Annotated in this window: 113 protein-coding genes and 3 tRNA genes (2 of these 116 running past the window's edge); 83 read left to right on the forward strand and 33 right to left on the reverse strand. The window is 67.2% G+C overall.

Annotated features, from left to right (window positions below; all coding sequences use genetic code 11):
• Positions 1-967: the 5' portion of a glutathionylspermidine synthase family protein gene (locus AB4Y75_RS01610; RefSeq protein WP_441434172.1), read on the reverse strand. 257 nt of this gene lie to the left of the window's left edge; the window shows 967 of its 1,224 coding nt (coding positions 1-967); its start codon is at positions 965-967; its stop codon lies off the left edge, out of view.
• A gap of 2 nt (positions 968-969) precedes the next feature.
• A complete protein-coding gene (locus AB4Y75_RS01615; protein ID WP_441434173.1) occupies positions 970-1,623 on the reverse strand; it encodes a Tat pathway signal protein in 654 nt (217 codons plus the stop codon).
• A gap of 260 nt (positions 1,624-1,883) precedes the next feature.
• Between AB4Y75_RS01615 and AB4Y75_RS01620 the strand changes: the two genes are divergently transcribed.
• Positions 1,884-3,437, forward strand: coding sequence for a sensor histidine kinase (locus AB4Y75_RS01620; protein WP_441434174.1), 1,554 nt, complete (start codon positions 1,884-1,886; stop codon positions 3,435-3,437).
• Entirely contained in the window at positions 3,434-4,108 is a 675-nt protein-coding gene (locus AB4Y75_RS01625; protein ID WP_441434175.1) for a response regulator, read from the forward strand. The genes AB4Y75_RS01620 and AB4Y75_RS01625 overlap by 4 nt, the downstream gene beginning before the upstream one ends.
• On the opposite strand, the gene AB4Y75_RS01630 is transcribed toward AB4Y75_RS01625, so the two are convergent.
• Positions 4,071-4,544, reverse strand: coding sequence for a GNAT family N-acetyltransferase (locus AB4Y75_RS01630; RefSeq protein WP_441434176.1), 474 nt, complete (start codon positions 4,542-4,544; stop codon positions 4,071-4,073). The genes AB4Y75_RS01625 and AB4Y75_RS01630 overlap by 38 nt on opposite strands.
• 116 nt (positions 4,545-4,660) lie before the next feature.
• On the opposite strand from AB4Y75_RS01630, the gene AB4Y75_RS01635 reads away from it, so the two are divergent.
• From AB4Y75_RS01635 to AB4Y75_RS01660, 6 genes are all read left to right on the forward strand, one after another.
• Positions 4,661-5,317 carry an MOSC domain-containing protein gene (locus tag AB4Y75_RS01635; protein ID WP_441434177.1) on the forward strand — a complete coding sequence of 219 codons (657 nt, stop codon included), beginning with the start codon at positions 4,661-4,663 and terminating at the stop codon, positions 5,315-5,317.
• Positions 5,318-5,816: 499 nt separating this feature from the next.
• Positions 5,817-8,072, forward strand: a complete 2,256-nt coding sequence (locus AB4Y75_RS01640) for a DEAD/DEAH box helicase (protein ID WP_441434178.1) — start codon at positions 5,817-5,819, stop codon at positions 8,070-8,072.
• Positions 8,073-8,161: 89 nt separating this feature from the next.
• Complete coding sequence (locus AB4Y75_RS01645) at positions 8,162-8,461, forward strand: LysM peptidoglycan-binding domain-containing protein (RefSeq protein ID WP_441434179.1); 300 nt, start codon at positions 8,162-8,164, stop codon at positions 8,459-8,461.
• A 120-nt stretch (positions 8,462-8,581) separates the two neighbouring features.
• A tRNA-Thr gene (locus tag AB4Y75_RS01650) sits at positions 8,582-8,653 on the forward strand.
• 63 nt (positions 8,654-8,716) lie between these two features.
• A tRNA-Met gene (locus tag AB4Y75_RS01655) sits at positions 8,717-8,790 on the forward strand.
• Positions 8,791-9,132: 342 nt separating this feature from the next.
• Positions 9,133-9,942, forward strand: coding sequence for a hypothetical protein (locus tag AB4Y75_RS01660; protein ID WP_441434180.1), 810 nt, complete (start codon positions 9,133-9,135; stop codon positions 9,940-9,942).
• Positions 9,943-10,016: 74 nt separating this feature from the next.
• On the opposite strand, the gene AB4Y75_RS01665 is transcribed toward AB4Y75_RS01660, so the two are convergent.
• Entirely contained in the window at positions 10,017-11,981 is a 1,965-nt protein-coding gene (locus AB4Y75_RS01665) for a DUF5107 domain-containing protein (RefSeq protein WP_441434181.1), read from the reverse strand.
• Between the two features lie 371 nt (positions 11,982-12,352).
• On the opposite strand from AB4Y75_RS01665, the gene AB4Y75_RS01670 reads away from it, so the two are divergent.
• The 4 genes from AB4Y75_RS01670 to AB4Y75_RS01685 all read left to right on the forward strand — a co-directional run bounded on the left by AB4Y75_RS01670 (position 12,353) and on the right by AB4Y75_RS01685 (position 17,965).
• Complete coding sequence (locus tag AB4Y75_RS01670; RefSeq protein WP_441434182.1) at positions 12,353-13,981, forward strand: ABC transporter substrate-binding protein; 1,629 nt, start codon at positions 12,353-12,355, stop codon at positions 13,979-13,981.
• 131 nt (positions 13,982-14,112) lie between these two features.
• Positions 14,113-15,198: an ABC transporter permease gene (locus tag AB4Y75_RS01675; protein ID WP_441434183.1), complete on the forward strand. Its 1,086-nt coding sequence runs from the start codon at positions 14,113-14,115 to the stop codon at positions 15,196-15,198.
• On the forward strand, positions 15,198-16,250 hold the full coding sequence (locus AB4Y75_RS01680) for an ABC transporter permease (protein ID WP_441434184.1): 1,053 nt from the start codon (positions 15,198-15,200) through the stop codon (positions 16,248-16,250). Before AB4Y75_RS01675 ends, AB4Y75_RS01680 begins: the two co-directional genes overlap by 1 nt.
• The gene (locus AB4Y75_RS01685; RefSeq protein ID WP_441434185.1) at positions 16,247-17,965 is read left to right on the forward strand and encodes an ABC transporter ATP-binding protein; all 1,719 of its coding nucleotides are present in this window, start codon (positions 16,247-16,249) and stop codon (positions 17,963-17,965) included. Before AB4Y75_RS01680 ends, AB4Y75_RS01685 begins: the two co-directional genes overlap by 4 nt.
• A 129-nt stretch (positions 17,966-18,094) precedes the next feature.
• Here the strand turns inward: AB4Y75_RS01685 and AB4Y75_RS01690 are convergent, their stop codons facing one another.
• Positions 18,095-18,574 carry a group II truncated hemoglobin gene (locus tag AB4Y75_RS01690; protein ID WP_441434186.1) on the reverse strand — a complete coding sequence of 160 codons (480 nt, stop codon included), beginning with the start codon at positions 18,572-18,574 and terminating at the stop codon, positions 18,095-18,097.
• 173 nt (positions 18,575-18,747) lie between these two features.
• Here AB4Y75_RS01690 and AB4Y75_RS01695 point away from each other — a divergent pair, with 173 nt between their 5' ends.
• From AB4Y75_RS01695 to AB4Y75_RS01725, 7 genes are all read left to right on the forward strand, one after another.
• Positions 18,748-20,343, forward strand: a complete 1,596-nt coding sequence (locus AB4Y75_RS01695; protein ID WP_441434187.1) for a Na+/H+ antiporter — start codon at positions 18,748-18,750, stop codon at positions 20,341-20,343.
• Positions 20,344-20,536: 193 nt separating this feature from the next.
• Positions 20,537-21,481 (forward strand): aldo/keto reductase, encoded by a 945-nt coding sequence (locus tag AB4Y75_RS01700; protein WP_441435237.1) that lies wholly within the window; start codon positions 20,537-20,539, stop codon positions 21,479-21,481.
• Positions 21,482-21,642: 161 nt separating this feature from the next.
• Positions 21,643-22,503 carry an HpcH/HpaI aldolase/citrate lyase family protein gene (locus AB4Y75_RS01705; protein ID WP_441434188.1) on the forward strand — a complete coding sequence of 287 codons (861 nt, stop codon included), beginning with the start codon at positions 21,643-21,645 and terminating at the stop codon, positions 22,501-22,503.
• Positions 22,504-22,516: 13 nt separating this feature from the next.
• Positions 22,517-22,744 (forward strand): DUF3188 domain-containing protein, encoded by a 228-nt coding sequence (locus AB4Y75_RS01710; RefSeq protein WP_441434189.1) that lies wholly within the window; start codon positions 22,517-22,519, stop codon positions 22,742-22,744.
• 116 nt (positions 22,745-22,860) lie between these two features.
• Positions 22,861-23,310, forward strand: coding sequence for an FAS1-like dehydratase domain-containing protein (locus AB4Y75_RS01715; RefSeq protein WP_441434190.1), 450 nt, complete (start codon positions 22,861-22,863; stop codon positions 23,308-23,310).
• A complete protein-coding gene (locus AB4Y75_RS01720) occupies positions 23,310-23,762 on the forward strand; it encodes a MaoC family dehydratase (RefSeq protein ID WP_441434191.1) in 453 nt (150 codons plus the stop codon). The genes AB4Y75_RS01715 and AB4Y75_RS01720 overlap by 1 nt, the downstream gene beginning before the upstream one ends.
• Complete coding sequence (locus AB4Y75_RS01725) at positions 23,759-24,823, forward strand: UDP-N-acetylmuramate dehydrogenase (protein WP_441434192.1); 1,065 nt, start codon at positions 23,759-23,761, stop codon at positions 24,821-24,823. The genes AB4Y75_RS01720 and AB4Y75_RS01725 overlap by 4 nt, the downstream gene beginning before the upstream one ends.
• Positions 24,824-24,842: 19 nt before the next feature.
• On the opposite strand, the gene AB4Y75_RS01730 is transcribed toward AB4Y75_RS01725, so the two are convergent.
• The gene (locus AB4Y75_RS01730) at positions 24,843-25,319 is read right to left on the reverse strand and encodes a hypothetical protein (protein WP_441434193.1); all 477 of its coding nucleotides are present in this window, start codon (positions 25,317-25,319) and stop codon (positions 24,843-24,845) included.
• Positions 25,320-25,383: 64 nt separating this feature from the next.
• On the opposite strand from AB4Y75_RS01730, the gene AB4Y75_RS01735 reads away from it, so the two are divergent.
• On the forward strand, positions 25,384-26,529 hold the full coding sequence (locus tag AB4Y75_RS01735) for a winged helix DNA-binding domain-containing protein (RefSeq protein ID WP_441434194.1): 1,146 nt from the start codon (positions 25,384-25,386) through the stop codon (positions 26,527-26,529).
• On the opposite strand, the gene AB4Y75_RS01740 is transcribed toward AB4Y75_RS01735, so the two are convergent.
• From AB4Y75_RS01740 to AB4Y75_RS01815, 16 genes are all read right to left on the reverse strand, one after another.
• Entirely contained in the window at positions 26,517-27,143 is a 627-nt protein-coding gene (locus tag AB4Y75_RS01740) for a DUF3060 domain-containing protein (RefSeq protein ID WP_441434195.1), read from the reverse strand. The genes AB4Y75_RS01735 and AB4Y75_RS01740 overlap by 13 nt on opposite strands.
• Positions 27,144-27,264: 121 nt before the next feature.
• On the reverse strand, positions 27,265-28,410 hold the full coding sequence (locus AB4Y75_RS01745) for an aminotransferase class V-fold PLP-dependent enzyme (protein WP_441434196.1): 1,146 nt from the start codon (positions 28,408-28,410) through the stop codon (positions 27,265-27,267).
• 200 nt (positions 28,411-28,610) lie between these two features.
• The gene (gene asd / locus AB4Y75_RS01750; RefSeq protein ID WP_441434197.1) at positions 28,611-29,741 is read right to left on the reverse strand and encodes an aspartate-semialdehyde dehydrogenase; all 1,131 of its coding nucleotides are present in this window, start codon (positions 29,739-29,741) and stop codon (positions 28,611-28,613) included.
• A gap of 45 nt (positions 29,742-29,786) precedes the next feature.
• The gene (locus AB4Y75_RS01755; RefSeq protein ID WP_441434198.1) at positions 29,787-30,188 is read right to left on the reverse strand and encodes a hypothetical protein; all 402 of its coding nucleotides are present in this window, start codon (positions 30,186-30,188) and stop codon (positions 29,787-29,789) included.
• Positions 30,189-30,193: 5 nt separating this feature from the next.
• Positions 30,194-30,832: a hypothetical protein gene (locus AB4Y75_RS01760; RefSeq protein WP_441434199.1), complete on the reverse strand. Its 639-nt coding sequence runs from the start codon at positions 30,830-30,832 to the stop codon at positions 30,194-30,196.
• Positions 30,833-30,855: 23 nt separating this feature from the next.
• Complete coding sequence (locus tag AB4Y75_RS01765; RefSeq protein WP_441434200.1) at positions 30,856-31,836, reverse strand: hypothetical protein; 981 nt, start codon at positions 31,834-31,836, stop codon at positions 30,856-30,858.
• A gap of 91 nt (positions 31,837-31,927) precedes the next feature.
• A complete protein-coding gene (locus AB4Y75_RS01770) occupies positions 31,928-32,158 on the reverse strand; it encodes an NF038396 family protein (protein WP_441434201.1) in 231 nt (76 codons plus the stop codon).
• Positions 32,159-32,210: 52 nt separating this feature from the next.
• A complete protein-coding gene (locus AB4Y75_RS01775) occupies positions 32,211-32,771 on the reverse strand; it encodes a dihydrofolate reductase (protein WP_441434202.1) in 561 nt (186 codons plus the stop codon).
• Positions 32,768-33,571: a thymidylate synthase gene (locus tag AB4Y75_RS01780; protein ID WP_441434203.1), complete on the reverse strand. Its 804-nt coding sequence runs from the start codon at positions 33,569-33,571 to the stop codon at positions 32,768-32,770. Before AB4Y75_RS01780 ends, AB4Y75_RS01775 begins: the two co-directional genes overlap by 4 nt.
• A gap of 9 nt (positions 33,572-33,580) precedes the next feature.
• Positions 33,581-33,970 carry a GntR family transcriptional regulator gene (locus AB4Y75_RS01785; RefSeq protein ID WP_441434204.1) on the reverse strand — a complete coding sequence of 130 codons (390 nt, stop codon included), beginning with the start codon at positions 33,968-33,970 and terminating at the stop codon, positions 33,581-33,583.
• Positions 33,967-35,562 carry a hypothetical protein gene (locus tag AB4Y75_RS01790; protein WP_441434205.1) on the reverse strand — a complete coding sequence of 532 codons (1,596 nt, stop codon included), beginning with the start codon at positions 35,560-35,562 and terminating at the stop codon, positions 33,967-33,969. Before AB4Y75_RS01790 ends, AB4Y75_RS01785 begins: the two co-directional genes overlap by 4 nt.
• 150 nt (positions 35,563-35,712) lie before the next feature.
• Entirely contained in the window at positions 35,713-36,333 is a 621-nt protein-coding gene (locus tag AB4Y75_RS01795; protein ID WP_441434206.1) for a hypothetical protein, read from the reverse strand.
• Between the two features lie 11 nt (positions 36,334-36,344).
• Complete coding sequence (locus AB4Y75_RS01800; RefSeq protein ID WP_441434207.1) at positions 36,345-37,322, reverse strand: NUDIX hydrolase; 978 nt, start codon at positions 37,320-37,322, stop codon at positions 36,345-36,347.
• A complete protein-coding gene (locus AB4Y75_RS01805) occupies positions 37,322-39,565 on the reverse strand; it encodes an RNA degradosome polyphosphate kinase (RefSeq protein ID WP_441434208.1) in 2,244 nt (747 codons plus the stop codon). Before AB4Y75_RS01805 ends, AB4Y75_RS01800 begins: the two co-directional genes overlap by 1 nt.
• 54 nt (positions 39,566-39,619) lie before the next feature.
• The gene (gene mshD, locus AB4Y75_RS01810) at positions 39,620-40,606 is read right to left on the reverse strand and encodes a mycothiol synthase (RefSeq protein WP_441434209.1); all 987 of its coding nucleotides are present in this window, start codon (positions 40,604-40,606) and stop codon (positions 39,620-39,622) included.
• Between the two features lie 52 nt (positions 40,607-40,658).
• On the reverse strand, positions 40,659-41,357 hold the full coding sequence (locus tag AB4Y75_RS01815; protein ID WP_066211624.1) for a winged helix-turn-helix transcriptional regulator: 699 nt from the start codon (positions 41,355-41,357) through the stop codon (positions 40,659-40,661).
• 159 nt (positions 41,358-41,516) lie between these two features.
• On the opposite strand from AB4Y75_RS01815, the gene AB4Y75_RS01820 reads away from it, so the two are divergent.
• The 5 genes from AB4Y75_RS01820 to AB4Y75_RS01840 all read left to right on the forward strand — a co-directional run bounded on the left by AB4Y75_RS01820 (position 41,517) and on the right by AB4Y75_RS01840 (position 46,694).
• Positions 41,517-42,362: a permease gene (locus tag AB4Y75_RS01820; protein ID WP_441434210.1), complete on the forward strand. Its 846-nt coding sequence runs from the start codon at positions 41,517-41,519 to the stop codon at positions 42,360-42,362.
• A gap of 133 nt (positions 42,363-42,495) precedes the next feature.
• Positions 42,496-43,119, forward strand: a complete 624-nt coding sequence (locus tag AB4Y75_RS01825; protein WP_441434211.1) for an FABP family protein — start codon at positions 42,496-42,498, stop codon at positions 43,117-43,119.
• Positions 43,120-43,172: 53 nt separating this feature from the next.
• Complete coding sequence (ygfZ, locus tag AB4Y75_RS01830) at positions 43,173-44,288, forward strand: CAF17-like 4Fe-4S cluster assembly/insertion protein YgfZ (protein WP_441434212.1); 1,116 nt, start codon at positions 43,173-43,175, stop codon at positions 44,286-44,288.
• Positions 44,289-44,487: 199 nt separating this feature from the next.
• Positions 44,488-45,060, forward strand: coding sequence for a PadR family transcriptional regulator (locus tag AB4Y75_RS01835; protein ID WP_441434213.1), 573 nt, complete (start codon positions 44,488-44,490; stop codon positions 45,058-45,060).
• Between the two features lie 131 nt (positions 45,061-45,191).
• Entirely contained in the window at positions 45,192-46,694 is a 1,503-nt protein-coding gene (locus tag AB4Y75_RS01840; protein ID WP_441434214.1) for a DHA2 family efflux MFS transporter permease subunit, read from the forward strand.
• Between the two features lie 147 nt (positions 46,695-46,841).
• On the opposite strand, the gene AB4Y75_RS01845 is transcribed toward AB4Y75_RS01840, so the two are convergent.
• From AB4Y75_RS01845 to AB4Y75_RS01860, 4 genes are all read right to left on the reverse strand, one after another.
• On the reverse strand, positions 46,842-47,867 hold the full coding sequence (locus AB4Y75_RS01845; protein WP_066211612.1) for a 6-phosphofructokinase: 1,026 nt from the start codon (positions 47,865-47,867) through the stop codon (positions 46,842-46,844).
• A gap of 155 nt (positions 47,868-48,022) precedes the next feature.
• Positions 48,023-48,277 (reverse strand): PspC domain-containing protein, encoded by a 255-nt coding sequence (locus AB4Y75_RS01850; protein ID WP_441434215.1) that lies wholly within the window; start codon positions 48,275-48,277, stop codon positions 48,023-48,025.
• 31 nt (positions 48,278-48,308) lie between these two features.
• The gene (locus AB4Y75_RS01855; RefSeq protein ID WP_441434216.1) at positions 48,309-48,857 is read right to left on the reverse strand and encodes a hypothetical protein; all 549 of its coding nucleotides are present in this window, start codon (positions 48,855-48,857) and stop codon (positions 48,309-48,311) included.
• Entirely contained in the window at positions 48,857-50,359 is a 1,503-nt protein-coding gene (locus AB4Y75_RS01860) for a PspC domain-containing protein (RefSeq protein WP_441434217.1), read from the reverse strand. Before AB4Y75_RS01860 ends, AB4Y75_RS01855 begins: the two co-directional genes overlap by 1 nt.
• Before the next feature lie 126 nt (positions 50,360-50,485).
• Here AB4Y75_RS01860 and AB4Y75_RS01865 point away from each other — a divergent pair, with 126 nt between their 5' ends.
• From AB4Y75_RS01865 to AB4Y75_RS01890, 6 genes are all read left to right on the forward strand, one after another.
• A complete protein-coding gene (locus AB4Y75_RS01865; protein WP_441434218.1) occupies positions 50,486-51,859 on the forward strand; it encodes an ATP-binding protein in 1,374 nt (457 codons plus the stop codon).
• A complete protein-coding gene (locus AB4Y75_RS01870) occupies positions 51,856-52,533 on the forward strand; it encodes a LuxR C-terminal-related transcriptional regulator (RefSeq protein WP_441434219.1) in 678 nt (225 codons plus the stop codon). Before AB4Y75_RS01865 ends, AB4Y75_RS01870 begins: the two co-directional genes overlap by 4 nt.
• Positions 52,534-52,688: 155 nt before the next feature.
• Positions 52,689-54,101: an ABC transporter permease gene (locus AB4Y75_RS01875; protein ID WP_441434220.1), complete on the forward strand. Its 1,413-nt coding sequence runs from the start codon at positions 52,689-52,691 to the stop codon at positions 54,099-54,101.
• 2 nt (positions 54,102-54,103) lie between these two features.
• Positions 54,104-54,790, forward strand: a complete 687-nt coding sequence (locus AB4Y75_RS01880) for an ABC transporter ATP-binding protein (protein ID WP_441434221.1) — start codon at positions 54,104-54,106, stop codon at positions 54,788-54,790.
• Positions 54,791-55,003: 213 nt separating this feature from the next.
• Complete coding sequence (locus tag AB4Y75_RS01885; RefSeq protein WP_441434222.1) at positions 55,004-55,525, forward strand: M23 family metallopeptidase; 522 nt, start codon at positions 55,004-55,006, stop codon at positions 55,523-55,525.
• 131 nt (positions 55,526-55,656) lie between these two features.
• Positions 55,657-56,373: a helix-turn-helix transcriptional regulator gene (locus AB4Y75_RS01890; RefSeq protein WP_441434223.1), complete on the forward strand. Its 717-nt coding sequence runs from the start codon at positions 55,657-55,659 to the stop codon at positions 56,371-56,373.
• On the opposite strand, the gene AB4Y75_RS01895 is transcribed toward AB4Y75_RS01890, so the two are convergent.
• Both AB4Y75_RS01895 and AB4Y75_RS01900 read right to left on the reverse strand, forming a co-directional pair.
• Entirely contained in the window at positions 56,289-57,503 is a 1,215-nt protein-coding gene (locus tag AB4Y75_RS01895) for an MFS transporter (RefSeq protein ID WP_441434224.1), read from the reverse strand. The genes AB4Y75_RS01890 and AB4Y75_RS01895 overlap by 85 nt on opposite strands.
• Before the next feature lie 142 nt (positions 57,504-57,645).
• Positions 57,646-58,866: a pyridoxal phosphate-dependent aminotransferase gene (locus AB4Y75_RS01900; RefSeq protein WP_441434225.1), complete on the reverse strand. Its 1,221-nt coding sequence runs from the start codon at positions 58,864-58,866 to the stop codon at positions 57,646-57,648.
• A 180-nt stretch (positions 58,867-59,046) separates the two neighbouring features.
• Between AB4Y75_RS01900 and AB4Y75_RS01905 the strand changes: the two genes are divergently transcribed.
• From AB4Y75_RS01905 to AB4Y75_RS01950, 10 genes are all read left to right on the forward strand, one after another.
• A tRNA-Trp gene (locus AB4Y75_RS01905) sits at positions 59,047-59,119 on the forward strand.
• 116 nt (positions 59,120-59,235) lie between these two features.
• Positions 59,236-59,517 (forward strand): preprotein translocase subunit SecE, encoded by a 282-nt coding sequence (secE, locus tag AB4Y75_RS01910; protein WP_441434226.1) that lies wholly within the window; start codon positions 59,236-59,238, stop codon positions 59,515-59,517.
• A gap of 158 nt (positions 59,518-59,675) precedes the next feature.
• Complete coding sequence (gene nusG / locus AB4Y75_RS01915) at positions 59,676-60,479, forward strand: transcription termination/antitermination protein NusG (RefSeq protein WP_441434227.1); 804 nt, start codon at positions 59,676-59,678, stop codon at positions 60,477-60,479.
• Between the two features lie 130 nt (positions 60,480-60,609).
• Positions 60,610-61,038, forward strand: coding sequence for a 50S ribosomal protein L11 (gene rplK / locus AB4Y75_RS01920; protein ID WP_400590140.1), 429 nt, complete (start codon positions 60,610-60,612; stop codon positions 61,036-61,038).
• 127 nt (positions 61,039-61,165) lie between these two features.
• On the forward strand, positions 61,166-61,873 hold the full coding sequence (rplA, locus tag AB4Y75_RS01925) for a 50S ribosomal protein L1 (protein ID WP_441434228.1): 708 nt from the start codon (positions 61,166-61,168) through the stop codon (positions 61,871-61,873).
• 132 nt (positions 61,874-62,005) lie between these two features.
• Complete coding sequence (locus AB4Y75_RS01930) at positions 62,006-63,130, forward strand: GNAT family N-acetyltransferase (protein WP_441434229.1); 1,125 nt, start codon at positions 62,006-62,008, stop codon at positions 63,128-63,130.
• Positions 63,127-64,248: a GNAT family N-acetyltransferase gene (locus AB4Y75_RS01935; RefSeq protein WP_441434230.1), complete on the forward strand. Its 1,122-nt coding sequence runs from the start codon at positions 63,127-63,129 to the stop codon at positions 64,246-64,248. The genes AB4Y75_RS01930 and AB4Y75_RS01935 overlap by 4 nt, the downstream gene beginning before the upstream one ends.
• Before the next feature lie 299 nt (positions 64,249-64,547).
• Positions 64,548-65,105: a 50S ribosomal protein L10 gene (rplJ, locus tag AB4Y75_RS01940; RefSeq protein WP_441434231.1), complete on the forward strand. Its 558-nt coding sequence runs from the start codon at positions 64,548-64,550 to the stop codon at positions 65,103-65,105.
• 62 nt (positions 65,106-65,167) lie between these two features.
• Entirely contained in the window at positions 65,168-65,545 is a 378-nt protein-coding gene (gene rplL / locus AB4Y75_RS01945; RefSeq protein ID WP_441434232.1) for a 50S ribosomal protein L7/L12, read from the forward strand.
• A gap of 270 nt (positions 65,546-65,815) precedes the next feature.
• Positions 65,816-67,642: a bifunctional metallophosphatase/5'-nucleotidase gene (locus AB4Y75_RS01950; protein ID WP_441434233.1), complete on the forward strand. Its 1,827-nt coding sequence runs from the start codon at positions 65,816-65,818 to the stop codon at positions 67,640-67,642.
• A 122-nt stretch (positions 67,643-67,764) separates the two neighbouring features.
• Here the strand turns inward: AB4Y75_RS01950 and AB4Y75_RS01955 are convergent, their stop codons facing one another.
• Positions 67,765-68,964 carry an acetyl-CoA C-acetyltransferase gene (locus AB4Y75_RS01955; RefSeq protein ID WP_441434234.1) on the reverse strand — a complete coding sequence of 400 codons (1,200 nt, stop codon included), beginning with the start codon at positions 68,962-68,964 and terminating at the stop codon, positions 67,765-67,767.
• Between the two features lie 186 nt (positions 68,965-69,150).
• Here AB4Y75_RS01955 and AB4Y75_RS01960 point away from each other — a divergent pair, with 186 nt between their 5' ends.
• From AB4Y75_RS01960 to map, 31 genes are all read left to right on the forward strand, one after another.
• Positions 69,151-69,624, forward strand: coding sequence for an aminoacyl-tRNA deacylase (locus AB4Y75_RS01960; RefSeq protein WP_441435238.1), 474 nt, complete (start codon positions 69,151-69,153; stop codon positions 69,622-69,624).
• A 287-nt stretch (positions 69,625-69,911) separates the two neighbouring features.
• Positions 69,912-73,412 (forward strand): DNA-directed RNA polymerase subunit beta, encoded by a 3,501-nt coding sequence (gene rpoB / locus AB4Y75_RS01965; RefSeq protein WP_441434235.1) that lies wholly within the window; start codon positions 69,912-69,914, stop codon positions 73,410-73,412.
• Positions 73,413-73,554: 142 nt separating this feature from the next.
• Entirely contained in the window at positions 73,555-77,454 is a 3,900-nt protein-coding gene (locus AB4Y75_RS01970; RefSeq protein ID WP_441434236.1) for a DNA-directed RNA polymerase subunit beta', read from the forward strand.
• Positions 77,455-77,903: 449 nt separating this feature from the next.
• Entirely contained in the window at positions 77,904-78,278 is a 375-nt protein-coding gene (gene rpsL, locus AB4Y75_RS01975) for a 30S ribosomal protein S12 (RefSeq protein WP_066211570.1), read from the forward strand.
• Position 78,279: 1 nt separating this feature from the next.
• Entirely contained in the window at positions 78,280-78,750 is a 471-nt protein-coding gene (rpsG, locus tag AB4Y75_RS01980; protein ID WP_066211568.1) for a 30S ribosomal protein S7, read from the forward strand.
• A gap of 69 nt (positions 78,751-78,819) precedes the next feature.
• Positions 78,820-80,934, forward strand: a complete 2,115-nt coding sequence (fusA, locus tag AB4Y75_RS01985; protein WP_370957800.1) for an elongation factor G — start codon at positions 78,820-78,822, stop codon at positions 80,932-80,934.
• Positions 80,935-81,158: 224 nt separating this feature from the next.
• On the forward strand, positions 81,159-82,349 hold the full coding sequence (gene tuf, locus AB4Y75_RS01990) for an elongation factor Tu (RefSeq protein ID WP_066211563.1): 1,191 nt from the start codon (positions 81,159-81,161) through the stop codon (positions 82,347-82,349).
• 665 nt (positions 82,350-83,014) lie between these two features.
• Complete coding sequence (gene rpsJ / locus AB4Y75_RS01995) at positions 83,015-83,323, forward strand: 30S ribosomal protein S10 (RefSeq protein WP_003803825.1); 309 nt, start codon at positions 83,015-83,017, stop codon at positions 83,321-83,323.
• A 17-nt stretch (positions 83,324-83,340) separates the two neighbouring features.
• The gene (gene rplC, locus AB4Y75_RS02000; RefSeq protein WP_441434237.1) at positions 83,341-83,991 is read left to right on the forward strand and encodes a 50S ribosomal protein L3; all 651 of its coding nucleotides are present in this window, start codon (positions 83,341-83,343) and stop codon (positions 83,989-83,991) included.
• A 4-nt stretch (positions 83,992-83,995) separates the two neighbouring features.
• Complete coding sequence (gene rplD, locus AB4Y75_RS02005) at positions 83,996-84,616, forward strand: 50S ribosomal protein L4 (RefSeq protein ID WP_441434238.1); 621 nt, start codon at positions 83,996-83,998, stop codon at positions 84,614-84,616.
• Entirely contained in the window at positions 84,613-84,918 is a 306-nt protein-coding gene (rplW, locus tag AB4Y75_RS02010) for a 50S ribosomal protein L23 (protein WP_066211554.1), read from the forward strand. The genes rplD and rplW overlap by 4 nt, the downstream gene beginning before the upstream one ends.
• Positions 84,919-84,946: 28 nt before the next feature.
• A complete protein-coding gene (gene rplB / locus AB4Y75_RS02015; RefSeq protein WP_066211552.1) occupies positions 84,947-85,786 on the forward strand; it encodes a 50S ribosomal protein L2 in 840 nt (279 codons plus the stop codon).
• A 12-nt stretch (positions 85,787-85,798) separates the two neighbouring features.
• Positions 85,799-86,080: a 30S ribosomal protein S19 gene (rpsS, locus tag AB4Y75_RS02020; RefSeq protein ID WP_066211549.1), complete on the forward strand. Its 282-nt coding sequence runs from the start codon at positions 85,799-85,801 to the stop codon at positions 86,078-86,080.
• Between the two features lie 38 nt (positions 86,081-86,118).
• The gene (gene rplV / locus AB4Y75_RS02025; RefSeq protein WP_066211546.1) at positions 86,119-86,484 is read left to right on the forward strand and encodes a 50S ribosomal protein L22; all 366 of its coding nucleotides are present in this window, start codon (positions 86,119-86,121) and stop codon (positions 86,482-86,484) included.
• The gene (gene rpsC / locus AB4Y75_RS02030; RefSeq protein ID WP_441434239.1) at positions 86,485-87,288 is read left to right on the forward strand and encodes a 30S ribosomal protein S3; all 804 of its coding nucleotides are present in this window, start codon (positions 86,485-86,487) and stop codon (positions 87,286-87,288) included.
• Positions 87,289-87,705 carry a 50S ribosomal protein L16 gene (gene rplP / locus AB4Y75_RS02035; protein WP_307497772.1) on the forward strand — a complete coding sequence of 139 codons (417 nt, stop codon included), beginning with the start codon at positions 87,289-87,291 and terminating at the stop codon, positions 87,703-87,705.
• Between the two features lie 2 nt (positions 87,706-87,707).
• Positions 87,708-88,031 (forward strand): 50S ribosomal protein L29, encoded by a 324-nt coding sequence (rpmC, locus tag AB4Y75_RS02040; RefSeq protein ID WP_278267075.1) that lies wholly within the window; start codon positions 87,708-87,710, stop codon positions 88,029-88,031.
• Complete coding sequence (rpsQ, locus tag AB4Y75_RS02045) at positions 88,028-88,321, forward strand: 30S ribosomal protein S17 (RefSeq protein ID WP_066211537.1); 294 nt, start codon at positions 88,028-88,030, stop codon at positions 88,319-88,321. Before rpmC ends, rpsQ begins: the two co-directional genes overlap by 4 nt.
• A gap of 275 nt (positions 88,322-88,596) precedes the next feature.
• Complete coding sequence (locus AB4Y75_RS02050) at positions 88,597-90,867, forward strand: ATP-binding cassette domain-containing protein (protein WP_441434240.1); 2,271 nt, start codon at positions 88,597-88,599, stop codon at positions 90,865-90,867.
• A gap of 305 nt (positions 90,868-91,172) precedes the next feature.
• Positions 91,173-91,544 (forward strand): 50S ribosomal protein L14, encoded by a 372-nt coding sequence (gene rplN, locus AB4Y75_RS02055; RefSeq protein WP_066211533.1) that lies wholly within the window; start codon positions 91,173-91,175, stop codon positions 91,542-91,544.
• Positions 91,545-91,546: 2 nt separating this feature from the next.
• Positions 91,547-91,909: a 50S ribosomal protein L24 gene (rplX, locus tag AB4Y75_RS02060; protein WP_441434241.1), complete on the forward strand. Its 363-nt coding sequence runs from the start codon at positions 91,547-91,549 to the stop codon at positions 91,907-91,909.
• The gene (rplE, locus tag AB4Y75_RS02065) at positions 91,909-92,487 is read left to right on the forward strand and encodes a 50S ribosomal protein L5 (protein ID WP_066211524.1); all 579 of its coding nucleotides are present in this window, start codon (positions 91,909-91,911) and stop codon (positions 92,485-92,487) included. The genes rplX and rplE overlap by 1 nt, the downstream gene beginning before the upstream one ends.
• Before the next feature lie 67 nt (positions 92,488-92,554).
• On the forward strand, positions 92,555-92,953 hold the full coding sequence (gene rpsH, locus AB4Y75_RS02070) for a 30S ribosomal protein S8 (RefSeq protein ID WP_066211521.1): 399 nt from the start codon (positions 92,555-92,557) through the stop codon (positions 92,951-92,953).
• 18 nt (positions 92,954-92,971) lie between these two features.
• Positions 92,972-93,508 carry a 50S ribosomal protein L6 gene (rplF, locus tag AB4Y75_RS02075; RefSeq protein ID WP_441434242.1) on the forward strand — a complete coding sequence of 179 codons (537 nt, stop codon included), beginning with the start codon at positions 92,972-92,974 and terminating at the stop codon, positions 93,506-93,508.
• A gap of 2 nt (positions 93,509-93,510) precedes the next feature.
• Positions 93,511-93,894 (forward strand): 50S ribosomal protein L18, encoded by a 384-nt coding sequence (gene rplR / locus AB4Y75_RS02080; RefSeq protein ID WP_066211516.1) that lies wholly within the window; start codon positions 93,511-93,513, stop codon positions 93,892-93,894.
• Positions 93,895-93,923: 29 nt separating this feature from the next.
• Complete coding sequence (gene rpsE, locus AB4Y75_RS02085) at positions 93,924-94,592, forward strand: 30S ribosomal protein S5 (RefSeq protein ID WP_174521246.1); 669 nt, start codon at positions 93,924-93,926, stop codon at positions 94,590-94,592.
• A gap of 3 nt (positions 94,593-94,595) precedes the next feature.
• Positions 94,596-94,802, forward strand: a complete 207-nt coding sequence (gene rpmD, locus AB4Y75_RS02090; protein WP_441434243.1) for a 50S ribosomal protein L30 — start codon at positions 94,596-94,598, stop codon at positions 94,800-94,802.
• The gene (gene rplO, locus AB4Y75_RS02095) at positions 94,802-95,290 is read left to right on the forward strand and encodes a 50S ribosomal protein L15 (protein ID WP_441434244.1); all 489 of its coding nucleotides are present in this window, start codon (positions 94,802-94,804) and stop codon (positions 95,288-95,290) included. The genes rpmD and rplO overlap by 1 nt, the downstream gene beginning before the upstream one ends.
• Positions 95,291-95,468: 178 nt before the next feature.
• Positions 95,469-96,779: a preprotein translocase subunit SecY gene (secY, locus tag AB4Y75_RS02100; RefSeq protein ID WP_441434245.1), complete on the forward strand. Its 1,311-nt coding sequence runs from the start codon at positions 95,469-95,471 to the stop codon at positions 96,777-96,779.
• 5 nt (positions 96,780-96,784) lie between these two features.
• On the forward strand, positions 96,785-97,369 hold the full coding sequence (locus AB4Y75_RS02105; protein ID WP_441434246.1) for an adenylate kinase: 585 nt from the start codon (positions 96,785-96,787) through the stop codon (positions 97,367-97,369).
• Between the two features lie 132 nt (positions 97,370-97,501).
• A complete protein-coding gene (gene map / locus AB4Y75_RS02110) occupies positions 97,502-98,332 on the forward strand; it encodes a type I methionyl aminopeptidase (protein ID WP_441434247.1) in 831 nt (276 codons plus the stop codon).
• A 104-nt stretch (positions 98,333-98,436) separates the two neighbouring features.
• On the opposite strand, the gene AB4Y75_RS02115 is transcribed toward map, so the two are convergent.
• The 4 genes from AB4Y75_RS02115 to AB4Y75_RS02130 form a co-directional block, all read right to left on the reverse strand.
• Positions 98,437-99,897 (reverse strand): chlorohydrolase family protein, encoded by a 1,461-nt coding sequence (locus AB4Y75_RS02115; RefSeq protein WP_441434248.1) that lies wholly within the window; start codon positions 99,895-99,897, stop codon positions 98,437-98,439.
• Between the two features lie 351 nt (positions 99,898-100,248).
• Positions 100,249-101,595, reverse strand: a complete 1,347-nt coding sequence (locus AB4Y75_RS02120) for an ABC transporter substrate-binding protein (RefSeq protein WP_441434249.1) — start codon at positions 101,593-101,595, stop codon at positions 100,249-100,251.
• 83 nt (positions 101,596-101,678) lie between these two features.
• The gene (locus AB4Y75_RS02125; protein ID WP_441434250.1) at positions 101,679-102,548 is read right to left on the reverse strand and encodes a carbohydrate ABC transporter permease; all 870 of its coding nucleotides are present in this window, start codon (positions 102,546-102,548) and stop codon (positions 101,679-101,681) included.
• Positions 102,545-103,528, reverse strand: coding sequence for a carbohydrate ABC transporter permease (locus AB4Y75_RS02130; RefSeq protein WP_441434251.1), 984 nt, complete (start codon positions 103,526-103,528; stop codon positions 102,545-102,547). The genes AB4Y75_RS02125 and AB4Y75_RS02130 overlap by 4 nt, the downstream gene beginning before the upstream one ends.
• Positions 103,529-103,788: 260 nt before the next feature.
• On the opposite strand from AB4Y75_RS02130, the gene AB4Y75_RS02135 reads away from it, so the two are divergent.
• The 11 genes from AB4Y75_RS02135 to glmM form a co-directional block, all read left to right on the forward strand.
• Positions 103,789-104,781, forward strand: a complete 993-nt coding sequence (locus tag AB4Y75_RS02135) for a P1 family peptidase (protein WP_441434252.1) — start codon at positions 103,789-103,791, stop codon at positions 104,779-104,781.
• A gap of 231 nt (positions 104,782-105,012) precedes the next feature.
• Positions 105,013-105,234, forward strand: coding sequence for a translation initiation factor IF-1 (gene infA, locus AB4Y75_RS02140; RefSeq protein ID WP_009358723.1), 222 nt, complete (start codon positions 105,013-105,015; stop codon positions 105,232-105,234).
• Between the two features lie 57 nt (positions 105,235-105,291).
• Positions 105,292-105,405, forward strand: a complete 114-nt coding sequence (rpmJ, locus tag AB4Y75_RS02145; protein WP_011775570.1) for a 50S ribosomal protein L36 — start codon at positions 105,292-105,294, stop codon at positions 105,403-105,405.
• A 180-nt stretch (positions 105,406-105,585) separates the two neighbouring features.
• A complete protein-coding gene (rpsM, locus tag AB4Y75_RS02150; protein ID WP_441434253.1) occupies positions 105,586-105,963 on the forward strand; it encodes a 30S ribosomal protein S13 in 378 nt (125 codons plus the stop codon).
• Positions 105,964-106,017: 54 nt separating this feature from the next.
• Positions 106,018-106,419: a 30S ribosomal protein S11 gene (gene rpsK / locus AB4Y75_RS02155; RefSeq protein WP_066211479.1), complete on the forward strand. Its 402-nt coding sequence runs from the start codon at positions 106,018-106,020 to the stop codon at positions 106,417-106,419.
• Positions 106,420-106,546: 127 nt separating this feature from the next.
• Positions 106,547-107,557: a DNA-directed RNA polymerase subunit alpha gene (locus tag AB4Y75_RS02160; protein ID WP_066211477.1), complete on the forward strand. Its 1,011-nt coding sequence runs from the start codon at positions 106,547-106,549 to the stop codon at positions 107,555-107,557.
• Positions 107,558-107,625: 68 nt separating this feature from the next.
• Entirely contained in the window at positions 107,626-108,165 is a 540-nt protein-coding gene (gene rplQ, locus AB4Y75_RS02165) for a 50S ribosomal protein L17 (protein ID WP_370957838.1), read from the forward strand.
• Positions 108,166-108,194: 29 nt separating this feature from the next.
• Positions 108,195-109,085: a tRNA pseudouridine(38-40) synthase TruA gene (gene truA / locus AB4Y75_RS02170; protein WP_441434254.1), complete on the forward strand. Its 891-nt coding sequence runs from the start codon at positions 108,195-108,197 to the stop codon at positions 109,083-109,085.
• A 256-nt stretch (positions 109,086-109,341) separates the two neighbouring features.
• Positions 109,342-109,785, forward strand: coding sequence for a 50S ribosomal protein L13 (gene rplM, locus AB4Y75_RS02175; RefSeq protein WP_066211456.1), 444 nt, complete (start codon positions 109,342-109,344; stop codon positions 109,783-109,785).
• Between the two features lie 37 nt (positions 109,786-109,822).
• Positions 109,823-110,329: a 30S ribosomal protein S9 gene (rpsI, locus tag AB4Y75_RS02180; protein ID WP_307497761.1), complete on the forward strand. Its 507-nt coding sequence runs from the start codon at positions 109,823-109,825 to the stop codon at positions 110,327-110,329.
• 319 nt (positions 110,330-110,648) lie between these two features.
• Positions 110,649-111,545 carry the 5' portion of a phosphoglucosamine mutase gene (gene glmM / locus AB4Y75_RS02185; protein ID WP_441434255.1) on the forward strand. The gene runs 462 nt beyond the window's last position, so only the first 897 of its 1,359 coding nucleotides appear in the window; the start codon lies at positions 110,649-110,651; its stop codon lies beyond the right edge, outside the window.

Raw genomic sequence — 111,545 nt, forward strand, 5'->3', positions numbered from 1 at the left:
CCAGGTCGATGCCCGGGGCGTGGATGCGGATGTTGTCGCCTTCCCGGCCGTGCAGGGGTTTGGCCACCCAGGACGTCATGTCGCGGGGCGAGTCCAGATACGCCGGCAGGAGATTCGGGTGCCCGGGGTAGAGGTGCCAGAGCGCGGCGAGCAGGGCCTTGTTGGAGAGCAGCATCTTCCAGGCCGGCTCCACCCACTGGGGGTTGAGTTCCCGCTGGAGGAGGTACTGGCCGAAGGGCTCCTTGGCCATGAGCTCCCAGGGATACAGCTTGAAGATGGTGCTGATGGGGTAGTCGTCCATGTCCACGAACCGCTGGTATCCGTGGTTCCAGCCGATGTCGGACATGTTGATGCCGACGGTGGCCCAGCCGGCCTGCTCGGCCACGTCCCGCATGTAGCCCGTGGTCATCCAGTCCTCGCCGGACTCCTCTTCCTCCGCGTGGGCCAGGTGCAGCCGGGACATCCCGGTGCGGACCTGGTAGCGGCGCCACTGCTCGATCAGCGCCTCGTGGATCCCGTTCCACTGGTCCTTCTCCGGCATGACGTCCTGCAGCCAGTACCACTGCGCCAGGGAGGCCTCGATGAGACCGGTGGGGGTGTCCGCGTTGTATTCGAACAGCTTGGCGTCACCGCCCTTGCCGTCGTAGGCGAAGTCGAACCGGCCGTAGATGTCCAGGTCCCCGGCCTCGAGGGAGGCGACGGCGAGTTCGCGGGCCTGGGGCCCGATGCCCAGATCGCCCATGGCTCCGGTGCCCAGGAAGCGGGCGGCCTCCAGGCACATCCGGTGCATCTCCTCGGCCACGAGTTCCAGGCGTTCCACTTCGTCCATCTGGAACTCGTAGTACGCGTTCTCGTGCCAGTACTCCACCTTGGTTCCGTCCGGCTTGGTGCTCGTGGAGAACACCAGACCCACGGACTCGATCTTCTCGCGCCAGTCGGGGCGCGGTGTGGCGGCTTTGCGTTCCATGCTCAGCCTCCGTAGCTCTTGCCGCCGGAGCTCTTGCCGAAGCCGCCCCGCGTGGTGGTGCTCTTGCTGAAGCTGCCGCCGCTGGAGGAGAACCCCTTCGCCGCGGTGGACCCCTTGGGCAGGGTGGACGTGCCACCCGAGTAGCTCTTCACCGAGGAGCCGATCGCCGGGATCCTGCTGCCGCGGGGGAAGAAGTACCAGCCGTAGTGGGAGTTGCTCCGTCCGGCCGTGCTGCTGGCTCCGGAGTCCTCGCACTTCTCGTCATCCACGCGCTGCTGGGTGGATTCGTCCGTGCAGACCTGGGCGTAGTCGTCATCGTCGTTCTGGCTGGCCACCACGGCCGTGATGGTTCCCGCGAGGAGCGCGGTCACGCCGAGGGAGATGACGACGGTGCGGCGCCGCTTCCGCTTGGTGTTGCGGCGTTCGGTCGCCTCGGCTTCGAGGGCGAACGGGTCCACGGTGGGAGCGGGGCTGCCGCCGTACCCGCCCTGGGGGGTGCCGTGGGCCTCGGCGCCGGCGCCGTAGGGCGGAAGGCCGGGCGCGGGTGCTCCCGACGCCGCGAGGTGCTCCTGCAGCGGAGGCTGCGGGGGCTGCCAGGGCGGGGTGGGGGAGGCGCCGTCTTTGCGCCGTCCCGCTCCGCTGTCCGCCGGGGGCATGCCAGAGCCTCCTCCCTGCGGAGGCTGCTCCGCTCCGGACGGTGTTTCGTTGTGGGCCATGGGCCTGTCCTCCCCGCGAGTGCTTCCGTGACCTGTCCGGCCGGGTGCCCTCAGGCCGCGGCTCGTCAGGCACGGTGTGACCGATCACGCTCAGTGTACTGAGACGGGGAAGGGCTGTGTGCCGGATGACATGGGGAGGACTGCCCATGGACGTTCGCGCCTCAGATCCTGCACGGCTCGCGGCCTGCGAGACTGAAGGCATGACGCAGACGCAGAACTGGGCTCTCAGTCGCTCCTGGGCCCGGAAACTGTTCGGGGTGCAGCGCCCGGGGCTGGGGCTGGTCCTGGCCATCGTGCTTCCCGCCGCGCTGGAAGCGGTGGTGGCCGCGACCGGGTTCCGGGACTTCCCTCTGGTCATGCTGCTGCACCTGGCGGTCGCCGTGCTGGTGGCGGCTCTCGGCGGGCTCTGGCCGGCGGTGCTGGCGTCCGTGGTCGCGACACTGCTGCTCAATCTGTTCTCCACCCAGCCCATCGGGTCTTTCCACATGGTGGATCCGAAGGCCGCCGCGACCGTGGTGATCTTCCTGGTGGTGGCGTGCTCCATGGCGCTCGCGGTCGGATTGGCGGGACGGCGCGCCATCCAGGCCGAACAGGCCCGGGACGAGGCCTCCCTTCTCAACGGCCTGGCCCTGCGGATCCTCGGCTCGGACGACTCCCTGGAATCCTTCCTGCACCGGCTGAGCGAGACGCTCGACGGACGTCCGGTCTCCTTGCTCTCGGTGGAGGACGACGGCGCGTGGCCGCACGGCGCGCAGGTGGAGCGCCTGCTGGCCAGCACCTCGCCCGAGGCGCCGGTGCGTTCGGCGGCCGCGGAGGCCGCCGTCGCTGTCGGAGATCAATACCGCCTGCTGGTGGGCGGCGCCGAACTGGACGCCCGGCAGCAGCATCTCCTGGGGGCGTTCGTCGCCCTGGTGGTGGCGGTGCGTGAGCGGCAGGAACTGGTGGTGAGCCAGCGGGAGAACGCGAAGCTCAGCGAGGGCAATGTCATGAGGACGGCCATTCTCCAGGCCGTTTCCCATGATCTGCGCACCCCGATCGCGGGCATCAAACTCAATGTGGCCACCTTGCGCCAGCCGGGGGTGGAGTTCAGCGCGGACGAACGCGCGGAGCTGCTCGCCTCGGTGGAGGATTACACGGATCGGCTCTCCTCCCTGGTGGCGAATCTGCTCGACATGTCCCGTCTCATGGGGGACTCCGCGGCGCCGCTGCTTCAGCCGGTGCGCTGGAATCAGGTGATGGGGTCCGCGCTGCAGGGTGTGCCCGCCGGTCTGGTGAGCCTGGATGTGGACGGCCGCCTGCCGGTGGAAGCGGACCCGGGGATGCTGGAGCGGGTGGTGGCGAACGTGGTGGAGAACGCGGTGCGGCACGCGCGCGGCTCCCGGATCGCGTTGTCGGTCCGGGAAGGTGAAGGGGTGGTGCTGTGCGGACGGCCCGCCGCGGAACTGCGCCTGGCGGATCACGGCCCGGGGATGGATCTGGAACGCCAGGAGGAGCTGTTCCGTCCGTTCCAGAGCCTGCACGACTCCTCGCAGGGTGGTGTCCGCGGCGTCGGCCTGGGGCTCGCGGTGGCCCGGGGGTTCAGCCAGGCGATGGGCGGGCGGCTGCACGCGGACGAGACGCCCGGCGGAGGCGTGACGATGGTGCTGACCCTGCCGCTCTCCGCAGGACCGGGCGCAGGATCGGGCGCAGAGCGGGGGCCGGGCGCAGGGCCGGGCCGGGACTCAGCGGAGCCGGGCAATGAGGTGGCGGGATGACCAAGATCCTGGTGGTGGAGGACGAATCGGGGATCGCCCGCGCCCTCCAGCTGAACTTCAAGGCCCACGGGTATCAGCCTCTGCTGGCGCCGAACGCCGCCGTCGCCCGTCGGCTGGCCGCGGACGAACAGCCCGAGGTGGTCATCCTGGACCTGGGGCTGCCGGATGAGGACGGGGTGGATTTCATCCGGTGGCTGCGGCAGTGGAGCCTGGTGCCGGTGATCGTGCTGTCCGCGCGGCACGGGTCGCAGGACAAGGTGGCCGCGCTGGACGCGGGGGCCGATGACTATGTGACCAAGCCCTTCGGCATCGAGGAGCTCATGGCGAGGCTGAGGGCGGCGACCCGGCGGTCCGCCGTCGCGCAGGAGGTGCCGCAGGTCCAGGGCGCGGACTTCACGGTGGATCTGGCCGCGCGGAAGGTCACCCGGGAGGGCGCCGAGATCCGGCTGACCCCCACGGAGTGGAGCATCCTGGAGATCCTCGTGAGGAACCAGGGCCGGCTGGTCAGCCAGCAGCAGTTGCTCCTGCAGGTGTGGGGCCCCGCCTACGCCAAGGAGACGCAGTATCTCCGGGTGTATCTGAACCAGCTGCGCCGGAAACTGGAGAAGGATCCCGCCACGCCCCGCCATCTCATCACCGAAGCGGGGATGGGTTACCGCTTCGAGCCGTGAGGTTCTGGCCCTGAGAGCCGGGGAGCGGCTTCACCATGAAGAGGGCGGGGTCCGCGAGCGGTTCGAAACCGTACTGCTCGTACAGTCCGTGAGCATCCGCGGTCGCGAGGAGCACCCGGCGCAGGCCGAGCGGTTCCAGATCGGCCATCACCCCGGCGATGAGCCCCTTGCCCACCCCATGACCCCGGGCGGCCGGGTCGACGAAGACGTCGCAGAGCCAGGCGAAGGTGACCGCGTCGGTGACGATCCGGGCGTAGGCCACCTGCCGCCCGGTGGACCGTTCGAAGACCCCGTAGTTCCGGGAGGAGTCCATGGCTGAATCCTGCGTCTGCCGGGGCCGGCCTTCGGCCCAGTAGGACTGCTCGCTGAGCCAGCGGTGCACCTGCCCGCGGTCCATGTCCTCGAGACGGGCGGAGAAACGGTAGGCGGAATCCATGGGCTCACGGTAGCCCGGCGGCCGCCGCTCCGGCGAGTCGAACGGCCCAGGCTCCGGAACCTGGAGCGCGGGAAGACGGGGCTTCTGGAAACACGCGGCTTTAGTAGGCTGGTCGCATGCATCCGGGAACCGTACTGGCCGTCTGCCGAGTCCACGAGCTCCGTCCTGACCTGGAGGGCCGGGTGGGCGTCACCGCCATCGACAAGCGCCCCGTCGAGGGCCCTGTCACTGTGCACCGGCTGGGCCTCCACGGGGATGTCCAGGCCGATCGCGCGAATCACGGAGGCTTCGACCAGGCCGTCTACGCCTACTCGCAGGAGGAGGCGGACTACTGGGCCGCTGAACTGGGGCGGGACATCCCCGCCGGGTATTTCGGGGAGAACCTGCGCCTGGCAGGGATCGGCACCACGCAGGCCGTGATCGGTGAACGCTGGCGGATCGGGACCGACGTCGAACTCGAAGTGACGTCGCCGCGCGTCCCCTGCGCCACCTTCCAGCGCCGCGTGGAGGAAGCGGCCTGGGTCCGCCGATTCACGCAAGCGGGCCGCGTGGGCTGCTACCTGAGGGTCATCAAGACCGGCGACATCCGTAAGGGCGACCATGTCCACCGGGTGTACGTGCCGGAGCACGGGGTGACGGTGGGGCAGTGGTTCAGCGGGCCGACCCTGGAGATCGTGGACGCCCTGCGGGACGCGGAGGCCGACGGTCACATCGTGCTCCAGGACGAGTATCACGAGAAGTTCGCCAAGCTGGAGAAGCGTCTGGGCCGCTGAGGCACCCTCTTCCGCCTCACGTTGTGTGCTCAGTAGTTGCGGGTGTTTCGGCTCGGAACCCGCAACTACTGAGCACGTAACAGGTGGGAGCCCGAGGACGACGACGGCGCCGCCACCGCTCTGTGGCCAAGCTAACACCGGCGGCGGTCGCCGGAGTGTGGCGTCCCGCCGTGCGCGTCCCGTATGATGGAGACATCCCCCAATCCGGTTTTCCATATATCCTGCCCAATTTTTGAGGCAGGACTGGTTGAACAAGGGGTCCGCAGGGTGTGCGGGCATATTTCATGGAACGGCCGGCTGAGCACGTAGATGCTCGGAAGAAAGCACTGCGCAGAACTCGCTGAGAGAGCGACAGGGATGCAGTGGGATGCCTGGCCATGGGATTGCAAGAGCGCTGGGTTTCCGAGCATCGGGTCAACCGGCTCCGATGCCCGTAATGTGCGGCCGCCCGATACTTCAGAGTGCGCCCGCCGGCTGGAATGAATGAGGTTCCTCCCCCGTGCCCGAAAACAACCTGACTGAAAACACTCCGACTGAGAACACCTCCGTCGAGACCGTCGAGACTGAGACCGTCCAGGCCCCCGAAGAGCAGAACACCGCGGCCCCGGCTGCGGACTCCGCGCCCGTTGAGGCCGACAACGACTCCGCCCAGGACGCCGACGATGACGGTGCCATCAAGTTCACCGACCTCGGCATCGACGGCCGCGTGCTGGCCGCCCTGAAGGATGTCGGCTACGAGAAGCCGTCTCCCATCCAGGCCGCCACCATCCCGCTCCTGCTGGAAGGCCGCGACGTCGTGGGCCTGGCCCAGACCGGCACCGGCAAGACCGCCGCGTTCGCCATCCCGGCCCTGTCCCGCATGGCCGAGCTGCACGACACCAACGGCCCGTCCCGCAAGACCCAGGCCCTGGTCCTGGCCCCCACCCGCGAGCTCGCGCTCCAGGTGGCCGAGGCCTTCACCTCCTACGCCAAGCACATCGACGACTTCACCGTCCTTCCCGTCTACGGCGGTTCGGCATACGGCCCTCAGCTGGCCGGCCTGCGCCGTGGCGCACAGGTGGTCGTGGGCACTCCCGGTCGTGTGATCGACCACCTCGAGAAGGGTTCCCTGGACCTCTCCGAGCTGCAGTACCTCGTGCTGGACGAGGCTGACGAGATGCTGCGCATGGGCTTCGCCGAAGACGTGGAGAAGATCTTCCAGGAGACCCCGGAAGACCGCCAGGTCGCCCTGTTCTCCGCCACCATGCCCGGCCAGATCCGCCGCATGTCCAAGCAGTACCTGAACAACCCGGAAGAGATCTCGGTCAAGTCCAAGACCACCACCGGGGCGAACATCCGTCAGCGCTACGTGCAGGTCATGGGCCCGCACAAGCTCGACGCCATGACCCGCATCCTCGAGGTCGAGGACTTCGACGGCGTGATCGTGTTCGTGCGCACCAAGATGGCCACCGAGGACCTGGCTGACAAGCTCAAGGCCCGCGGTTTCCAGGCTGCCGCCATCAACGGCGACATCGCCCAGGCCCAGCGTGAGCGGACCGTGGAGGCTCTGCGTGACGGCCGGATCGACATCCTGGTCGCCACCGACGTCGCCGCCCGAGGCCTCGACGTCGAGCGCATCAGCCACGTCGTCAACTTCGACATCCCGCACGACACCGAGAGCTACGTGCACCGCATCGGCCGCACCGGCCGTGCGGGTCGCAAGGGTGACGCGATCCTGTTCATGACCCCGCGCGAGAAGTACCTGCTGCGCGCCATCGAGCGTGCCACCAAGCAGCCCGTGGAGCACATGCACCTGCCCACCGCGGAGACCGTGAACAGCCTGCGCATGAGCAAGTTCGCGGACCAGATCACCGAGACCATCGAGTCCGAAGACCTGACCGCGTTCCGCGACCTCATCGCCTCCTACGAAGAGGAGCACAAGGTCCCCGCCGCGGAGATCGCCGCGGCTCTGGCCGTGATGGCCCAGGGTGGCAAGCCGCTCCTGGTGGAAGAGCTTCCCGCGACCCCCGAGTTCCAGAAGCGTGACCGGAACAAGGACGGCTTCAACTCCCGTGGCCCGTCCCGCTCCGTCACCGAGGGCAACGCCACCTACCGCATCGCGGTGGGCCGTCGCCAGCGCGTGCTCCCCGGCTCGATCGTGGGCGCCATTGCCAACGAAGGCGGCCTGAGCTCCTCCCAGATCGGCGGCATCGACATCCGCAGCGACCACACCCTCGTGGAGCTGCCGGCCGAGCTGACCAAGGATCAGTGGGCGGCTCTGTCCCGCACCCGGATCGGCGGCGAGCTGATCCAGCTCGAGCTGGACAACGGCCGTCGTCCCAACCGCGAGCGTAATGACCGTGGCGGCGATCGCGGTGGCGACCGTGGCTTCGGCGGCGGACGCGGCGGCAACTTCAAGGGCAACGGCGGGTTCAAGCGCGAATTCCGCAAGTCCGATGAAGGCGGCTTCAACCGTGACCGTGGCGATCGCGGAGACCGCGCCCCCGGCGGTGGCTTCAACCGTGACCGTGGCGCAGACCGTGGGGAGCGCACCAGCGCCGACCGCGGTGGACGTTCCTACTCCGAGCGCAACGAGCGCAGCTATGATCGGGACAGTGGTTCCCGCGGTGGATACGGGGAACGGCCGCGCACTGGCGGCTACGGTGAGCGCTCCGGCGGCAACAGCGGCTTCGGCGGCGACCGTGGCAACAGCAGCTTCGGTCAGCGCAAACCGCGCCACGGCAAGGGCGATTTCGGCGGACGGAACAAGTGGTAAAAGACTTCTCTGAAGAGGCGTTCACCCCTGGGGTGGGCGCCTCTTCGGCGCATTCAGGGCATTCTCCGGCGCACCGTGAGGACGCCCCGGTGGACGCGGTGCCGACGCCGGAGGGCGACGGCTCGTATGCCGGTCCGCATGACGGCGAGCACGTCGCCGGGGCGGACGACGCCGGCCCCGCCGACGAGGTGCCGGAGGAGACCGCGGTGCTGGGCGCCGTCGTCGTGCCGGAGAGACCTCGTGAGGTGACCGTGGAGGAGGGGGAGACCCTCGACTCGATCGCGGACCGCTGGGGCGTGGATGCGGGGGAGCTCGCGGCGTTCAATGCCTGGCTGGTTCCCAACCCGCGGTCGCTGTTCCCGGGGCAGATCCTGAGGCTCCCCGCCTGAGTCGAAACGGAGCCGCAAAGGGCCGATGAGCTGGGTCGATGTGATCTGCGTCAAAGACGGGGTGCGGGTGCGCCCTCGATTTGGCGCGCGGCCCCGGATCCGGTAAAGTATTTCTTCGTTGCCCCCTTAGCTCAGTGGTAGAGCGCGTTCTTGGTAAGAACGAGGTCGCCGGATCGATTCCGGCAGGGGGCTCTGGATGAGTGGCCTGTGTCAAGGCGGTGATTGACCGGCTTGACATGGGCTTTACTCATCCGTGGCGGCGTAGCTCAGCTGGTTAGAGCGCACGACTCATAATCGTGAGGTCCCGGGATCGAGTCCCGGCGCCGCTACCGAGAAAGGCCCCCGGAATCACGCCGATCATCGCGAGATTCCGGGGGTTTTCGCGTATCCGGAGGGCCCTCCCGTCGCATCTCACTTGTGTCTATTTATCGCCACTTATGCCACTTTCTCGGATCTCAAAGTGAACGAAAACGGAACGGCACAGGCAGGGATTCACCTGAGATCCAGCGCGGCCCGGAGTCGTCGGGTCGTGGAGCCGACGATCGGTAAACTCTGCGCCGAGTCTCGCAATGATTCAGACACATGTTCCTTCCGAGAGAGACGCTCGATACGATCCAAATGGCCCGCCTGTACCTGCGGGCTTCGCTCGAGATTCACCTAGGGGATCATCAATGTCACAGCCCATCTATCAGGCATCGCCGTACCCGCCTCAACCGGAGCCCAAGCGGGGCAATGGATTCGGGGTCACCGCGCTCGTTCTTGGCATCGTCGCCGTGGTCGCTTCGATCATTCCGTTGCTGGGGACGGTCGCATTCGTTCTTGGCCCTTTGGCGATTCTGTTCGGTCTCTTGGGAATCTTTCTCCGGAAAGGGACTCCGCGAGGCACCTCGATCACGGGAATCGTGCTCGGTGCCGTCTCCGTGGTGGTGGCCATCATCGTCACGGTCATCACCGCCGCATTCGTGGGCGCCGTCGATGACGCCATGAAGAAATCGGAACCTCACATCAGCAACCCCGCCCCCGCAGTGGAGTCATCGGCTCCTGGTGCGGCCCCCGAGTCTGCTCCGGCTGACCGATCGGTCGCTCTCGGAGGGACTGTGACTTACGACAATGGCGTTTCGGTCACCGTGAAGTCGCTCGGCCTCAAGCAGGTAGGGCAGTACGCCGCAGGGGCGATCGAAGGGCAGGCTGCAGTGTTTGAGCTGACGGTCAAGAACGGGGGGAAAGAAGAGCTCAACGCGTCATTGATGTCGTTTCCTGACGTGACGTATGGTCCTCAGAACCTCAAGGCGAAGTCCGTCATCGACAGTGAGAATGGCCTTGGGATCGACTCTTTGAGCACGGTTCTCCCGGGAGAGATGCAGACGGTGAAATTTGCTGTGGCGATTCCGAAGGCCTCGGCTGGAACCGTGCGCGTCGAAGTCAATGGACCGAACGCCTTCTTCGACAAGCCGGCCATCTTCAAAGGCGCTGTGAAATAGGCGTCTCATCTTCACGATGCGAAAAGAGGTCCTCGGGATTGATCCTGGGGACCTCTTTTCGCTCTGCCTTGAGGTCAGCTCATCGTGAAGTCGTACCGCACGGGCAGGGGCTCTCCGGGGACGGCCGCCTCCCAGAGTTCGCGGAGCACGTTCGCACCCTCCCGCAGGTCCGGCACCTCGATGCCCGCCTTCAGCAGCTCGGCCACCTCATCCGTCCGTCCCAGGGCATGGAGCGCCCGGGCTTTGAGCAGGAGCAACCGACCGTGGAAGAACTCCGTGGCGTTCCCGAACGACACTCCGGACAGCAGCGCGAGCCCTTCCTCCGGCTGCCCGGCCGCCAGAATCGCCTCCAGTGCTTCGGCGAGCAGCCGGCGGTCGTCCGGAGCCAGGGCGCACGCGGTGCGGTACCGGGCCACGGCCTCACGGGCGGCTTCGCTGGCGGCCTCCGCGCCGGCGCCCCCGACGGCGGTCTGCCCGCCCCAGGCCAGCAGACCCAGGCCGCGCTGCGCCAGGGCGGTCTCGCCGGTGCTCAGCCCCTCGCCTCCCAGCGCCTCCAAATACAGCGCCCGGGCATCCACGTGCCTGCCCTCGCCGTGAGCCAGGAATGCCCTGTGCAGCACAGCTGAGCTATTTCCTTCCACGCTGGCCAGCCGCTCGTCCCACAGGGGCCCGGCGGGCTGCGTCCGGGCGCCCTCGAAGGTGCCGTCACGCAGCAGAGCGAGCCACGGCTCCTGCTCGGGACCAAGCGACGACTCGGGGAAGGGCGTGCTTGCCGGGAAGGCACCCAGCCCGGCCCGGTCGCGCGCCACGGCTTCCAGTGCGCCCCAGCCATTGCCCCGCCCGAGGATCTCGTCCACCGGCAGGTCCATCCGGGCCTCCGCGGCCTGGTGGGCCTCCTCCAGGGCGTCCCGGCCCAGCAGCGCATCCACCCGCTCACCGCAGTGCGCCTGGGCAGCGGCCCAGTCTTCCGCGTGCGCCAGCTCGGGCGAGACGGCCGCGTTGCCGTAGGCCTCCGTCCAGCTCCAGGAGGCGCCGGCAGACAGGGGCAGGTGCTGGAACTGGGTCTGCGCCAGGCCGGCCTGGATCTCCGCATACTCGCCGCCGTCCGGGGTCAGCCAGCGCTGCCAGTGGCGGCCGCCTTCGCCCGTGCCCCAGACGAAGAGCTTGCGACCCCGCAACCGGTCAGTGGAGAGCATGACAAGCCCGTCGCCGTCGTCGTCCGCGTTGAGCACCCACTTCCGAGCCGATGCGGGGACGTCGAAGAAGAAGTCGTTCGCATGCGGATTCCTGGCCGGCCAGGTGCAGTCGCGGCCCTCGTAGTGGCTGGGGTCCACCACGGTGATGCTCGAATAGTCGCTTGAATACGCCGTGGCGGCCGGAGCGATGACCCTGCTGCCCTCGGTCTGGGGCACGGCGGCGTTGGACCACCAGTACAGGGGCACGTCGTGGTCCTGGGTGTTGCTGATCCGGACGGAGACGAACAGCACGGGGGAGTCCTCCGGCAGCCAGGCGTCCACCTGGAACACCACGCCCCGCAGCCGCTCGTACTCCCAGAACCGCAGCACGTCCTGGCCGTCCGGCCCGCGCACGATCCCGTGATGGAGCGGAGCGCAGGTGGTGGGGGAATGCCCGCGCGTTCCGATGTTCCACTCGATCCCGCCCGCGAACCACGCATTCCGCAGTGCGAAGTTGGCCAGTTGCAGGGTGCCGGGAGTATGGAGCAGCTGCTTGCCGCTCCTTTTGTCGAACAGTTCCCAGAGCCGCCCGCCCCAGTCCGGGAGGAACACCGCGCGGAGCCGCTCGTTCTCCAGCACGACCGTCGTGACCTCCCGCTCCTCGAGCGACCGGCCGTAACCGTCCTGCGCGGTGTAGGGGTGGAGGCTCGGCGGGTATCCGTAGGAGATGTCGCCCAGCCCTGCCGCCGCACCTGCCGCGGGGTCATAGGGTGTCTCGGGCAGCGGCCCCAGAAGGGGGAGGGTCCCGTCCGGGCCCAGCGTGGCGGTTCTGAGAGCGCGTGAGGAGACGGTGATGCTGGTCATGGGAACTCCCGGAGACGACGACGGCGGTGGGCTGGAGCGCGCAGCCTGTGCCGTATGCGCACTCACTGTTGATTTTCGGCGGGCGCCCGTGACCGGTCCATGGATGTGCGACCAATCGGTCAGCAATGAACAGAGCTGTCGATCCGGTTCGGCTCCCCGCTCGGGCCCTCCGGCATGCAGCGGAAGGCCCGTTCCGCCGTCGTCGGGCCAGGTCTCACTCGCATCACACTTTGGTAAACAGGTGTTGTGTGCTGCGCATCACATTCGCTAGTGTTGCGTCTGGCCTGAACTGGCAACACTTCTTTCAGATGTGGCCCGGGCCGGCGGGCGCGTGTTCCCACGCGCTGGAAGACTGACAAGGAAGTTCTCCGATGGCAACGAACAAGATCGCTCTGCGCAGTGTTATCGCACTGGCAGGGGTTTCCGCCCTGGCGCTGACGGCCTGCACCGGCCCGTCCGGCGGGGCGACCTCCACCGGGGGCAGTGGTGGGAGCACCATCGCCTACGGCACCACCGACAAAGTCACCGCACTGGATCCGGCCGGCTCCTACGACAACGGCTCCTTCATGCTGATGAACCAGGTGTTCCCGTTCCTGATGAACTCCAAGCCCGGCAGCGCCGAGCCCCAGCCTGACATCGCCGAGTCGGCCGAGTTCACCAGCCCCACCCAGTTCACCGTGAAGCTCAAGTCCGGCCTCAAGTGGGCGAACGGACACACCTTGGACTCCAAGGACGTGAAGTTCAGCTTCGACCGCCAGATCAAGATCAATGACCCCAACGGCCCCGCCAGCCTGCTCGGGAACATCGCGTCGATCGCGGCGCCGGACGCCACCACCGTGGTGTTCACCCTCAAGCAGGCCAACGACCAGACCTTCGCGCAGATCCTGTCCAGCCCGGCCGGCCCGATCGTCGACGACGAGGTCTTCCCTGCGGACAAGCTCCTCTCCGATGAGGACATCGTCAAGGGCAAGCCCTTCGCCGGCCAGTACGTGATCGATTCGTACAACAAGAACACCCTGGTCAGCTTCAAACCCTACGCCGACTACAAGGGTCTGCTCGGCGCCCCCGCCAACAGCGGCGCCACGGTCAAGTACTACACGGACCAGAGCAACATGAAGCTCGAAATCCAGCAGGGCGCCATCGACGTGGCCAACCGCAGCCTCAGCGCCACGGACATCGATGACCTCAAGAAGGACTCCAAGCTCAAGGTCCACGTGGGCCCGGGCGGCGAGATGCGCTACGTGGTCTTCAACTTCGACACCATGCCGTTCGGAGCCAAGGCTCAGGGCGCCGACCCGAAGAAGGCCCAGGCCGTGCGCCAGGCCGTCGCCAACCTGGTGGACCGCCAGGCGATCGCGGACCAGGTCTACAAGGGCACCTACCTCCCGCTCTTCTCGAACGTCCCCAGCGGTTTCCTCGGCGCCAACACCTCCTTCAAGGACCTGTACGGCACGGACGGCAAGCCGGACGCGGAGAAGGCCAAGAAGGCACTGGCCGACGCGGGCGTGGCCACTCCGGTCGACCTCAAGCTCGAATACAACCCGGACCACTACGGCAAGTCCTCCGGCGACGAGTACGCCATGGTCAAGGACCAGCTGGAGAAGTCGGGCCTGTTCAAGGTGGACCTGCAGTCCGCCGAGTGGGTCACCTACAACAAGGCCTCCAAGGCCGACGCGTACCCGGTCTACCAGCTCGGCTGGTTCCCGGACTTCTCCGACCCGGACAACTACCTGACCCCGTTCTTCCCCAAGGGCGGCTTCATGAACAACCACTACTCGAACCCCGAGGTGGACAAGCTGATCTCGAAGCAGGTCACGGAGAAGGACAAGACCCAGCGTGAGAAGGACGTCCAGGACGTCCAGAAGCTGCTGGCGCAGGACATCTCCACCCTGCCGCTCCTCCAGGGCGCTCAGGTGGCCGTTTCCGGAGTGAACGTCAAGGGTGTGGACAGCACGCTGGACGCCTCCTTCAAGTTCCGGCTCGGCAGCGTTTCCAAGTAACACCACGGCAGGGGGCCGGGAAGCTTCATTCCCGGCCCCCTGCCGTTTCGGCTGTCAGCCTCTGACCGCCGCCCGGTGGCCGGGGCCTCTGTCCCCGGCACGGTCACGCACATCTCGACGCAAGGTTCCCCATGTCTTCCATCATCGAAGCTGAGTCGCCCGAGGCGCTCAGCCCCGCTGTCTCCCCCCGGAGCAGCGGCGGAGTGGGCCGGTACATCCTGGTCCGCTTCCTGCTCATCTTCCCCACGATCTTCATCCTGGTCACCCTGGTCTTCTTCCTCATGAGGGTCACCGGCGACCCCATCACCGCGGCGCTCGGCGGACGCCTGCCGCAGGACCAGCTGGACGCCAGGATCCACGAGGCCGGCTACGACCGGCCCATCCTCGTCCAGTACTTCGAGTACCTGGGCCAGATCGCCACCGGCAACTTCGGGACCACCATCTCGGACCGCCGTCCCGTGGCCGAGATGCTCGCCACCTTCGGCACCGCCACCCTCGAACTGACCCTCAACGCCCTCGTGGTGGCCCTCCTGATCGGCATTCCGCTGGGCATGATCGCCGCCCACAAGCGGGACAAGGTGCCGGACGCGGTCCTGCGCTTCTTCGCCATCCTGGGCTACGCCACCCCCGTGTTCTTCGCGGGTCTGCTGCTCAAGCTCACCTTCTCCGTGGCGCTGGGCTGGCTGCCGGTCTCCGGCCGTGCCTCCACCACCACGGAACTGGCCATGAGTCAGCTTGCCGCGCCCACGGGCATCTACTGGCTGGACGCCTTGCGCAGCGGAAACCTCGACGCCTTCGGTGACGTGCTCAAACACGCGATCCTGCCGGCCATCGCGCTCGGCCTGCTGACGGCGGGCATCTTCCTGCGCCTGGTGCGCACCAACCTGATCGGGACCCTCGGCAAGGACTACGTGGAGGCCGGGCGTTCACGCGGTGTGAGCGAGTACCGCCTGGTCACCAAGCACGCCTACAAGCCCGCGCTGATCCCGATCATCACAGTCATGGGCCTCCAGATCGCCATGATGCTGGGCGGCGCCGTCCTGACGGAGACCACCTTCGAATGGAAGGGTCTGGGTTACCAGCTGGCCCAGTACCTCACGGCCCGTGACTTCGTGGCCGTGCAGGGCATCGTCATGCTGCTCGCCGTGATCGTGGCCGTGACCAACTTCGTGGTGGACATCGTGGCCGCCATCATCGACCCCCGGGTGAGGTACTGATGTCTGAAACACCGACGACGCCGGCCCCCGCGCCGCAGCTTCCTCAGCGCGGCTCCTGGCTGGGCCGCCTTCCCGTGATCTCCCATCTGCGCCAGAGCGTCGGCTTGCAGCGCGGCATGCTCGTGCTGGGCACCGTCCTGACGGTGCTCTTCGTCCTGGTCGCCCTGCTGGCGCCGGTGATCGCGCCCTACGGCTACTCGCAGATCTCCGATGCGGACGGGACGTTCCCGGCGCAGGCCGCCCCAGGTGGCAAGCACCTCTGGGGCACCACCGTCGGCGGCTACGACGTGTTCTCCCGCGCGGTCTGGGGGTCTCAGACCGCCGTGATCGTGATCCTCGTGTCCGTGGCGCTGTCCCTGGTCCTCGGCGTGCTGCTCGGCCTGCTCAGCGGCTACCTGGGCGGCTGGGTGGACCGGATCCTGGTGGTCATCGCGGACGCGATCTACGCCTTCCCGTCCCTGCTGCTGGCGATCGTCATGTCGATCGTGATCAGCCACGGGCAGTCGAGTTTCTGGGGCGGTGTGCTGGCCTGCGCGTTCTCGATCACCGTGGTGTTCGTGCCGCAGTACTTCCGCGTGATCCGCGCCGAGACCATCCGTCTGAAGGCCGAGCCGTTCGTGGAGTCCGCCAAGGTGGTGGGCGCGTCGCCGTGGCGCATCATGGGCCGGCACATCTTCAAGAACGCCACCCGCACCCTGCCGCTCATCTTCACGCTGAACTCCTCCGAAGCGATTCTGACGCTGGCCGGTCTGGGCTTCCTGGGCTTCGGCATCGAACCGACGTCCGCGGCCGAGTGGGGCTTCGACCTCAACAAGGCCATGTCCGATGCTTCGTCCGGCATCTGGTGGACCGGTGTGTTCCCTGGCGCCGCCATCGTGCTCACCGTCCTGGGCCTCACGCTCATGGGTGAGAGCATGAACGATCTGAACGACCCGCGACTGCGCGGACGCCGCAGGGCGGGCCGCACGGGCAAGTCCCGCGGCGCCGTCGTCGGCTCCGGCCAGGGCGCCCCGAGCGCACCCGGTTCCCACGGAAAGGAAGCCACCGCATGAGCGCGGCAGCACATCGCGGGGCATCCGGCCCCGCGCGGCAGGACAGCGGAACCGCGGTCCTGGACATCGAGCACCTGAACGTCACCTTCGCCACCGACGGTGGGGATGTCCACGCCGTCAAGGACGTGAGCCTCGAGGTGCGGCCGGGCGAAGTCCTGGCGATCGTGGGCGAATCCGGCTCCGGCAAGACCGTGACGGCGCGGACCATCCTGGGTCTGCTCCCCGAGACGGCCATCAGCCAGGGAGCCGTGCTCATCAACGGCCGTGACGTGATCAGCGTCAGCCCGGCGGAGCTGCGGAGGATCCGCGGGCGTGACGTGGCGATGGTGTTCCAGGAGCCCTCCACGGCCCTGAACCCGGTCTTCACCATCGGCTGGCAGATCGCCGAGGGCATCCGGGCCCATGCCCGCGACGGGCAGAAGGTCTCGGCCAAGGAGGCCAAGGCCCGCGCCGTCGAAGCCCTGCGCAAGGTCGGCATCCCCGAACCCGAGGTCCGGGTGGACTACTACCCCCACCAGCTCTCCGGCGGCCAGAAGCAGCGCGTGGTCATCGCCGCGGCGCTCGCACTGGACCCGGGGCTGATCGTGGCGGATGAGCCGACCACCGCCCTCGACGTGACCGTCCAGGCCGAGATCCTGGAGCTCCTGCGGGAACTCCGGGACGACTACGGCACCTCGATCGTCCTCATCACGCACAACATGGGCGTGGTGGCGGACCTGGCCGACCGTGTGGTGGTCATGTACCGCGGCGACGTCGTGGAGGAAGCGCCCGTGCGGGCCCTCTTCGCCGAGCCGAAACAGGACTACACCAAGGACCTCCTGGCCGCGGTGCCCCACCTGGGGCGGAACTCCGCCTCGGAGGGCGCCACGGGCCGTCTGCATCAGGACGGCAAGGTCCTCGTGGAGGCGAAGGGCCTGAGCATCGAATTCCCGGGCCGCTTCGGCCGTGCCGGGTTCAAAGCCGTGGATGACGTCAGCTTCACCATCCGGGAGCGGGAGGTCTTCGGCCTGGTGGGGGAGTCCGGTTCGGGCAAGTCCACGATCGGCCGGGCCATCGCAGGCCTGAACCGGGTCACCGGCGGGAGCCTGACCGTGTTCGGGCAGGAGATGCTGGGGTTCCGTGAGAAGAACTTCAAGCCGCTCCGCAAGGACATCGGGTTCGTCTTCCAGGACCCGGCGGCATCGTTCAATCCGCACCTGACCATCGGTGAGTGCATCGCGGAGCCGCTGATCATCCACCGGAAGCCGAGCGCCGCTGAGGCGCGCAAGCGCGTCGGTGAGCTGCTCGAATCGGTGCAGCTGCCCGCGTCGTACGCGGCGCGGTATCCGCACGAGCTCTCGGGCGGTCAGCGTCAGAGGGCCTCGCTGGCCCGGTCGCTGGCGCTTAACCCGCCGCTCGTGATCGCGGACGAGCCCACCTCCGCCCTGGACGTGTCCGTGCAGGCCAAGGTCCTCGAGCTGTTCCGGGACATCCAGGAGGAGTACGGCTTCGCGGCGCTCTTCATCAGCCACGACCTGGCCGTGGTGGACATGCTCTCCCACTGGGTGGGCGTGCTGCTCAAGGGCCGGCTCGTGGAACAGGGCATCGGCAGTCAGATCATGGGGCATCCGAGCCAGGAGTACACCAAGCGGCTCATCGCCTCGCTGCCCGTCCCGGATCCGGACGAGCAGGCCGCCCGGCGCATGGCCTACCGGGCGGGCCTGAAAGAGGGCTGAGTCGGGAGCCCTGAACCACCGCCGAGTTCGGGGGATCGTGCCGGGAACGGGGCCTGCGAGCCCTGCTTCCGGAAGGATCCCCCGAACTCGGCGGGCAGGTTGGAGCCGGCATCCACGGCCGAGGTCCGGTCAGGGCTCCACCAGCCCGTCCCACGACCACCGCGGCATGGCCAGCCCGGCGGGGACGTCGTCCGCGCTCCGGTGGTAGCGGGCCATGTCCACCGTGGTGGCCCAGGCGAAGTAGTCGTGCAGTGTTCTCCGCAGCCGTTCATCGGACGCCAGCCCGGCGTCCTCCAGGGCCCGGTCGAAACAGTCCACGGCCCGCGTGTCCATCTCCTCGTGGACCCCGTTCCCGGTGTGCCTGCGGACCACGGCGCTCTGGTCTCCGTACGCGCGGGAATAGAGGTCGGGACCGCCCAGCGACTCGGCCCAGTACGCCGCGAGGCGGGGAGTGTGATCAGGCCGGGTTCCGTTCCGGAAGGCGTGGCTGACCACGGGATCCTCCAGCACCCGCCGGTGCCAGGCCTCCGCGAGGGCCAGTAATCCATCGAATCCGCCCGCAGCGTCGTAGACGGACGGGGTGTGGTCCGAGCACATATGCAGCACCATACCTCTCGACCTCTCGACGGGTTCGGGGGATTCGGGGGATTCCGCCGCATGCGGAGTCTGCAGCCCGTGAAGCCGGCGCCCCCGAACCCGCACGGACCTTCCGGGCCTGCCCGGTGAGGACTCACACGTGCCAAGCCCTTCGGGATCGGCCGGGGCGCTGGAACAATGGCGGAATGGAACAGCTCGCACTCATCGTCGGATTGCTCTTCGCCACGGTGCTCGCCGTCGGCCTGGGGGACCGTCTGAAACTCCCCTACCCGGTCCTCATGCTGCTCATGGCCATGGTCATGACCTTCATCCCCGGGTTCCCGGAGTTCGCCATCGATCCCGAGCTGATCCTGCCGATCTTCCTCCCGCCCCTGCTGTTCGCCACGGCGCAGCGCAGTTCCTGGCAGGTCTTCCAGCTGCGCTGGCGCACCCTGCTGTGGCTCGCCGTCGGGCTGGTGGTGGTGACGACCGTGTTCGTGGCCGGGGCGGCCTGGATGCTGATCCCGGGCATCGGCATCCCCGCGGCCATCGCCCTGGGCGCGATGGTGGCGCCGCCGGACCCGGTCGCCGTCGAATCGGTGGCGGGCAAGGTGCACATGCCCCGCAAGCTCATGAACATCCTGCAGAGCGAGGGTCTGTTCAACGACGCCGCCGCCATCGTGATCTTCCAGGCGGCGGTCGCGGCGACGCTGGCCGGACGGAACCTGGACGCGAGCCTGGTGCCGAAGTTCCTCCTGGGCATCGTGCTGGCGGTCATCATCGGTGTGCTGATGGGCTACGCGGCCAAGCTCGTCACCTGGCTCGTCACGGCCGGCGTGGCACGCACCGCCGTGAGCCTGGTGGTCCCCTTCGCCGCCTACATCCTCGCTGAGGAGGTGCACGCATCCGGTGTCATCGCCGTCGTGGTCGTGGCGCTGGAGATGAAGCGGCACGCGCGGCCCGAGGACGCGGCGGAGCGCGTCAGCCAGGCGGCGTTCTGGGACGTGGTGGAACTGCTGGCCACGGGTCTGGCGTTCGGACTGGTGGGCCTGGACATCCGCCAGGTCATCCACCACGAGGGTGCCGGGATCTTCGAGATGGTGCCCGCGGCGATCGCGGTCTGCGCCGTGGTGGTGGCGGTCCGGTTCCTGTGGACGTGGCTGTACCTCTCGACCCGGCGCTCGCTGTACCACGGCGACTGGGTGGCGATGCTCAAGGACGTCATCATCCTCAGCTACAGCGGCATGCGCGGCCTGGCCACCCTGGCCCTGGCGCTCGCCCTTCCGCTGGTCCTCGACGACGGCTCGGCTTTCCCCGCACGGGACCAGATCCTGGTGACGGCGTGCGCCGTGCTCCTGGTGACGCTCGTGCTCCCGGGCCTGACGCTCCCGGCGCTCATGAAGGTCCTCAAAGCCCAGGACGACGGCTCGGAGGAGAAGGAGGCCACCCGCATGCTCGGCCGCCGGGCGCAGAAGGCCGCTCTGATGGCCCTCAAGGAGAGCGAGCTGGTCAGCCAGCTCACGCCCGAGCAGCAGGCCATGATGGCCAAGCGCTTCAAGTCGCTCCACGTGGAACTTCAGGGGACCGACCCCGAGCACCCGGGGAAGGGGCTCTCCGACGACGTCCGCGAACGCCTCGCCAAGGGCCGCGAACTCATGGTGGCGGCCCAGACCATCGCCCTCGACGCCGCCCGCCAGGAGGTGCTCGTGGCCCGTAAGGAACTCGGCATGGATCCCGAAGTGGCGGACCACGTGCTGCGTCAGCTGGACCTGCGCACCATGGTGATGCCCACGGCGGACTGAGGCCCCCGGCACTGGCGGAGCCGACGACGGCGGGACGGCCGCCGTCGTCGGCCATCCCACCGCAGCGTGCGGCGCAGCTCCGCTCGCGCGCCGCTGTTCAGGCGCTTGCGGTGACTGGCGGCGCCGCCGGGGACCGTGAAAGAGTTCCGGTATGAGCCAGAACACACAGCAGGAGCCCGGCCGTGAATCCGGCATGGGACGGATCATCTACGGCTGCATGGGCCTCGGCGGACCCTGGGAACCCACCCCGTACACCGAGGCCGACGTGGCGCAGGCGTCCGAGGTCATCGACGCGGCCCTGGCCATCGGCGTCGAGCTCTTCGATCACGCGGACATCTACCGCTTCGGTAAGGCGGAGGCCGTGTTCGGGGAGGTCCTGGCCGCGCGGCCGGAGCTGAGGGACCGGATCCTCCTGCAGAGCAAGTGCGGCATCCGTCTGCACGAGAACGGCCTGAACAACTACTACGACCTGAGCTACGACTCCATCATGGAGCGCGTCGAGGGCATCCTGGAACGCCTCCGGACCGACCATCTGGACACGCTCCTGTTCCATCGCCCCGACCCGCTACTCCATCGCGACGAGGCGGCCCGAGCGGTGCGTGAATTGCTCGCCGACGGCCGGATCAGGGCGCTGGGCGTCTCCAACATGTCCGCGGCGCAGATGGAACATCTCCAGGACGCATTGTCCACCCCGCTCGTGGCGAATCAGCTCGAGATGAGCCTGGGCACCCGGGACTGGGTGGACTCCACCGTGACGGTGAACCACCGGCAGGGCGCCGGCAATCCGTTCCCGCACGGCGTGCTGGAGTACTGCATGAGCCGCGGCGTGGAACTCCAGGCCTACGGTTCGCTGGCCAACGGCCGGTACACCGGCGGAGTGCCGGCTCAGGATCTCAGCGACGCTGACCGCGCGACGGCGGACCTCGTCCAGGAACTGGCCGGCCAGTTCGGGGTGGCGCCGGAATCCGTGCTGCTCGGCTGGCTCATGAAGCACCCGGCGCGCATCTCCCCGGTGATCGGCACCACCAACACGGCCCGGATCGCCGCGTGCGGGGACGCGATCTCGGTGGCGCAGCGGATGGACCGGCTCCAGTGGTACCGGCTGTGGATCACGGCCCGCGGCGAGTACATCCCGTAGCCCGCGGACTCCGGCGTCGGGCGCACGAGCTATACCGGTCTAGGGGCAAAGTGACGCCTGCCGCTCGGAATCTGTGAGAAAAGTCAAATAAAACCAGATATGACTGTCCGGGGCCCACAATCGCTTGGGCGCGTGTGGCCCCGGACCGGTACCGTATTCTCATGAGTTCTTCCGTCACTTCCACTGGTCGTCCCACTCGAAAAGTCAGCCCGGACATCGCGCGTTCGTGGCTCCTGGTCAACGCCATGAAGACGGAACTCTTCGATGACGCAGCCGCCTCCCGCGCGGACGCCATCATCCTGGACATCGAAGACGCCGTGGACCCCTCGCACAAGGACGAGGCCCGCGACAACGTCCGCGGCTGGCTCGAAGCCGGCGGCCAGGCCTGGGTCCGGATCAACGACGCCACGAGCCCCTTCTGGGCCGATGACCTCGCCGGTCTCCGTGGCACCCCCGGTCTGCTCGGCGTGATGCTCGCCAAGACCGAGTCCGCCGACCAGGTCACCGAGTCCTACCACCGTATGGACGGCAAGACCCCCGTGATCGCCCTGGTGGAGTCCGCCGTCGGCATCGAAGAGGCCAACAACATCGCCAAGGGCCAGGGCTGCTTCCGCCTGGCGTTCGGCTCCGGTGACTTCCGTCGCGACACCGGCATGGCCGCCACGCCGGAGGCCATGGCGTACCCGCGGGCCAAGCTCGTGGTCGCCAGCCGCGTGGGCGGTCTGCCGGGCCCCATCGATGGCCCCACCGTCGGCAGCAACCACCCGATCCTGCGCGAGCAGAGCGCCATCACCGTGACGATGGGCATGACCGGCAAGCTCTGCCTCGCCACGGACCAGACCGCCATCATCAACGAGGTCATCAGCCCCACGCCGTCCGACGTCGCCTGGGCCACCGACTTCATGAACGACTTCGAGGCCAACGGCCGCGTGATCCGGGACGGCTCCGACCTTCCCCGCCTGGGCCGCGCCGAGAAGATCATGAAGCTCGCCGTCGCCTTCGGCGTCACCCCGGCGCTCTGAGGCAGGCCCCTCGATGCTGGGTGATTTCTGGACGAGTGCGTCCACCGTCTACAAGACCGTGGTGCTCAGCGCCCTCGGTTTCATGGTGGTGGGTCTCGGCCTGAACATCATCGGCCTGATGAAGCACAACAATCCCCTGGCGATCGGGGCGCTTCCGGTCATCGGTGTGGGACTCCTGCTCCACGTGGTGGGAATGGTGATCCGCACCCGCGAACTCCGGAAAGGCCGCTCCGGCAAATAGCCCCTGCACCCCGCCGCGAACCGCCACTTGATGCCCTTATCCCGCCCGGATAACGGCATCAAGTGGCGGTTCGCGTGTGCGGAGGCCTCCAGCCCGTCGGACGATAGGCTTGTTCCATGAGTATCAATCCCGATCTGCAGGGCCGCAGCTACCCGGCCGCCGAGGTGTACGAGGTGGGCCGCGAGAAGGTCCGCGAGTTCGCCCGCGCCGTGAAGGCCACCCATCCGGCACACTTCGACGTCGAGGCCGCCCAGGCGCTCGGCCACGCCGATCTGGTGGCGCCGCCCACCTTCGCCATCATCGTGGCCCAGCGGGCGGACGCTCAGCTGATCGAGGACCCCGAGTCCGGCATCGACTTCTCCCGCGTCGTGCACGCGGACCAGCGTTTCACCCACCACCGCCCCATCGTGGCGGGGGACCGTCTGGTCGCCGAGCTCCACGTGGACACCGTTCGCGGGATGGGCGGCGGAGCCATGATCACCACTCGTTCGGAGATCACGACGGTGGATGGCGAGAAGGTCGCCACCACCACGTCGTCCATCCTGGTCCGCGGAGAGGGACAGTAATGCCTGCACTGAATCAACCTGCACTGAATGAGCTTGAGAAGGGCCAGGAGATCGGCCGCCGTGTCATCGACGTGAACCGTGTGGACCTGGTGAAGTACGCCGGGGCCTCCGGGGACTTCAACCCCATCCACTGGAACGAGGCGTTCGCCACGAGCGTCGAGCTGCCGGGCGTGATCGCCCACGGCATGTTCACCATGGGCTCCGCCGTCCAGCTGGTCACCGACTGGGCCGGCGATCCGGGCGCGGTCGTCGATTACCAGACCCGCTTCACCAAGCCGGTCCTGGTCCAGGACACCACCGGCACCGAAGAGCCTGGGGCACAGGTCGAGGTGACCGGCGTCGTGGGTGCGCTCGACGAGGAGGCCGGCACCGCCCGGATCGACCTCACCGTCACGTTCGACGGGCAGCGCGTCCTCATGAAGGCGCAGGCCGTGGTGAAGCTCTCCGCATGACACAGCCGACGCTGGCCGAGCTGACCACCACCCGCGTGGGCGGCCCCGCGGGCCGATACGTGGAAGCGGATTCCGAAGCCGCGATCATCGACGCCGTCCGCAGCGCCGACGCCGCGGGCGAGGATCTTCTGATCATCGGGGGAGGCTCCAACCTCCTGGTGTCCGACGACGGCTACCCGGGCACGGTGCTGCGCATCGCCTCGCAGGGCATCCGGGTGTCCTCCGAGGAGACCTGCGGCGGCGCCACCGTCACGGTGCAGGCAGGTCACCCCTGGGACGACTTCGTGCGCCACAGCGTGCTGCACGCCCACTCCGGAGTGGAGGCCCTGTCCGGGATTCCAGGCAGCTCGGGGGCGACCCCGGTGCAGAACGTCGGCGCATACGGGGCGGACGTCTCCCAGACCATCGCCCAGGTGCGGACCTGGGACCGTGGCACGAATGCCGTCCGGACCTTCACCCTCTCGGAGCTGGAGTTCGGGTACCGGGACTCGATCCTCAAGCGGACCACCAGCAACGGGTCCCCCCGGTTCGTTGTCCTGAGCGTGACGTTCCAGTTCCCGCTGGGCCGGATGAGCGCGCCGATCCGCTACGCCGAGCTTGCGCGCACCCTGGGCGTGGAGCCTGGACAGCGGGCCAACGCGCTGGAGGTCCGGCACGCCGTGCTCGAACTCCGCAAGGGCAAGGGCATGGTGCTGGACCCGGCCGACCACGACACCTGGTCCACGGGTTCGTTCTTCACCAATCCGGTGATCAGCGAGGCTGAGGCGGCCCGGCTGCCCGACGACGCGCCCCGGTACCCGGCGGGTGAGGGGCAGGTGAAGCTGTCGGCGGCCTGGCTGATCGACCACGCCGGGTTCCCGAAGGGCTACGGGCTGGACAAGGACTCCGTGACGGGCGGCCGCGCCTCGTTGTCCACCAAGCACACCCTGGCGCTCACCAACCGCGGCGGCGCCGCCGCACAGGACCTCCTGGCCCTGGCTCGTGAGGTGCGGGGCGGCGTGGAGGCGGCGTTCGGCGTCGTGCTCCACAACGAGCCGCTCCTCATCGGCCTGGAGCTCTGACAGTCGATCGGGTGAGGAGTCAGGCTTCCGGCTCGTCCAGAGAGCAGGCGCGGCTGAACAGCAGGTAGCTGAGCGCTGAGGCGCAGGCCCCCGTGAGGAAGACCTGGCTGAACGCCAGGGTCTGTGAGGTGGGCCCGCCCACCAGGAACAGCCCGATCACGGAGAACGCGATCGCCCCCGCCAGCATCATGAGCGCGCCGAAGTAGAAGCTGCGGACCATGACGGGCAGTTCGTTGCTGAGTGAAAGCTGCCAGCGCGCGGAGCGCGGCTTGTCCAGGGGCTGCGAGAACACCGCGCAGGCCAGGAAGACGATCGACAGCGCAGCCGCCGTGGAACCGACCACCTGGATCATCTGCAGCGTGCTGGACACCCTGAGGCCCGAGGTGATCGCCACGAACAGTGCCGCTCCCATGCCGAGGAAAGCCAGGAGCCAGCCGGGCACGGCCAGACAACGGCTCAGCAGGCGCATGTTCGGCCAGAGTTCTCCCAGGGTCACGAATCCACCTTATCCGGTGGCGGGTGACGGGAGCGGGGTCGGACCCTGCGCCTAGGATGACAGCATGGTCTCGACGCTGACTCCGCGGGACATCCCGCGTCTCCGCCTCCTCAGCCACGGGCTCCTGCCCGCGCCGGAAGGATTCCCCCGCCCGGCCTTCCACGCCCCGGAGGACGTGGTGGGCTGGATGACCGCCCTGCAGGGTCAGGACTGGAACTCCGTCCCGTGGTCCATCGGCGCACGGTGGACCGGCGGCGCGACGACGGCGGGCGAAGCTTCCGCGGCCTCCGCGGCGGCGGTGCGCCAGGCCTTCGCCGACGGCAGGATCGTGCGCTCCTGGCCCATGCGCGGCACGCTGCACACGCTCCTGCCCCACGACCTTCCGCTGTTCCACGCACTGACCTCGGAGCGCCTCCTGAAGTCCATGGCCTCACGGCACCGGAACCTCAGCATCGTGCCGGAGGACTGGGAGAAGGCCCGTGCCGTGGTGCGCGGGACGCTGAGCGGGGGAGGGCGGGCCACACGGGCTGAGTTGTTCACGGCCCTCGAGGAGGCGGGCCAGGGAACCCGCGAACAGCGGGGCGCCCACCTGCTCCTGGTCCTCTCCCTCACGGGGACGCTGGTCCAGGGGCCGGCCGAGGGCAAGGAGCACCTCTTCGTGCTTCAGGACGAGTGGATCACCGAGCCCCGTGAGCTGTCCCCGGAGGCGGCCCTGGACGACCTCCTGGAACGCTACGTCCGCAGCCACGGTCCGGCGACGATCCGGGACTTCGCCTGGTGGACCGGCCTGCCGCTGGGACAGTGCCGGGCGGCGCAGCTCCGGCTCGGTGAGCGGCTGCGGGAGTACCCCGGCGGCTGGCTCCTGAGCGCTGAGGCCGCTGCGTGGCTGGACGCCCGGGACGGCGAACCGCTGCCGGGCGCACGGTCGTTCCACCTGCTGGCCGGTTTCGACGAGTACATCCTCGGGTACACGGACCGCAGCGCGGTGCTGGCCCCGGGGCATTTCGACCTGGTGGTGCCCGGCGGCAACGGCATGTTCAAACGCACGTTCATGAGCGGCGGCGTGACGGACGGGACGTGGTCCACGGACTCGCGCGGCGCCGTCGTGCTGGAACCGTTCGAGGCGGACGGCCGGCGGGCGGCGCCCCACCGGTCGAGCGGGGCGCGCGCCGCCGGCTACCAGCGGTTCATGCGTTCTCAGCGGGTGTAGGTGTTGCCCTTCCCGGTGTCCGAACCGGGGACCTTCACCCCGGAGGACCAATTGAAGGTGTTGGTGCTGCCGCTGACGGTGAGACCGCTCAGAGCGCCGCTGAGGACCACCGTGTTGCGGTCTCCGGTCACCGTGAGGTCCTGAACGTCGTGCGCATTCAGGGTCCCGCCGACGCCTCCGAAGGTGACCTTTCCAGCCTTGCGGCTGAGCACCACGGTGGTGTCGGAGCCGGATACGGTCAGCGTGGTGATCTCGTCGGCATTGAGGCTGGACTTCGCGCCCGTCGACTCGACCGAGTCCCACTTCTTGCCGATCACGGCGGCACCGGCACCGGTCACCACGAGCTTCTTCGCGGAGTCGATGTTGGCGTGAACATCTGTGCCGGAGATGGTGACGGTCCCGCACTCGCCCGTGATGACCGCGGAGGCGGCCTTGGCGGAGACGGTGACGTCCTCGCCCGCGGCGCAGGCGCCGTCGGCGGTGATCTCCCGGGAGCCGCCCGCAGACGGCGCCGTTGTTCCCGCCCCGGAGGGCTGCGGTGTGGAGCAGCCTGCGAGTGCGAGCCCGAGAAGCAGAGCCGTCGAGGCGGCGAGTGATGAGGTGGTCCGTGTCATGGCAATCCCCTTTGCGGTGACGTCGAGTGATGGCAAGATCCTAGCGGGATGCGGGAACGCCGCCCACTGCGGGTCTCCGTTCTGACAGGTCTTACAAGCCCTTCGCTCAGAAGCCCAATTCTTAGAGACCCATCCGGTCCAGGGCGGCCCGGAACCGCTCCACCGCGCCGTCCACGTCCCCGAGCTTGTCCAGCCCGAACAGGCCGACGCGGAACGTGGAGAAGTTCTCCGGCTCTCCGCAATGGAGCGGCACACCGGCCGCCACCTGAACGCCTTCCCGTACGAAGCGCGCTCCGGATTTCAGCTCAGGGTCGGCAGTGTGGACCACCACGACGCTCGGCGCCGCGTACTCGGACGATGCGACCGAGGGCAGTCCCCGCTCCGCGAGCAGAGCGCGGACCCGGCGGCCGAGTTCCTCCTGGGCCGCCCGGAGTTCTGCGAAGCCGCGGTCCCGCGTGTCGATCATCTGTGCGAGATTGCGGATGATCGTGTCCGTGGGCATCGTCGCGTGGTAGGCCGCGCGCCCGGCGCGGTACGCCTCCGAGATGTTCAGCCAGGTCCGCAGATCCAGCGCGAAGCTGCTCGAGGCCCGGGACTCCACGATCTCCCGGGCACTCCGGCTGAGCATGACGTAGCCGACTCCGGGGGAGCCGCTCCAGCCCTTCTGCGGTGCGCTGAGGAGGACGTCCACCCCGAGCTCCTGCATGTCCACCAGCATCGCTCCAGAGGCGATGCAATCGAGCACCAGCGCGCCTCCCACCTCGTGCGCGGCGTCGGCGAGGGCCCGGATGTACTCGTCCGGCAGGATCATGCCCGCCGCGGTCTCGACATGCGGCGCGAACACGACGCCGGGACGCTCGGCGCGGATGGCGGACACGACCTCATCGAGAGGTACCGGGCTCCAGGAGGCCTGCGGGCCGTCGTCGTCCGGGCGTGCGGCGCAGACCGTGACGCCCGACGCGATGGCGCCGGCCTCAAGGATCTGGGACCAGCGATAGGAGAAGAGGCCGTTCCGCACCACCAGGGCGTGGGTGCCCGCGGCGAAGTGCCGCGCGACCGACTCCATGGCATAGCTCCCACCGCCGTTGACGACGGCGACGGCGTCCGCGGAGTAGGCCGACCGGAGGATCTCCAGTGTCTGCTGCATCGCCGAGACGAAGCGCGCGGACATGTGATTCAGGGATCGATCCGTGAAGACGACCGAATACTCCAGCAGGCCATCAGGATCGACTTCGGGACGGGGCAGCTCAGGCGTGGGCAGGCTCATGCCTCCATGGTGGCATGACGGATCCGGGAGGCGCAGCACCGGCGCTGGTATGTGGACAGAGCGATGCACAGACAGGAAGACACGCCGCGCCACGCCGCGCGCCCCCTCCCGCGCAGGCGCGCTCAGGAGACGGCGAAGGGGCGGGACTCCGCAATGAGTCCCGCCCCTTCGCTTTCAGGGACGCAGGCGCGGTCAGACCGTCAGAGACGACCGGTGGCGATGTTGACCATGCGGCGCAGCGGCTCGGCAGCGCCCCAGAGCAGCTGATCACCCACGGTGAACGCACTGATGTACTCCGGGCCCATCTCCATCTTGCGGATACGGCCCACCGGGATGTTCAGGGTTCCGGAGGCGGCCACGGGGGTGAGGTCGTTCATCGACGCCTCCTTGACGTTGGGCACCACGGTGGCCCATTCGTTGTCCGCGTCGATGATCTTCTCGATCTCCGCCACGGAGAGGTCTTCACGGAGCTTCAGCGTGAGCGCCTGGGAGTGGGAGCGCATGGCGCCGATGCGCACGCACAGGCCGTCCATGATGACGCGGTCGGCGTCGGTGGTGCCCAGGATCTTGTTGGTCTCCACCCCGGCCTTCCACTCCTCGCGGCTCTGACCGTTGCCGAGATCCGAGTCGATCCAGGGGATGAGCGAACCGGCCAGCGGCACGCCGAACTGGGCGGCGTCCACGCCGTCGCGCTGGTGGGCGAGGACCTTGCGGTCGATCTCCAGGATGGCCGACGCCGGATCCTCCAGCTCGCTGCTGACCTCGGCGTTCAGGGTGCCGAACTGGTTGAGCAGTTCGCGCATGTGGCGGGCGCCGCCGCCCGAGGCCGCCTGGTACGTCATGGAGGTGCCCCACTCGACCAGATTGTTCTTGAACAGGCCACCCAGGCCCATGAGCATGCAGGACACGGTGCAGTTGCCGCCGATGTAGTCCTTCACGCCGGTCTCCAGGCCGCGGTCGATGACGTCGCGGTTGATGGGGTCCAGGACGATGATGGAGTCGTCGTTCATGCGCAGGGTGGAGGCGGCGTCGATCCAGAGACCGTCCCAGCCGCGGGAGCGCAGCGCGGTGTGGACCTGCTTGGTGTAGTCGCCGCCCTGGGCGGTGACGATGATCGGCAGCTTGGCCAGGGTGTCGATGTCGAACGCGTCTTCCAGCGTGCCCGCGCCTTCGGCGAAGGAGGGAGCGGCACCTCCTGCGTTGGAGGTGGAGAAGAAGACGGGGTTCAGGCTGGCAAAGTCATTCTCTTCCTGCATGCGCTGCATGAGGACGGAACCGACCATGCCACGCCACCCGACAAAACCTACGGAAGGCCCGGCTGCGTTAGTCATGACCCGATTTTACGGGGAAAGACGTCCGCGTTTCCGCCGGTTACGTCACACGGGTGTCGGGAATGGCCCGGAAGCGCGCGACGGCGGGCGGCGCGGAGGGCGAGCGGGCCTCCGGGATCCGGCCCCGGCCGCGTCGGCGCCCTTGTGGTGTTTCGGCGCCCCCATTGGGGCGGGTGCGGCACCACCGCTCGCGAGGACGGCGAACAGCACGACCAGGGTGCCCAGGCCGAGCAGCACCATGAAGCAGAAGAGGATGCCCATGCCCCACCAGGTGGTCACCTGAGGTTGCCCGCGACCGGGGGAGAACCCGATCTCGTCGGCGGGATAGCTGCGCAGCCCCCCTTCTTTGGTGTTGCGCAGCACGCGCTTCTCACCACGGGCGAGTGCGGCCTTGTGCTCCCTGACCACCTCGTCGTTGTGACGCTCGCGGTCATTGCTGAACGACATCTCGGTCAGTCCTGCCGGATGAGCCGGATCTGTGCCAGGAGTGCTGCATCATCCAGCCCAGCCGTCTCCGTGACATCGTCCTCGGCGGCGGTGGACAGGCCGATGGTCCAGGAACCGTTCCCGTTCTTGATGTACAGGGTGCGGCCACTGGCGTCTTCACGCCGGCGGACGGTCACGCCGCCCCGGGGATGGACCCGCAGGTGCTCCCGGACGATGAAGAAGTCGGCATCCGCTCCGGTGATGTCCGGCCGCTGGGCCATGGCCCACCAGGTCAGGTAGGCGCGAGGCTGGAACAGGAGATGGATGTCCGGGCTCTCGATGCCGATCACGCTGTCCGTGAGCTCCTCGGTGATCAAGGAGATCTCCATGCGCCGAGTGGCGGAAGACAGCGCTGCGGCCACGGCTGCCGTAGGGCCGGACACGGCGATGTCCCCACCCGGTTCGACGGTGGCGAGACCACGGGCCACGAGGGACGAGGCACCCGCCGCGATCATGTCAGGGTTGCCGAGATACTCCGCAACACGCAGGGCCTCCGCACTCGCGGTCGTGGCGTCGTTCGGGACCATGGCGGCCAGCGTCGCGATCTCCGCGAATCCGTAGCCGATCGTGTCCGGCTGGGTCTGGGCTGCGGTGCTTTCAGTCATCGTTCTCTTCTCCAGTCAGTGCGTCATAAACCAAGGAAACCTCCGAGTTTCTTCAGGCCCTTGCCCGCTGCGTCAAGGGCCTTTCCGCCTGCATTCCATGCTCCCACGGCCGCGTCACCGATCGCCTTGCCGGTGGCGTTGACGGCGTCGTGCACGAAGGGGACGTTGTCGTAGATGGCAAGGGCTCCACTGGCCACCATGGCCACTGTGCCAACCGGTGGCGGAGCGAAGCAGGCGACCCCCAGCCCGGCTTTCACGGAGGAGTAGATGCCTTCGCCGATATCACCCTTGCTGAAGTTGTTGAAGGCGTCCAAGGTGTCCAGACCGACGCCCAGACCACCGAGGGCTTTGCCGCCGACGCTGAAGAACTTGGCGGCCTTTCCGTCTTCGGCGAGGTTGAGAAGACCGCGTGCGTCTCCGCTGTAGGCCTCGGAGAGCGAGTTGAGTCCCTTGCTGATGAGGTTCTCGTCCTGGAAGGCTTTGGCGATCGCCTGGAAGTCCTTGGACCAGAAATCCTTGAAACCGTCGGCCTTGTTGGCGAAGTTGACCAGGTCGAAGATTCCGGCCCGCAGGTCAGGGTAGGCCTTGATGGTGTTGTACAGGTCCCAGCCGTTGCGGAAGGGTGAATTGTCCCCGTCCGCCAGCCAGTCCGGTCCCAGCTGGAAGGGCCCGCCGTTGCCACCCGGCCCGCCCGGTCCACCGGGCATCGGCCCGCCGCCGGAGCCGTGAGCGCCGTTGGACGCGGTCTCCTGCTCGTCGGCCTGCGTGAGCAGGAAGCGCGATTGCTTCTTCAGCGCCGACGCCGCGTTCATCAGAACGGTGCGATGACTGCTGTTCCACTCAGACTTGAAACGGACCGCGTCGGGTCCCTGCCATGCCTGCGCGCTGTTGATGCTCTGGCCCAGCTGGCTTGATTGCTGGAGCAGATTCTCCGATGCCTTACCGAAGGTCTGCGCCAGAGTGCGCAATTGCGCGACGTCCGCGCCCCACACCGTGCTTCCCATCAGGACTCCTGTCGCCCTCTGTCATGTTCATCCACCAGCGAGAGTATCCCGGATGCCCGCCGGCTTGCGATGGGGAGCACTCCCCATCGGCTCACTCAGGCTGGGAGGACTCCTCGGCCAGTGCGGTCCGGCGCTTCTTCAGGGCCCACCACGAACCGAACACGAACACCTGGGTGACCAGCACCAGGACGATCACGCCGGGGATCCGGTTGCCGCCCAGGATCATGAACAGCCCCAGGACGGCGGTCACCAGACCGAGCAGTGGGAAGAGCATGTACCCGAGCACGAAGAGGACGTCGGAGCGGGTCAGAAGGTGTTTCATGCGGGCCTTTTCAGAATGCGGCGAAGTTCGGAAAGCGGGGTACGGGGGCGCCTCAGGCGCGTTCCCACAGGGTGAAGCGGTAGCGGGTGCCGTTCGCGGAGGTGAGCCAGCGGTCGGTGCCGTCGTCCTCCGGCTCGGGGTCGACGGCGGTGCATCGCCACGCGTCCGGAATACCCGGCGCATGGGTGTCGCCGTCCGCGTCGGAGTCGATCACGGTGACCACGGCGAAGTCGGCCTCCGAGACGGCCAGCCGGAAAATCTCGCCTCCGCCGATCACCCAGCGCAGCCCGTCCCCGGCCTCCGCGAAGGCATCCTCCAGCGACGGCACGACGACGGCGCCCTCCGCCTCGGGCGTCCCTGCCCAGTCCTCGCGCCGGGTCACCACGATGTTGGTGCGGCCGGGGAGCGGACGGTACTTCGAGGGGAAGGACTCCCAGGTCCGGCGGCCCATGATGACGGGATATCCGGTCGTGAGGGAGCTGAAGTGTTTCAGATCCTCCGGGAGGTGCCAGGGCATGATCCCGCCGGCGCCGATCACACCGTTCGCGGTCTGCGCCCAGATCAGTCCGGTGCCCTTCAGACGGGGACGGATCTCCTCGGCGAACGTGCTCATACGGCCACCGGGGCCTTGATGCCCGGGTGGTGCTGGTAGTCGACGACCTCGAAGTCTTCGAACTCGTAGTCGAAGATGCTCTCCGGGATGCGCTTGATCTGCAGCGTCGGGTACGGGAGCGCCTCCCGGCTGAGCTGGAGTTCCACCTGCTCCACGTGGTTGTCGTAGACGTGGCAGTCCCCGCCGGTCCAGACGAAGTCACCCACCTCGAGGCCGGCTTGCTGCGCGATCATGTGCGTCAGCAGGGCGTAGGACGCGATGTTGAACGGCACCCCGAGGAACATGTCCGCCGAACGCTGGTACAGCTGGCAGGACAATTTGCCGTCCGCCACGTAGAACTGGAAGAACGCGTGGCATGGGGGCAGTGCCATGTTCGAGATCTCTGCGACGTTCCACGCGGAGACGATGTGACGGCGTGAATCCGGGTTCGACTTCAGGTTCGCCACCAGCTCGGCGATCTGGTCCACGTGGCCGCCATCAGGTGTCGGCCACGAGCGCCACTGCACGCCGTAGACGGGGCCGAGCTCGCCGTCGTCGTCCGCCCACTCGTCCCAGATGGTGACGCCGCGCTCCTGCAGCCAGCGCACGTTCGAGTCGCCGCGCAGGAACCAGAGCAGTTCGAGGGCGAGGGATTTGAAGTGCACGCGCTTGGTGGTGATCAGCGGGAAGCCCTCGGCGAGGTCGAAGCGGACCTGACGTCCGAAAACGCTCCGCGTCCCCGTGCCCGTCCGGTCCGATTTGTGGGTGCCATGGTCCATGACGTCACGCAGCAGGTCCTCATAAGGCGTGGGGATGCTCATGGGTTCAGTCTAGCGGGCGAGGATCGCGCTGCTCAGGGTCTGGGCGTCGACGCCGTGCCGCCGCGCGACGGCGAGCAGATCCTCAAGCGCGGAGGCCACCGGCTCGGGGAGGGGAAGGGCATCTCCGCCCGGGGCATGCGGCGCGGCCGGGCCCGACGGCGCGACGACGGTGCTCCCGGAGCGCCGCGCCGTCCTGATCAGCCCTGCCGCCTCCAGCTCGCGGTAGGCCCGCGCGACGGTTCCGGCCGCGAGCCCGAGGTCTCCCGCCAGAGCGCGGACAGTGGGGAGCTTGCTTCCATCCGCCAGGGCCCCGTGCCGGATCAGCGTCTCCAGTTGTGCCCGCACCTGCTCGAACGGGGGAACAGGGGAGTCGAGGTGGATCTCGATCCTGGCGATCATACGTGGTGTGGCTCCGGAACGAGGGGCTCGTCCTGGGCCTCGTCCTCGGGCTCCGGGACCGGATCGACGGCGCTGAGGGCCCAGAGGAGCACGGCCAGGAGGATCAGCAGGCTGCCGGCCAGCTGGGCGAAGCCGAGGACGGCCGTGGTGACGCCGCCGTCGCCGGTCCGCCCCGTGACCTCCACGGGGAGCCTGATCTGGAAGAGCAGGAACGCGGAGACGCAGAGCAGGATGGCGCCGCTCCACAGGGTCAGCCGCTGCCAGCGCTCCTGGACGACGGCCTCGCGGTCCGGGGGAATGGTGGCGGGCAGCACCGAGGTGAGGGTGCGGACGGCGATCCTGTGCGCGGCGAACAGACCCAGGCCGATCACCAGCAGCGAGCCGATGCCGCACACGATGATGGCCGGGGTGGCGATCTCGCTGTGGTCACCCTCGGTGGACGCGACGTTCCACAGCGCGCTTCCCAGGGCGAGGAGGGCGGTCACGCCGCAGAGCACGGCCACGGTCAGGGTCGAGGCTCGTGGCATCGGCAGCCGCGCGGGCGGGGCAGGGTGGGGTTCCTGGGGGATCTTCCGCGTGCACCAGAGCACCCAGAGCAGGAACAGGATCCCGGCGGTCAGGACGATCACGATCGCCTGCACTCCGGCGCCGTTGAGGACGACGGATGGAATCAGCACCAGCAGGGTCACGAGCCCGAACGGCACGGCCGGCACGACGGCCAGCCGGTGCCACCGGAGCGCCGGATCGGCGGGCTTCGGGTCGGATGCCGGCCGGAAGATGGGGACGGGCCAGCGCCACATCACCAGAAGCACCAGGACGTTGAAGACCGCCCCGGGAAAGAACTCGGAGCCCGCGGTGAAGCCGGGCACTTTCAGTCCGGCGAACCCCGCGGCGATCGCGCCCAGCCCGGAGGCGATGGTGGCGGAGGTCCGGAGGAGCCTGTTCATGGACAGGGTCCGCAGATAGGAGTTCTCCCGCCGGGTCAGCCCGGCCAGCTGGTGCCGGTGGGCGATCAGCAGAAGAACCGCGAAGGTGCCCACAGCCAGAAGGAGCAACGCCCCACCCAGCCACGCCGCGACCTCGGGACCCGGGAGACGTCCGGGATTGGGAACCGCGTACGGGGAAGGGTCCTCGCGCGGGGCCATGCCGGCGAACCTGAGGGTGGCGAGGATCAGAAGCAGGCTGATCAGGAACACCAGGACGGTGACCACCGTGAGCGGCTTGGGTAGGAAATCGGCCAGTCGGCGGGGCCGGATGTCCGCAGTGCGCACGGACCGCCGGTCACCCGGGTAACTCCACTGACCGAGCGCGTGAATGCCGAGGACCAGGACGACCGGCACGAAGAGCATCCACGGCGCCGGCCCGGGGCCGAATTGCGCTTGCCGCACCTCCCAGAAGGCGGACGATCCCGCCAGTGAACTGGCCATCCAGCCGAGCACGCCCACGGTGAGCGAGTGCTTCGCGGCGGTGGCCTGTGTCGCCCCGTGGGGACCCGCGGACACCATCCGCCGCAGGAGCAGGAACAGGATGGCGGCGCCGGCCAGGGCCATGCCGAAGGGAACGTAAGGCGTCAGTTCGTACGGAATGCTCATCTCAACCCCCCATTTTGTATCAAGTGTTTGATACAAAATGGGCGCTGTCAAGGACGTTCCCGCCCCTTAACCACCGCGAGGGAACAGCTGGTGCCCTCATCCACGGCGGGAAGGGGCACCAACTGTTCCCTCGAGGGGAGGAGAGGAGATCTAGAGCGCGGCGGCCTCGAGGAGAGCGGCCACTTCGGCGGGCCCGAGACCGCCGACGGGCTCTTCCGCGCCGGTCTCGGAGATCCCGGCGAACCGCCAGCCGTCGGCTTCACGCGTGACCTCGTACGAGCTGTTGCGCTCCTGCGTGCTGACCGTGACGGTCGCCTGGCTGCCCGGGTTCTCGTCGGCGTGCTGGTGCAGGATGCTCACCGCGGTCTGGGACGCCGTGAGCTCCTCCGGCAGCGGGGTGGCGAACCAGGTGCTCAGGATGCCGGGCTGGAACAGCATGCGCATGCCCTCGGCCTCCACCAGGACCAGGCGCGTCGACGCGCCCTCGCCCGCGCTCACCTGCAGCGTGATCCAGAGCGAGCCACCGCCCAGCACGTGCGCGACGGCGGACGCCGCACCACTGATGCCCAGGCCGTCGTCCTCGGGCTGCACGAAGCCGCGGGCGGCGAGGCCGGAGACCCCCACCTCGGAGAGTGTCGGGTCAGCGGCCCAGGCCGCGGCGTCGAGGGCTTCCACGGAGCGGTCGTGGCCCGGGCCTTCGAAGCTGCTCAGCAGGAAGGCCAGCTCGGCGACGCCGAAACCGATCGGCTCGGGTGCTGCATTCTCAGTCATCAGTCGATCCTTCAGTCGTCGAAAGGCCGGTACTGCTCCACCGCGACCACGCGGGACCGGGAGTCCTTGCGCACGTGGAGGACGAGCACCTCGCCCGGCGCCAGGTACGGATCCCGGTCCGGCAGGCTCTGTGCGAGCGGCGCTTTCATGTGCCTGGAGACCTGCTCCAGGATGGTCGGGAGGGTGGGCCGGTGCACGCACACGGCGGCCGGCACCCCCTTGTCGAAGACCGCCTCGATGGCGGCCGCCGTCTTCTGGGGTTTGCGCTCATGGCTGTGCTCGGTCAGAGCGTCCACGAGCTTGACCTTGGCCTTCGTGGCTTTCACGTACGGGGCGATCGTGGAGATGCAGCGCTTCCAGGGGCTGCTCACGATCCGCTCCGGACTCCACACGGCCAGGAGGCGCCGCACGGCCTGGGCCTGACGGAGACCCGAGGCGGCCAGAGTGCGGTCCCCTTCGCCCTTGGTCCAGGACGCCCGGGGCTTGGCCTTGGCATGCCGCACGATCACGAGGGGCCAGGTGTCCAGGGAGTCGGCCTCGAAAGCCGCCACCAGAGCCGCCAGCGGTGCACGGTCGGAGGGGTTGCTGAGCAGCTCCGCCGCGCGTTCCGGTGAACACCAGAGCAGGCTGTCCACCTCTTTGCCGTCCTGCTTGACTCTGGCGTCCTGGGCGTTGACGGCCCAGTAGTGGACCACCTTCAGCCCGGCGCCCACCCGGTAATGGATGCTCGGCAGGGGGATGCCGAGGCCGGCGGTCAGGCCGATCTCCTCGAAGATCTCCCGCGCGCCGCACTCCGGCACCGTCTCGCCGTCGTCGAGCTTGCCCTTCGGCCAGGACCAGTCGTCGTAGCGCGGACGATGGATCAGCAGCACCTCCAGCGCACCACGGGTGATGCGCCAGGGGAGGCCGCCCGCGGCGACCACCGCGACTTTCTCGCCGGGATGTTCGGACTGGTCGGCGACCAGTGCGTCGGCACGTGCTTCGGGCATCAGCGGATGGACCCCGTGCGCTGGCGGGCCCGGGACGCGAGCAGCCAGGACTGGATGTCCAGCAGAGGGGTGCCGTCCTCGGCGAGGTGGTGGCGTTCCCACTCGCCCTCGTCGTTCAGGTGCCAGCTGGAGGTGCCCGGGTCGACGTAGCGGTCCATCAGGTCCACCAGCTCACGGATGTCATCCTGGTTGGTCAGCTGCACCAGGGCCTCGACGCGGCGGTCCAGGTTGCGGTGCATCATGTCGGCGGAACCGATGTAGACCACGGGGTCGCCGTCGTTGGCGAAGGTGAAGACCCGGGAGTGCTCCAGGAAGCGGCCCAGAATGGACCGGACGGTGATGTTCTCACTCAGGCCCGGCACACCGGGACGGAGGGAGCAGATGCCGCGGACGATCACGTTGACCTCCACCCCGGCTTGGGAGGCGCGGTACAGGGAGTCGATGATCGCCTCGTCCACCATGGAGTTGACCTTGATCTGGACCTTGGCCTTCTTCCCGGCCTTGGCGTTGGCGATCTCCTGGTCGATGCGCTCGATCAGGCCGCTGCGCACCGAGCGCGGCGCCACCAGCAGTCGCTTGAACGTCGACTTCGGCGCGTACCCGGAGAGCTGGTTGAACAGCTTGGACAGGTCCTCGCCCACCTGGTGGTTGGCGGTCAGCAGACCCAGATCCTCGTAGTAGCGGGCCGTGCGGGGGTGGTAGTTGCCCGTGCCGATGTGGCAGTAGCGGCGGATGCCGTCGGACTCCTGCCGGACCACCAGGGACAGCTTGCAGTGCGTCTTCAGGCCCACGATGCCGTACACCACGTGCACACCGGCCTGTTCCAGCTTCCGGGCCCAGGAGATGTTGGCCTGCTCATCGAACCGGGCCTTGATCTCCACGAGCGCCAGGACCTGCTTGCCGGCCTCGGCCGCGTCGATCAGGGCGTCCACGATCGGGGAGTCGCCGCTGGTGCGGTACAGGGTCTGCTTGATGGCCTGGACCTTGGGGTCGGCCGCGGCCTGCTCCAGGAACGCCTGCACCGAGGTGGAGAAGGAGTCATAGGGGTGGTGCAGCAGGATGTCACGACGGCGCATGGCCGCGAACACGTTCGCCGCCTTGGACGTCTCGGACTCGTTCAGGTAGCGGGACGTGTGCGGAACCTGCTTGGGATAGTGCAGATCGGCGCGGTCGATCCCCGCGATGACCGAGAGGCCTCGCAGGTCCAGGGGCGCCGGGACGGAGACCACCTCGGACTCGTCGATGCTGAGTTCGCGCACCAGGAGCTCCCGGACGGCCGGGTTGATGTCCGTGGTGACCTCCAGGCGGACCGGAGGGCCGAACCGGCGGCGCAGCAGTTCCTTCTCCAGGGCCTGGAGCAGGTTCTCGGCGTCGTCCTCCTCGACCTCCACGTCCTCGTTGCGGGTGACGCGGAAGGTGTGGTGCTCCACCACCTCCATGCCCGGGAAGAGCTGATCGAGATGGACGGCGATCACCTCCTCCAGCGTGATGAAGCGCGCCACGCGCCCGGCGACGGCGCCCGCACGCGGACCGTCCACGGAGATCAGGCGCGGCAGCTGGTCCGGCACCTTCACACGGGCGAAGAGTTCCTTCTGGCTGACGGGGTTGCGCACCACCACGGCCAGGTTCAGGGACAGCCCGGAGATGTACGGGAACGGGTGGGCGGGGTCCACGGCCAGCGGCGTCAGGATCGGGAAGACCTTCTCCGTGAACATGGTGCTGACGCGGTGCTGGGCCTCCTGGTCCAGTTCATCCCAGTGCATGAGGTGAATGTGCTCGTAAGCCAGGGCCGGACGGATCTGCTCGGCGAAGACCCGGGCGTGGCGCTCCTGCAGGGCGCTGGCGGCCTCGCTGATCTGCTCCAGGACCTCCACGGGGCTCAGCCCGGCGGGGGAGGGCACGGCCAGTCCGGTGGCGATGCGGCGCTTGAGACCGGCCACCCGGACCATGAAGAACTCGTCCAGATTGGACGCGAAGATGGACAGGAAGTTGACCCGCTCCAGCAGGAAGAGGTCCGGATCCTCGGCGAGCTCCAGCACGCGGGCGTTGAACTTCAGCCAGGACAGCTCACGGTCCAGGAAGCGGTCGGGGCTGATGTCGCCGTCCGGCAGCAGACTCGGCTCCTGGAACTCCGGCAGTTCGATCCGGTCCTGCGTCGCCCGGGCGGCATTGACCTCGGAGGAACCGAATCGCTGTGAGAGCCTGCTCACGGTCCCTGTGGAACCCTTGTTGTCGCTGCTCATGCCACACTCCTTAAGCCGCAGTCGATGCACCTCAACCTTACAGAACGGAACGGGTCAGGAAACCGGGTTTTTCCGGTACATGACGTCGCTGTCCCAATGGGTGAAACCGAGGCTCTCGTAGAGCCGCACCGCGGGTGCGTTGTCCGCCTCGACATACAGCAGCACGGTGGTCGCCCCCTGCTCGCGGAGATGGGCGAGTCCGCGCCGCGTGAGGACCTTTCCGAGGCCCTTGCCCTGCGCCTCCGGCACCACTCCCACCACGTACACCTCACCCTGGGCGCCCTGCCGGCCCTGGGCGGGTTCCAGCTTGGTCCAGTGGTAGCCGACGATGCGGCCTTCCTGGTCCACCACCAGGAAGAACCCCTGGGGATCGAACCACGGTTCGGCCTGGCGTTCCTGGAGGTCCCGCAGCGTCAGGGCGCCCTGTTCGGGGTGATGCGCGAAAGCCCGCGCGTTGGCGTCCAGCCAGGCCGCCTCATCCTGGCCCGGCACGAAGGTGCGGAGCGTGTAGCCGGGCGGCAGGGCGTCGTCGTCCACGGGGGAGACCGCGGAGGGGGTGCTCAGGCGCATGCGCCACAGCTCGCGCACCCGGGTGAATCCGAAGTGGGCGGCGAGATCCTCGGCCGCCGCGGCGTCGCCGTGGGACCAGGCCTGGATGCCGTCCAGCGTGCCTCTGTTCGCCTCGATCCGTTCCGCCAGCCGGAATCCCACCCCGATGTTCCGGTACCCGGGGTGGACGGCCATCTCCAGGACGGCGTCCTCGCCCGTGGTGACCAGGACCGCGAAGCCCGCCAGGACCGCGTCCCGGGCGGATTCCTCCTCGGCGAAGGGGTCCTCCGGGGAGTACACCAGATACGCCTCCACCTGCTGGCCGTCGTTGCCGCCGGTGCGCAGCGCGATCAGGGACTGCTCGGACACGCTCGGCGTGCCGTCCGCCGCCGAAGCGGCCCGCAGGAGCTCCGACGTCTCGGTGAGAGTTCCGGCGTCCAGAGGCGCCAGGTGACGGTGGACCGGCCAGTGGGAGGCGTTAGCGCTAGTCATGTCACCAGGCTAGTACCGGGGGCGGGGGCCGTCCCGGAATTCACGCCGGCATTCAGGCCTGGGCGTGCTGTTCGTCCTGCTCGCGCGTCATGGTGAGGCGGTATCCGACGTTGCGGACGGTGCCGATCAGGGTCTCGTGATCCGGGCCCAGTTTGGCGCGCAGGCGCCTGACGTGGACGTCCACGGTGCGCGTGCCGCCGTAGTAGTCGTAGCCCCACACCTCGGTGAGGAGCTGCTGGCGGGTGAAGACGCGCCCGGGGTGCTGTGCCAGATACTTGAGGAGTTCGAACTCCTTGAACGTGAGGTTGAGGGCTTCGCCGTTGATGCGGGCGGTGTAGCTGGCCTCGTCGATCACGACGCCGGAGGCGCGGATCTCCGTGTCCGCCTCTTCTTCGGCGCTGCGGCCGCGCGCCAGGGCCAGGCGGATGCGGGCCTCGACCTCGGCGGGTCCGGCGGATTCGAGGACGACGTCGTCCACGGCCCACTGGGAGGAGATGGCCGCCATGCCGCCCTCGGTGAGGATCAGCAGCAGGGGCACGGACAGGCCCGTGGCCTTGAGGAGTTTGGTCAGGGAGCGCGAGCCCACCAGGTCTTTCCGGGCATCCAGGAAGATGATGTCGCAGGGGTCGGTCTCCAGCAGCGCCGTCGGCTCCGCCGGCAGGATGTGCACCCGGTGATTGAGCAGTTCAAGCGCAGGCAGGATGTCCACCGACGAATCGGTGCTGTTGGTCAGTAACAAGAGTTGCGACATTGTCCCCTCCAAGGATCTGGAGCGCGTCGTCGAGCCTGATGACCCAGTATATCGAGATCAGCCGCCGCTCGAGTTATTCCCGTCACAATGTGGACCGGGTGGCGTGCGGCGGCTTCGGCGGGATGGGCGTGGAAGCGCCGGATGGTGGAGGATGGCTGTGTGAGCCCAGCCGCTGAACCTTCCAAGAACGACGACGCCGGATTCGCCCTCCTGGGCCACGGCGCCTCCCGCGCGGGTTCCGGCCGCGCCGGGGGCTTCTTCTCGACGGGCCACGGATACCGCACGGTGGGGCTCGCGTCCCTCGTGGCGCTCGCGGTCCTCGGGGTCTCGCCCTGGCTCGGTTCCACGGCCCACGCCGTGATCTGCGCCGTCCTCGCCGTGTTCTTCGGTCTGGCGTGGCCCCACTACCTCGGCATCCCGGCGCGCAAAACCCTCGGCGGGATCATCGCCGCGGTCGGGGCCCTCGCGGTCCTCGGCGCGGCGGTCTCGCCCGGACCGGGCTTCCTGGCGTGGGCGGCGCCGCTGATCGCCCTCGGGATCATGGCGGTGATGCTGGTCGAGCTGATCCGCGGGACGGGTCAGCCCCAGCGCCTGGAGTCGACCTTCGGCGCCAGCGGCGGCGTGGTGCTGTCCGCGCTCGGGGCCGGCTGGGTGGCCAATGTGCGCCTGGGCGGTCTGCGGGAGATGCTCGTCATCGTGGTGGTGTGTGCCGCCGTCGCGGTGTGTGTGGGCCTGATCCGCTGGCCGGACAGCATCGTGGCCCCGCTGGGCATCGTGCTCGCGGTCCTCGTGGGTCCGCTGGTCGGCTGGTTCAATCCGCATGTCTCGATGCTTCCGAGTGCGGCGCTCGGCCTGGCTGCGGCGGTCCTGGTGGTGAGCTTCCGACGGCTCATCACATTCCGGGTGCACAGCGCCTCCCTGGTGGGCGCCGTGGCGCTCGGTCTGGGCCCGGTCCTGGCGCTCGGCAGCGTGGCGTATTTCCTGGGCAAGCTCCTGCTCGTTTAACGGTTAGGATGAAGTCATGTCCGTCCTTGCATTTGAAATCTTCTTCCTGGTCCTGCTCGGCGTCGCCAGCATCGCCATGGCCTGGTTCGCCGGCCTGGTGGTGTACCGGCTCTTCAAGGGCCAGAAGTAAGCCATGCCCGTCGAGATCCCCAGTGACCTGACGCCTGAGCTGGTACCTCTCTCCTGGTTGATCGGGGAGTGGGAGGGCCGCGGCCGTCTCGGAACGGGTGAAGAGGGCTCCGAGCACTTCGTGCAGCGTGCCACCTTCGCCCATAACGGCCTGCCGTACTTGCAGTACCGCGCCGAGAGCTGGCTCTGCGACGACGAGGGCACCATCCTGCGCCCCCTCACCGTGGAGATGGGCTTCTGGGCCCTGGACCGCAAGCTGGTGGACGCCGACGGCGGTCCCGGCATGCTTCCCGCCGACATGGTCCCCGCGCTCAAGACGGCGGATGACGTGGAGGCGCTGCGCAATGACGACGGCGGCTTCGACATCACGGTCTCCATCGCCCACCCGGGTGGGATCTCCGAGCTGTACTACGGTCAGATCAAGGGGCCGCAGATCCAGCTGAGCACCGACATGGTCATGCGCGGGAACCACTCCAAGGGCTACTCCGCGGCAACCCGCATCTTCGGTCTGGTGGACGGCAAGCTGCTCTGGCGCTGGGACGTCTCGCAGGGCCAGACCTCCGGCGAGGCTGAGGGCGACGGCGGTCTGGAAGCCCACGCTTCGGCCATCCTGAGCAAGCTCGCCTGATCCGCCCGCCAGGACCGTGGAATAGCTCCCTCTCCGGGAAGGTTGCACCCCATATGGAGTACACAAGCCCTCTTCTGTCGCGCCCCTCCGCCATCGCGGGAGCCGGCGTGGACAGTCCCGTGGCAGCCCACTACGGTCAGCCGCTCAAGGAACAGCGGGCTCTGGCAGCCGGCCGCGCGGTCGCGGACCTCTCCCAGCTGGGCGTGGTCACCGTCAGCGGACCCGACCGTCTTTCCTGGCTGGACACCCTCTCCTCCCAGCGCGTGAGCGGGTTGGCGGCGGGCGTGTCGACTCAGCTTCTCCTGCTGGACCTCCAGGGCCGCATCGACTTCGACATCCGACTGGTGGACGACGGCGAGACGGCCTGGCTCATCGTGGAGCCGGGCCTGGCGGAGTCCCTGGCCGCGTTCCTGGACCGGATGCGCTTCATGCTGCGGGTCGAGGTGGCGGACGTCAGCGCCGGGTGGGCGGTGCTCGGCAGCACCGGACCTGTACCCGCGCTGGACGGGCTGCTCTTCTGGCAGGACCCGTGGCCCGAGGTGACGGAGGGCGGGTACTCGTACGCCGCCGTCGGTGTCGAACAGCACCCCGGCCGTGACCGTCCCTGGCGTGAGTGGCTGGTGCCGCAGGGCGAACTCGCGGAGCGGACCGAGGGTCTGGAACTGGCCGGCATGATGGCGGTCGAGGCGCTCCGGATCGCCGCGTGGCGTCCGCGGCAGGGATTCGAGACGGACAGCCGCGCCATTCCTCATGAGCTGGATCTGATCCGCACGGCAGTCCACCTCACCAAGGGCTGCTACAAAGGCCAGGAGACCATCGCCCGGGTGCACAATCTGGGGCACCCTCCGCGGCGTCTGGTCCTGCTCCAGCTGGACGGCTCGCAGCACACCCTTCCCGCGCTGGACAGCCCCGTGGTCCTGGAGGGCCGCACGGTGGGGCGGCTCAGCAGCGTGGCACAGCACCACGAGATGGGGCCGATCGCGCTGGCGCTGGTCAAGCGCAGCGTGAATCCTTCGGCTGTGCTGAGCGTCGTCGATTCGACGGGTTCGCAGGACGCCGAGGGCAATCCCGTGGAGGAGACGTACACCGCGGCCCAGGAAGTGATCGTCGCCCCGGAAGCCGGCCAGGTGGTCGGACGGCAGAGCGGTTTCCTCCGGGCGCCTCGCTGAGCCCCGGCGCCGGCTGATCCACCCCTGAACGCCTCCGGGAAACCCTGAACCCCTCCTCGAAGAGAGCCATCTCACGCCGCGGACTATTCCACGTGGAATAATCGGTGTGGAATGATGGTTGCAGGCTTCGACCGGGCCGAGCCGGGCCCGGTCGCACTCTCCGCCGGACACCCCGCCACCCAGGAAGGATCTGACCTTCGTGACCTCTCCTTCCCTCACCCCGCTGAGCCTCGCGGCGCTGGGTCTCCTCCGGGAGAAGCCCATGCACCCGTACGAGATGTACCAGACCCTGATGTTCCGTGGTGAGGACCGGACCGTGAAGGTCCGGCCCGGCACGCTCTATCACGCGGTCTCGCGGCTCGAGGAACAGGGTTTCGTGGAGGAGGACGGTGTGGAGCGGGACGGCAAGCGCCCCGAACGCACCGTCTACCGCATCAGCCGAGCGGGGGAGGACGCCCTCGCCTCCAACCTCAGCGTGCTGCTGGGGGACTCCTCCAACTCCTATCCGCCGTTCCCCCTGGCCCTGGCCGAATGCCACAACCTGCCCAGCGAGGTGGTCGTGGACCGGCTGGAGGCCAGGATCGCCGGGCTGACCGGGCGTCTCGCGGAGTACGAGGCCGCCGAGGCCCGCGCCCTGGAGCGCCAGGTGCCCCGTCAGTTCTGGCTCGACGTGAAGTATCAGCACCACCTGCTCGTCGCGGAAATCGACTGGCTCACCGGCCTGGTCTCGGAGATCCGCACCGGGGACCTGGACATCAGCGTCCCCTCCTGACCCTGCCCCGCCCTGCTCGCGGGGAAGCCGTTCCGCGCGGCTCCGGCTCCGGCCCGTCGTCGACCGCCTCGACAACCTCGACCGCTTGAACACCTTCGACTCCCCGAACACCTACACCGAAAGGTTCCGACGTGGAACAGATCGCCCGACCGTGGCCCGCTCTCTGGTCCCTCGTGGTCGGCTTCTTCATGATCCTGGTGGACAGCACCATCGTGAACGTGGCCAATCCGAAGATCATGGAGGGCCTGAACACCGACATCAACGCCGTCATCTGGGTGACGAGCGCCTACCTGCTCGCCTACGCCGTGCCGCTGCTGATCACCGGCCGCCTCGGTGACCGCTTCGGTCCGCGCAACCTCTACCTGACCGGCCTGGCCGTCTTCACGCTCGCCAGCCTCTGGTGTGGCCTGGCCGGCGACGTCGGAATGCTGATCGCGGCCCGCGCCGTCCAGGGCCTCGGCGCCGCCCTCATGACCCCGCAGACCATGGCCGTCATCACCCGCATCTTCAAGCCGGAGGAGCGCGGCTCCGCCATGGCCCTCTGGGGCGCCACGGCCGGCGTCGCCACCCTCGTGGGCCCGCTCCTGGGCGGCCTGCTGGTGGACAGCCTCGGCTGGGAGTGGATCTTCTTCGTGAACGTGCCCGTGGGCATCGTCGGCTTCATCGCCGCCGCCCGCTTCGTCCCCAAGCTCGAACGGCATCAGCACCGCTTCGACTGGCTCGGGGTGCTGCTCAGCGCCGTCGGCATGTTCCTGCTGGTCTTCGGCCTGCAGGAGGGCCAGAGCTACAAGTGGGGCACCGTCACCCCGGGCATCACCGTCTGGGGTCTGATCACCGCGGGCATCGTGGTGCTGGTGGTCTTCGTCATCTGGCAGTCCGTGTACCGGCGCCGCTACAACGGTGAGCCCCTCATGCCCCTGGACCTGTTCAAGGACCGGAACTTCAGCCTCGCGAACCTGGGCATCAGCCTGATGGGCTTCACCATCAGCTCTATGATGCTGCCGATCATCTTCTACATCCAGATGGTCCGTGGCCTCACCCCCACGCAGTCCGCGCTGCTCATGGCCCCCACCGCCGTGGTCTCCGGCGTCCTGGCGCCGTTCGTCGGCAAGTGGATCCCGCGGATGAATCCCAAGATCGTCATCCCGGTGGCCTTCGGCCTGATGTCGCTCTCGCTGTTCATCTACTCGTTCCTCACCACCCCGGACACCCCGGTGCTGATGTACCTGATCCCGGCCGCGATCATGGGCGTGGCGAGCTCCGGCATCTGGGCTCCCATGAGCGCCACCGCGCTGCGGAACCTGCCGCCCCGGAAGGCCGGCGCCGGATCGGGCATCTACAACTCCACCCGTCAGGTGGGCGCCGTGCTCGGGTCCGCGGCCATCGCGGCCCTCATCCAGGCACGTCTCGCGGCGGAGCTCCCGCAGGCCCCCGGTGGCCAGGGCGCCCCGAGCGGCGAGATGGCCACGGGCACGCTGCCAGAGTTCCTGCATGCCGGGTTCTCCTCGGCCATGGCCCAGTCGATCATGCTGCCGGCCTGCGCCATCCTGGTGGCCGCCGTGGCGTCCCTGTTCTTCATCCGGCCCGCGGCTCTCGCCCCGGCCCAGGAGCAGGAGAAGGTCTCGGCCGACTGACGCCGTGCCCGGCCGGCCGATGAGCGGTGGCCTGCCGGGGACGGATATGCACAGTCGGGGAAATGACGAAGGACGACGACGGCGGGTGCGCACCCGCCGTCGTCGTCCTTCGCTGTGTTCCGGGTCCTCGTTCCGCCCGGGCGGCGATCAGCCGAAGAGGACGGCCGCTTCCTCGTACCGGTGCAGCGGGACGGTCTTGAGGCGGCCCAGGGCGTTCTCGAAGGTGACGTGCTCGATCTCGGTGCCTTTCAGGGCGACCATGGTGCCCCAACGGCCCTCGACCACGGAGTCGATCGCGGCCATGCCCAGGCGCGTGGCGAGCACGCGGTCGAAGGCGCTCGGCACGCCGCCGCGCTGAATGTGGCCCAGGATGGTGGCCCGGGTCTCGATGCCGGTGCGGGCCTCGATCTCGGGGGCGAGCTGGTCCGCGATCCCGCCGAGGCGGGGGCGTCCGAAAGTGTCCAGACCGCGCTCGGAGTGCGGCGCCTCCAGGTGCTCCGGCACGAATCCTTCGGCCACGACCACGAGGGGAGCGCGGCCACGTTCGTGGGCCTCGGTGACCCATTCGGAGATCTGCTCGATGCTGACCTGCTGCTCGGGGATGAGGATGGCGTGGGCGCCGGAGGCCATTCCGGCGTGCAGCGCGATCCAGCCGACGTGGCGGCCCATGACCTCGGCGATCATGCAGCGGTGGTGGGATTCGCCGGTGGTGCGGAGACGGTCGATGGCCTCGGTGGCGATCTGGACGGCGGTGTCGAAGCCGAAGGTGTAATCGGTGGCGTCGAGGTCGTTGTCCACGGTCTTGGGGACGCCCACGATCTTCAGCCCGGCGTCGGTGAGACGCCGCGCCGCGGCCAGGGTGCCCTCCCCGCCGATCGCGATGATGGCATCGATGCCCAGGCGCTCCATGTGACGCATGATGGTCTCCGGCCCGCCGCCGTTCTCGAACGGGTTGGTGCGGGAAGTGCCCAGAATCGTGCCGCCCTGCTTGGCGATGCCGCGGACCATGGTGCGGGGGATGTCGATGACATCGCCTTCCACCACGCCTCGCCAGCCGTCACGGAAGCCCACGAATTCGTGGCCGTGGATGGCGATCCCCTTGAGGACGGCGCCGCGGATCACGGCGTTGAGTCCGGGGCAGTCGCCACCGCTGGTCAGGATGCCGATTTTCATAGCTCAGAGGCCCTTCGTCGATGAAGCAGTGTTGAAGAGCGCCCCGTTGAGCCCACACCGATTCTACGGTTTTCTGTGACCCAGATGACAAATGGCCCCCCGTTCATGAACGGGGGGCCATTCTCGTCCCGGGTCTCCCCGGGCGGTTCCGCGGGTTACTTGACGCCGCGGTTCTGCAGGAAGCCCTGCAGGATGATGCGCTCGTCCTTGCCGTCGGGCAGGAGGAACCACGCGGCCAGGTAGACCACGAAGGCCGGGCCTGGCAGGAGGCAGAAGAGGAGATAGCCGATGCGGATCCAGGCCACGTCCACGCCGAACTTGGCGGAGAGCCCGCCGCAGACGCCGCCCACCCAGCGTTCCGGTCCACGCTTCAGGCCGAGGCCCCTGATGATGCTGAAGAACTTGTCCATGTCTCTAGCCTTCCGTGTCTGGCGTGCTTTGTCACGCGATGCCGGAGCCGCTGCCGGGCATCCGGTGGTGGTCGGTGTCCCCGTGGCCGGGGGCTTTACGGGCGGCGGCGGACAGGAGCCCGCCGATCACCAGGGCCACGCCGGTGCCGATCATGAGCCCGATCAGGACATAGCTCCCGTTCAGTGCCACCAGGCCCAGTTTGGAGACGATGATGAGACCTGCGAGGGCCATGATCAGCAGTCCCCACACGACGGTGCTGACGCGGGGCCCGCGGCGGCGCTCGTCGGAGACCGGAGCGGGGACAGGCGCGGTGACAGGGTCTGCCGAAGGCGCTGCCGCAGCGGTGGACTGCCACGGTCCGGCTGCCGCCTCATCTGCCGCCTTGTCTGCAGCCTTGTCCGCTGAGCGGTCCGTCGTGCGGTCCCCGACGCCGGGAGTTGCCCCGGGAGCGGCATCGAGCCGGTGCGTCTCGGGAAGCGCCGTGTTGAAGGTTTCGGTGCGGGGGAGTGCGGCGTCAGGGAGTGCGGTGTCATCGGGGTTCTCCTGTCCCGCGTCCCGGGGGAATTCGTGGGTGCTCATCAGAGACTTCCTTCCTGGACGGTGATGTTGCTAAAGGTTCCATCGAGTTCGATGACCAGAGGCTGACCGGGCTTGTCCCCGTGGTAGGTGTGAGCACCTTTGTCGGCCACATGGCCGGCGTCGGCGCCGTCCTGATCCAGGTTGGCGAAGGTCAGGTCGGAGCGGATCTCCACCGGGATGTTCTCCGGGATGATCAGGGTGAGGTTGCCGGCGGTGACGTCCACGGGGACCACCACCCGGCTCGTCAGGGGGGCTCCGCCGCCCAGACCGCTGAGGTCCACGGTTCCCTTGCCCCCGGTGAGGTCGAATCCCTGCCGGGCCTGCTCGACGCCTGCCGGGGTCCAGTCCTGGTTCTGGAAGTGCAGGCCCTCGGCGCGCGGTGCGATCGTGAAGAAGGCTCCGATGATCAGGCTCACCACGGCCAGGAACCCGAGGAACCCGGAGGTCCGGCCGCGGAGCCCGGCGATCAGGATGCCGAGACCCAGCACTGCCGCGCCGCTTGCCAGGATGACTGCGGTGGACGCTCCGCCCAGGTCGATGACGCGTGCCGCGTCCAGACCCTTGAGGGTTCCACCCACCAGCAGGGCGAGACCCACGAAGACGGCGACGAGTGCGCTGCCCGGACCTTGCCGGTGCCGGGGGACGCGTGGCGGCCGGGGCTGCACCGGAGGTGCAGCGAAGGCGGGTTCCGTCAGGGAGGGCGCCGGAAGGGGCGGGGCAGGCAGCGTCGTCGGCCCAGACTGGAAGGACGGCGTCGCCGGGCTCCAGGAGGGCGCGGCGGGGTGGACGGCGTCGTTCCTGCGGTCGGCTTCCGGGCTCGTCTCAGGTGCGACGGCCGCGGGCGACGACGTTCCGGCCGGAGATGCCTGCCCGGTCTGCTGCCACCACTCGTCAGCCGGTGAGCCGGCCGGAGGCGGAGTGCTGCCCGGCGCGGTGAAGCGCCGTGAGTCCTTGGCCCGCTGGCGCTGCACCAGGTAGTAGATGCCGAAGGCGAGGGCGCCCACCCAGAGGAGTGTCCAGAACAGGGCGTTGAGCCCGTTCCAGCCCCAGGCCCAGAAACCGCGGCCCAGGCCGGGCAGGCCGATCACGGTGGTGATGAGTGCGCCGGTCATGCCGCCGCTCCACCGCCCCGCGGCCGCTTCCTGAACGTGGATGCGGCCATCCGGCTCGGGGAGCAGTGCCCAGGCGATGCCGTAGGCGAGCACGCCGACGCCGGCGAAGACCGACAGGACGATGAAGATGCCGCGGACGATCAGCGGATCGATCCCGAAGCGTTCCGCCAGGCCGCTGCACACGCCACCCAGCCACCGATCGCTGCCGCGCCGGACGCCCAGGCTCCGGATCCAGGAGAAGAAGTCCTGGGACGCAGGTGACGTGCCGGGCGCCTGATGCGGGGCGCCCGTCCCCTGCTGACCGGCCTGCTGAGCCCCCTGCTGACCGGCCTCGGCCGTGGCCCCGGCGGGCTGCCGGGGCTCCTCTGGTGTGGTGCTGTGCGTGTTCATATCTCGATCCTCTCGTCCGGGGTGCTTTCCCCTCTACTGGGGGATACCCTGAAGCGCCCCTGAGAACGCCCTGAGATCCCCGGCCGCCCGGCCAGGGAGCCCCTGTTCCGTGGTTGGATTGATCGCATGAAGACAGCCGCCGAGCGCCCGCCCCTGGTCCGCAGCGGCGACCGCGTGATCGCCGGTGTCTGCGGCGGGCTGGCCGCGCATCTGGGCTGGCCGGTCAAGTTCGTGCGGCTCGGGATGATCGTCGCGGCGCTCGCGGGCGGCGCGGGTCTGGTCTTCTACGGCTGGCTGTGGACCATGGTCCCGACGGCGGACGAGGACGCACAGCGCAGGGCGCCCCGGCCGGCGTCGCCGATCGCTCCCGCGGTCAGCGCTCCCGAAGTCCCGCCCGACGGCGCGCAGACTGCCCAGGCTGCGTCGGGAGAAGGTGCGGGGACGGCTCGGAGACAGCCCTGGATCCCTCCGCAGCGCGGCCGGGACTGGACGATCCCCTACGGCAAGGAAGTCCTCCTGGGGGTGGGCCTGCTGCTGCTCGCGGCGATCCTCATCGCACGGCAGCTGGGGGTCGAGGTGCCCCTGGGCACTCTCATCCCGGTCGCTGCCATCCTGGGAGGTGCGGCCATCGCCTGGATGCAACTGGACGAGACCCGCCGGGCGCACCTCGTGGACCGCACCAAGGCAGATCAGGCCGGAGGCTGGGTGCGCCTGCTGGCCGGACTGGCCCTGGTGATGGCCGGGGTCCTGGTCATGGTCTCCGGCGCCGGATCCTGGGAACAGACGTGGCTCGCGCTGCTGGCATCGGTCACCGTCCTGGGTGGTGTGGGCCTGGTGCTGCTGCCCTGGGGACTGAGATTCTGGAAGGACTTCGAAGCCGAGCGGTCCGGGCGCATCCGGGAGACGGAGCGCGCGGAGATCGCGGCCCATCTGCACGACTCCGTGCTCCAGACGCTCGCGCTGATCCAGCGCCGCGCAGGCTCCGAACAGGACGTCGTGCGGCTGGCCCGTGCTCAGGAACGCGAATTGCGCACCTGGCTGTTCGGGGACACCAACCGCGACGCCGGCCTGCTGGCCGAGCGGATCAAGGCGGCCGCCGCCGAGGTGGAGGACACTCACGGATACGCCGTCGATGTCGTCTGCGTGGGTGATGCTCCCCTGAGCGAACGCCACGAGGCACTGGTCCAGGCGGCGCGAGAAGCGATGCTGAACGCGGTCAGGCACGGTGGTGGCGCGGTGTCCGTCTATCTCGAATGTTCGGACCGGGGCGCCGAGGTCTTCGTCAAGGACCGGGGACCCGGCTTCGACCCCGACGCCGTGCCCGCAGACCGGATGGGTGTGCGGGAATCCATCATCGGCCGGATGCAGCGTCACGGTGGCACGGCCGTGATCCTCAGCGATGAGGACGGCACGGAGGTGCGCCTGAGCCTGCCCGCGCCGCAGGGTCACGATGAGCCGGAACCCGCGAAACCAGAGCCACGGAATGGAGACCACGCATGACCGAACAGAACCCCGCCACGGAAGCCCGGACCACCGCCCGAGTGGTGATCGTGGACGATCACGCCATCTTCCGCTCGGGCCTCCGGGCCGACCTCGCGGACACCATCGACGTGGTGGGGGAGGCCGGTTCCGTGGATCAGGCGGTCGAGGTGATCTCCCGGGAGCTTCCCGACGTGGTGCTCCTGGACGTCCACCTGCCCGGCGGCCTGGGCGGGGGCGGGCGTGAGGTCCTCAACCGCTGCGCGCCGCTCCTGGGGCAGGTCCGTTTCCTGGCCCTGAGCGTCTCCGACGCCGCTTCGGATGTGGTGTCCGTGATCAGGGCGGGTGCTCGCGGGTACGTCACCAAGACCATCTCGGGGGAGGAGATCTCCGCCGCGGTGTACCGCGTGGCCGGCGGCGACGCCGTGTTCTCACCGCGTCTGGCGGGTTTCGTGCTGGACGCCTTCGGCACCGCGGTGGAGGACATCGCGGACGATGAACTGGACCGCCTCTCGGCCCGGGAACTCGAGGTCATGCGCCTGATCGCGCGTGGGTACAGCTACAAGGAAGTGGCCAAGGAGCTCTTCATCTCCATCAAGACCGTGGAGACCCACGTCTCGGCCGTGCTCCGCAAGCTGCAGCTCTCCAACCGGTACGAGCTGAGCCGCTGGGCCGCCGAACGCCGTCTCCTCTGAGCCGGGGCCACACCCGGGTCCCACCCGCGGCCCACGTCGGCCCAGCACGAACGTTCTCACAGCCGGCGCATAGCTTCGGCCGTCTCCGCGCACAGCGGATCCCTGCACTCTGAGGTGAGCAGTCCGCGACCGGCGGACCCGTCCCGAGGAGCACAGTGAACGTCCTTGCCCGGAGCGTAGGCAATGCCTTCCGCAACACCATCAGAACGACGGCGGTGGTGGCCGTCCTGGCGGTCGCCATCGGCCTCGCGCTGGCCATGCTCGTGGCCAACCAGGCCGTCGGGGACAAAGTCCAGGAGCTCAACGCCTCCGTGGGGACCGTCCTGACGGTCAATCCCGCGGGCGGCCAGGGGTTCGAAGGCGGCGGGGAGCCGCTGACCGCTGCCACGGCGAAGACCGCCGCGGCGGTGCCTCATGTGCAGTCCGTGGTGTCCACCAAGGCTCTGCGGCTGCGCACGGCCAGTTCGACGTCGTCCGCCACGCAGGGGCCCGGCTCGGGAGGGCCGGGTGGCCAGGGCGCCGCGGTGACCACTAGCCTCCAGCCCGCCATCGACGCCGGCACCCTCGGCAACCGCAACAACTCCGCCTCCACTGGGGGCACGGGGAACGGCGAGGCCACCCGGAACCGGACCTTCCAGCTGCCCATCACCGCCACCGGGACCGGGGCGGAAGTGGACAGCGCGGGCAAGGCCCTGAACATCACCTCGGGCGCCGGGCTCGGCGACTACATGAAGGCGAGCACCAAGGCCCTGGTCGGGGCCACGCTGGCCACCAAGAACAGCCTGAAGCCGGGCTCCACGTTCACGATCGACGGTAAGAGCTACACGGTGGCGGGCATCTTCGACGAGGGCACCGAGTTCGGGAACAACGCCGTCTACCTGACGCTGCCCCAGGCACAGGCGCTCGCGGGCACCACCGGCGAGGTGTCCAGCCTGATCGTGACCGTGGACTCCATGGCGAACGTCGACTCGACCCGCACCGCCCTGCAATCGGCGCTGGGCACGGACAAGGCCGATGTCACGCAGGGCCAGCGCAATCTGGCCACGGCCGTGAGCTCGCTGGACAGTGTCAAGAACATCTCGATGGTGGCCTTCGTCGCCTCGCTGGCCACGGCGGGGCTGGTGGTTCTGTTCATCATGGTCCTCCTCGTGCGGGAGCGCCGCCGGGAGATCGGCGTGCTGAAGGCGATCGGTGCTCCGAACCGCACCATCGGCCTCCAGTTCGTCCTGGAAGCCCTCGTCCTCGTGGCGCTCGGCAGCGTCGTCGGCGGTGTCATCGCCTCCTTCGCCAGCAGCGGGATCGCCTCGGCGCTCGTCAGCTCCAACACCGCCTCGGCAGCCGGATCCGTGGGCCGCCGGGGCCAGGGCGGTGGGTTCGGTCCCAGCGGCGGTGGCGGCGGCTTCCTGGGAGGCGCCAATCAGCTGCTGACCTCGGTCAACGCGACCGTTTCGCCGGGCGTGATCGCCCTGGGCATCGGTGCAGTGTTCCTCGTGGCCATCATCGGAGCCCTCGTCCCCGCGCTCCTGACAGCGCGCATCCGCCCCATCGAAGTCCTCCGAGGAGAGTAGTCATGATCGAAGTCAAGGACCTGGTCCGTCAGTTCACCTCGGGGGACCGCACCATCAAGCCGGTCAACGGTGTCAGTTTCACTCTGGAACGCGGGGCGTTCGCCTCGATCGTGGGCAAGAGCGGCAGCGGCAAGAGCACCCTGCTCTCGCTGCTCGGGGCTCTCGACAAGCCGACCAGCGGGGATGTCGTGGTGGACGGGGTGAGCCTGGCCGGACTGCCCGACTCGAAGCTCACCGCGTACCGCCGGAAGGACATCGGTTTCGTGTTCCAGCAGTTCAACCTGGTGCCCAATCTGAGCGCACTGGAGAACGTCATGCTGCCCATGGAGTTCGCGGGCCTCGGCCGCGCCGCGCGCAAGACCAGGGCTCAGGCCCTTCTGGAGCGTGTCCAGCTGGATCCGGAGAAGCACCTCCGCAAGGCCAACCGGCTGTCCGGCGGTGAACAGCAGCGCGTGGCGATCGCCCGGGCACTCGGCAACGAGCCCAAGCTGATCCTGGCCGACGAACCGACCGGCAACCTCGACGAACAGACCGGCGAGCACATCGTGGAACTGCTCAGTTCACTGAGCTCGGAGAGCCGGACCACCGTCCTGGTGGTCACGCATGACCGGGGACTGGCGCAGAAGACGCAGCGGCGCTTCCGCTTGCAGCAGGGCGTCCTGCGGGAGGAGGCGCCGGCGGGGGCCTGACGCTGGTCGGCTGCTCACCGGCGGCTCACCGGCGACGACGGCGGCGCCCTCCATTGGGGGGAGGGTGCCGCCGTACCGGTCCAGACGCCCCCTTGACAGTTCAGTCGATCAGTTGACATTTTGTTCCTGGGCGCGGTGGAGCGGCGTAAAAGCCGCCCTCCGCCGTCGGAGCCCTCACATCTCGCCAACCCATGAGAACTCAGGAGCACAGCCATGACCGATCGTCAGGACCCATCGATCCTGCCCAGCCGGCGGACCATCCTCGGAGGCGGCCTCGCCGTCGCCGGCCTCACCGTGGCAGGGGTCGTCGCCGCACCGGCCGCCCAGGCCGCGTCGTATGTCCGTCCCGTGAAGGACCCTGCCGCCCACCCGATCACGGCGCAGTGGCGCCAGCCCGGCTCCTGGGCCGCCGGATATCACACGGGAGTCGACATCGGGTGCCCCGTCGGCACTCCGGTGTATGCGACCATCGGCGGCGACGTCCGCACCGGCCGGGCCAATTGGGGCGCGGCCTACGGCACCATGATCCTCATCAATGACAACGTCGACGGCTCGGACTGGGGGTACTGCCACCTCTCGCGTTCGGTGGTGAGCGAGGGACAGCGCGTCGCCACCGGCCAGTTGATCGGCTACTCGGGCAACACCGGGAACACCACCGGGCCGCACCTGCACCTGGAACGCCGCCCGCGCTACGGCGGCTACGGCACGGACAAGAACCCCAACCTCTGGCCGTGAGCCGGCCCTGAGGTTCCCGGGCTTCGTGAAAGGGCCACGTTCCCGGCCCCCGAAGGAATGCCTGAATCCCCGAACGCGTTCCGGTGGATGTGACGGACACTCAACCTCAGTGGGAAGCCAGCGCTTCCGCCGTGTTGGACCTCTCCGAGGGTGAAGCCCTTCCCTGGGCTTCACCCTCGGTCTGGTTCCTGGTGCTCTCCGGAGCCGTGGTCCTGCGCTGGAACGCGGAGGAGAGGACTCTGCCCGCCTCCGCGGCCGTGTTCATCCGCCAGACGGCCCGGTTCAGGGCCAGGGCCGTGCCAGCGAGCCGCGTGCTCCAGGTCGATCTGGCGGAACTGAGCGGTGCCGCACTGCCGGAGCCCGCCATCGTGCACGACTTCAACGCCCGGCACCACGGTGTCACCGACTTCATCGCCGCCTGCCCCTTGAGCGGCAAGCCGACGGTGCGCGACTTCAACCGCGGGTACGGGCACCTGATCGGCGGAGCGATGCTCGTCTCCCTGGCGACCGAGGATCCCCTTGCGGTCTGGGACCCGGGGGTGTGCCGGGCCGCCTCCGCCATCCGCCAAGATCCGGGGCATCCCTGGACCCTTCTTCAGCTGTCCCGGCTGGCGCTCCTGAGCCGTTCGGCGCTGGCCGAACGTTTTCGTGAGCAGACCGGTGCCACGCCCATGCAGTACGTGCGCCAGGAGCGCCTCGCCCGTGCCGCCCATCTGCTGCGGCACGGTGATCAGCAGATCAGCCAGATCGCCGCGAGCGTCGGCTACGCGTCCGATGCGGCGTTCGTCCGGGCGTTCTCCGCAGAGCTGGGCACGACGCCCGGCCGCTGGCGCGCCTCCGCGGGCTGAGCGGGCAGGGCGGCGAAGCCGACGCCGGCCAGCACCGCCGCCGTCGCCGCAGTGAGGAAGACCGCGGCCAGTCCGGAGTGGTCCAGGAGCAGACCGCCGACGACGGCGCCCAGCGTGATCGCCGCCTGGAACGCGGTGACCTGGAGACTCACTGCGGCTTCCGCGTCGTCCGGTTCGACCGTGGTGACCCAGAGCTGGGTGGTCACTGGCACCAGATTGAACCCCAGACCCCAGGCGAAACTCGCCACGGTGAGCGACGCCGTCGTCCCGCTCTGGGAGGCCAGCAGGAGCGAGGCCGCCAGGACGAACGGCCCGAGGGACACCGCGAAGCGCAGCCTGCGCGAGATGGCGCCTGCCAGGATGTTCCCCAGGAGGCCACCCACGCCCCACAGCAGGAGAAGCCAGCCCAGGGAGCCCGGGTCCACCATCTCGATCGCCAGTCTGACGTAGGGGTACGCGGTGAAGTTCGCGAAGGCGGCCAGTCCCACGCAGAGGATGCCGATCATGAGGCGCCGATGGCCGACGGCCCTGCGCAGCATGGCGAATCCGGCGGAGGGATGGGCCGGGACGGACGGCAGGGTCAGCGCGAGCGTGAGCGTGGCGAGGACGCCGATGGCGGCAGCCGCCCAGAAGACCTGTCGCCAGCCGAGCGCGGTCCCGCCGACGGCGGCGAGCGGCATGGCTGCGATGGTCGCGACGCTGGTTCCGGTCGCCAGGGCCGTCGAGACCAGAGCGGCGCGCGACGGGACGATTCGGACGCCGGCCCCGAAGGCGAGCGACCAGTAGCCCGCGATCGCCACGCCCAGCGCCAGCCGCCCGAGCAGCAGAACGGGGAAGGACGGGGCGACGGCCACCAGGACGTTCGCCACGGTGCCCACCCCCAGGAGGGCGATCAGGACGCGGCGGCGATCGGTGCGGGGCACCAGGCTGGCGAGGCTCGGAGCCGTCAGCGCGCCGGCCAGCGACGTGGCTGCGACGGCCAGACCCGCGGTGCCGTCGCTGATCCGCAACTCGGCGGCGATCAAGGGCAGCACGCTCGCCGGGAGGAACTCGCTGGCCACCAGCATCGTGATGCCGAGGGCCAGGGCGGGGATCGCGAACGGTGCACGTCGAAGAGCTGTGGCTGTCATGAAGTCCACTGTGCCGGGCGGAGGCCCGCCCGGATTGACCCGGCGTCCGCGGTGATTGCCCGGGCGTCCGTGAAAACACGACCGCCCCGCACCGTGTGTCACGGTACGGGGCGGTCTGCGGTCGCGGCGCGGCCGCTGAGGTTCAGGCGGCCTTGCCGAGGAACTCCTGCAGGCGGCGGACGCCCTCGGCCAGATCGTCATCGCCCAGTGCGTAGCTCAGGCGGAGGTAGCCGCTCGGGCCGAACGCCTCACCCGGCACCACGGCCACCTCGACCTCATCGAGGATGAGGGCCGCCAGCTCGGCGCTGGTCTGCGGCGTGACGGTCCCGCCCGCGGCGGTGGGGAACGACTTGCCCAGCAGTCCGCGGACATCCGCGTAGGCGTAGAAGGCGCCCTTCGGCGTCGGGCATTCCACGCCCTCGATCGCATTGAGGCCGGCCGTGATCGCCTGACGACGGCGGTCGAAGGCCACCTTCATCTCGTCCACCGCGGTCAGCGGGCCGGAGACGGCGGCCAGGGCGGCGATCTGCATGATGTTGGAGACGTTGCTCGTGGCATGCGACTGGAGATTGGTCGCCGCCTTGATGACATCGGCAGGGCCGATCATCCAGCCCACGCGCCAGCCGGTCATGGCGTACGTCTTGGCCACGCCGTTCAGGATGACCACCTTGTCGCCCAGCTCCGGCGCCGCGGCCGCGATCGACGTGAACGGCACACCGTCATAGGTCAGGTGCTCGTAGATCTCATCCGTGACCACCCAGAGGCCCTTGGAAGCCGCCCAGGCGCCGATCTCGGCGACCTGCTCCGGCGAGTACACGGCGCCCGTCGGGTTGGACGGCGAGACGAAGAGCAGCACCTTGGTGTTCTCGGTCAGCGCGGCTTCAAGATGCTCCACGGTGACCAGGTAACCCTGCTCCGGTCCGGCGAAGACCTCGACGGGCACACCGCCGGCCAGCCGGATCGCCTCCGGGTAGGTGGTCCAGAAGGGGGTGGGGACGATCACCTCGTCGCCCGGATCCAGGAGCGTGGCGAAGGTGTTGTACACCGCCTGCTTGCCGCCGTTGGTCACCAGGACCTGGGAGGCGTCCACCTGGTAGCCGGAGTCGCGGAGCGTCTTCTCGGCGATGGCCTGCTTGAGCTGGGGCAGTCCGCCGGCGGGGGAGTAGCGGTGGTATGCGGGATTCCGGGCGGCCTCGATCGCGGCGTCCACGATGTAACCGGGGGTGGGGAAATCCGGCTCACCCGCCCCGAAACCGATCACCGGGCGGCCCGCGGCCTTGAGGGCCTTGGCCTTCGCGTCCACCGCGAGGGTGGCGGATTCGGCGATGGAGGAGATGCGTCGGGAGATGCGTGAAGAGGGCATGGGGCGGTCCTTCGCGTGTTTTTCAGCGTGATCCCGGGGTCAACCGGCACTTCCCAGCTTAGGCGGACGTGCTCGTTGAGGCACAGCCGGGAGCTGCGATGAGTCCCACTTAGACGTTTGCCCACATCTTGCGTATAGTTGTACCTCGGTGTTGGAAGCCGCAAGGCCATCCGACTCCATAGGGTAGTGGCGCAATTGGTAGCGCAGCGGTCTCCAAAACCGCAGGTTGCAGGTTCGAGTCCTGTCTGCCCTGCGCATGGTTAGCTCCAGGCGTCAGCCGAGAAGACCACAGCACCAGCACTGAGGCTTGCCGAACGGTAGCCGCACGGGTTCGTCAGAACAAGCACGGCAAAGAAGAGCGAGGGAACAGTGACCGATACGGCCGCGAACGACGCTCAGGGCCGTCCTGCCAAGAGTGGCGGGAAAAAGAGCAAGAAGCTGGGCTTCTTCGCTCGTATCGCCCTGTTCTTCCGTCAGATGATCGGCGAGCTGAAGAAGGTCGTCACTCCGACCCGCTCCGAGCTCCTCAACTACACGCTGGTGGTCCTGGTCTTCGTGGCGATCGTCATGCTGATCGTCACCCTCCTGGACCTCGCCTTCGGCGTGGGCGTCGGATGGGTGTTCGGCGGCACGGGTTCCACGGAACGCTGACCGACTGACTTTCCGCAGGCTGCCGGATCAGCCTCCGCAAGGAGGCTGAGATGGCTGCCTGTGGAATTGAGCCATTTAAGTGGGATGTCCTCTGAGTGGCTCAGCCACCACGAGCGTGCCCACGCTTGCAATGCACTAACGACGAAGCAGGAGACCACGTGTCTGAGCAGGAGCTCGAATTCAGCGAGACCGTCAACCAGGACGTCGCCCCGGAGTCCGAGGACGCCGTCGAGGCGGACACTGCTGCGCCCGAAACCCTGGACGCCGAGGCTGAGGAAGCCGACGCTGAGGAAGCGGAGCACGTCGGCGAGGCTGACACCGAGGAAGACGCCGACGTCGCGCCCGAGGCGCCTGCTGAGGACCCCCTCGAAGCCTTCAAGGCCAAGCTCCGCCGCCAGGAAGGCGACTGGTACGTCGTCCACACCTACGCCGGTTACGAGAACCGCGTGAAGACCAACCTTGAGACCCGCGTCCAGACCCTGGACATGGAGGACTACATCTTCGAGATCCAGGTCCCCATGGAAGAGGTCGTGGAGATCAAGAACGCGCAGCGCAAGGTCGTCACCCGCGTGCGCATCCCGGGCTACTGCCTGGTCCGCATGGAGCTCACGGACGCCTCCTGGGGCGCCGTCCGCCACACGCCCGGCGTCACCGGCTTCGTGGGCAACGCCCACAACCCGGTCCCGCTCAAGCTGGACGAGGTCGTCTCCATGCTGGCTCCGGTCATCGAGCAGGAGCAGGCCGAGCAGCAGGGCGGCAAGCAGGCCCGCGTGGCCGCCGCGCCGGTCAACGTGGACTTCGAGGTCGGCGAGTCCGTGATCGTGAAGGAGGGCCCGTTCGAGACCCTGCCCGCCACGATCTCCGAAATCAAGATCGAGTCCCAGACCCTGGTGGTCCTGGTCTCCATCTTCGAGCGCGAGACCCCGGTCACGCTCGCGTTCAACCAGGTCACCAAGATCTGACAACCCGAGATTTCGTTCCTGCGGCGCGCTGCTTTCGCGGCGTGGGAACGTCCGGTCGCCTCGCCAGGGCGGCCAACCAGCTGAGGCGCACTCCTGTTCCTCAGTAAGCACATGAGAGAAGGACCCTACATTGGCTCCCAAGAAGAAGGTCACCGGCCTCATCAAGCTGCAGATCCAGGCAGGTGCCGCCAACCCGGCCCCTCCGATCGGTCCCGCGCTTGGTCAGCACGGTGTCAACATCATGGAGTTCTGCAAGGCGTACAACGCTGCGACGGAATCCCAGCGCGGCAACGTCATCCCCGTCGAGATCACGGTGTACGAGGATCGCTCGTTCACCTTCATCACCAAGACCCCGCCGGCTGCTGAGCTCATCAAGAAGGCCGCAGGCGTGGCCAAGGGCTCTGCAACCCCCCACACCGTCAAGGTCGCCAAGCTGACTCAGGCACAGGTCGAGGAAATCGCCACCGCCAAGCTGCCCGACCTCAACGCCAACGATGTCCAGGCTGCTGCCAAGATCATCGCCGGCACCGCTCGCTCCATGGGTATCACGGTCGAGTAATCACGGCCTCTGGCCATCCGCCGGTTCGCCGGCACTTCGAAATTCATTGAGCCCCGTGCAACGACGGGGCAGTGGCAGGGCCGAGCGCGGTCCGCAGACCACAACTGCACAAGGAGAAATACGCAGCATGGCAAAGCGCAGCAAAGCATATGAGGCAGCCGCCGCCAAGATCGACGCGGAGAAGCTTTACGCTCCCGCCGAGGCGGTAACCCTGGCCAAGGAGACCAACCCCTCCAAGTTCGACGCGACCGTCGAGGTGGCTTTCCGCCTGGGTGTCGACCCCCGTAAGGCCGACCAGATGGTCCGCGGCACGGTCAACCTGCCGCACGGCACCGGTAAGACCGCCCGCGTCCTCGTGTTCGCCACGGGTGACAAGGCCGAGGCCGCACTGGCCGCAGGCGCCGACTTCGTCGGTTCCGACGACCTGATCGAGAAGATCTCCGGTGGCTGGACCGACTTCGACGCCGCCGTCGCGACCCCCGAGCTCATGGGCAAGGTCGGTCGTCTCGGTAAGGTCCTGGGTCCGCGTAACCTCATGCCGAACCCCAAGACCGGCACCGTGACCCCGGACGTGGCCAAGGCTGTCAACGACATCAAGGGCGGCAAGATCGACTTCCGTGTCGACAAGCACTCCAACCTCCACTTCATCATCGGCAAGGCCAGCTTCGACGCTGAGAAGCTCATCGAGAACTACGCCGCCGCTCTGGAAGAGGTGCTTCGTCTGAAGCCGACCGCCGCCAAGGGCCGTTACATCCAGAAGGCCACCGTGGCCACCACCTTCGGCCCCGGCATCTCCGTGGACCCGAACGTGACCAAGGTCGTCCTCGGCGCCTAGTCGCCCCTCGCAGGCCACGCCTGCAGGACCTCACCTGACAGAGGCCGCCCAGCATCGCTGGGCGGCCTCTGGTGTTTCCGGCTGCCGTGATGCCTCGGAGGCGGGCGATGGTGTGCGGGTTAGGGTGGGAGCATGACCGAGCACACCTTCAGCATCGAACGGCTGGTTCTGACCGAGTCCCTGGAATCTCCGGATGCCGGGGACTTCCTGGCGGTGTGTGAGCTGAGCGACGCCCTCGTGCTGCGGTTGCGGGGGAACCTGGACCTGGCCAGTCCGAACAGCGCACGTCTCATCATGTGGCGGGACACGGAGTACGCGCGGCTGGACGTCTACTTCGTCCGGATGGAAGGGCGCGTGGCCGCCCGGGCCTGGATCCATCTCCCGCTCAAGGACAATCTGGAGACGGCCTGGCTGAGCATCGGCGTCCACCCCGATTTCGAAGGCCGCGGTCTCGGCCGCGCGCTGGCCGATCACCTGGAGTCCGTGGCGCGGGCGGCAGGGCGCACGGTGGTCCAGATGGGAACCGAACATCCGGTCGGCGGCCCGGACGACGACGGCGAGCAGCTCCTGCCGCCCACGGGCAGCGGAAGCGTCCCGGCGGGGTCGCGGGCGGTCCGGTTCGCGCTGAACCGGGGCTATGAGCTGGTGCAGGTGGAGCGGACGAGCGTGCTCGAGGTGTCCGAGGAGTCTCGCCGGGCGGCCCATGCCCTCTTCGAAGAGGCGGAGGCCCGGGCCGCGGAGAACTATGAACTCGTCACGTGGTTCGACGGGACCCCGGAGGAGTACGTCGCGGATCTGGTCCGGCTCTCCACCAGCATGTCCACGGAGATCCCGCTCGGAGGGCTGGAACTCGGCGAGGAGGCCTTCGACGAGGCCCGGGTCCGGGAGATCGACACGCGCCGCCGTGACGGTGGGGTCCGTGCGGTGACCACCGCGGCGCGCAACCGTTCCACGGGGGAGCTGGCCGGATACTCGGTGCTCGAATACGTTCCTGACCATCCCGAGGTGGCCGAGCAGGACAACACCCTGGTGCTTCCCGATCACCGCGGGCACGCGCTGGGCCAGTGGATGAAAGCCGCCAACTTCGAGCGGCTGCTGGAGGCGTTCCCCGCGGTGCGCCGGATCTACACCTACAACGCGGACGAGAATCAGCACATGCTTGCTATAAACATCGCGATGGGCTTCCGCCCGGCCGGCCACGATGGCCAGTGGCAGGCGCATCTGGGCCGGGGGTCGAGGGAAGGGGACAGGGCATGACCATCAGGATCGAGCAGCTGTGGATCCCCGACACCCTGGACGGCCCGGACGCGGAGGACTTCCTGGCGGCCGTGGACGTCTCCCGGCGGGTCCGGCTGGCCACCTGGGGGAGCGATGACCTCGCGTACACCCCGCTGGAGAAACTCTACGAACTGCGGGACCCCTATGAGCGGCAGGTGCTGCTGACCGCGACCCTGGACGGCGTCATGGTGGGGGTCGCGGACATCTCGCTGCCGCTCCTGGGCGACATCGACGTCGCGGAGTTCACGCTGGACATCCTGCCGGAGGCTCAGGGCCACGGTGTGGGCCGCGAGCTCATCCGGGCGGCTGAGCAGTTCGCCCGCTCGGAGGGCCGCCGGCATCTCCTGGTGGACACGAACCACCCGGCGGCCAGCCTCGGGGACACGGAGGACAGCCTGCAGCCGGACAGCGGCCCGGGCTTCGTGCCCCTCGCGAGCCGCTCCGTGGACTTCGCCCAGCGCAGCGGGTACAGCCTGGAACGGATCGAACAGTTCAGCTCCTGCGCGCTGCCCCTGGACACGGTGCTGGAAGGCCGGCTGGCGGCGGAGGCGGAAGCCGCGAATGACGGCCGGTACCGTCTGCATCATTGGCGGGACCGCTGCCCTGAGCGCTGGCTGGCCGACATGACGGCGCTGGACTCCTCCGCGGAGGACCTCACCCTTGCGGCGGCCGCGGATGCCGGGGTCCCCGCCGCCGTCTGGGAGGACTACGACGTCGAGGCGCTGCGGAGGGCGGAGGAGATCGCCATGGCGCAGGGCCGGCGGACGGTGGTCACCGCCGTCGAGCACGTCGAGACGGGTGTCCTGGTCGGCGTCACGACCATCAGTGTCCTGCCGCAACGGCAGGACGTGGTCTTCCAGGACGAGACCCATGTGCGGCTGGCGCATCGCGGCAACAAGCTGGGCCTGCTGCTGAAGATCTCGAACATGCAGCAACTGCAGGACCTGTTCCCGGACGTCCGGGTGATCTACACCTGGAACGCGCTGGAGAATCGGTACCTGCTCACGGTGAACCAGCAGCTGGGTTTCCGGACCGCCGGGGTGACCGGGCTGTGGCAGAAGCAGCTTCCCGACCTGCGGCAGCCTCACCTGAGCTGAGCCGTCGGGCGCCGATTTGCTCCGCCAGCACGGTCTCCCGTAAGCTTGAACCACCAAAGACCGTCGGTTGTTGGATATCCCTGTGCGTTTCTGCCTGGCAGAGCCCTGCGGATCTCCATCGAAGGACCCTTCAGCATAAGGGCGGCCGGCGCAGGTGACCTGAGCGAGAAGTTCTTCTTCCACGCCCCGTGCGCCTGCGCGGGGCGTTTTTTGTTGGTGCCCCTGAGTACCTGATGCGCGGCTCACGCCGCGAGCAGCGAGGACCTTCCTGACCGGCCTGATTCCCCGGAAGGAGGGTTATGACAACGCCGAACAAGGTGGCCGCAGTTTCTGAGATCACCACCGATTTCAAGGAATCGACCGCCGCTGTCCTGACCGAATACCGCGGGCTCTCTGTCGCACAGCTCAAGGAGCTGCGTCGTTCCCTGGGCGCGGAGACCAAGTACTCCGTCGTCAAGAACTCCCTGACCGCGATTGCAGCCAAGGAAGCCGGTGTCGACGCGTTCGACGGCCAGCTCGCAGGCCCCACCGCAATCGCTTTCATCAAGGGCGACGCCGTTGCTGCCGCGAAGAGCCTCACGGACTTTGCCAAGGCCAACAAGCAGCTGGTCATCAAGACCGGTTTCTTCGAGGGCAAGGCTCTTAACGCTTCGGAAGTTGCCGCTCTGGCCGCTCTCGAGTCCCGTGAGCTGCAGCTCGCGAAGGTCGCCGGTGTCCTCAAGGCCCCGGCTGCCGCAGCTGCCCGCATCATTGATGCCCTGCGCATCAAGCTCGAAGAAGAGAACGGCGCTCCGGCGCCCGCCGCTGAGGAAGCACCTGCCGAGGCTCCGGCCGAGGCCGCTTCCGAAGAGGCCTGATCCTCTTCTCCCCACCCACACACTGTGGTGCGCAGGCACCAACTACAGGAAGGACGCCAATCATGGCGAAGCTCAGCAACGAAGAGCTCATTGAAGCTTTCAAGGAACTGACCATCATCGAGCTCTCCGAGTTCGTCAAGCTGTTCGAGGAGACCTTCGAGGTCACCGCGGCTGCTGTTGCCGTTGCCGGCCCCGCCGGTGGCGCTGCTGCTGAAGAGGCTGAAGAGAAGACCGAGTTCGACGTCGTTCTCGAAGCCGCTGGCGACAAGAAGATCGGTGTCATCAAGGAGGTGCGCGCCCTGACCTCCCTCGGCCTGAAGGAGGCCAAGGACCTGGTCGACGGTGCTCCCAAGGCCGTCCTCGAGGGCGTCAACAAGGAGACCGCCGAGAAGGCCAAGGAGCAGCTCGAGGCTGCCGGCGCCACGGTTTCCGTCAAGTAGCACTTGCTGCTGGTCGGTTCCCCGCTCCTCTGAGGAGCGGGAGACTGTCTGCTTCGGAAGGTCCCGTCCACTTCGGTGGGCGGGACCTTCCGCGTTAATCACCGCGAGGAGTCTCCGCTCGCGGGAACCTCCGGTGAACAATTCAGGAATCGTTTCACAACTCCTTCCCAGGGCTGCGGCAGCGGCCTAGACTGGCGCTCTGGGCCCCCGGCCCGCTGCTCGTGCCTGCCGGCCGGGCGTCAATCCATCGTCACCCCGCAGAGGTTACCCATGAGTGAAACCAGCACCGTCAGCCGCCGTGCCATGCTGAGCGCCGCCGTCGTCGCGGGCTCCAGCGCCGGAGCCCTCCTCGCCGCCGCTCCCGCCGAAGCCAGCCCGGGCCGGGGTGCCAAGCGCTTCCGCCTGACCGTGCTCGGGACCACGGACCTGCACAACAACGTCTTCAACTGGGATTACTTCAAGGACGCCGCGTACTCGGACAAGGCCGGCAATCAGATCGGCATCGCTCAGGCCTCTTCGCTGATCAAGGCGGTCCGCGCCGAACGCGGTGAGTCCAGCACCCTGACCATCGACGCCGGGGACACCATCCAGGGCACGCCCCTCGCCTATTACTTCGCCAAGATCCGTCCGGCCTCCCGCACGGTGAAGCATCCGATGGCGCTGGCCATGAACGCGGTGGGCTATGACGCGGTGGCACTCGGGAATCACGAGTTCAACTACGGCATCGACCACCTGCGGACCTGGGAGCGCCAGCTGACCTTCCCGGTCCTGGGCGCCAACGTCCACGTGGCGGGCCGGGCGGCGCGTGCCTTCAGCCCCTACGTGCTCAAGCGGGTCCGGGCGTCCGCGGGCTGGGTGACGGTGGGCATCGTGGGCTTCGTGACCCCGGGCTGCGCGCTGTGGGACAAGCACAACGTCGAAGGCAAGCTCGACTTCAACGGGATCGTGGAGGAGGCGAAGAAGGTCATCCCCGAGGTGCGGGCCGCCGGCGCGGACGTCGTGATCGTCTCCTGCCACTCCGGCGCGACCCCGGGTTCCTCCTACGGGGATGCTCTGCCGTTCCCGGAGAACGCCTCCAGCCAGCTTGCCGAAGAGGTGCCCGGCATCGACGCCATCCTGGTCGGCCACGCGCACCAGGAGATCCCGGAGCGTTTCGTCACCAACAAGGCCACGGGCCGCCAGGTCCTGCTCACCGAACCACTGCGCTGGGGCATGCGTGTCTCGGTCATGGACCTGGACCTCGTCAAGGACCGTGGCCACTGGAAGGTCGAGTCCGCTCACTCGCACCTGCTGGACGCCAAGACCGCGCCCGAGGATCCCGCCGTGGTCCGGGCCGTCACCTCGGCCCACCGCGAGGCCGTGAAGTACGTCAACACCGCCATCGGCTCGTCCACCGCGCCGCTCTCCACGGCCACGGCCTGCTGGGAGGACAGCGCGGCGATCGACGCCATCAACTTCGTCCAGGCGACCCGCGTCAAGGCCGAACTGGCAGGCGGCCCGAACGCCGGGCTGCCCGTGCTGTCGATCGCCGCGCCCTTCTCACGCTCGGTCGACGTGGCGGCGGGCCCGCTGACGATCCGGGACATCGCGGGACTCTACATCTTCGACAACACGCTGCTCAGCATCAAGCTCACCGGAGCCCAGGTCAAGGCGTACCTCGAGTGGACCGCGACGTACTACAAGACGGTCACGGGAACCACGGTGGCGGCCGCCGATCTGACCAACGCCCCGACGGCACTGGCTCCCGCGGGAACTCCGGACTACAACTACGACATCGTCTTCGGCCTGGACGCGCCGCTGGAGTACGCCATCGACGTCGCGCGCCCGGCAGGCCAGCGCATCCAGGGGCTGAGCTACGGGGGAGCGCCGGTGGCCGACGGCATGGAATTCGCCCTGGCCATCAACAACTACCGGCAGAGCGGCGGCGGCAGCTTCCCGGGTGTCACCCAGGCCCCCGTGCTGACCAACAGCCAGCAGGAGATCCGCCAGCTCATGATCGACTACGTGGTGGAGCACGGCGTCCTGGATCCGGCGGTGTTCGCCCGGAACGACTGGAAGCTGGTGGCCAACGGCCAGCCGCTGACCGTCACCGCCTGACGGGACGTCCGCCGCAACGCGAGAGGCCGGTTGAGCGCGGTCCAGATCACTGGATCCATGCTCAACCGGCCTCTCGCGTCACAGCACCGGTGGCTCGGTCGCGGTGATTCAGCAGCGGTCGTTCAGTCGCGGTAGAGGAGAAGAGCCTCACCCTGGCCGCCACCGCCGCAGAGCGCCACCGCGGCCTTGCCCTGGCCGCGGCGCTTCAGCTCGAAAGCCGCGTGCAGGGCCAGGCGCGCACCGGAGGCGCCGATGGGATGGCCGAGGGCGATCGCCCCACCGTGGATGTTGCAGCGCTCCAGCGGGTAATCCAGGTCCTTGAGCGACTGGACCGCCACGGACCCGAACGCCTCGTTGATCTCGATGAAGTCCAGGTCCTCGGTCTGCCACCCGGCCCGGTTCAGGGCCGCCTGGATCGCGTGCGAGGGCTGCGAGTGGAGCGAATTGTCAGGCCCCGCCACCTGGCCGGGGCTGCCTACGACGGCCAGGTAGTCCAGGCCGTGCTCCTCGGCGTACTTGCGGGAGGACAGGACCAGCGCCGAGGCGCCGTCGGAGAGCGGCGAGGAGTTGCCGGCCGTGATGGTCCCGTCCGTGGCGAAGGCCGCCTTGAGGCCGGCCAGGGTCTCCAGGGTGGTTCCGGCCCGGACGCCTTCGTCGGTGTCCACGATCAGCGGATCGCCCTTGCGCTGGGCGATGCTCAGCGGTGCGATCTCCTCGGCCAGGACCCCTGCCGCGATGGCGTCGGCCGCCCGGTTGTGGGATGCGGCGGCCACTTCGTCCTGGGAACGGCGGTCGATGCCGAGGGTGAGGTTCAGGCTTTCGGTGGACAGGCCCATGGACTGGCCGTCGAAGGCATCCGTGAGGCCGTCGTGCGCCGCGTGGTCGAGCGCCTGCACGGTGCCGTAGTTCCAGCCCTGGCGGGAGCCGGGCAGCAGGTGCGGAGCGCGCGTCATGGATTCCTGCCCGCCGGCCACGACGACGTCGGCCTCGCCCGAGCGGATGAGGCGTGCCGCATCGATCACGGCGGTGAGTCCGGACAGGCAGACCTTGTTGACGGTCACCGTGGGCACGTTCCAGCCGAGGCCGGCTCCCACCGAGCTCTGACGGGCGGGATTCTGTCCGGCCCCGGCCTGGAGCACCTGCCCCATGATGACGGCCTGAACGTCCTCCGGGTCGATCCGCGCGCGCTCCACGGCGGCCTTGATGGCGTGGCTGCCGAGCTGGACGGCGGTCTTGCTCGCGAGCTGTCCGTTCAGCCGGCCCTGCGGTGTGCGGGCAGCGGCGAGGATGACAACGTCATTGTTGTTTTCAGTGCTGGACATGGGCCTTCGCTTTCGTGATGTGGTTCTCCACCAAGGCTATCGCGTGGTGGCACCCGTCGGTCCGGGCTGAGAGGATGGGCCTGAGAGGATGAGCCAGACAGCAGGGGATGAAAGACGTTGAAGGAGGGCCCTGTGTCCGATCCACGCGAGGCGGCAGGTGCGGGCGCCGTGGCCGACCCGGGTGCCGTGACCGACCAGCAGGCCCGGGTCCGGGACGCGGCGGCGGCGCGTGGGCTGGAGATCGAGATCCGGGAACGGCCCGCGGCAGGGTCGCTGCCGGAGGCCGCGGCGCTGCTGGGCATCCCGCCGTCGGGCATCGTCAAGACGCTCGTGGTGAAGCGCTCGGACGGAACCTACCTGTTCGCCCTGGTCCCGGGCGGCCGGGCCATCTCCTGGCCCAAGCTCCGGGCGGTGGTGGGCGTGAACAAGCTCCGTCTGCCGGACGCGGAGCTGGCATTCGAGGCCACCGGGTACGTCCGGGGCACCATCACACCGGTCGGGAGCACCACGGACTGGCCGGTCTTCGCGGACGAGTCGATCGTGGGCCGGAGGGTCGCCCTGGGTGCCGGAGCGCACGGTTACAGCCTCTTCGTCGAGGCCGACGAATTGATCCGCGCCTATGGGGCGACGGTCGCGGACATCACGGTCCCGGAGGACTGACGGCGGCTCGCCGGGCGATGGCCCGGCTTGACTCGGGCACCGTGACTGCGGTAGACATATTCGTTTCTGTCCTGTATCGTGGATATTTGCGTCTTCCCTCTGTACCTTCGGCCTTCATATAGCGGTGGGCTGGTCGTGTCTGTGGCATTTAAGCAAAGAGTGCTTATGCCGCTCTACGATCCCGGGTCATATAGCGGTCCCGGTCAGGTGGTGCCAAGCGTGTCGCGCGCTTAGCACAGTCCATGGGGGAGGGCTGTTCAGCCCGAAGGTCTGTGGAAGGAACCCTCTTGGTCGCCTCGAGCACCCCAAACAATGAAACCGCTACCACTGATGGTGCGACTCGTCGCATCTCATTCGCGAAGATTCACGAGCCGCTTGACGTCCCGAATCTGCTCGCACTCCAGACGGACAGCTTTGACTGGCTGGTAGGGAACGAGCGCTGGCAGGCCAAGGTCGCCGCCGCTGTCGAAGCCGGCGACGAGTCCGTCGCCACGACGTCCGGCCTGGCCGACATCTTCGAAGAGATCTCCCCGATCGAGGATTTCCAGGGCACCATGTCCCTGAGCTTCTCCGATCCGGAGTTCTACGAGCCCAAGTACACCATGGCCGAGTGCAAGGATCGCGATGCGACCTACTCCGCCCCGCTGTACGTCAAGGCTGAGTTCATCAACAACAACACGGGCGAGATCAAGCAGCAGACCGTGTTCATGGGTGACTTCCCGCTGATGACGGAGAAGGGCACCTTCGTGGTGAACGGCACCGAGCGTGTCGTCGTCTCGCAGCTGGTCCGTTCTCCCGGCGCCTACTTCGAGAAGTCGCCGGACAAGACCAGTGACAAGGACATCTACTCGGCCCGCATCATCCCGTCCCGGGGTGCCTGGTTCGAGCTCGAGATCGACAAGCGCGATCAGGTCGGCGTCCGTCTGGACCGTAAGCGCAAGCAGTCCGTCACGGTGCTGCTGAAGGCTCTCGGCTGGACCGAAGGCCAGATCCTGGAGGAGTTCGGCCAGTACGACTCCATGCGCGCCACCCTCGAGAAGGATGCCACGCAGACCCAGGAGGAAGCCCTCCTGGACATCTACCGCAAGCTGCGTCCGGGCGAGCCGCCCACCGTCGAGGCCGCCCAGAACCTTCTGGACAACCTCTACTTCAACGCCAAGCGCTATGATCTGGCCAAGGTCGGCCGTTACAAGATCAACCGCAAGCTCGGCATCGACCGCCCGCTGTCCGACCGTGAGGCCTCCATCCTCCACGTCGAGGACATCGTGGCCATGATCAAGTTCCTCGTGGCACTGCACGCCGGCGAGACCACCATCAAGGGTGTCCGCGACGGCCAGGAAGTGGATCTGCGCGTCGAGGTCGATGACATCGACCACTTCGGCAACCGCCGCATCCGCGCCGTGGGCGAGCTCATCGAGAACCAGGTCCGCACGGGTCTGTCCCGTATGGAGCGCGTGGTCCGCGAACGCATGACCACGCAGGACGTCGAGGCCATCACGCCGCAGTCGCTGATCAACATCCGCCCGGTGGTGGCAGCGATCAAGGAGTTCTTCGGAACCTCCCAGCTGTCCCAGTTCATGGACCAGAACAACCCGCTCTCGGGTCTGACCCACAAGCGCCGTCTCTCGGCTCTTGGCCCGGGTGGTCTGTCCCGTGACCGCGCCGGCATGGAAGTCCGTGACGTGCACCCGTCGCACTACGGCCGCATGTGCCCCATCGAAACCCCTGAAGGCCCGAACATCGGTCTGATCGGCTCGCTGGCGTCCTACGGCCGCATCAACGCGTTCGGTTTCATCGAGACCCCGTACCGCAAGGTGTCCAACGGCGTCGTCAGCGACGACGTCGAGTACCTGACCGCGGATGACGAGGCCGAGGTGGTCATCGCCCAGGCCAACGCGCCGCTGGATGCCGACAACCGCTTCACCGAGGAGACCGTCCTCGTCCGTGAGCGTGGCGGTGGAGGCGAGCCCGTGCTCATCCCGGCCGAGGACGTGCAGTACATGGACGTCTCCCCGCGCCAGATGGTGTCCGTGGCGACCGCCCTGATCCCGTTCCTGGAGCACGACGACGCCAACCGCGCCCTCATGGGTGCCAACATGCAGCGTCAGGCCGTGCCGCTGGTCCGCGCCGAGGCCCCCTTCGTGGGCACCGGCATGGAGCGCGCCGCAGCCGTGGACGCCGGCGACGTCGTCGTGGCCAAGAAGGCCGGTGTGGTCTCCGAGGTCTCCGCCGACCTCGTGGTCATGCTGAACGATGACGGCACCGAGACGAGCTACCGCATCGGCAAGTTCTCCCGGTCCAACCAGGGCAACTGCTACAACCACCGCGTTCTGGTGGACGAAGGCCAGCGCCTCGAAGTCGGCGGCATCATCGCCGACGGTCCCTCCACGGACCAGGGTGAGCTCTCCCTGGGACGCAACCTCCTGGTCGCGTTCATGTCCTGGGAAGGCCACAACTTCGAGGATGCCATCATCCTGTCCCAGCGCCTGGTGGCCGAGGACGTCCTGTCCTCCATCCACATCGAGGAGCACGAGATCGATGCCCGCGACACCAAGCTCGGTGCCGAGGAGATCACCCGTGACATCCCGAACGTCTCCGAAGAGGTCCTGGCGGGCCTGGACGAGCGTGGCATCATCCACATCGGCGCCGAGGTCGAGGCCGGGGACATCCTGGTCGGCAAGGTCACCCCGAAGGGTGAGACCGAGCTGACCCCGGAGGAGCGCCTGCTGCGCGCCATCTTCGGCGAGAAGTCCCGCGAAGTGCGTGACACCTCCCTGAAGGTGCCCCACGGCGAGTCCGGCACCGTGATCGGTGTCCGCGTCTTCGACCGCGACAACGACGACGAGCTGCCCCCGGGCGTGAACCAGCTGGTCCGCGTCTACGTGGCCGCCAAGCGCAAGATCACGGACGGTGACAAGCTCGCCGGCCGTCACGGCAACAAGGGCGTCATCTCCAAGATCCTGCCGATCGAGGACATGCCGTTCCTGGCGGACGGCACCCCGGTCGACGTGGTCCTGAACCCGCTGGGTGTCCCGGGCCGAATGAACGTCGGACAGGTGCTGGAAACGCACCTGGGCTGGGTCGCGAAGACCGGCTGGAAGATCGAGGGCGAGCCGGAGTGGGTCAAGAACCTCCCGAACCTGCCCCGTGAGACCGGCCCGAACCAGACCCTGGCCACCCCGGTGTTCGACGGTGCGCGTGAGGAGGAGATCGCAGGTCTGCTGAACTCCACCAACGTGACCCGTGACGGCGACCGTCTCATCGACGCCTCCGGAAAGACCCGTCTGTTCGACGGCCGTTCCGGTGAGCCGTTCCCGGACCCGATCTCCGTGGGCTACATGTACATCCTGAAGCTCCACCACCTGGTGGACGACAAGATCCACGCCCGGTCCACCGGTCCGTACTCCATGATCACGCAGCAGCCGCTGGGCGGTAAGGCCCAGTTCGGTGGTCAGCGTTTCGGTGAAATGGAAGTGTGGGCGCTGGAGGCCTATGGCGCGGCGTACACGCTCCAGGAGCTCCTCACCATCAAGTCTGACGATATCCACGGCCGCGTGAAGGTGTACGAGGCGATCGTCAAGGGCGAGAACATCCCGGAGCCGGGTGTTCCCGAATCCTTCAAGGTTCTGATCAAGGAAATGCAGTCGCTCTGCCTGAACGTGGAGGTCCTCTCCACCGACGGCACCACGATCGAGATGCGTGACTCTGACGATGCAGTCTTCACGGCTGCCGAAGAACTGGGCATCGATCTGTCCCGCGCAGAGCCCAGCTCCGTCGAAGAGGTGTAGTGCCGTGCATCCCCTTCGGCACCCCGACACCGCTTCGCGGGGTCGGGGACCCCTGCCGAGGGGGCCCAGGCGGCTCCGGCCGCCGCTGCACCCCACCTCTTCCTGACAGTCAAGACTTAGAGACAAGAGAGAACAGGATTCCATGTCCAGCGAATCTTCCTTCGGCCTCATGCAGATCGGCCTGGCCACTGCGGATGACATCCGCGACTGGTCCTATGGCGAAGTCAAGAAGCCGGAAACCATCAACTACCGCACCCTGAAGCCGGAGAAGGACGGTCTTTTCTGCGAAAAGATCTTCGGCCCTTCCCGCGACTGGGAGTGCTACTGCGGCAAGTACAAGCGCGTGCGCTTCAAGGGCATCATCTGTGAGCGCTGTGGCGTCGAGGTCACCCGTGCCAAGGTGCGCCGTGAGCGCATGGGCCACATCGAGCTCGCCGCTCCCGTCACCCACATCTGGTACTTCAAGGGCGTTCCGTCCCGTCTGGGGTACCTGCTCGACCTGGCGCCGAAGGACCTGGAGAAGGTCATCTACTTCGCCGCCTACATGATCACCAGCGTTGACGAGGAGAACCGTCACGCCGAACTGCCGAACCTCCAGATCGAGCACGATGTGGAGAAGAAGCAGCTGGTGGACACCCGCGACGCCGACATCGCCGCGATCGCCCGCGACCTGGAGGACGAGCTCGCTCGCCTCGAGGGTGAGGGCGCCAAGGCCGCGGACAAGAAGAAGGCCCGCGACTCCGCCGACCGTCAGATGGCGAACGTCCGCAAGCGCGCGGACGCCGACATCGAGCGCCTCGAACAGGTCTGGGACCGCTTCAAGAACCTCAAGGTCGCCGACCTCGAGGGCGATGAGGGTCTCTACCGCGAGCTGCGTGACCGCTACGGCATGTACTTCGAGGGCTCCATGGGCGCCGAGGCGATCAAGAAGCGCCTCGAGACCTTCGACCTCGAGGCCGAATCCGAGCTGCTCAAGGACATCATCCAGAACGGCAAGGGCCAGCGAAAGACCCGTGCGCTCAAGCGCCTCAAGGTCGTCAACGCGTTCCTCACCACGGACAACAGCCCGCTGGGCATGGTCCTGGACGCCGTCCCGGTGATCCCGCCGGAACTGCGCCCCATGGTGCAGCTGGACGGTGGCCGCTTCGCGACCTCCGACCTCAACGATCTGTACCGCCGCGTGATCAACCGCAACAACCGACTCAAGCGTCTGCTCGAGCTGGGTGCCCCGGAGATCATCGTCAACAACGAAAAGCGCATGCTGCAGGAAGCTGTTGACAACCTCTTCGACAACGGCCGCCGTGGCCGCCCTGTCACCGGTCCGGGCAACCGTCCGCTGAAGTCCCTGAGCGAAATGCTCAAGGGCAAGCAGGGCCGTTTCCGTCAGAACCTCCTCGGCAAGCGCGTCGACTACTCCGGCCGTTCGGTCATCGTCGTCGGCCCGCAGCTGAAGCTGCACCAGTGTGGTCTGCCCAAGCAGATGGCCCTGGAGCTCTTCAAGCCGTTCGTGATGAAGCGCCTGGTCGATCTCAACCACGCGCAGAACATCAAGAGCGCCAAGCGCATGGTCGAGCGTTACCGTCCGCAGGTCTGGGACGTGCTGGAAGAGATCATCACCGAACACCCGGTGCTGCTCAACCGTGCACCCACCCTGCACCGTCTGGGCATCCAGGCCTTCGAGCCGCAGCTCGTGGAAGGCAAGGCCATCCAGCTGCACCCGCTCGTGTGCGCCGCCTTCAACGCGGACTTCGACGGCGACCAGATGGCTGTGCACCTGCCCCTGAGCCCCGAGGCCCAGGCTGAGGCGCGCATCCTGATGCTGTCCTCGAACAACATCCTGAAGCCGTCCGACGGCCGCCCCGTGACCCTCCCGTCGCAGGACATGATCATCGGTCTCTACCACCTGACCACCAAGCGTGTGGGCTCTGCTGGTGAAGGCCGGATCTTCTCCTCTGTCTCCGAGGCGATCATGGCGTTCGACGCGCGGGAACTCCACCTGAACTCCAAGGTGAAGATCCGCCTGGACAACTTCGTGCCGTACGAGGGCTGGGAAGCCCCCGAAGGGTGGGAGCAGGGTCAGCCTGTCCTGGTGGAGACCTCGCTGGGTCAGGTCATCTTCAATGACACCCTGCCCGCGGACTACCCCTGGGTCGAGGCCGTCGCCGACAAGGGCGAGCTCTCCCGGATCGTCAACGATCTGGCTGAGCGTTACCCCAAGGTCGTCACCGCTGCGACGCTGGACAACCTCAAGGACGCCGGTTTCTACTGGGCCACGCGCTCCGGTGTGACCGTCGCCGTGTCCGACATCGAGGTCCCGGCCGCCAAGCCGGAGATCCTCGCCGGGTACGAGGAGAAGGCCGCGAAGATCCAGAGCCAGTACGACAAGGGTCTGATCGACGAGGACGAGCGCCGTCAGGAGCTCATCGAGCTCTGGGGCAAGGCCACCGACGAGGTCGCTTCGGTCATGCGCAAGTCGCTGTCTCCGATGAACACCATCAACCGCATGGTGTCCTCCGGTGCTCGTGGTAACTGGATGCAGGTCCGTCAGATCGCGGGTATCCGTGGCCTCGTGGCCAACCCCCGTGGTGAGATCATCCCGCGTCCGATCAAGTCCTCCTACCGTGAGGGCCTGTCCGTTCTCGAGTACTTCATCGCGACGCACGGCGCCCGTAAGGGTCTGGCTGACACCGCTCTGCGTACCGCCAACTCGGGTTACCTGACCCGTCGTCTGGTGGACGTCTCGCAGGACGTCATCGTCCGCGAGGCCGACTGTGGCACCGAGCGTGGTCTGGTGACCCCGATCGCCCTGGTCGACGAGAACGGTGAGCTGCGTCTGGACGAGAACGTCGAGAACAGCGCCTACGCCCGCACCCTGGCCGTCGACGTCGTCGACGCCGAGGGCAATGTGCTGGCCGCCGGTGGCAGCGACTGCGGTGACGTGGTCATCGCCGAGCTGTTCGCCGCGGGCATCACCGAGGTCAAGGTCCGCTCCGTGCTGACCTGTGAATCCACGGTGGGCACCTGTGCTCTCTGCTACGGCCGCTCGCTGGCCACCGGCAAGACCGTGGACATCGGTGAGGCCGTCGGCATCATCGCCGCCCAGTCGATCGGTGAGCCCGGCACGCAGCTGACCATGCGTACCTTCCACACGGGTGGTGCCGTGTCCGCCGGCGGTGGCGACGACATCACCCAGGGTCTGCCCCGTATCCAGGAGCTCTTCGAGGCCCGCACCCCGAAGGGTGTGGCCCCGATCTCCGAGGCCGCCGGCCGCGTGAGCATCGAGGAGGGTGAGAACTCGGTCCGCATCGTCGTCACTCCTGACGACGGCACGGAGGAGCTGGCATACCCGATCCTGCGCCGCTCGCGTCTGCTGGTCGCCGACGGCGAGCACGTCTCGGTGGGCCAGAAGCTCGTCCAGGGTCCGGTGGACCCCAAGCAGGTGCTGCGCATCATGGGCCCCCGTGCCGCGCAGAAGTTCCTGGTGGACGAGGTTCAGGGCGTGTACCGCAGCCAGGGCATCGGCATCCACGACAAGCACGTGGAGGTCATCGTCCGCCAGATGCTGCGTCGTGTCACCGTGATCGAGTCCGGCGATTCGGATCTGCTGCCCGGCGAGCTCGCCGAGCGCAGCCGCTTCGAAGGCGAGAACCGTCGCGTGGTGTCCGAGGGCAAGAAGCCGGCCTCCGGCCGTCCCGAGCTCATGGGCATCACCAAGGCCTCGCTGGCCACGGAGTCCTGGCTGTCGGCCGCTTCCTTCCAGGAGACCACCCGGGTGCTCACCCAGGCGGCCATGGAAGGCAAGAGCGACCCGCTGCTGGGCCTCAAGGAGAACGTCATCATCGGTAAGCTCATCCCGGCCGGCACCGGCCTGCCGCGCTACACCGATGTCACCGTCGAGCCGACGGAGGAGGCCAAGGCGAGCATCTTCTCCGCTCAGGCCTCGTTCAGCGATTTCTCCTACGACCCCATGGGTGTCGACGGCGGCAGTGAGTTCCACGCCATCCCGCTGGATGACTACGATCTCGGCGGCGACTACCGCTAAGGATCAGCCCCGCATCTGATGCGTGGCAGGGAGGGCCCCACCGGTTTCCGGTGGGGCCCTCCCGCGTTTCCGCGGGCTGCGGCGCCTGGCACGCGAGGCGAGGACGACGACGGCGGCCGGCGGGCGCCGTCGTCGTGCGGGGGAGTGGTGGCGGGTCAAGCACCCGGCCGCCCCCGATTCACGGCGGTGGGTTCCGCCGTGGTACAGTTGATCTGATTGATTTACGTGGCAGCGGACACCGTCCATGTTGTGGGGAACTTGCACAACGAATGCCACGATTTTGCATGCCTGGGGCCCTTGCGGATTATTCGGATCGGGGCCCGGTGTGCATCTCTTTGAAGTGCTTCGCCCTGGCGTTCCTGTGGTTCGGTCCGCAGACTGACAGGCCGGGGCAAAGCAAATGGGGAGCGGCCGGGAACGTCCGCTCCAGATGATGGAGAACACGAACAGTGCCTACGATTCAGCAGCTGGTCCGTAAGGGCCGCACGCCGAAGGTCTCCAAGACCAAGGCTCCTGCCCTTAAGGGCAGCCCGATGCGCCGCGGTGTCTGCACCCGCGTTTACACCACCACCCCGAAGAAGCCGAACTCGGCTCTCCGTAAGGTCGCCCGCGTCCGCCTCAACGGCGGCGTCGAGGTTACCGCTTACATCCCGGGTGTGGGCCACAACCTGCAGGAACACTCCATCGTGCTGGTGCGCGGTGGTCGTGTGAAGGACCTCCCCGGCGTTCGCTACAAGATCGTCCGTGGTGCCCTCGACACCCAGGGTGTGAAGAACCGCAAGCAGGCTCGCAGCCGCTACGGCGCAAAGATGGAGAAGAAGTAATATGCCTCGCAAGGGTCCGGCCCCCAAGCGGCCGCTCGTTTCGGATCCGGTTTACGGTTCCCCGCTGGTCACCCAGCTGATCAACAAGGTTCTCGTGGACGGTAAGAAGTCCACCGCCGAGCGCATCGTCTACGGTGCCCTCGAAGGTGCCCGCGAGAAGAACGGCAACGATCCCGTCGCCACCCTGAAGAAGGCCATGGACAACATCAAGCCGAGCCTTGAGGTCAAGTCCCGTCGTGTCGGTGGCGCCACCTACCAGGTTCCGGTCGAGGTCAAGCCGGGTCGCGCCACCGCGCTGGCCCTGCGCTGGCTGGTCGGTTACTCCAAGGCCCGTCGTGAGAAGACCATGACCGAGCGCCTCCGCAACGAGATCCTGGATGCCTCCAACGGTCTCGGCGCCGCCGTGAAGCGTCGCGAAGACACCCACAAGATGGCCGAGTCCAACAAGGCCTTCGCCCACTACCGCTGGTAAAAACACACGAACCGCCGCCGGCCTCCTCGGTCGGCGGCGGACGTGTTGTCCATCTCAAAGGGAGACACCGTGGCACAGGACGTGCTTACCGACCTTAACAAGGTCCGCAACATCGGCATCATGGCCCACATCGATGCCGGCAAGACCACTACTACGGAGCGCATCCTTTTCTACACGGGTGTGAACCACAAGATCGGTGAAACGCACGATGGTGCGTCCACCACCGACTGGATGGAACAGGAAAAGGAACGCGGCATCACCATCACGTCTGCCGCCGTGACCTGCTTCTGGAACAAGAACCAGATCAACATCATCGACACCCCCGGTCACGTGGACTTCACGGTTGAGGTTGAGCGCTCCCTGCGCGTCCTCGACGGTGCCGTCGCCGTCTTCGACGGCAAGGAAGGCGTTGAGCCGCAGTCCGAGACCGTGTGGCGTCAGGCTGACAAGTACAACGTCCCCCGCATCTGCTTCGTCAACAAGATGGACAAGCTGGGCGCTGACTTCTACTTCACCGTGGACACCATCATCAGCCGCCTGGGCGCCAAGCCGCTCGTCATGCAGCTGCCGATCGGTTCCGAGAACGACTTCATCGGTGTCGTCGACCTGCTTGAGATGCGTGCCCTGGTGTGGCCCGGCGATGCCAAGGGTGACGTGACCATGGGCGCCTCCTACGAGGTCCAGGAGATCCCCGCCGATCTGCAGGAGCGTGCCGAGGAATACCGCGCACAGCTCGTGGAGACCGTCGCCGAGTCCTCCGAAGAGCTCATGGAGAAGTACCTCGAGGGCGAGGAGATCACCCTCGAGGAGCTCAAGGCCGGCATCCGCAAGATGACCGTCAACTCCGAGCTCTACCCCGTGTTCTGTGGCTCCGCCTTCAAGAACCGCGGTGTGCAGCCGATGCTCGACGCCGTCATCGACTTCCTGCCGTCCCCGCTGGACGTGCCGGACATGATCGGTCACAACCCGCGCAACGAGGAAGAGGAACTGGTCCGTAAGCCCAGCGCTGACGAGCCCTTCTCCGCTCTCGCCTTCAAGATTGCGGCTCACCCGTTCTTCGGTCAGCTGACCTTCGTCCGCGTGTACTCCGGTCACGTCGAGGCCGGCGCCCAGGTGGTCAACTCCACCAAGGGCAAGAAGGAGCGCATCGGCAAGCTCTTCCAGATGCACGCCAACAAGGAGATGCCCGTCGAGGGCGCCACCGCAGGCCACATCTACGCCGCCATCGGTCTGAAGGACACCACCACGGGTGACACCCTGTGCGATCCGAACAACCAGATCGTGCTGGAGTCCATGAGCTTCCCGGAGCCCGTGATCTCCGTGGCCATCGAGCCGAACTCGAAGGGTGACCAGGAGAAGCTCTCCACGGCCATCCAGAAGCTCTCCGCCGAGGACCCGACCTTCCAGGTCTCCCTCAACGAGGACACCGGCCAGACGGTCATCGCCGGCATGGGCGAGCTCCACCTGGACATCCTGGTGGACCGCATGCGCCGCGAGTTCAAGGTCGAGGCCAACGTGGGCAAGCCCCAGGTCGCGTACCGCGAAACCATCAAGAAGGCCGTTGAGAAGGTCGACTTCACCCACAAGAAGCAGACCGGTGGTTCCGGTCAGTTCGCTAAGGTGCAGGTTTCCTTCGAGCCGCTCGAGACCACGGACGGCACGTTCTACGAGTTCGAGAACAAGGTCACCGGTGGCCGCGTTCCGCGCGAGTACATCCCCTCCATCGACGCTGGTATCCAGGACGCCATGCAGTTCGGCATCCTGGCCGGCTACCCCATGGTGGGTGTCAAGGCCATCCTGATCGACGGCGCATACCACGACGTCGACTCCTCGGAAATGGCGTTCAAGATCGCCGGTTCCCAGGTGTTCAAGGAAGGCGCACGCCGTGCCAACCCGGTTCTGCTCGAACCGCTCATGGCCGTCGAGGTCCGTACTCCCGAGGAGTACATGGGCGATGTCATCGGTGACCTCAACTCCCGTCGTGGCATGATCCAGTCCATGGAGGATGCTGCGGGCGTCAAGGTCATCCGTGCCAACGTTCCGCTGTCCGAGATGTTCGGCTACATCGGTGACCTGCGTTCCAAGACGCAGGGCCGCGCGGTGTACTCGATGACCTTCGACAGCTACGCCGAGGTTCCCAAGGCTGTGGCTGACGAGATCATCCAGAAGAACCGCGGCGAGTAAGTTGTCGCACCCCGGTAGGGGAGGCCATCCGGCTTTCCCCACCGGCGTCGCGTGGCTTTCGGCAGCTCGCCGGGGGAGCCGCGACACTCAGGCCCCAGGGACCAACCGGCCCCTGAACCGCAATTTCATCAAAACCCCTGCCCCCAAGTAGACTTGTAGAAGTTCTGCCGCGACACCCGTGGCAGAAACAGCACGTCACTTGAAAAATGTTCTAGGAGGAACCTGTGGCAAAGGCAAAGTTCGAGCGGACTAAGCCGCACGTCAACATCGGCACCATCGGTCACGTTGACCACGGTAAGACGACGCTGACGGCCGCCATTTCCAAGGTGCTGTACGACCAGTACCCGGATCTCAACGAGCAGCGCGACTTCGCTTCCATTGACTCTGCTCCGGAAGAGCGCCAGCGCGGTATCACCATCAACATCTCCCACGTGGAGTACCAGACCGAGAAGCGTCACTACGCACACGTTGACGCCCCCGGTCACGCTGACTACATCAAGAACATGATCACCGGTGCTGCTCAGATGGACGGTGCAATCCTCGTGGTTGCCGCCACTGACGGCCCGATGGCTCAGACCCGTGAGCACGTTCTGCTCGCCCGCCAGGTTGGTGTTCCTTACCTGCTGGTCGCGCTGAACAAGTCCGACATGGTTGAGGACGAGGAACTCCTCGACCTCGTGGAGATGGAAGTTCGCGAACTGCTGTCCTCGCAGGACTTCGACGGCGACAACGCTCCCGTCATCCGCGTCTCCGGTCTGAAGGCTCTGGAAGGCGACCCCAAGTGGGTTGCTTCCGTCCAGGAGCTCATGGCCGCCGTCGACGAGTCCGTTCCGGACCCGGTTCGTGACCGTGACAAGCCGTTCCTGATGCCGATCGAGGACGTCTTCACCATCACCGGTCGTGGCACCGTGGTGACCGGCCGCGCCGAGCGTGGCACCCTCGCCATCAACTCCGAGGTCGAGATCGTCGGCATCCGCCCGGTCCAGAAGACCACGGTCACTGGTATCGAGATGTTCCACAAGCAGCTCGACGAGGCATGGGCCGGCGAGAACTGTGGTCTGCTGCTCCGTGGCCTCAAGCGCGACGATGTCGAGCGTGGCCAGGTTGTGGTGAAGCCGGGTTCCATCACCCCGCACACCAACTTCGAGGCCAACGTCTACATCCTCTCCAAGGATGAAGGCGGCCGCCACAACCCGTTCTACTCGAACTACCGCCCGCAGTTCTACTTCCGCACCACGGACGTCACCGGCGTGATCACCCTCCCCGAGGGCACCGAAATGGTCATGCCTGGCGACAACACCGAAATGAGCGTTGAGCTGATCCAGCCCATCGCCATGGAAGAGGGCCTCGGCTTCGCCATCCGTGAAGGTGGCCGCACCGTTGGTTCGGGTCGTGTGACCAAGATCATCAAGTAGTCACTGACTGATGATTTCCGGCTGATGCCGGTGTGAGGGCCCCGCTGCTTCGGCAGCGGGGCCTTTCGCGTTCGTGGGCTCCGTGCTCATCGAGCGGCTCGGCGCCGGAGGTCCAGGGCCACCTGGTGCGGCTCTGGGCGACCGGGGACGGCCCTGTGGAGCCCGGAATGACGCGGTAAGCGCCCGCGGGGGCGTTCAGCGCCTGAGCAACGGTGCGTTCTGAGCTGGGGCGGGGTGGCCCGCCCGCGAAGCCGTGTCCATCCGACCGGGCATGACGGGAGGCCCCGTTCACCAGGCGGAGAAGCCGGGCTTCGGCGCGGATTCGCAATTCCTTGCGGGATGCGCCATACTGGAAGGGTTGTTCAAGCGCCCCTTCGTGCCCCGACCCGGATAATGCCGGGTGTCAGGGACCAGGCTGGGGACCAAACATGACCAATCCATCCACTGAGAACGGTGTGGCACGTCCAGAATCTGGCCGACACGCCCGACCGCGTGGGTCGGTTGCTCCGGTGGGTTGAGGAACCCGGGTCCAACTCGGATTCAGCTCATGCGGAGAGCGGTAGTCACGACTTCAAATGCCTCGGCAGCCGCACATAACAGCAAAGAGATGCGAATAGCGGTCCTGGTCACCCAGGACTGAACCTAATGAAAGAGAGTCAGGCGACATGGCGGGACAGAAGATCCGCATCCGGCTGAAGTCATATGACCACGAGGTCATTGATGTTTCGGCACGGAAGATCGTTGAGACGGTCACGCGCGCAGGCGCAACGGTAGTCGGCCCGGTGCCGCTGCCCACGGAGAAGAACGTGTACTGCGTTATCCGTTCTCCCCACAAGTACAAGGACAGCCGTGAGCACTTCGAAATGCGTACTCACAAGCGTCTGATCGACATCATCGACCCCACGCCCAAGGCTGTTGACTCGCTCATGCGTCTCGACCTGCCGGCCGACGTGAACATCGAAATCAAGCTCTAGGGAGGTGCTGAGAGACTATGACCGCAACCCGCAACGTTAAGGGCCTGCTGGGCACGAAGCTCGGCATGACCCAGGTTTGGGACGAGAACAACAAGCTCATCCCCGTGACCGTCGTCCAGGCCGACTCCAACGTCGTCACCCAGCTGCGTAACGCAGACCAGGACGGCTACACCGCGATCCAGATCGGCTTCGGCCAGATCGACCCGCGTAAGGTCACCAAGCCGCTCGCCGGCCACTTCGACAAGGCCGGGGTCACCCCGCGCCGTCACGTCGTCGAACTGCGCACCGCTGACGCCGAGAGCTACGAGCTCGGCCAGCAGCTGTCCGTGGAGCTCTTCGAAGCCGGTCAGAAGATCGACGTCGTCGGCACCACCAAGGGCAAGGGCTTCGCCGGTGTCATGAAGCGTCACGGCTTCCACGGTGTCGGTGCTTCCCACGGTGCTCACAAGAACCACCGCAAGCCCGGTTCCATCGGTGGCGCATCCACCCCGAGCCGCGTCTTCAAGGGCCTGAAAATGGCCGGCCGCATGGGCAATGTCCGTCACACCACGCTGAACCTCACGGTTCACGGTGTCGACGCCGAGAAGTCGCTGCTCCTGATCAAGGGCGCCGTTCCCGGTGCCCGCGGCTCGGTCGTCCTCGTACGCACCGCCGTGAAGGGAGCCTAGTACCATGGCCAACACCATCAAGGTTGACCTGCCCGCCGAGATCTTCGACGTCCAGACCAACGTGCCGCTGCTGCACCAGGTCGTCGTCGCGCAGCTCGCCGCTGCTCGTCAGGGCACTCACAAGACCAAGTCCCGCGGTGAAGTCGCCGGTGCCGGTCGTAAGCCGTTCAAGCAGAAGGGTACCGGCCGCGCCCGTCAGGGTTCCGTCCGTGCTCCTCACATGACCGGTGGTGGCATCGTCCACGGCCCGACCCCGCGTGACTACTCGCAGCGCACCCCCAAGAAGATGAAGGCTGCTGCTCTCCGTGGCGCCCTCTCCGACCGCGCTCGTAACGGTCGCATCCACGTGGTCGAGTCCCTGGTTGCCGGCACCACGCCGTCCACCAAGGATGCTCGCGCTGCGCTGAAGGCGATCTCCGACCGCAAGAACCTGCTCGTGGTGATCGACCGCGCCAACGATGTTGCCGCACTGTCCGTGCGCAACCTCGTCGAGGTTCACGTTCTGTACGTCGACCAGCTCAACACTTACGATGTGCTGATCTCCGACGACGTGATCTTCACCAAGGACGCCTTCGACGGCTTCGTTGCCGGTAAGGACAACAAGACCGTGGAGGAAGCCAAGTGAGCGCCGTCTTCAACAAGGACCCGCGTGACGTCATTCTCGCGCCCGTGGTCTCCGAAAAGAGCTACGGCCTGATCGACGAGGGTCAGTACACCTTCCTGGTGGACCCCCGCTCGAACAAGACCGAGATCAAGCTGGCCGTGGAGAAGATCTTCTCCGTCAAGGTCGACACGATCAACACCATCAACCGTGCCGGTAAGCGCAAGCGCACCAAGTTCGGATGGGGGCAGCGCAAGAGCACCAAGCGCGCGATTGTCACCCTGAAGGAAGGCACCATCGACATCTTCGGCGGTCCGCTCGCGTAGCGGAGACCACTTTAACGAGGAATAAATTATGGCAATCCGCAATTACAAGCCGACCACCCCGGGCCGTCGTGGCTCGAGCGTGGCCGACTTCAGCGAAGTAACTCGCTCGACTCCGGAAAAGTCGCTGCTGCGTCCGCTCACCAAGAGCGGTGGCCGCAACAACACCGGTCGCATCACGACCCGTCACAAGGGTGGTGGCCACAAGCGCCAGTACCGCGTCATCGACTTCCGTCGCCATGACAAGGACGGCGTCAACGCCAAGGTCGCGCACATCGAGTACGACCCCAACCGTACGGCTCGCATCGCGCTCCTGCACTACGTTGATGGCACCAAGCGTTACATCATCGCTCCCAACAAGCTCTCCCAGGGCGACATCGTGGAGTCGGGTCCGAACGCTGACATCAAGCCCGGCAACAACCTGCCGCTGCGCAACATCCCGGTCGGTACCGTGATCCACGCAGTTGAGCTCCGCCCCGGTGGCGGCGCCAAGATGGCCCGCTCCGCCGGCGCCTCCGTGCAGCTCGTCGCCCGTGAAGGCCGTTTCGCCCAGCTGCGTCTGCCGTCCGGTGAAGTCCGCAACGTCGACGTGCGCTGCCGCGCAACCGTCGGCGAGGTCGGCAACGCCGAGCAGTCGAACATCAACTGGGGCAAGGCCGGCCGTATGCGCTGGAAGGGCGTCCGCCCGACCGTGCGTGGTGTGGCCATGAACCCGGTTGACCACCCGCATGGTGGTGGTGAAGGCAAGACTTCTGGTGGCCGTCACCCGGTCAACCCGAACGGCAAGCCTGAGGGTCGCACCCGCCGCCCCAACAAGGAAAGCGACAAGCTCATTGTGCGTCGTCGTCGTACCGGCAAGAACAAGCGATAGGAGCCTGGAAACATGCCACGCAGCCTGAAGAAAGGTCCTTTCGTTGACCAGCACCTCTTCGTGAAGGTCGCCAAGGAGAACGAAAAGGGCACCAAGAACGTCATCAAGACGTGGTCCCGTCGCTCGATGATCATCCCGGACATGCTGGGTCACACGATCGCCGTGCACGATGGACGCAAGCACGTGCCGGTTTTCATCACGGAGTCGATGGTCGGGCACAAGCTCGGCGAATTCGCCCCGACGCGGACTTTCCGCGGCCACGTGAAGGACGACCGCAAGGGCAAGCGCCGCTAGGCGCCTGACCTCGGTCTTAAGACGAGAGAAGGAAAGCAATGGAAGCCAAGGCTATTGCGCGTCACATCCGCGTAACGCCTATGAAGGCCCGGCGCGTCGTCAACCTTGTTCGTGGCAAGCAGGCGAATGAGGCTCTGGCGATCCTGAAGTTTGCTGAGCAGGCAGCTTCGGAGCCGGTCTACAAGGTAGTTCAGTCCGCCATCGCGAACGCCCGTGTCCTCGCGGACCGTGACGGCGTCGCGTTTGACGAAGGTGATCTGTACATCAGCGAGGCATTCGTTGATGAGGGTCCGACCATGAAGCGGTTCCAGCCGCGTGCCCAGGGTCGTGCCTTCCAGATCAAGAAGCGCACCAGCCACATCACCGTGGTTGTCGCTACCCCGGAGAACGAGGAGGCCCGCTAAGTGGGACAGAAAGTAAACCCGAACGGGTTCCGACTCGGCATCACCACCAATCACATCTCGCACTGGTTCGCGGACAGCAACAAGCCCGGTCAGCGCTACAAGGACTTCGTCCGTGAGGACGTCAAGATCCGCGAGCTCATGACCACCGGCATGGAGCGCGCCGGCATCGCCAAGGTCGAGATCGAGCGTACTCGTGACCGTGTGCGTGTGGACATCCACACCGCCCGTCCGGGTATCGTGATCGGCCGTCGTGGTGCTGAAGCAGACCGCATCCGCGGCGAGCTGGAGAAGCTCACGGGCAAGCAGGTTCAGCTGAACATCCTCGAGGTCAAGAACCCCGAGATCGAAGCTCAGCTGGTGGCCCAGGGCATCGCCGAGCAGCTCTCTTCCCGCGTGGCTTTCCGCCGTGCGATGAAGAAGGCCATGCAGTCCGCGCAGCGCGCCGGCGCCAAGGGCATCCGTGTCGCTTGCTCCGGTCGTCTGGGTGGCGCTGAAATGTCCCGCTCGGAGTTCTACCGCGAGGGTCGCGTGCCGCTGCACACCCTGCGCGCCAACATCGACTACGGCTTCTACGAGGCCAAGACCACCTTCGGCCGCATCGGCGTGAAGGTCTGGATCTACAAGGGCGATGTCACCGCGAAGGAGCTTGCTGCACAGCAGGCCGCAGCACCGTCCCGTGGCCGCAACGAGCGTCCCGGTCGCCCCGGTGGCGACCGTCGCCGTCGCACCGAGCGTCCGGCCGCCGACGCAGCTCCGGCTGCCGAGGCACCGGCTGCTGAAGCAGCAGAAGGAGGACAGGCTTAAATGCTGATCCCACGTCGAGTCAAGCACCGTAAGCAGCACCACCCGGGTCGTTCCGGCGCTGCCACCGGTGGCACCGAGGTCACCTTCGGTGAGTACGGTATCCAGGCGCTGACCCCGGCCTACGTGACGAACCGCCAGATCGAATCTGCGCGTATCGCCATGACCCGTCACATCAAGCGTGGCGGTAAGGTCTGGATCAACATCTACCCGGACCGCCCCCTGACCAAGAAGCCTGCCGAAACCCGCATGGGTTCCGGTAAGGGTTCCCCCGAGTGGTGGGTGGCCAACGTCAAGCCGGGACGGGTTCTCTTCGAACTCTCCGGTGTGAATGAAGAAGTGGCCCGCGAGGCACTGCGCCTGGCAATCCACAAGCTCCCGTTGAAGGCACGCATCGTGCGTCGCGAAGGTGGTGAATAGAAATGGCAGTTGGATCCAAGGATCTGGCCCCGGCACAGCTTGACGGTTTCGACAACGAGCGTCTGGTTGCTGAACTCCGTAAGGCCAAGGAAGAGCTGTTCAACCTGCGTTTCCAGTCCGCCACTGGTCAGCTGGAGAGCCATGGCCGACTCAAGTCCGTGAAGCGCGACATCGCTCGCATCTACACGGTCCTGCGTGAGCGCGAGCTGGGCATTCGCCCGGAGCCCGCTCCGGTGGTTGAGGCCAAGGAAGAGAAGAAGGCCAAGAAGTCTTCCAAGAAGGCCGAGGCCGTTGAGGCCGCTGCTACCGAGGAGGACGCCAAGTGAGTGAAAAGGATCAGAACGTGACGGAAACTGCTGCGCAGCAGCGCGGTTACCGCAAGACGCGTCGCGGCTACGTGGTCTCCGACAAGATGGAGAAGACCATCGTCGTCGAGGTCGAGGACCGTGTGAAGCACGCTCTGTACGGTAAGGTCATCCGTCGTACGTCCAAGATCAAGGCTCACGACGAAGAGAACACCGCCGGCATCGGCGACCTGGTTCTCCTCGCCGAGACCCGCCCGCTCTCCGCCACCAAGCGCTGGCGTCTGGTGGAGGTCATCGAGCGCGCCAAGTAGAACCGGCCGTTTGATTGCTCCACTGAGCGAATGGAAGACCCCCGCACCCTTCTGGGAGCGGGGGTCTTCTGCGTTCACCGCCGTTGCGTGCTCAGTTGTCGCGGGTGTTCCACACCGGAACCCGCGACGACTGAGCACGCAAGGGCGGTGGGACGACGACGGCGGCGGATGGCGCCGTCGTGCTCCGCCGGGTGCCGCCCCAGGATGTCGGAGGCGGCGGGTATTCTGTCCTCAGTGCGCGGGGGAGCGCTCCGCCGACGATCCTGAGGTGCCTCATGCAGAATGACCTTGCCCGCCACGCCGCCGATTCGCACGGTCTGATCAAGGTCCGCGGAGCACGCGAGAACAACCTTCAGGACGTGTCACTGGACTTGCCGAAGCGGCGGATCACGGTCTTCACCGGGGTGTCGGGGTCGGGCAAGAGCTCCCTGGTGTTCGGGACCATCGCGGCCGAGTCGCAGCGGCTCATCAACGAGACGTACACGACGTTTGTGCAGTCCTTCATGCCCAGTCTGCCGCGTCCCGATGTGGATGAACTCGAGAACCTCTCCGCGGCGATCGTCGTGAACCAGGAGCGCATGGGCAGCAACTCGCGTTCCACCCTGGGCACCGTCACGGACGCGCATGCCCTGCTGCGGATCATCTTCTCCCGTGCCGGGGTGCCGAGTGCCGGCCATGCTGGGAAGTACTCCTTCAACCTGGCGGAGGGGATGTGCCCGGAGTGCGAGGGGGCGGGGGAGATCTCCGCGCTGGATGTGGACGTGCTCCTGGACCGTTCGCTCTCGCTGTCCCAGGGCGCCATCAAGGTTCCGGGATTCACGGTGGACGGCTGGCTGATCAAGGTGCTCCTCGGCACGGGACGTTTCGACCCTGATCTGCCGGTCAAGGACTACGATGCGGAGACCCTGGACTTCCTGCTCCGTTCCCCGGCCGTCAAGGTCAAGATGGACAACGTCAACATGACGTTCCTGGGCCTGGAGACGCGCATCCGGCAGAGCTACCTGGCCGGCGGCAAAGAGCCCAAGCAGGCGCACATCAAGGCGTTCCTGGAGCGGGCCGCCACTTTTGCGGAATGCCCGCTGTGCCAGGGCGGCCGGCTGAATCAGGAGGCGCTGGCCAGCCGGATCGACGGCCGGAACATCGCCGAGTGCGCTCAGATCCAGGTGACCGATCTGATCGACTTCCTCCGGGCCGTGGACGAGCCCTCGGTGGCGCCGGTCATCTCGAATCTGCTCGGCACTTTGCAGGCCCTGGTGGACATCGGCCTGGGGTATCTCAGCCTGGACCGGGCCTCCTCGACCCTTTCCGGCGGAGAGGCGCAGCGGGTCAAGATGGTGCGGCACCTCGGCTCGCCCCTCTCTGATGTCACCTACGTCTTCGATGAGCCGACGGTGGGCCTGCACCCGCACGACATCGCCCGGATGAATGATCTGCTGAGGAGCCTGCGGGACAAGGGCAACACGATCCTGGTGGTGGAGCACAAGCCCGAGGTCATGGCGATCGCCGACCACATCGTCGACATCGGTCCCAAGGCCGGCATCCACGGTGGGGAGATCGTGTTCCAGGGGAGCTTCGACGAACTGTCGTCGGCCCAGACTCTCACCGGCCAGCACGTGGGCTCTCGGGTTCCGTTCAAGGAGGCCGTGCGCGAGGCCACCGGCGCCCTGGAGATCCGCGGGGCCAGCACCCACAATCTGAGGGACGTGGATGTGGACGTGCCCACCGGGGTCCTCTGCGCGGTCACGGGAGTCGCCGGATCGGGGAAGAGCTCACTCATCCACGGGGCGCTCGGCAAGCGGGACGGCGTGCACGTGGTGGACCAATCCGCCATCCGCGGTTCGCGGCGCTCGAACCCGGCCACGTACACCGGGGCGCTGGATCACATCCGGGCCGCCTTCGCCAAGGCCACGGGAACCAAGCCGGCGCTCTTCTCCGCCAACTCGGAGGGCGCTTGCCCCACGTGCAAGGGAGCGGGGGAGACGTTCACCGAGATTCCCGGGATGGCTCCGGTGGGGACGCTCTGTGAGGACTGCGGCGGCAAGTGCTTCACGGACGAGGTCCTGGAATACCGTCTGGGCGGACTCAACATCTACGAGGTCATGCGGCTGAGCGTCGAGGAGGCGCTGGAGCAGCTCGCAGTGCCGAAGGCCCGTCCCATCCTTCAGCGTCTGGCCCGCGTCGGCCTGGGCTACATCACTCTGGGACAGTCGCTCTCCACGCTGTCGGGCGGGGAGCGCCAGCGGATCAAGCTCGCCACCCACATGGGAAGCGACGCCGGAGTGTTCATCCTCGACGAGCCGACCACGGGACTCCACCTGGCGGATGTGGAGAATCTGCTCGGCCTGCTGGATCAGCTGGTGGATGAGGGGAACACCGTGGTGGTGATCGAACATCATCTCGGGGTGGTCGCCCACGCGGACTGGGTGATCGACATGGGTCCGGGCGCCGGGCACGACGGCGGCACGGTCGTCTTCGAAGGCACCCCCGCCGCTCTGGCGGAGTCGGACAGCCTCACCGGCCGGTATCTCCAGGCGTACGTGTCCTGAAACACCCGGGATCCCGGGCTTTCAGCCCGGCTTCCCGGTTCGTGGTGCGTCCCTCCGCTGTGCTAGGATATTGAGCTTGTATGGGTGCGTCATGCGCCCGGACAGATCCTCGTAAACCATCGTGCCAGTGCATACTGCCTCAGGGCCGGTCCCCGGCCAGGGGGCCCAGATGCGTCTGGAACGAGGGTTTAACCCTGTGCTGGCAAAATCCAGGCAGGGCAGAGACACCCCAACAACCGTTCCGCAAGGCTCGCACTGTATGCAGTATTTCAGCGTGAGAACCGGCGCGACGCAAGGAGTAAACATTGATTCAGCAGGAGTCGCGGCTTAAGGTCGCCGACAACACGGGTGCCAAGGAAATCTTGACCATCCGCGTTCTCGGTGGATCCGGTCGCCGCTACGCAGGCATCGGCGACGTCATCGTCGCCACCGTCAAGGACGCTATCCCTGGCGGAAACGTGAAGAAGGGCGACGTCGTCAAGGCTGTCGTCGTCCGTACCCGTAAGGAGCGCCGTCGTCCGGACGGTTCCTACATCAAGTTCGATGAGAACGCAGCCGTGATCCTGAAGAACACGGACGGGGAGCCCCGCGGCACCCGTATCTTCGGCCCGGTTGGCCGCGAGCTTCGCGACAAGAAGTTCATGAAGATCGTCTCGCTGGCCCCGGAGGTGCTGTAACTATGGGTGCAAAGATCAAGAAGGGCGATCTCGTCCAGGTCATCACCGGCGCTCGTCAGTCCCGTGGTGGAGACCGTGGCAAGCAGGGCAAGGTCCTGCGTGTGTTCCCGGAATCCAACCGCGTTCTGGTTGAGGGCATCAACCGTGTCACCAAGCACGTGAAGGCCGGCCAGACCCAGCGCGGCACCACCACCGGTGGCATCGAGGTCGTCGAGGCCCCGATCCACCTGTCGAACGTCGCTCTGGTGGATCCGTCCACCAAGAAGCCGACCCGCGTCGGTTTCCGTGTCGAGAAGGTTGAGCGCGACGGTGTGGAGCGCGAAGTGCGCATCCGCGTTGCCAAGGCCTCCGGGAAGGACATCTAATGACTGAGACCCTCGAGACTCCGGTGAAGATCGTCCCGCGTCTGAAGACCAAGTACGCCGAGAACATCAAGCAGTCCCTGCAGGATGAGTTCGAGTACGAGAACGTCAACCAGGTTCCGCGCCTTGTGAAGGTCGTCGTGAACATGGGTGTCGGTGACGCCGCCAAGGATTCCAAGCTGATCGACGGCGCCGTCCGCGATCTGACCGCGATCACCGGTCAGAAGCCCCAGGTCACCAAGGCCCGCAAGTCCATCGCCCAGTTCAAGCTGCGTGAGGGTATGCCGATCGGCGCCCACGCGACGCTGCGTGGCGACCGCATGTGGGAATTCCTGGATCGTCTGGTCACCCTCGCACTGCCCCGTATCCGCGACTTCCGCGGCCTGAACGGCAAGCAGTTCGACGGTAACGGCAACTACACCTTCGGTCTCACGGAGCAGGTCATGTTCCACGAGATCGACCAGGACGCCATCGACCGCGTCCGTGGTATGGACATCACGGTTGTCACCACCGCCAAGACCGACGAGGAAGGCCGCGCGCTGCTCAAGCACCTCGGCTTCCCGTTCAAGACCGAAGACTAATCCAACTACGTAAAAGGTCCACTGGCTCAGCCGGTGGAAACCAGTACGAGGAAGGGCCTGAGCCCTCATGACCATGACTGATCCCGTCGCAGACATGCTTACCCGTCTGCGCAATGCAAACTCGGCATACCACGACACCGTGTCCATGCCGTACTCCAAGCTGAAGGCTCGCGTCGCCGACATCCTGAAGGCCGAGGGTTACATCTCGGACTGGAAGGAAGAAGAGGCACGCGTCGGCAAGACGCTGACCATCACCCTTAAGTTCGGTCCGAGCCGCGAGCGTTCCATCGCTGGCGTCCGCCGTATCTCCAAGCCCGGTCTGCGCGTTTACGCGAAGTCCACCAACCTGCCGCACGTGCTGGGTGGCCTGGGTATCGCTATCCTGTCCACCTCTTCCGGCCTCCTGACTGACAAGCAGGCCGGCAAGAAGGGCGTGGGCGGCGAAGTCCTCGCGTACGTCTGGTAACGGGAAAGGAAGAGAAGAATGTCGCGTATTGGACGTCTCCCCATCACCGTTCCGGCTGGCGTTGAGGTCAAGATCGATGGAGCCGTTGTCACCGTCAAGGGTGCCAAGGGCGAACTGAGCCACACTGTGGCCAGCCCCATCGAGGTGGCCCTTGAAGAGGGCACGATCTCCGTGACCCGCCCGAACGACGAGCGCACTGCTCGCTCGCTGCACGGCCTGACCCGTACCCTGATCGCCAACATGATCGATGGCGTGACCAAGGGCTACGAAAAGAAGCTGGAAATCGTCGGCACGGGTTACCGTGTGCAGGCCAAGGGTTCTGACCTGGAGTTCGCTCTGGGCTACAGCCACCCGGTCAGCGTCGCCGCTCCCGCCGGCATCACCTTTGCGGTTGAAGGCCCGACCAAGCTTTCTGTTGCTGGCATTGACAAGCAGCAGGTCGGCGAAGTCGCTGCCAACATCCGCAAGCTGCGCAAGCCCGACCCCTACAAGGGCAAGGGCATCCGTTACGCCGGCGAAATCATCCGCCGCAAGGTCGGAAAGGCTGGTAAGTAACCATGGCCATCAGCATTAACAAGAAGCGCAACAGCAAGAACAAGACCTCGGCTCGTAGCCGTCGTCAGCTGCGTATCCGTAAGCGCATCTCCGGTACCCCGGCTCGTCCGCGCCTCATCGTCAACCGTTCGGCCCGTCACATCTTCGTGCAGGTCGTGGATGACACCGTGGCAAAGACCCTCGCCTCGGCCTCCACCATGGAAGCCGATCTGCGTGCGTTCGAAGGTGACAAGACCGCCAAGGCCAAGCGCGTTGGTGAACTGGTCGCCGAGCGTGCCAAGGCAGCCGGTGTTGAGGCCGTGGTCTTCGACCGCGGTGGCAACAAGTACCACGGCCGCATCGCCGCCGTCGCTGACGGTGCTCGCGAAGGTGGTCTGGCGCTGTGACCGAAGTGAACAACGAAAAGGAAACCCAGGTGACTGAAGCTGCAGCCGCTGTTGCAACTGAAACCACTGAGGCTGCCAACAACGACAACCGCCGTGGCGGCCGTCGTGGTGAGCGCGGCGAACGTGGTGGCCGTGGCGAGCGTGGTGGCCGTGGCCGCGACGCCCGCGAGGCCGAGAAGAGCCAGTTCGTTGAGCGTGTTGTAACCATCAACCGTGTCGCCAAGGTGGTCAAGGGTGGCCGCCGCTTCAGCTTCACCGCCCTCGTGGTGGTCGGCGATGGCAACGGCATGGTCGGTGTCGGTTACGGCAAGGCTCGCGAAGTCCCCGCCGCCATCGCCAAGGGTGTTGAAGAGGCCAAGAAGTCCTTCTTCCGCGTCCCGCGCGTCGGCAGCACCATCCCGCACCGCGTCCAGGGCGAAGCCGCCGCTGGTGTCGTGATGCTCCGTCCGGCTTCCCCGGGTACCGGTGTTATCGCCGGTGGTCCGGTGCGTGCCGTGCTGGAGTGCGTCGGCATCCACGACGTGCTGTCCAAGTCGCTGGGCTCCTCCAACGCCATCAACATCGTTCACGCGACCGTTGAGGCTCTGCGTCAGCTCGAGGAGCCGGCAGCTGTTGCCGCTCGTCGTGGCCTGCCGCTGGACGAGGTTGCTCCCGCAGCTCTGGTGCGTGCTCTGAACAACCAGAAGGCAGGTGCCTGAGCCATGGCAAAGAACCTGACTCCGTCCGACGCCAAGTTGGAAATCACCCAGATCAAGGGCGTCATCGGCGCCAAGCAGAACCAGCGCGACACGCTTCGCTCTCTCGGTCTCAAGCGCATCGGCCACTCCGTGGTCCGTACCGCTGACGCCGTGACGGTGGGCATGCTCAACACGGTTCCGCACCTCGTAGAGGTCAAGGAGGCGAAGTAATGGCTGAGAAGAAGACTGCTGAGCCTGCAGCGACCGAAGAGAAGCAGCACGCTCTGAAGGTTCACCACCTGCGTCCCGCCACTGGCGCCAAGACCGCGAAGACCCGTGTGGGTCGCGGTGAAGGCTCCAAGGGTAAGACCGCCGGTCGTGGCACCAAGGGCACCAAGGCGCGCTACCAGGTCAAGGCCGGCTTCGCCGGTGGCCAGCTGCCGCTGCACATGCGCCTGCCGAAGCTTCGCGGCTTCAAGAACCCGTTCCGTGTCGAGTTCCAGGTGGTCAACCTTGACCGTCTCTCCGAGCTCTTCCCGGAGGGTGGCACCGTGACGGTGGCCGACCTGGTCGCCAAGGGCGCGGTTCGCAAGAACCAGCCCGTCAAGGTGCTCGGCTCCGGCGACATCACCGTCAAGGTCGATGTCACCGTGGACGCCTTCTCCGCCAGTGCGGCTGAGAAGATCCAGGCCGCCGGTGGTTCCGCCACCGCTCTCTGAGCGCCGGTCCCGCTGAAAGCGAATTGAGAACTCCCGGCACCCGGACAGCTGTCCGGGTGCCGGGAGTTCCTGCATTGTCGAAGAATTACTGGGCTGACCGACACAACGGTTAGACTCTGATGTCGGGTTCAACCAGGAACCCACTCTCCTTTACCTCACAGATCCCTCAGGAGGACGCTTGCTCAGCGCATTCGGCCGTGCCTTCAGGACCCCTGACTTGCGACGCAAGTTGCTGTTCACTCTTGGCATCGTCACGATCTTCCGGCTCGGCGCGTTCATCCCGGCACCGGGTGTGAGCTACAACAACGTTCAGCAGTGTCTCCAGCTGACGGCGGGCAACAGCAGCCTGCAGCAGATGGTGAACATGTTCTCGGGTGGCGCCCTGCTTCAGGTCTCCATCTTCGCGCTGGGCATCATGCCGTACATCACCGCCAGCATCATCGTGCAGCTGCTGCGCGTGGTGATCCCCCGGTTCCAGGAACTGTATGAGGAAGGCGCCTCTGGGCAGACCAAGCTCACGCAGTACACGCGTTACCTGACGATCGCCCTGGGCCTCCTGAACGCCACCACGCTGGTGTCGCTGGCCCGTTCCGGTCAGCTGTTCCAGGGATGCTCCCTGCCGCTGATCCCGGACAACAGCATCATTACCACGATCCTCCTCATCATCACGCTGACCGCAGGCACCGGCCTCATCATGTGGATGGGCGAGCTCGTGACGGAGAAGGGCATCGGCAACGGCATGTCCCTGCTGATCTTCACCTCCATCGCGGCCGGCTTCGTCCCGGCGATGAACAGCATCATCGGAGCCAAGGGCTGGGGCACGTTCATCGCCGTCCTGCTCGTCGGTCTGGTGACCGTGGCACTCGTGGTCTTCGTCGAACAGTCCCAGCGCCGCATCCCCGTGCAGTACGCGAAGCGTATGGTGGGGCGGCGCACCGTGGGCGGCACCACGACGTACATTCCGATCAAGGTCAACATGGCCGGCGTGATCCCCGTGATTTTCGCGTCCTCCATCCTGTACCTGCCGGCGCTGATCGCTCAGTTCAACACCCCCACGGACGGCCGTCCGATCCCTGAATGGGTCGTGTGGATCAACAACAACCTCACCAAGGGTGATCACCCGCTGTACATGGCGGTGTACTTCCTGCTGATCATCTTCTTCACCTACTTCTACGTGTCCATCACCTTCAATCCTGAAGAGGTCTCGGACAACATGAAGAAGTACGGTGGCTTCATTCCCGGTATCCGGGCCGGCCGTCCCACTGCTGAGTACCTGCAGTACGTCCTGTCCCGGATCACCCTGCCAGGTGCGCTGTACCTCGGCATTGTTGCGCTCATCCCTCTGGTGGCCTTGGTCCTGGTCCAGGCCAACCAGAACTTCCCCTTCGGCGGCACGTCGATCCTCATCATGGTCGGTGTCGGGCTGGAGACGGTGAAGCAGATTGACGCGCAGCTTCAACAACGGCACTACGAAGGGCTCTTGCGATGACAAGAATGCTGATTATCGGTCCTCCCGGCTCCGGCAAGGGAACGCAGGCCGAGCGGATCTCCGACCGTCTCGGTGTGGTGGCCATCTCCACCGGCGACATCTTCCGCGCCAACGTCAAGGGCGAGACCCCGCTGGGCCTGGAAGCCAAGAAGTACATGGACGCCGGCGACTTCGTCCCGGACTCGGTCACCAACCGCATGGTCCGTGACCGGCTGAGCCAGGACGACGTGGCGGAGGGCTTCCTGCTCGACGGGTACCCGCGCACTGTGGCGCAGGTGGACGAGCTGGACCAGATCCTCTCCGCTTCCGGCACGCGCCTGGACGTGGTGCTCCAGCTGACCGCGGACGACGAGGAACTCGTCACCCGCCTGCTGGGCCGGGCCTTGGAAACGGGCCGCAGCGATGACAACGAGACCGTCATCCGGCACCGTCTGGATCTCTACCACGAGCAGACCGAAGCCGTGGTGGGCAAGTACGCGGAACGCGGGATCCTCCGCCGTGTGGATGGCATCGGAGCCATCGACGAGGTCACGGACCGTGTGATGGCAGCCATCGCAGAGGCCGTGGCGGACGAAGCCGCCAGCGCCTAGCAACACCTGACATGCCCCCGGAGAAGCTCCGGGGGCATGACTTTTCGGCCGGCGCGACTGAAACCAGCGCCCTCCCCGAAACCAGTAGCCCCGAAGGCCGCGTGACCCGCGGCCGGAACCGAAGGAACACCCGTGGCATTCCACTCTCCCCGGATCGAATACAAGACCAACGCCCAGATGCGCATCATGCAGGAGGCAGGCGAGCTCCTCAGCCGTGCCCTGGACGCGGCGGTGGCCGCGGTCGCTCCGGGTGTCACCACCGATGAGCTGGACGCCGTCTTCGCGGCAGTGGTCGACGAGGCGGGCGCCCAGTACAACTTCCTGGGTTACCACGGCTATCCCAAGCACATCTGTGCCTCGGTCAACGACGAGGTGGTGCACGGCATCCCCGGTCCGCGGGCGCTGGAACCGGGCGATGTGGTGAAGATCGACGGCGGCTGCATCGTCCGCGGCTGGAACGCCGACTCGGCGCGCACCGTGATCGTGGGCCAGGGCGATCCGGAGGACGAACGGCTCTCCGAGGTCACCCGCATGGCGATGTGGCACGGGATCGCGGCGCTGGCCACCGCGAAGTACGTGGGCGACATCGGCGACGCCATCGACGACTACGTGTCGGCGCAGAAGGGCAAGCCGCTGGGCATCCTGGAGGACTACTGCGGCCATGGAATCGGATCCCAGATGCACATGGCTCCCGATGTCCTGAACTACCGGAGCAAGCACCGCGGCCCGAAGATCAAGCCGGGCATGTGCTTTGCCATCGAGCCGATGCTCGTCCGCGGCGGCCTCGAGACCGCCGTGCTGGAGGATGACTGGACGGTCGTCACCACTGACGGCGCGCGGGCTTCGCAGTGGGAGCACTCGGTGGCCGTGCACCGCGAGGGCATCTGGGTCCTCACGGCGCCCGACGGCGGCGCCTCCGAGCTGTCCAAGCTGGGCGTGACCGTGGTGCCGATCCCGGCGTGAGCACGCGCCGTCGTGCGCCATCGCGTTGACGCGAGGTGACAGTTGAGGCCCCCGACCGGACCGGTCGGGGGCCTCAACTGTCACCTCGGCGGGGGAGCGGCGGCTCAGGCGAATGGGAAGCTCGGCGGAAGGAGTTCTTCGGTTGGGCGGCGGGCGTGGTCGGACAGGCTGAGCGACGCGATGTAGTGGTCCAGGAACTCCTGGGCCCGGCGGCGGTGGTCGCTCGTGTCCACGGTGACGATCTCGCCGTCCTCCACGACGGTCCGTCCGGCGACGACCACGCGGTTGATGTCCCGGCCGTCGGCGTTCAGGACCATCGTGCGGATCGGATCCGCGTACGGTCCGAGGTGCGGGCCCGTGAGATCCAGGACGAAGTAGTCCGCCTGGCAGCCGGGCGCGAGGCGTCCCAGGTCCGGACGCCCGAGCGCATCGGCCGGGTCGAGGGTGGCGGAGCGGAACAGATCGCCGGCCTGGGCGGCGGCCCGGTCCGCGGTGCTGCTCTTCTGCATGGCCATGGCCAGGTCCAGTCCGCGGATCATGTCGGGTGGCGCCGAATCGGTGCCCATCACCACCCGGATGCCCCGCGCCCGGTACGAATCGTAATCCTCCAGCACGCTGCCGTAGTGGGCGGAGGGGATGGGGCAGAAGATCACGCTGGTCCCGCTCTCGGCGAGCAGCGCGAGGTCGTCGCCGTCGCCGAACTCCGGAGGCATGTGGCGGTGACCCGGCACCGTCCAGGCGTGCGGGATGAAGGTCCGCTCGGCGAGGAATCCGATCGAGTGGAGGTAGGGGAGGGGGCGGAGCCCGGTGCGTGCCAGCATGGTCTCCACTTCGGACAGGCCCTGGGCGGCGTGCAGGCGGACCGGGATGCCGAGCTCGTCCGCGGCCTGGCGCGTCAGTCGGAGTGTCCGTTCGGTCTGGGTCTCGATCCGGGCGGGCAGGAGCGCGGCGCGGATGCGGCCGTCCGCCCGCCCGTCGTGGTCCTTCGCGAAGCGGATCGCCTCGGCGAGCCCATCCAGGCCCTTCTGCTCGTCCTCGTGCAGGAGCACGCGTTCCCCGTCCGTATAGGGGACGTGCGTGCGGTAGCTGGGGCCGAGATAGGCGCGCAGCCCGATGGCCTCCACGGCCGAGGCGGTGTTCGCCAGGTCGTCATAGTCCTCGCACCAGTCGAGGTAACTCTCCGCCGCGATCGGCATGAGGGTGGTGATGCCGTTCCGGGCGACCTGGGCCAGGGCGAACTCGCGGCGGAAGCGTTCCTGCTCCGGAGTGAAGACGGGTGCGTGGTCGCGGAGGTATTCCTCGGACCAGAGGAGGCCCAGCCGGGTGTCGGCCCCGTGCCAGGAATCGAAGATCGCGTGGTCGATGTCGGCGAGGGCGTTGAGGTCGATGAAGCCGGGGGAGACGATCGACAGACCCGCGTCGATCTCGCGGTCGATGGGCCCCGTATAGCCGCGGCCGACGAAGAGGATCGTGTCGTCCTCATGGACCAGCTCGGCGTCCGGCAGGATGCGGTGGTCACCGTCGGCGTAGCCGATGATGAAGGCGGCCTTGATGCGGGTGATCACTCGGGGGCTCCTCAGATGGTCGGGCACGGCCCCGGACGGGACGCGTCAGTGCGGAACTCCGCCCGTCCAGGATGGCACCGGGCGGCGGCCGGGACCAGCCGGGGCCTGCCGCCGATACCAGACCGGCCCAGCCGGGACCCGGGCTGGCGTTCACATAGCCCAGTCGTGCTATCTCCCCGACGGCGCCGCCCTTGCCACACCTGAGGAGGGACGACGACGGCGGCGGCCACCGTTCGGGTGGCCGCCGCCGTCGTCGTGCGTTCCGCGGTCGGGCTCCCCGCCGTTTCCCCCTCCCGTCCCGCGCTCAGCACCGGGTGGGATTCAGAGGAGAACGAGCGGATCCCGGGGGGATCACTTGCCGAGCTTCGGCTTCACATCCTTGGTGTAGATGCCCTCGAGGGTGCCCTTCAGAGTGGAGAGGCTGCTCTTCACGTCCGCCTTCTGGGTCAGGATCGCGGCGGCGGCCTTGGCCATCTCCTGGTCGGCGCCCGGCAGGAAGACGCGGGCGTTGTCCTGCTTGCGGGTCACGGCCAGCTGGTCCATGGCGATCTTGATCTGCGGCGTCTTGGCCAGCGCGGCGGTCATGTCGGCCGACTTGCGGGTGGGCATGTAGCCGGTGGCCGCCGAGAAGAGCGCGGTGTTCTCCGGTTCGGTCACGAACTTCAGGAACGTGGCGGCGGCGAGCTGCTGATCCTTCGGTACGCCCGCCGGGATGCCGAGGCCGGCGCCGCCCGTGGGGCAGACCGGGTTCTGGGTGGCGGAGCCGCCGGGAAGGAAACCGACGCCCACGTTGAACTTGGCGTTCTCCAGCACGCCCACCAGGGAGCCGGTGGAGGACAGGGTGGCGGACGCGATGCCCGCGGCGAAGTCATCGGCGGAGTCCTTGGAGGAGACACCGGCCCAGCCGTCCTTGTAGACGGAGTCCTGCGCGAACTGGAGCGCCTTCACGTTGGCGTCCGAGTCGGCCGTGATGTCCCAGTCCTTGGACCAGCCGCCGCCTTCGCCCCAGAGGTTGTTCTGCAGGGTCCAGCCCGCGTAGCCGGCGAGGGCCGGGTACATGAAGGCGAACTGCGCCTTGGACGCGGCCTTGAGCTTCGGCGCCCACTCGGCGAACTCGGCCCAGGTCTTCGGGGCACGGTCCGGCAGACCGGCGGCCTTGAAGTGATCCTTGTTGTAGTAGAAGAGCGGGGTGGAGCGCGCGTACGGCATGGCCCACTGCTTCGAGTCGTAGCCGTAGTCCGCCACGAGCGTCTCGCGGAAGTCGGACATGCTGAAGTCCAGCTGCTTGATCAGGCTGTCCAGCGGGATGATGCTCTTGTTCATGTAGTAGCGGAACCACCACACGTCGGAGAGGACCACGAGCGCGGGCAGTCCGCTCTTGGCGGCCTGGGCCGTCTGGAACTTCTGGGCGATCTCCTCGTAGTCCTTGCCGCCCGTGATGAGGTTGACCTTGATGTCCGGGTGCTTGGCCTGGAACTTCTCGATCAGCTGCTTCTCCACGTCCTGGGACTTGCCCGGGTGGGTGGACCAGAAATCGAAGCTGGCGGCCGGCTTCACCCCCGTGAAGTCCGTGTCCGCGGCGGCCTGGGTGGCCCCGCCTCCACCGGTGGAGGGACCGCCGCAGGCGGCGAGGGCGGCGGTGATGGCCGCAGCGGCGGAGAGGCCGAGGAATTGACGACGGCGCAGTGAGGAGTTCATGGGGTGACCTTTCAGTGGTGCTGTGATGCGGTTGCTGAGGGTGACTGAGGGGGCGGCGCGCCTCCCCGGGGTGGAGCGGAGGTTCAGCCCGTGACGCTGCCCTGGGTGAGGCCTGCCACGATGTAGCGCTGGAGCATGGCGAAGATGCTGAGGACGGGCAGGATGACGAGGACCGAACCGGCCATGAGGATGCCCCAGCCTGCCCCGTTGCTCTCCGAGTTCTGGAGGAGCGTGAGGCCCACGGGGAGGGTCATGCTCTCGGGTCGGTCCGTGATGATGAGGGGCCAGATGTAGTCGTTCCACTCGCTGACCACGGTCACCAGGCCGACGGTGGCGATCGAGGGGATGGAGACCGGAACGACGATCCGCCACAGCCGCCGCCAGTGCCCCGCGCCGTCGAGCTCGGCCGCCTCCAGGATGGAGCCGGGGAGGGTGAGGAAGTGCTGGCGGAGCAGGAACGTGCCGAACGCGGTGCCGAGCCCCGGCAGGATGATGCCCCAGAGGGTGTTCTTCCCGCCCAGGCCGGCGATCAGGATGTAGTTCGGCAGGATGGAGACCTGAGCGGGCACCATGAGGGCCACCAGGATGATCACGAAGACCACGTTCTTGAACGGGAAACGGACGAACACCAGGGCGTAGGCGGTCAGGATCGCCAGGCTCACCTTGATGGCGGAGCCCACGGCCGTGACGATGACGCTGTTGGCGAAGAACTGCCCGAACGGCACCGTGGTCATGGCCGTGTGATAGTTGTCCAGGGTGGGTGCCTGGGGCAGGATCTTCAGGTCCGTGGTGACGATCTCACCGGGCTGCTTGAAGGAACTCAGCACCATCCAGAGCAGGGGGAGAAAGACCACCAGGGTCGCGAGGACCAGCGGGACGTAGCCGCCCGCGAGGGTGGCCGCGAGGTTCTTCCGGCTGAGGGCGCGGGGACGGCTGTCGGTCAGAGTGCTCATGCGTAGTGCACCTTCTTCTCCACGAAACGCAGCTGGAGGACGGTGACCACCAGAAGGATGGCGAACAGCACCACGGAGATGGCCGCCGAGTACCCGGCGCGGTTGTAGGCGCCGAAGGCCTGGAGGTAGGCCTCGTAGATGAGCGTGCTGGTTCCGTTGCCCAGGGGCGTCATGATCCGGATCAGGTCGAACGCCTGGAGTGAGCTGATCATGGTGGTGATGAGCAGGAAGAACGTGGTGGGGGAGAGCAGCGGCAGCGAGATGCTCAGGAACCGGCGTGCTCCGTTGGCGCCGTCCAGCGACGCCGCCTCCATCACCTCGGTGGGCAGCGACTGCAGCCCGGCGAGGAACACGACCGCGCAGTAGCCGAGGTTCTTCCACACGTAGACCACGATCACCATGACCAGCGCGAGCTGGGGATCGTTGATCCACTCCGGGCTCTTGAGTCCGACGCCGCGCAGGATCCAGGCCAGGACGCCGTAGCCGGGGTCGAAGATGAACAGCCAGACGAGGCCGACACCCACACCGGACAGCACGTACGGGGCGAACACGGCGGCGCGGGCGAACGTGGTGCCCTTGACCTTCGCGTTCAGCGCGAGAGCCACCAGGAGTCCGAGCACCATGGACCCGCCGACGGTGAGGACGGTGAACACCGCGGTGGTCCCCAGAACGCGCGGGGCGTCCGGGCTGGTGAAGAAGGTCAGGTAGTTGCCGAATCCGACCACGGTGGCCTCGGCCGAGCCGAGCGTCCAGTCCAGGGTCGAGTAGTAGATGTTGTTCAGCAGCGGCAGGTAGGTGAACACGCCGATCAGCACGAGGTTCGGTGCGGCGAAGGCGAGGAACACCAGGAAGTCACGACGGCGCCGGGGGCTCCAGCCGCGTTTCCGTCCGGCCGCCGAGGGGGCGGGAGCGCCGGCGGAGGCCCGGGGAGGGGCCTGCGTCGCGGGGCGCTGGGCAAGGGGGATCTCAGTATCAGTCATCAGGGAATCTGGGTCGTTTCCGCCTGCGTCAGGACGCGCAGGACAAGCTCACTTCACCACAGCCGGAACCGTCCGACGGCCGGTTTCCGCGCGTTCGGGGCAGAGTTCCCGGACACTTCAGGACGGGTTCGCCGACCGGTCACCGAAGTGGCACCTCGCGTTCACAAACGAGGGGCGGCTCCCAGTTGCGCAGGCTCCCGAACGCCTTCCCCAGCGCCGGAATCCTCGCCGGGGCTGGAGTTCCGGAGGACAATGAAGCCATGGGACGGATCACCGAGGTGCCCGGCGTTCGGGTGGGACATGCGGAACGGATCGGGCAGGGCTGGCTGAGTGGTGTCACGGTGGTGCTGCCGCCGCCCGGCACCGTGGGTTCGGTGGATGTCCGGGGAGGCGGCCCGGGAACCCACGAGACCGATGCCCTGGATCCCAGCACGATGGTTCCGACCGTGGACGCCGTGGTCCTGACGGGAGGCAGCGCCTACGGTCTGGCGTCGGCGGGCGGCGCGCAGCTCTGGTGCGAGGAACAGGGCCTGGGATTCCCCGTGGTGGGAGGCATGGTGCCGATCGTCCCGGCCGCCGCCATCTTCGACCTGGGGCGCGGCGGTGACTTCCTCGCCCGGCCCGGCCTGGACATGGGGTACCAGGCGGCGCGCGACGCCGGAACGCGCGAGCCGGGGCACGACGTCGAGCGCGGCACGGTGGGCGCGGGAACCGGCGCGCTAGTCGCCCGGGGCGAGTACAAGGGCGGACTCGGCACCTCGGCGATCCACCTGGACGGCGGCATCGTGGTCGGAGCGCTCGCGATCGTCAATGCGCTGGGAGTGCCGCAGTTCCCGGCAACGATGACAGGCGCAGCAGTGAGCCGGAGGATTTCCGCGGACCCGCAGGCGGAGGCGCCCGAATCCGCGCCGGACGCCGGTTCGCTCAACACCACGCTCGCCGTCGTCGTGACGAACGCAGCCCTGGATGTCGCCCAGTGCAAGCGCACCGCGACCGCGGCCCACGCCGGGCTCGCGCGGGCGCTGAACCCGAGTCACACCCTGGCCGACGGGGACACGGTGTTCGCGCTTTCGACCGGCGGGTCGGCGGTCTGGACGGCCCTCGACCCGGCTGCCCGGACGGCGTTCCTCATCGGTCTGCAGAGCGCGGCAGCCGAGGCGGTGCGGCTCGCGATCCTCGACGGCGTCGCCCAGGCGGAAGGCGTCACGACACCTGCCGGGACGTTTCCGGCATTCGGCGGCGGGGGTGCGTGATCCGTCGGAGGGCGGCTATCATGACCCGATTTAACTTCTGGCACCGGATGGCGTACAGTTGATGGTTGGTTGTCTGTTCCGTCATGCCCTCTGCACTCTCGAGTGTGTCGGGTCGGCCCACTTCAGGGTGGGAATGCATGGACTGGCAGCCTGTGGGAATGATCCCACAGGAAAACACCCATTGCCTGCTGAGCACGCCCGTGCTTTGCGGCACAACAGTTAGCGGAGGATATGGCCAAGAAGGACGGGGTCATTGAGATCGAAGGCGTGGTGACCGAAGCGCTGCCCAACGCGATGTTCCGTGTTGAGCTGACGAACAAGCACATCGTCTTGGCACACATCTCTGGAAAGATGCGTCAGCACTACATCAGGATCCTCCCGGAGGACCGCGTGGTGGTGGAGCTGAGCCCTTACGACCTCACCAGGGGTCGTATCGTCTACCGCTACAAGTAAAGACCGCTGCCACAGTCCGCTGTGGCAGGGACAACTGCAAACACGCAAAGGAAAGCCATGAAGGTCAAGCCGAGCGTCAAGCAGATCTGCGACAAGTGCAAAGTGATCCGCCGTAACGGCCGGGTCATGGTGATCTGCGAGAACCCGCGCCACAAGCAGCGCCAGGGCTGATTCCCCTTCGGGGACCAACTCACTGGACTGCTTGCCCACGCAAGTAATAGATAAGGCAGCACAAGCTGCGCTGGGACGTATGGGCCCGGACAGCTAACCCCCGGTCGGAGGCTGGGGCCGCAGTGAAACTGCGGGTGTACTGCCTACGACCTCCGGTTCAATCAAGGAGTACCGCCAAACATGGCTCGTCTCGCTGGCGTTGACATCCCCCGCGAAAAGCGGTTGATTATCGCGCTTACTTACATCTACGGCGTGGGCAAGACCCGTGCACAGGAAACCCTGGCTGCCACCGGCATCAGCCCGGACGTCCGGGTCAAGGACCTCAGTGACGCTGAGCTGGTTCAGCTGCGTGACTACATCGAGGGCAACTACAAGGTTGAGGGTGACCTTCGCCGCGAAGTGGCCGCTGACATCCGCCGCAAGGTCGAGATCGGCAGCTACCAGGGTCTGCGTCACCGCAGGGGCCTGCCGGTCCACGGTCAGCGCACCAAGACCAACGCTCGCACCCGTAAGGGTCCGAAGCGGACCGTCGCAGGCAAGAAGAAGGCCGGCCGCTAAACCCTGTTGGGTTTAGCTCCGGGTTTCCCAAGAAACTTTCTGTAGGAGAAAAGCATGCCCCCGAAGACTCGTGGCGCTGTCCGCAAGCCGCGTAAGAAGGACAAGAAGAATATTGCGCTTGGACAGGCGCACATCAAGAGCACTTTCAACAACACCATCGTGTCCATCACGGACCCGTCCGGTGCTGTGATCTCCTGGGCTTCCGCCGGTGAGGTCGGCTTCAAGGGCTCCCGTAAGTCCACCCCGTACGCCGCGCAGATGGCCGCTGAGACTGCCGCGAAGCGCGCGCAGGAGCACGGTCTCCGCAAGGTGGACGTGTTCGTGAAGGGCCCGGGCTCCGGCCGCGAGACGGCCATCCGTTCGCTGCAGGCCGCCGGCCTCGAGGTCGGTTCCATCCAGGACGTGACCCCGAGCGCTCACAACGGCTGCCGTCCGCCGAAGCGCCGCCGCGTCTAGTAGCTGTGGCCTGGTCATGCCGTCATCACCGCCTTGGGCGGCGGTGACGGCATGACCGACGGAACGACGTCGATTTCCACTACCTGTGTTGCGTCATATAGCGGATGCTCGCTGAAAGGAAACATAAGTGCTCATTGCACAGCGCCCCACCCTCACTGAAGAGGTCGTTTCCGAAAACCGCTCCCGGTTCGTCATCGAACCGCTGGAGCCGGGCTTCGGTTACACTCTCGGCAATTCCCTGCGTCGTACCCTGCTCTCCTCGATCCCCGGCGCTGCTGTCACCAGCATCCGGATCGACGGCGTGCTGCACGAGTTCACCACTGTTCCGGGTGTGAAGGAGGATGTCACTGAGATCATCCTGAACATCAAGAACCTCTCGGTGTCCTCCGAGCACGATGAGCCGGTTGTCGCATACCTGCGCAAGCAGGGCCCCGGTGTCGTCACCGCTGCGGACATCGCTCCGCCGGCCGGCGTGGAATTCCACAACCCGGACCTGCACATCGCGACCCTGAACTCCAAGGGCAAGTTCGAACTCGAACTGACCATCGAGCGTGGCCGTGGCTACGTGTCCGCTGCTCAGAACAAGGCAGGCGACTCCGAGATCGGCCGTATCCCGGTCGACTCGATCTACTCGCCCGTCATGAAGGTGACCTTCCGCGTGGAGGCCACCCGTGTCGAGCAGCGCACCGACTTCGACAAGCTCGTGGTCGATGTCGAGACCAAGCAGTCCATCGCCCCGCGCGATGCCGTCGCTTCGGCCGGCACCACGCTGGTTGAACTCTTCGGTCTGGCCCGTGAGCTCAACGTTGCCGCTGAGGGCATTGAAATCGGCCCGTCGCCCACGGACGCTGCCCTGGCAGCCGACATGGCGCTGGCCATCGAGGAACTGGACCTCACCGTCCGTTCCTACAACTGCCTCAAGCGCGAGGGCATCCACACCGTGGGCGAACTCGTGGCGCGTTCCGAGGCCGACCTGATGGACATCCGGAACTTCGGTGCCAAGTCCATCGACGAGGTCAAGGCCAAGCTTGTTGAACTGGGTCTCTCTCTGAAGGATTCGCCTCCCGGATTCGATCTGGCCGCCCGCGCGGCTGCGATCGATGAGGACGACGCAACCTTCAGCGACGAAGAAGCCTGATAAAGCAGATTTTGGTTCTCCCGGGCCATTGATGGTCCGGTGAAACCACCCATCTAGGAGATAGAACTATGCCTACCCCCTCCAAGGGTCCGCGCCTGGGCGGTGGCCCGGCTCACGAGCGCCTGATGCTCGCGAACCTGGCCGCTCAGCTCTTCGAGCACAAGCGCATCACCACCACGGTCACCAAGGCCAAGCGCCTGAAGCCGTACGCCGAGCGTCTGGTCACCTTCGCCAAGCGTGGCGACCTCGCTTCCCGCCGCCGCGTTCTCGGCCTGATCAGCGACAAGGGCATCGTCCACGAGCTGTTCACCGACATCGCGAAGCAGGTGGAGAACCGTCCCGGCGGCTACACCCGCATCACCAAGATCGGCAACCGCAAGGGCGACAACGCCCCCATGGCCGTGATCGAGCTCGTGCTCGAGCCGCTCTCCGCGAAGCAGGCCGTCGTGGCCGAGGCCACCCAGGCTGCCGAGAAGGCCGCTCCGGCCGAGGAAGCCGCTGTGGAGGCTCCGGCCGAGGAGACCACTGAGGTCGTCGAGGAGACCGTTGAGGCTCCCGTCGCCGAAGAGGCCACCGAGGAAGCAGCTGAGGAGAAGGACGCCAAGTAAGGCGCCTTCCACCCAGTAGACTTTGGTCTATGCAGTTCGAGGAACCCGTCGTCACCCCATCAGGTGGCGGCGGGTTTCTTCGTATCCGGATGGGCCTCTCCTATGACGGCGCCCCCTTCCGCGGCTGGGCCGTCCAGCCCGGCCTGCTCACGGTCCAGGGAGCGCTGGAGGAGGCGCTCGAGATGATCCTCCGGCGGCCTGTGCGTCTCACGGTCGCCGGCCGCACCGACGCAGGTGTCCATTCGCGAGGCCAGGTGGTCCACTGGGACACCACCGAGGCCGAATGGGAAGGCGTGGGCCGCGGCAGCGCCGAGGACGCCCCCAGGGCTCTGCTGCGCCGGCTCAGCGGCGCCCTGGCGCGGGTCCTGGGCGAGCTGAGCGGCGCCGTCGTCGTCCACACGGTGGAGATCGCGGCGGACGGCTTTGACGCCCGTTTCAGCGCCCTCTGGCGCCGCTACAGCTACCGCATCGCCGACGACGCGCGGCACTGGGACCCGCTGGAGCGTGCCACGGTGCTGTGGCACAAGAAGCCGCTGGACACTGAAGCGATGAATCGCGGCGCAGCGCTGCTGCTGGGACTCAACGACTTCCGCTCCTACTGCAAGCCCCGGGAAGGGGCCACCACGGTCCGCGAACTTCAGCGCTTCGACTTCGAGCGGGGCGCGGACGGGATCATCACGGCGCACATCCAGGCCGACGCGTTCTGCCACAACATGGTGCGTGCGCTGATCGGAGCCACCCTGAAAGTGGGGGAGGGGGCGGAGCCGCCGCCCTGGCTCTGGGAACGGCTGCTGGAGAAGCGGCGCGACTCCCGGTCGGTCCTGGCCCCGGCGCATCCCCTGGTCCTGGAGTACGTGGCGTACCCCGAGGACGACCAGCTCAGGGAGCGGGCCGAGCAGACCCGGGCGCTCCGGGACTAGGGCCGGTCCGGCGCTTTTGCCTGAACGGGTCATTAACGATAAAGTTTTAAGTCGTTGTGCGTGTGCCCTCTCGATGTTGGGTGCCGGCCGGATGATTCTGTTGCATGGATCGTGAATCCGGTCGCGCTATCGAGCTTCGGGTCTCACTGGTTCCCAAGAGCCCTCACCTCTTATCCGGTCGCACAGGAACCCTTCAGCAGGAACTCACGCCTGCTGAAACTACTTTGAACGCCAGAACAAGAACGAGGCATACACCGTGCGTACGTACACCCCGAAGCCCGGCGATGTTGATCGCCAGTGGCACGTCATTGACGCAACCGACGTCGTCCTGGGCCGTCTTGCCAGCCACACCGCCAATCTCCTGCGCGGCAAGCACAAGCCGACCTTCGCCGCTCACATGGACATGGGCGACTTCGTCATCATCATCAACGCTGAGAAGGTCGCCCTGACCGGCGCCAAGCTCGAGCAGAAGCGCGCTTACCGCCACTCCGGTTACCCGGGCGGCCTCAAGAGCGTCAACTACGCCGAACTGCTGGAGAAGAACCCGGTTCTGGCCGTGCAGAAGGCCGTCAAGGGCATGCTGCCGAAGAACTCCCTGGCTGCCGCTCAGCTGACCAAGCTGAAGGTGTACCGCGGTGCTGAGCACCCGCACGCCGCTCAGCAGCCCCAGACTTTCGAAATCACCCAGGTCGCCCAGTAGTCCTGGCCACCACCCAACTTAGTTTTCAAGGAGAATCGTGGCTCAGAACGAAGAACTGACCACCGAGGCCGTCGAGGCCGAGGAAATCCCCACCAGCTACACCTCGGAGAGCGCCCCGGCGCAGGCTTCCGAGCAGAAGGAGCGCCCGGCCCTGACGGTGCCCGGCTCCGGTGTCGGCCGTCGTAAGGAAGCAATCGCCCGCGTGCGCGTTGTTCCGGGTTCCGGCAAGTGGACCATCAACGGTCGCGAGCTGGACAACTACTTCCCGAACAAGCTGCACCAGCAGGAAGTCAACGAGCCGTTCCGCATCCTCGAGCTCGAGGGCGCTTACGACGTCATCGCCCGCATCCACGGTGGTGGCCCCTCCGGCCAGGCCGGTGCGCTGCGCCTCGGCATCGCTCGTTCCCTGAACGAGATCGACGTCGAGAACAACCGCCCGACCCTCAAGAAGGCAGGCTTCCTGACTCGTGACGCCCGCGTCATCGAGCGTAAGAAGGCCGGTCTCAAGAAGGCCCGTAAGGCACAGCAGTACTCCAAGCGCTAAATCGCGCCTACCAAAAAAGCGGCTCGCAGCGCGAGCCGCTTTTTTGGTGCCTCGGCGCGATTGAGCGCTTGGCTCCACAAGCGCTGGTTTGTCGGCCTTCGACGAAAGCGGTTCGCTGTGCGGGCCGCTTTTTGTTGTTCCTCGGGGTGGTGGACCTTCCCCCGCGCTTCAGCGGTGGGGAATGTCCATCCGACCGGGGAAAACGGTTCCAGTGGGCGCGGGGCGGACCGTCGGGACGGCCCTTGAGGCAGGACGCCGGGAGGAGGCCTCCGGCGATCTGTCTGCGCCATGGAGGGCGTGGTCGGCTAGAATCGATCCGATGTCTAGATTATTTGGAACCGACGGTGTCCGAGGCCTGGCGAACGGACTGCTGACCGCTGAATTGTCCATGCAGCTGGCTCAGGCTGCGGCCGTGGTGCTGGGGCACAACCACAGCAACGGCAGCCGGCCACGCGCCGTCGTCGCGCGCGATCCGAGGGCCAGCGGCGAGTTCATCTCCGCCGCAGTCGAGGCGGGTCTCGCCAGCTCCGGCGTCGACGTCTACGACGCGGGCGTCCTTCCCACCCCGGCCGCCGCGTTCCTCGTGGCGGACCTGAAGGCCGACTTCGGAGTCATGATCTCCGCCTCCCACAACCCGGCGCCGGACAACGGCATCAAGTTCTTCGCCCGCGGCGGCCACAAGCTGCCGGACGAGGTCGAGGACGCGATCGAGACCCAGATGGAACTCGGCTTCGAGCGCCCCCAGGGAGCCGGGGTGGGTCGCATCCGCCGCTTCTCCGACGCCGAGGACCGCTACATCCTGCATCTCCTGCGTTCGATCGCCCCGCAGCGCCTGGAGGGCCTCAAGATCGTGCTGGACTGCGCGCACGGCGCCGCCAGCGGCTGTTCCCCCGAGCTGTTCAAGGACGCCGGAGCTGACATCGTGGTCATCGGCGCCGATCCGGACGGCCTGAACATCAACGACGGCGTGGGCTCCACGCACCTGGGTCAGCTGAAGGCCGCCGTGCTGGAGCACGGAGCGGACCTGGGCATCGCCCACGACGGCGACGCCGACCGCTGCCTCGCGGTGGACCACGAAGGCAACGAGGTGGACGGGGACCAGATCATGGCGATCCTGGCACTCTCCCTCAAGGAGGCCGGTCAGCTCCGGCAGGACACCCTCGTGGCCACGGTGATGAGCAACCTGGGTCTCAAGATCGCCCTGCGCGAAGCCGGC

It is taken from the genome of Arthrobacter sp. RAF14, assembly GCF_052114185.1.
Lineage (GTDB): Bacteria > Actinomycetota > Actinomycetes > Actinomycetales > Micrococcaceae > Arthrobacter_E.

What these genes read in the sequence shown, in the direction of transcription:
- AB4Y75_RS01670 (WP_441434182.1), top strand. Translation starts at nt 12,353, where the DNA reads ATGGCAACGAACAAGATCGCTCTGCGCAGTGTTATCGCACTGGCAGGG.
- rpsJ (WP_003803825.1), top strand. Translation starts at nt 83,015, where the DNA reads ATGGCGGGACAGAAGATCCGCATCCGGCTGAAGTCATATGACCACGAG.
- rpmJ (WP_011775570.1), top strand. Translation starts at nt 105,292, where the DNA reads ATGAAGGTCAAGCCGAGCGTCAAGCAGATCTGCGACAAGTGCAAAGTG.
- AB4Y75_RS01870 (WP_441434219.1), top strand. Translation starts at nt 51,856, where the DNA reads ATGACCGAACAGAACCCCGCCACGGAAGCCCGGACCACCGCCCGAGTG.
- AB4Y75_RS01615 (WP_441434173.1), bottom strand. Translation starts at nt 1,623, where the DNA reads ATGCCCCCGGCGGACAGCGGAGCGGGACGGCGCAAAGACGGCGCCTCC.
- AB4Y75_RS02105 (WP_441434246.1), top strand. Translation starts at nt 96,785, where the DNA reads ATGCTGATTATCGGTCCTCCCGGCTCCGGCAAGGGAACGCAGGCCGAG.
- AB4Y75_RS01675 (WP_441434183.1), top strand. Translation starts at nt 14,113, where the DNA reads ATGTCTTCCATCATCGAAGCTGAGTCGCCCGAGGCGCTCAGCCCCGCT.
- rplB (WP_066211552.1), top strand. Translation starts at nt 84,947, where the DNA reads ATGGCAATCCGCAATTACAAGCCGACCACCCCGGGCCGTCGTGGCTCG.
- ygfZ (WP_441434212.1), top strand. Translation starts at nt 43,173, where the DNA reads ATGGAGTACACAAGCCCTCTTCTGTCGCGCCCCTCCGCCATCGCGGGA.
- AB4Y75_RS01635 (WP_441434177.1), top strand. Translation starts at nt 4,661, where the DNA reads ATGCATCCGGGAACCGTACTGGCCGTCTGCCGAGTCCACGAGCTCCGT.
- AB4Y75_RS01700 (WP_441435237.1), top strand. Translation starts at nt 20,537, where the DNA reads ATGGGACGGATCATCTACGGCTGCATGGGCCTCGGCGGACCCTGGGAA.
- AB4Y75_RS01790 (WP_441434205.1), bottom strand. Translation starts at nt 35,562, where the DNA reads ATGAGCATTCCGTACGAACTGACGCCTTACGTTCCCTTCGGCATGGCC.
- rpmD (WP_441434243.1), top strand. Translation starts at nt 94,596, where the DNA reads ATGGCAAAGAACCTGACTCCGTCCGACGCCAAGTTGGAAATCACCCAG.
- AB4Y75_RS02120 (WP_441434249.1), bottom strand. Translation starts at nt 101,595, where the DNA reads ATGAACTCCTCACTGCGCCGTCGTCAATTCCTCGGCCTCTCCGCCGCT.
- AB4Y75_RS01785 (WP_441434204.1), bottom strand. Translation starts at nt 33,970, where the DNA reads ATGATCGCCAGGATCGAGATCCACCTCGACTCCCCTGTTCCCCCGTTC.
- AB4Y75_RS01720 (WP_441434191.1), top strand. Translation starts at nt 23,310, where the DNA reads ATGCCTGCACTGAATCAACCTGCACTGAATGAGCTTGAGAAGGGCCAG.
- rplR (WP_066211516.1), top strand. Translation starts at nt 93,511, where the DNA reads ATGGCCATCAGCATTAACAAGAAGCGCAACAGCAAGAACAAGACCTCG.
- AB4Y75_RS01775 (WP_441434202.1), bottom strand. Translation starts at nt 32,771, where the DNA reads ATGAGCACGTTCGCCGAGGAGATCCGTCCCCGTCTGAAGGGCACCGGA.
- AB4Y75_RS02125 (WP_441434250.1), bottom strand. Translation starts at nt 102,548, where the DNA reads ATGAGCACTCTGACCGACAGCCGTCCCCGCGCCCTCAGCCGGAAGAAC.
- AB4Y75_RS01950 (WP_441434233.1), top strand. Translation starts at nt 65,816, where the DNA reads ATGAGTGAAACCAGCACCGTCAGCCGCCGTGCCATGCTGAGCGCCGCC.
- AB4Y75_RS01630 (WP_441434176.1), bottom strand. Translation starts at nt 4,544, where the DNA reads ATGGATTCCGCCTACCGTTTCTCCGCCCGTCTCGAGGACATGGACCGC.
- AB4Y75_RS01760 (WP_441434199.1), bottom strand. Translation starts at nt 30,832, where the DNA reads ATGACTGAAAGCACCGCAGCCCAGACCCAGCCGGACACGATCGGCTAC.
- AB4Y75_RS01900 (WP_441434225.1), bottom strand. Translation starts at nt 58,866, where the DNA reads ATGCCCTCTTCACGCATCTCCCGACGCATCTCCTCCATCGCCGAATCC.
- AB4Y75_RS01695 (WP_441434187.1), top strand. Translation starts at nt 18,748, where the DNA reads ATGGAACAGCTCGCACTCATCGTCGGATTGCTCTTCGCCACGGTGCTC.
- AB4Y75_RS01680 (WP_441434184.1), top strand. Translation starts at nt 15,198, where the DNA reads ATGTCTGAAACACCGACGACGCCGGCCCCCGCGCCGCAGCTTCCTCAG.
- AB4Y75_RS01765 (WP_441434200.1), bottom strand. Translation starts at nt 31,836, where the DNA reads ATGGGAAGCACGGTGTGGGGCGCGGACGTCGCGCAATTGCGCACTCTG.
- AB4Y75_RS02130 (WP_441434251.1), bottom strand. Translation starts at nt 103,528, where the DNA reads ATGACTGATACTGAGATCCCCCTTGCCCAGCGCCCCGCGACGCAGGCC.
- AB4Y75_RS01740 (WP_441434195.1), bottom strand. Translation starts at nt 27,143, where the DNA reads ATGACACGGACCACCTCATCACTCGCCGCCTCGACGGCTCTGCTTCTC.
- AB4Y75_RS01745 (WP_441434196.1), bottom strand. Translation starts at nt 28,410, where the DNA reads ATGAGCCTGCCCACGCCTGAGCTGCCCCGTCCCGAAGTCGATCCTGAT.
- AB4Y75_RS01770 (WP_441434201.1), bottom strand. Translation starts at nt 32,158, where the DNA reads ATGAAACACCTTCTGACCCGCTCCGACGTCCTCTTCGTGCTCGGGTAC.
- AB4Y75_RS01665 (WP_441434181.1), bottom strand. Translation starts at nt 11,981, where the DNA reads ATGACCAGCATCACCGTCTCCTCACGCGCTCTCAGAACCGCCACGCTG.
- AB4Y75_RS01865 (WP_441434218.1), top strand. Translation starts at nt 50,486, where the DNA reads ATGAAGACAGCCGCCGAGCGCCCGCCCCTGGTCCGCAGCGGCGACCGC.
- rpsH (WP_066211521.1), top strand. Translation starts at nt 92,555, where the DNA reads ATGACCATGACTGATCCCGTCGCAGACATGCTTACCCGTCTGCGCAAT.
- AB4Y75_RS01860 (WP_441434217.1), bottom strand. Translation starts at nt 50,359, where the DNA reads ATGAACACGCACAGCACCACACCAGAGGAGCCCCGGCAGCCCGCCGGG.
- AB4Y75_RS02050 (WP_441434240.1), top strand. Translation starts at nt 88,597, where the DNA reads ATGCAGAATGACCTTGCCCGCCACGCCGCCGATTCGCACGGTCTGATC.
- AB4Y75_RS01660 (WP_441434180.1), top strand. Translation starts at nt 9,133, where the DNA reads ATGTCACAGCCCATCTATCAGGCATCGCCGTACCCGCCTCAACCGGAG.
- rplO (WP_441434244.1), top strand. Translation starts at nt 94,802, where the DNA reads ATGGCTGAGAAGAAGACTGCTGAGCCTGCAGCGACCGAAGAGAAGCAG.
- rplL (WP_441434232.1), top strand. Translation starts at nt 65,168, where the DNA reads ATGGCGAAGCTCAGCAACGAAGAGCTCATTGAAGCTTTCAAGGAACTG.
- AB4Y75_RS01625 (WP_441434175.1), top strand. Translation starts at nt 3,434, where the DNA reads ATGACCAAGATCCTGGTGGTGGAGGACGAATCGGGGATCGCCCGCGCC.
- AB4Y75_RS01855 (WP_441434216.1), bottom strand. Translation starts at nt 48,857, where the DNA reads ATGAGCACCCACGAATTCCCCCGGGACGCGGGACAGGAGAACCCCGAT.
- AB4Y75_RS01970 (WP_441434236.1), top strand. Translation starts at nt 73,555, where the DNA reads ATGTCCAGCGAATCTTCCTTCGGCCTCATGCAGATCGGCCTGGCCACT.
- AB4Y75_RS01935 (WP_441434230.1), top strand. Translation starts at nt 63,127, where the DNA reads ATGACCATCAGGATCGAGCAGCTGTGGATCCCCGACACCCTGGACGGC.
- rplF (WP_441434242.1), top strand. Translation starts at nt 92,972, where the DNA reads ATGTCGCGTATTGGACGTCTCCCCATCACCGTTCCGGCTGGCGTTGAG.
- rplC (WP_441434237.1), top strand. Translation starts at nt 83,341, where the DNA reads ATGACCGCAACCCGCAACGTTAAGGGCCTGCTGGGCACGAAGCTCGGC.
- AB4Y75_RS01885 (WP_441434222.1), top strand. Translation starts at nt 55,004, where the DNA reads ATGACCGATCGTCAGGACCCATCGATCCTGCCCAGCCGGCGGACCATC.
- AB4Y75_RS01705 (WP_441434188.1), top strand. Translation starts at nt 21,643, where the DNA reads ATGAGTTCTTCCGTCACTTCCACTGGTCGTCCCACTCGAAAAGTCAGC.
- infA (WP_009358723.1), top strand. Translation starts at nt 105,013, where the DNA reads ATGGCCAAGAAGGACGGGGTCATTGAGATCGAAGGCGTGGTGACCGAA.
- AB4Y75_RS01780 (WP_441434203.1), bottom strand. Translation starts at nt 33,571, where the DNA reads ATGAGCATCCCCACGCCTTATGAGGACCTGCTGCGTGACGTCATGGAC.
- AB4Y75_RS01805 (WP_441434208.1), bottom strand. Translation starts at nt 39,565, where the DNA reads ATGAGCAGCGACAACAAGGGTTCCACAGGGACCGTGAGCAGGCTCTCA.
- rpsM (WP_441434253.1), top strand. Translation starts at nt 105,586, where the DNA reads ATGGCTCGTCTCGCTGGCGTTGACATCCCCCGCGAAAAGCGGTTGATT.
- AB4Y75_RS01690 (WP_441434186.1), bottom strand. Translation starts at nt 18,574, where the DNA reads ATGGTGCTGCATATGTGCTCGGACCACACCCCGTCCGTCTACGACGCT.
- AB4Y75_RS01620 (WP_441434174.1), top strand. Translation starts at nt 1,884, where the DNA reads ATGACGCAGACGCAGAACTGGGCTCTCAGTCGCTCCTGGGCCCGGAAA.
- rplJ (WP_441434231.1), top strand. Translation starts at nt 64,548, where the DNA reads ATGACAACGCCGAACAAGGTGGCCGCAGTTTCTGAGATCACCACCGAT.
- AB4Y75_RS01685 (WP_441434185.1), top strand. Translation starts at nt 16,247, where the DNA reads ATGAGCGCGGCAGCACATCGCGGGGCATCCGGCCCCGCGCGGCAGGAC.
- rplX (WP_441434241.1), top strand. Translation starts at nt 91,547, where the DNA reads ATGGGTGCAAAGATCAAGAAGGGCGATCTCGTCCAGGTCATCACCGGC.
- truA (WP_441434254.1), top strand. Translation starts at nt 108,195, where the DNA reads ATGCAGTTCGAGGAACCCGTCGTCACCCCATCAGGTGGCGGCGGGTTT.
- rplP (WP_307497772.1), top strand. Translation starts at nt 87,289, where the DNA reads ATGCTGATCCCACGTCGAGTCAAGCACCGTAAGCAGCACCACCCGGGT.
- asd (WP_441434197.1), bottom strand. Translation starts at nt 29,741, where the DNA reads ATGACTAACGCAGCCGGGCCTTCCGTAGGTTTTGTCGGGTGGCGTGGC.
- AB4Y75_RS01735 (WP_441434194.1), top strand. Translation starts at nt 25,384, where the DNA reads ATGGTCTCGACGCTGACTCCGCGGGACATCCCGCGTCTCCGCCTCCTC.
- rpsG (WP_066211568.1), top strand. Translation starts at nt 78,280, where the DNA reads ATGCCTCGCAAGGGTCCGGCCCCCAAGCGGCCGCTCGTTTCGGATCCG.
- rpsS (WP_066211549.1), top strand. Translation starts at nt 85,799, where the DNA reads ATGCCACGCAGCCTGAAGAAAGGTCCTTTCGTTGACCAGCACCTCTTC.
- AB4Y75_RS01880 (WP_441434221.1), top strand. Translation starts at nt 54,104, where the DNA reads ATGATCGAAGTCAAGGACCTGGTCCGTCAGTTCACCTCGGGGGACCGC.
- AB4Y75_RS01795 (WP_441434206.1), bottom strand. Translation starts at nt 36,333, where the DNA reads ATGACTGAGAATGCAGCACCCGAGCCGATCGGTTTCGGCGTCGCCGAG.
- AB4Y75_RS01845 (WP_066211612.1), bottom strand. Translation starts at nt 47,867, where the DNA reads ATGAAAATCGGCATCCTGACCAGCGGTGGCGACTGCCCCGGACTCAAC.
- AB4Y75_RS01800 (WP_441434207.1), bottom strand. Translation starts at nt 37,322, where the DNA reads ATGCCCGAAGCACGTGCCGACGCACTGGTCGCCGACCAGTCCGAACAT.
- AB4Y75_RS01715 (WP_441434190.1), top strand. Translation starts at nt 22,861, where the DNA reads ATGAGTATCAATCCCGATCTGCAGGGCCGCAGCTACCCGGCCGCCGAG.
- AB4Y75_RS02135 (WP_441434252.1), top strand. Translation starts at nt 103,789, where the DNA reads ATGGGACGGATCACCGAGGTGCCCGGCGTTCGGGTGGGACATGCGGAA.
- rplV (WP_066211546.1), top strand. Translation starts at nt 86,119, where the DNA reads ATGGAAGCCAAGGCTATTGCGCGTCACATCCGCGTAACGCCTATGAAG.
- rplA (WP_441434228.1), top strand. Translation starts at nt 61,166, where the DNA reads ATGGCAAAGCGCAGCAAAGCATATGAGGCAGCCGCCGCCAAGATCGAC.
- rplE (WP_066211524.1), top strand. Translation starts at nt 91,909, where the DNA reads ATGACTGAGACCCTCGAGACTCCGGTGAAGATCGTCCCGCGTCTGAAG.
- rplQ (WP_370957838.1), top strand. Translation starts at nt 107,626, where the DNA reads ATGCCTACCCCCTCCAAGGGTCCGCGCCTGGGCGGTGGCCCGGCTCAC.
- AB4Y75_RS01725 (WP_441434192.1), top strand. Translation starts at nt 23,759, where the DNA reads ATGACACAGCCGACGCTGGCCGAGCTGACCACCACCCGCGTGGGCGGC.
- AB4Y75_RS01815 (WP_066211624.1), bottom strand. Translation starts at nt 41,357, where the DNA reads ATGTCGCAACTCTTGTTACTGACCAACAGCACCGATTCGTCGGTGGAC.
- AB4Y75_RS01930 (WP_441434229.1), top strand. Translation starts at nt 62,006, where the DNA reads ATGACCGAGCACACCTTCAGCATCGAACGGCTGGTTCTGACCGAGTCC.
- AB4Y75_RS01955 (WP_441434234.1), bottom strand. Translation starts at nt 68,964, where the DNA reads ATGTCCAGCACTGAAAACAACAATGACGTTGTCATCCTCGCCGCTGCC.
- rplD (WP_441434238.1), top strand. Translation starts at nt 83,996, where the DNA reads ATGGCCAACACCATCAAGGTTGACCTGCCCGCCGAGATCTTCGACGTC.
- AB4Y75_RS01825 (WP_441434211.1), top strand. Translation starts at nt 42,496, where the DNA reads ATGCCCGTCGAGATCCCCAGTGACCTGACGCCTGAGCTGGTACCTCTC.
- rpmC (WP_278267075.1), top strand. Translation starts at nt 87,708, where the DNA reads ATGGCAGTTGGATCCAAGGATCTGGCCCCGGCACAGCTTGACGGTTTC.
- mshD (WP_441434209.1), bottom strand. Translation starts at nt 40,606, where the DNA reads ATGACTAGCGCTAACGCCTCCCACTGGCCGGTCCACCGTCACCTGGCG.
- rpsK (WP_066211479.1), top strand. Translation starts at nt 106,018, where the DNA reads ATGCCCCCGAAGACTCGTGGCGCTGTCCGCAAGCCGCGTAAGAAGGAC.
- AB4Y75_RS01895 (WP_441434224.1), bottom strand. Translation starts at nt 57,503, where the DNA reads ATGACAGCCACAGCTCTTCGACGTGCACCGTTCGCGATCCCCGCCCTG.
- AB4Y75_RS01850 (WP_441434215.1), bottom strand. Translation starts at nt 48,277, where the DNA reads ATGGACAAGTTCTTCAGCATCATCAGGGGCCTCGGCCTGAAGCGTGGA.
- AB4Y75_RS01710 (WP_441434189.1), top strand. Translation starts at nt 22,517, where the DNA reads ATGCTGGGTGATTTCTGGACGAGTGCGTCCACCGTCTACAAGACCGTG.
- AB4Y75_RS01755 (WP_441434198.1), bottom strand. Translation starts at nt 30,188, where the DNA reads ATGTCGTTCAGCAATGACCGCGAGCGTCACAACGACGAGGTGGTCAGG.